Raw genomic sequence first — 114,212 nt, forward strand, 5'->3', positions numbered from 1 at the left:
AGCAATCCCCATACACCGCGTCCCAGTTCAAGAAAGCTGATTACGCGGCAAGCACGTAATCAATCCTGATTCCTTGTAATCAATCCTGATTCCTTTACCGACGTGAAGGTGAATCTTCCGATCATCACGGCCGGATTGCTCCTGGGGCACGGAGATTTCGGGGCTTCAATCTGTAACGCTGTGAATTTCGGAGAGGATTGCGATTGTACCGGAGCAAGTACGGGGGCAATTCTTGGAATTCTCAATCCCAGCGGAATCGAAGAAAAATGGCTCGCTCCAATTGGGCGCGATCTCATCCTGAATCCTGAAATCACCGGGCTTCACGCGCCGAATACGCTGGAGGAACTTTCATACGCTGGAGGAACTTTCAGATATGATCTGTTCCCTGCGAAAACGGGTCAGGCTCGAACGGAACCCGGCGAAAGAATTTATGCCACGTCCGATTCGGGCGCTTCATATTCTTCGCCGCTCCGGGCAGAAGGGGGAACCCTCCTCCCCGGTGGTTTTCAACGGTCAATTCTGCCATTGGCCGTCGCCGCTGAAAAACGAGCATGAACAGCTGGTTCTGAAATTTGAATTCCGGGTTCCCTCCAGAGGAGAATACATTGTGATGTTCAATACTCTGGCGCAGGTGGAGGTCGAAGTCGATGGCAAGCTGGCCTTTCACCGCGAAGCGGGCGGAAGCATGGCGCCCTCATTTCACCGGGCTCCCTGGAATCAGAGTGCCCGGTTGAAACTCAGTGCTGGCGTGCATGAACTGAAAGCAGTCTTGCAGCGAATGCCCGGTAACGTCGCCCCCAATTGGGTGATCGGAGTGGGGGACGGAACCACTTTGCAGTGGATCCCCGATGCATTCGAGTGATGACAATTCAGATAACCTCAGTTAGTGTCCGATATTTTTTGCACATTTGTTCTGAGGGGATACAAACGGCAAACGTAAGTTTGCGCCGCCTTCGCAACCGACCAGAGAGCTCCGGAGGAGCAAGCCGGTTGCAAAGGCGGATCCTTCCGGCTTTTACCCCATACCCCCTTCGTAATGTCTGCAAATGCTCATCTGCCGACGCATCCCCTCTGCGGGTCACGATAGGCCAGACTTCCGGACGTTATCCGTTTGAACTGGAAGCGAATTATTCTTCATATTTTTTTAATTCGTCAATCGCTGACTGTTCTCCTGCCGCAGCGGATTTTCTCAAATAATACAACATTTTATTGTGATTTTTTTCAACGCCAATCCCGTCGCGATAACAGATCGCCAATTCATATTGGGCGTCATAGTTATCTTCCTCTGCTGTCTCGGTCAGATATTGAATCGCCAGAGGAATTTTGTTCTTGAATTCAGCATTATGTATATATACTTGAGCCAGAGAAATTTTTGCACAGCTTGCACTGTCAGGATCTGAAAGCAATGCTTTTCGATACCAGACTTCTGCTTCTTGTACATTTGGGACCGTGCCGATTCCGTCGAGATAGCAGTCGGCGAGTTCTATATAGGCCGCGGCTACCTTTGTTTCCGAAAGTTTTTTGAAAATCTGAAACGCTTCTCTGTCTTTTTCTGCATCATGATAAGCTAAATAACAAATCGCCAAGGAATACCAGCCTTGAAATACGTTTTGATCTGCAGCCTTTCTGGCCCAAAAGACCGCTTTGTCTAAATTCCGAGGAATGGAATACCCTTCCAGATACATCGTTGACACCCCTGTTTGCGCCCGGGCATCCCCTGCCTCAGCCCCTTTCAAATAGTATTGAAACGCTTTTGCATAATCAACTTCCACTCCTTTCCCATACAAGAATGCATCGCCCAGAAAAGCGGCCGCCTGAACGTTTCCCTGTTCTGCCGCTAAATTAAAATTAAAAACAGCCAATGCGTAATCTTGTTTTTTACCATCCCCGAACCAATATTGCTCCCCCCAATCAAAAAATACTAAACCTTGATTAAATGCATTGATTTTTCTAACGGAATTCACCACCGGAGGATATATGATAAAAACAGTTCCTCCCAAAATGACAATTGCAACTGCCAAATAAAAAATCGTTTTTTCCTTACGATCTATTTTCATTGAGCCCACCCATCCGGCATTTCATTTCTGTCCTGTGCGGGAATAAACGGTTCTGCTTTCAGTAAATGACAGGTAACACCTTTCTCTATGTTAATAATTTGCATATAAACATCATGCAACACTGCATCATATTCCGCCAGCAAGAGTAAGATAGCATGGAGCAGTCTGATTGCAAATCAGATTTTCCGAATCGTAAACCAGATGGACCGATGTCTGAAGGATTATAAGTCGAGGCGGGAATTATCTCTCGATTCCAGCAAATCCATGCCGTTGCAAAAAAAGCTTGATGAATCTTCTGTTTCCCAGACAACAGAGTATCAGCCTCGGCGGCAATCAGCCCATGCAAAAGAACGCTTGACAACCGTGTCCCGGTGAGTGTATATTCCGCATGTGCATTTGCGATGATGCGGAAAGGAGGGTGAAATGACTTCCGGGACTTATGAGATCACCGAACTGCTCCGGATTTTGGAAAAGCGCAATCAGCTGCTCGTGAAAGTGTGGTTGTATTTCACCCTCATACTCGGAATCGTTCTCGCCCTCTCCGGGCTTTTCGCCTGGCCGTATCTGGCGTCGACGCTGGGGCCGCTCACGAGGCTGATGTTTCCTCCCGTCATCCTGTGTGCGGCGCTGGTGCTGCCGCTTCTCTTTCAGTGGATTTTCCGCCTGGCGCTGCCGGTTCCGCGCTGTCCGGAATGCGGTGCGAGGATGGAGAGTCTCTCCCCGGCGTTGCGGCGCTGCCCGAAATGCCGTCGGGTCGTCGTCCGCGATTCGCGGAGTCTTCTTCCTGGCTATCAGCTGCCGACGGACGAAAAATCACTGCGGGTGCACGATCCGGAATATGTGATTTCCATCGGGCAAGTGGCCGTCCGGGCCGGCAGCTTCCTCTTGTACGCAATTCCGGTTCTATGGGTTGGATCGTTTTATCTCGGTTCATCTTTTCCGGAGACGGGATCCGTGGAAGCGGGCACGTGGATCATCACCGCGGGCGGAGTTCTGGTTTTTGCGCTCTATTTTGCCGCAGTCGCATTCCAGCGGGCGGCGCCGGAACTGGTGGAGTGGATCGATCGGAAGTGTGACCGCCTGAACCGGCATCTCGACGACGACTATCGCGGAATCGATCCCGATCCGGCTCATCGCTGCCCGCACTGCGGTCGGGAACCCGATCACGCGCTGGCGGCGGTCACGGGGAACTGTTCGCACTGCGGCGGTCCGATCCGGGAAACCGCGGTTGAACCGGAACAGCCAGAACTCATGGAGGAAAAACTCCTCCACCGTTACACCGCGATCCGGAGGCTCGATAATGTTTTTTATTTATTACTTCCGGCGGCTGTCGTGTTTGCCTGGATCTGCGCTGAAGAAGCGAATTGGGATTGGGCGGCGGCGTGGGGGCTCGGCGCGATTGCTCTTGGAGCAGGCTACCCTCTCGCGTTGTTTGCATTGCGCCGGAGGTGGCGTATCGTGACGCGCTGTCCGTTCTGCGGCAGCCGCAACAGCCGGTGGAATTCTCCTGCCGCCTGGCGTTTTCTTCTCCTGACCGGCCACTGCGCCAGCTGCCGCCGCAAACTCGTCCGAACCGGCTCGCCACCGAAGTGATCAGCCCACCGTTTATCTGATCAGGTTCAGGGGTGTATGGAAAAAATCCTGATGCGGCTCCCGGATCTTCCTGCGGAATCCGGAGGGGGAAAGCCCCGTGTACGCCTTGAATTTTGCGGAGAAATCGAACACGGAACAGTATCCGAGCTCTCTTGCGATGCTTTCGACGGACCGGTAAGTCTGGGCCAGCAGTGATTTGGCGGCAGCCATCCGCCGCTGAATCCGGTAACGGTTCGGGGAGATGCCGATCCGGTCCGTGAAAAGCTTGCGGAACCGTTCATAGCCCCAGCCGTTTTTGAGGCAGAAAGCGTGCAGATCGCGGTTTTCCGCAAAGTTCGTGCCGAGGAATTCGCAGCCGCGATGAATCATATCCTCCTCCTCGCCGCCGCCGCGGGTCTGCCGGACGCAGTCGGCCGCGAACGTGCAGAGCTCCATGGCGCACTCCAGCAGCGCATCTTCCGGCGCGGTTTCGAGCCGGTTCATCAGCATGTCGAAACGGGCAAACCATTCCGGGGACGGATCGAAATATCCGATCAGGTTATCGTCGCGGAGCGAAAGATAGTTCCGAAAGAACGGCCATGCGAAGTTTCCGAGATGGAGCCAATATTCCAGCCAGCCGCTTTCGGCGTCCACCCGGATCAGGTGCTCCAGCTCCGGCCGGCGCAGGAAAACGGAACCGGCGCACAGCGGATAACGCTGTCCCGCGATGCTGTTTTCATAACAGCCGCTTCCGCGGGCCAGCCAGGAAACGGAGAAAAAAGAAAAGCTGGTCGGAGTCGTAATCCGATCACCCGGTTCCGGTTTATTCTGTATTCCCATTCCGATTCTGTCATTGCAGTTCCGGTTGGAGCGAAAAACGATCCGGGTCGGAATGTCAATACCAGAAAACGTATTTTCATTTACCATATTACACAATCCTTTTCCCTTGTTTTTTGCTCGATATCAGGTCATAATATTAAAGTAGCACTTGTTGAATAAAAATTCAAAAGACGTAAAATAAAGCAAAAAACGATGGATTGATATCGAGCGTTGCTTTTTCGGAATCATTTGCCATAAAATAAACAGGAAAGTTGAGACATGAAGAAATCCTTTCTTTCATTTCCTCTGGCTGTATTGCTGACCGCGGCGGGACTTTCGGCCGGTGAGAAACTTTATCAGCCGGAATTGACGCAGCAGGTTCAGCCGGGGGCCGGCCGGTATTTCACCGGAGAGGGGGACACGGCAGTTTTGAATTTTTCGGCGTCTGACATCGGCGAAAATACCGTGGACATTCCGGTCGATCCCGCGCTGCTGGCGGGGAAGACGGTGACGCTCTCCGGTGAAATCTCCCAGATGAACGTTTCTCCCGGACCGCACCCGTGGAACGGCGTCCGGCTGGCGCTGAAGCTGGTCGATGAAAACGGCAGACGGGATATGCCGCAGGTCTCCACCTCGGCCGGTTCGGCGGACTGGACGACGCGCCGGGTTTCAGTCAAGGTCCCGGAAAACCTGAAGTCGGCGGCGATCGTGCTCGGGCTCGACTGGGTTGTCGGAACCGCCCGTTTCCGCAATATCGCCGTCACCGAAGAAGTGTTGCCGGATTATGCCGCCTGCACGGTCACCGGTTACGCCGACCGTACCGATGTCCGGTACCGGCCCGGCGAGGAGATGCGTTTCTCCTTTCTGCTTCAGGAAGACGGCAGGCCGGCGGCGGGAAAGCTCCGCATCACCCGGTACGGCGACGACGGCAGAACGGAGACGTTCGATATGGAGACGAAGCCGGGCGTTCCGGCTGTCTGCCGCACCTCGCTCGATCAACCCGGCTTCGTGATGGTCAAGGCGGTGCTGCTCGACCGGGACGGGAAAACCGTCAACCGCTTCTGGGCGAACCGCTCCTGCCCGGTGGAGTTCGGCCTCGGCGCCTGCGTCGCTCCGGAAGCGCTCAAGCAGGGCGTCCCAGAACCGGCCGACTTCGATGCGTTCTGGCTGAAGGCGAAGGCGGAGCTGGCCGCTGTTCCGATGCGGGTGCAGGAAAAGAAGCTCGTCAGGGAAACGGAAATCTCCCGGGTTTATGACATCAAGGTTGCAGCCGTCGGCACGCGTCCGGTCTCCGGCTACCTGACAGTTCCGAAAGATGCGAAGCCGGGTTCTCTGCCGCTGTATCTTCATTTCCACGGTTATGGCGTGCAAAGCGCGGAAGTCATCGAATCGAAAGATGCGATTCACTTTTTCATCAACGCCCACGGCATCGAAAACGGCCGCGAATCGGAGTATTACCGCGATCTGGCAAAGGGCGAACTCAACGGTTACGGTTTCAGAAACGATGAAAACCGGCAGCCGGATACCTGCTATTTCAAGAACATGATCCTGCGCAATCTGCGGGGGCTGGAGTTCGCCCGCTCCCTGCCGGAATGGAACGGGAAGGAAACTTACCTTCAGGGAGGCAGCCACGGCGCCTTCCAGACGATGGCGGTGGCGGCACTTTCCGACGGGATCACCGGCTGTGAAATCGGTATTCCGTGGCTCTGCGACCTCGGCGGCGTCGAAGTCGGGCGGCTGCGCGGCTGGCGGCCGGATTACGCTCCCGGCCTCGGCTACTACGATACGGTGAATTTCGCGTCGCGGGTCAGTTGTCCGGTCACGATCACACATGCGGGCCTCTCGGACTGGATTTGTCCTCCCTCGGGTGTCTGGGTACTTTTCAACAACCTGAAAGGCAAGGCCTCCATGACCATGTATCAGGGGCTGGACCACGCTTGGTATCCCGGCTACAACCACGACACGGCTTCCCGCCACACCTATACGAAATAACGAAATAACGAAATAACGAAAGGATTCCAACCAGATGAAAAACACTCTCCTCCTTGCCGGTGCCGGCCTGATGTGCGGTCTGGCGGTCAATGCAGCCGCCCCGGCGCCGGAGCTTCCCTGCCGCTGGGAGCGTCTCAATCTCGACGGCGGCGGCTATATCGGCAGGATCGTGACCGATCCGAACCGTGCGGGCCGGGTTTACTGCCTTTCCGACAAGGGCGGCATTCACCGCAGCGACGACGGCGGGAAAAGCTGGGTTATGAAGAATCGCGGCTTTTTCCGGGAGACCCACTACGGTGTCTCCGACCTGGTGATCGACCCGAAAAATCCGGACCGGCTCGTGGCGGCGGTCGGCAATGCTCCCTGGGCGTGGAAATTCTGGTATCCCGGCGCCGTGATGGTCAGCAGCGACGGCGGCGAAAGCTGGAAAGAACGGAAAATTCTGGGCTTTCCCGGCGAAGGTACACCCGGCAAAGACTGGGGCAACCGGCTCAATTTCGCGCCGGACGGCACGCTCTATGCGGCGACCTTCCATCAGGGGCTTTGGAAAAGCTCCGATGCGGGCGACAACTGGGAGTTCGTGGGATTGGGAGACAAATTCCTGACCAACGTGCTGACCGACCCGGACGATGCGAATCGCCTTCTCGTTTCGGCACGGGAACTGCCGCTGGACTCCAACCGCAGCGGCGGTCTTTACGAGAGCCGCGACGGCGGAAAGAGCTGGAACCGCCTGCTGGAACAGAGTGTGACCAGCCTGGATCGTGCCGTCTATCGGGCGGATTGGCTGCTGGCCAACTGCGGAAAGGGAGGAATCCTCTTTTCCGAAGACCGCGGCAGAAACTGGCGCGCTCTTCCCGTGCGGCAGGAGATGACCCGTTTTCATCAGGTGAAATTCCAGCCGGGCCGCGAACCGCGCATCTGGGCGACTGTGCCGGGCGAGGGTGCGCATCTCTTTTACACGGATGATTTCGGAAAGAACTGGGTACAGCCCGCGGTGAATTTCCGGCAGGCGCTCCGCTACCCGGCGGACTGGTACATGGATGCCCGGAAATGGACGAAATTCAGTTCGCTCAATGGCGTTTATGAAATCACGTTCGACCCGGTGAATCCGGACCGGATCTATCTGGGCGACTTCTTCACGGTTTGGCGCAGCGATGACGGAGGAGAACACTTCACCGCCTGTCCGAAAGGGATCAATACGCTCTGCGTCTATCAGGTCGCCGTGGATCCCGTCGATCCGCAGACCATTTACGTAAACACCGCGGATCTCGGGCTGTTCAAAAGCACCGACGGCGGCAAAAATTTCTTCTGGCCCTTCCGGGATGACAAGAAAACCGGCGACATGCTCATCAACGAGACCAGTCGTCTGCTCATCGCCGAAAACGATCATCGCAAACTGGCGCTGACCATGACCATCGACTGGCAGAATCCGACCGTCAACGGCTTTTACACCAGTACCGACGGCGGTCTGCACTGGGAGAACCGCTCCGAGGGAATCCCCCGGCTGGGCAGTTTCCTGACCGGACTGGTCACACTCTCCGGCGATCATTCGGAACTGCTTGTCGCGTGCGGCGGCAATGCGAAAATGTCTGGAAATGTCTATTATACCCGCAATGGCGGCGAAAAATGGGAGGTTTTTGCTCCCGGCCTGCCGCAGGGCAGGCTCTTCGGCGACAACTGGTCGATTCTTCCGAATCTCGTCACCGACGGCACGAACATCTATGCCGCAACGGATCAGGGGCTGTATCACTGCGACCGCAAGGAGAGGCAGTGGCGGAAAATCGGCGGGGAGGCGCTCAAAGAATACGCCGTCCGGACCATTGAGGCCCTTCCCGAGGCTCCCGGCGTCTTCTGGGTGGGAACCAACAAGGGGCTTCTCGTCAGCCGCGATGCGGGAAAGAGTTTTTCGAAGGCTTCGCTGCCCGGCATGGAGATGTGCCAGGGAATCGCGATCGACCCGAAAAATCCCGACCGCTGGTTCGTCGCGGTCGCAGCTCCATGGTGGACAAGCCACACCAACGTTCCCGGTATCTACCTGACCGAGGACGCCGGAAAAAGCTACCGGAGACTCAGCGACATGCCGGGCGAGGGCATGGCATGGCGTCTGGCTCTTGATCCGCAGGATTCAAACCGGCTTTACGTGGGGACGAACGGCATCGGCGCGTGGCGCGCAATCCTGAATCCGGCTTCGAAATCGGAAACGGAAAAGGCAAAGTAACATGGTACCGAAACGGAACAGACTTCTCTTCACGGTCTGGATGGCGGGATTCTGCGGCGTTCTGGCCGGATGTTCCGCCGTGGAGTCTCTTCCCATGGCCGGGGCGCCGTATTGCGACAGCGAGATCCGCAACGGCAGTTTCCGCAGCGGCGTGACGCTGGGCGCGGCGGGAAGGGAGGTCGCGGACGCGGTCTGCGTCGATTCCTACGGAAGCCTGGTCTACGATCTCGGCGGTATGGCGGACTCCTTTTCCGCCGAGGCGGGGATCGATGAAGAAGCATACCGGGATGAAGTCCGGCTGGATATCATCGTGGACCGGAAGCTGAAAGAGAGCATCCGCTTCACCCGTGAAGCGCCGCGCCGGCGGATTTCCGTTCCGCTGGCCGGGGCGCGGCAATTGGAGCTTTCCGTGCAGTACGGGCCGGACTACAGGGCGCAGACGCTGTGTTTCGCCGATGCGTATTTCCGGGTGCGTGACCGGGCGGCGTTTCAGGAGCATCTGGTCCGCTGCCGCAACCGGGCCGATATGGTGCGCGAGCTGCCGCCGGGGCCGTTGCCGCCGCTTCCGGCTTGGAAAGAGGTCAAAGTCGAACCGTTCGTCTGGCGGGAGCGTCCTGCTCTCCGGATCGGCAACGGGGTGCTTGAATACGAGATCGTGCCCTCGTTCGGCGGCAGGCTGGTCGGTTTCCGGAGGATCGGCGGGAAGAATATTCTCGAGCAGCCCCGTCATCCGCTGCCGGAGGATCTCCGGCGCGGGCGCAGTTATTACCGGCAGCACACACGGTTTGCCCGTTCGGAACCGGCATGGTACTTCCTTCCCGGGGAGGATCTGCATTTGTTCGGGCCGTACGAACTGCGGTTCGGAAAGGAGGGGGAGTGCATTCTCACTTCACGTCCAAGTTTGTATCTCATGCTGGAGACGGAATATCGCTTTCGGCTGCGGCCGGGGGCGGATCGCCTGGAAGTGACAACCACTTTTCGCAATCTCGGGAAGTTCTCCCGCCCATGCGGGATCTGGAGTGTTGCGGTTCTTCCGACGGAGAGCATTGCGACGCTGGAACTGCCCGCGTCGCGCGTTGTGGTCGACGCTCCGGCGGAAACGGCCCGGCTCTGGCGGGATCGCGGGGAATTCTCTCTTCTGGATGTCGCGAAGATTCCGTCTGGCCTGAGTCAAAGCGTCGAACGAAGAAGTTCAAATCCGCTGCAGTACATCCGGGCCCGGCTGATTACGGGGGAGATCTTCTCGATCGAAGTTCCTCCGGCTTCCCGGAGGGCGAAGTTTCCGAGCCACGTTTATTCGACGGATCCGTTCACGGAACTGGAATTTCATTCAGAAACAAAGGAGCTGAAAGAAAATGAGGAAATCAGCATGCAGGAAATCTGGACATTGCGGATGCCGAACTGAACCCCAGACGGAAAGGAGCCCGGAATGGAGACATGAGATCATCACCCGTTTCCCCCCGGTTACCAGGATTCAATCACAGGAGAAAATGCTTATGAAACAGAAATTTACATTGATAGAACTTCTTGTTGTTATAGCGATCATCGCGATTCTGGCCGCCATGCTGCTGCCGGCATTGAACCAGGCCAGGGGAAGAGCGAACACGACCTCCTGCATTTCGCAGCTCAAGCAGCTGATGCTCGCAAATATCTTCTATGCGAACACCAATAACGATTATTGTGCCGGATACAGGCAGAACGTGGACAACATCTATCTCGGTTACGAAGTCAGTTATCAGCTGCTGGTGGCGGCAGGTCAGGATCATAAACCGGATCTCTTCCACTGTCCCGCCGACAATGAACAATACTGGAATACCCTCAAAGACAATTTCAACGGTCTGCAGGCGACCAGTTACGTCTGGGGAAAAGCCGATTGGAAGTGGAACGGGAGCGGGATGTCGCAATTCCCGACGGTCGTGAAGATCACGTCGGTTCGGGAGCCGTCCAAATATTTTCTGATGGCAGACCGTGGTGCCGAGCAGACCGATCCCGGCAAGGCTCTCACCTCCCTGGTACACCGTCTCTCCTACAATGTGGGGTTTCTGGATGGCCATGTTGCGAATTTCAATTTTGTTTCCGGCGTTCCGTGGAAAAGCCGTAAAGATTATTGATTCCCGGCGGAGAATGTTGCCATGATTCACCGAGTTGACAAGACCCGATTGTTTCCCCTGGATTTTTCGGATGGCGACGGGGACGGGGAGTTGCGTCGTCGCTGCGCCGGGCGCGAACTGCTTGAACAGATCCGGCGTGCCGCCCGTGCGGGAGAGAAAGTCGTTCGCATTGCCTCCGGAAACTACTGTTTCCCCGGAAAGACCGGGATTCTGCTCGAGAATCTGTGCGACATTGTGATCGAGGCGGAGGAGGAGGCGACCTTCTGGTTCTCCTCCGAAGTCGCTGCGGGTGTTCATTTCCGCAACTGCCGGAACGTGCGTTTTGCCGGAGTCGCGTTCGACATGGAGGCGCTGCCGTTTCTGCAGGGGACGCTCACGAGCGTCAGCGAAGAGCATCTGACCATCCGGCTTGACGAGTATTTTGTCCGCCGTTTCCACGAGGAGCGGACGCAGAATCACTTTCGGCTGATGTTCCTCGATCCGGCGGGGAGGTACGAAACCGACAATCTCGACTTCATCATCCCGCGGGAGAAACTCTCTTTCGACCCGGAGGGAAATCTGTGTGTTCCGGTGCCGGAGCCGGTCTCCCGTCATTGGAGATACCAGCTCCGCATGCCGACGCCCGGCGACCGGGTCGTGCTGGGAATGCGCCGCGACGGCGGCGGTATGCTGCTGGTCGACAGTTGCGAAAACATGGAGTTTGAAGCGATCACGATCTATGCGTCGCCGGGTTTTGCTTTTTATGAGACCGGCCATGGCGGCGGGGGGAACACCTATCGTCGCTGCCGGTTGATCCGGCGTCCCGGAACAGATCGGCTTCTGGCCTCGGCCGCGGATTGCTTCCACTCGATGAATCAGCACCGCGGGCCGTTGATTGAGGCGTGCGAATTCTCCTGGGCGATGGATGATCTCGTCAATATACACGGCTATTTTCACGTCGTGGTGGAACCGCTCGCAAAAGACGAACTTCTGATCGTCACGCCGTTCGGGACCGATCTGCCGGATGGAACGGAGCTCTTTTTCTTCTCTGCGCCACGGGGGGTGGAGAAGTGCCGGGCCGTGGTTGTTTCCAGCCGGGAGACGGTCGGGAGCGAAGAGGAGGGGCTGCGTTGCATCAAGGAGCTTTACAAGCGGAAGTTCGGGATCGAACTGCAGAGTTTTCCCGGCGGATCGTTCTGCCGCATCCGGCTCGACCGTCCGGTAGACATCGAACCCGGCGACTTCGCCTGCAGTTACGGCAGCTGCGGCTCCGGAGCGATACTCCGGAACAACCATCTGCACGACTGTCATGTGCGGGGCATTCTGCTCAAAGCCGCCGACTGCCGGATCGAAGGAAACAGCATTGAGCGCATCGCCCTCAACGGAATCATCCTCAAACCGGAATTTTTCTGGCTGGAGGGGCCGATGCCGCGAAACATCGTCATCCGGGGAAACCGTCTGAACGACTGTGCTTTCGGCCACACCGCGATTGCGGCGATTCTGGTCATGTGCGGCTGCTGTGCTCCGCCGTCCGACCGGATTACGCCGACCATCAACACTGAAAAGATCACGATTGCCGACAATGAGATCAGCAACTGCAACGCTGGTCCGGCCATTGCGGTTTTCAACAGCCGCAATCCCCGGGTTTCGAACAACCGGATCAACCGCCCTTTTTCGAATCCGGCTGCGTTTGGAAATCTGGACATCAGCCGCCGGCTGGACTTTTTCGGGCGGCCGCTTTCCGAAGAGGAGAGTTCCCGGCTGCGCGAAACGCACAGCGCGATTTTGTTTCTCAGCAGCGAGGCGATCGAATGTCCGGACAACCGCCTGAACGATCCCGGACATCGTTGCAGAACGCTCATCTACACCGGTCCCGGATGTCCCGGTAACTGAATCCTGACGCATCTCTTGTCCCCTCCGCCGGCAAAAATTCCGTTTTTTCCGGCGGAGGGGGTTGATTTTATAGATTACTCGTGTAACTTATAGAATCAGAGGGAGGTGTTCCGCGATGGAAGAGATACGGATTCCGGAGAGTGAACTTGAGATTATGAAGGTGCTGTGGGAGCGTTCGCCGCAGACGCTCCCGGAGATCGTCGGCAACGTGCGGCGCGTGATGCCGTGGGAGGCGGTGACGGTCAAGACGCTGCTCGGGCGGCTGGTCAAAAAGCAGTTCGTCCGCCGGAGCGGCAGCCGCCGCAGCTATCTGTACGAGCCGCTGATCGAGCGTGCCGCCGTGTTGAAATCCTCCGTCCGCCGCTTCATGGATACGATGTTCGACGGGGCGCCGGGGGCGATGCTTTCGTTCTTCGTCCGCAACGGTGAACTTTCGCAGGAGGAGATCGCGGAACTCGAACGGACGATCGAGGAGCTGAAACATGAGTGAACTCCTCTTCGGCTATCTCGCAAACTCGATTCTGCGCGGCGCGGTCGTCGTCGGGCTGCTGTGGCTGATTGAACTCTGCTGCCGCCGGCGGCTCATCTTTGCGGGCGGGCGGTGGTTGTATCTGGCGGCGCTGCTGCTGATTCTGCTGCCGTTCGAGCAGCTCGCCGTGCTCCGCGCCTCGACGCCGCTTCCGGTTCGTCATGTCGAGCTGCCGGTGTGGAGTGTCGCATTGCCGCCTCCCGAACCGGAAGAGGCGGCCCCGGCGGCGGAGGCGTCTGACGTGCAAACTGCGCCGTCCGGAACGGCGTCCGCCGTCTCCGTCTCTCCGGAACCGTCGCGTTCGGTGGTGGAAACGAAAGAGAGGCCCGGGTTCTCCGGGCGGATTTCAAACTGTTTGTTTCTTCTCTATCTGGCAGGGGCGCTGCTGTTGTCGGCAAAGCAGTTGCGGCGTTTCTTCCAGTGGCGCAACCGGGTGCGCCGGTGTATCGCGATCACCGGCGGCCGGGTGTATGACGTGTTCCTCGAGTCGAAACGGTTCGCGAAACTGGAGCATCGCCCGGTCGCCCTGCGCGACTGCGGCAGACTGCTTCCGGCGGCGGCATGCTTCGGCACGCCGCGGCGCGGAACGGTTCTTTGCCCGCTGGAGGAGTACGCCGCCCTCCCGGATGCTGAGCTGCGGATGATCCTGATTCATGAGCTGGAGCATTTGCGCAGATACGACAATCCGGTTGCGTTTTTTCTGACGATGGTGGCGAATCTCCTCTATCTCAACGGGTTTGTCCGGTTTCTCGTCGGCCGTTGGGCGGCGGTTGCCGAACTCGATTGCGATGAGAGGGTTCGTTCCGCGCTCCGGCTTGACCGGCAGGGGGAGGCGCAGTACGCAGAACTTCTGCTGGCGAGTCAGAGCGGCGGACGCGTCGCCCTGCCGGGCTGCGGGCTCGGCAGTTCCGCCCGGAACTTGAAACTCAGAATTCAGGAGTGCTTTATGAAACGCTCAAAACGACAACTTTTCGCCCGCTTTGCGGGAGTGACTCTGCTTTTCTGCCTCGGCGTTCTGCTTCTGCCGGAACTGCGCGCGGGAGTTCCGCGCGAACCGATCCCGGAGTTCGTGGCGGAACACCTCCCCGCCGACACCCACACTCTCGGTTTCTTCCGTACAGGAGATCTGGATGAAAATGGAGCCAAACTGCTCAAAAAAGCCTCCACATCCCTTGCTATCAATCCTTCTCTCCTGTACTTTTTATCGTTTATGAAGGCCACCGAACAGAATCATGGAATTTTTTACATGGCGAAGCCCCGATCTCCCGGAGATGTCATCATCCTGCTTAAAAACGGCAATGATTCTGCAGAGATGATTTTGAGTCCGATCCATATCTACAAAAACATGACCATACGAGCACTGAATGACGGTTATTTTCTGTTTTATCCATCCAATGAGAAACCGGCCGCATATGGCTTGCCGGAAGAGTTGCGTATGAAAATTGCCGCTGAACCGGGTGATATTCTCCGCCTGGTCGGCTCCAACGTCCCTTATATAACACGTCTTATCAAGCGGGACAAAAGCTACATCCTTTCCGCTCTGCTTCCGGAAGAGGTGCAGAAGGATTTTTCGAAAGAGGCAGTCATCCGACGGCTCACGGCTTCGCTTCCGGAAGCGGAAAAGGCGGCGACCAGCGAGTTCATCTCGCAGACGCTGAACACCTCGATTGTCAAGGTGGATGGCGTAAATGCTTTTTTGCTGGAGTGTCCGGTTTCCGAAAAAATGCTGGAATTGACAGGAGAACTTCTGCGTCAACTCCGCGATGAGAAGCAAGCCGCGAATGCCCCGCACGTCGTCTCGGTCGAACCCGCCAACGGCGCGACGAATGTCGATCCGAATCTCAAGGAGATCAAAGTGACCTTCGACCGCCGGATGAATCCGACCAGCTGGTCTTTCTGTCAGAAAAGCGATGTTGATTTCCCGGAATTTGTCGGCAGGCCCTCGTACAACAGGGAACAGACCGTCATCACCGTACCGGTTCGCCTGCGCCCGGAGTGCACTTATAATCTCTATTTGAACTCCCCGCCATATTTCGGGTTCACTTCCGAGGCGGGGGGCGTGTTGGAGGCATATCACTACACCTTCACCACCGGCAAAGGAAGCGTGCCGGAAAGCGCAGCCGAGCAGTGATCCCGCCGCGCCTCCCCTCCGTGTAAAATCCGACGGAGGGGTGCGCAGCCGGGGAATTCCGAAAAACGTCGTTGCTCTTCTTGAAAATTCCGGGAATGGAGATACCGTAATTGGAAAGGCAGATTTCATCCGGAAAAACAGCGGGTCGCGGCAGAATCTCCGCGGCTCCACGAAAGGTACGACTATGAAAATCTCAATGTGGACCGCTTTTCTTGTGGAAGAGACTCCCGAAAATGCGATTGCAACGCTGGCCGAGTGCGGCTACCGTTATGCGGAGTTTTCCGACGAACACGGCAAGATATTGATGGATCAGCCCGATCCGCTCTACGCCGCGGACGAACTTGCGAAATTCGCCGCAGACCGCAGTTTCGCCCTGGAACAGGGCCATCTGCATTTGACCGCCGACATCGCCCATCCCGACCCGGCCAGGCGGCGCGCCTTCCTCGACTTCCTGAAAAAAGAACTCGAAGTCTACGAACGGATCGGCGTCCGGGCGGCGGTTCTCCATTGCGGCGGAGCGGCAGTCTTCGCCGGGAAGATGACTCTGGAGGAGGCCGAAACACTGACGGTGGAATCCCTCTCCACTCTCTGCCGCTCCATCGCCGGAAGCAGAATCCGGATCGCCATCGAAAACGTTCCCGTCCTGACACCGTTCGCTTCCGACCTTCTGCGCGTCATCGCGAAGGTGGGCCGCCCGCAGGAACTCGGCATCTGCCTCGACACCGGCCATCTGAACCTGGTGCAGGGAGATCCCGCCGCCTTCATCGACGAGGCGGGCGACAAACTCCTCGCCCTCCATGTCGCCGACAATCTCGGCAATGCCGATCATCACATGCTCCCCTGCGGACGCGGGAGCGTGAACTGGACCGCGTTCATGAGAGCCCTCAAGCGCTCCCCCTATCGCGGACTCTTCAACTTCGAAGTTCCCGGAGAGCGCAACTGCCTGACTTCCGCAATCCGGAAACTGAAGCTGAAGTACGCTCTTGAACTCGGCAGACTGATGTTTGACATCGTCTGAGTGCCAAGGCTCATTCGTCGACAAAACGCCGAAGCCACTGGAAAAAAAGGGCGTTCCGGTGTACATTATACTCTGAGTGGATCTAATTGAAAACCATTTAGAACGGATGGAGCATCCTATCATGCATTTCACCAGCACCAGAAGCCCGCGGAACGTCACTTCCGCCCAGGCCATAGCCAGGGGGCTCGCCGAGGACGGCGGGCTCTTCATCCCGTCGGAGTTCCCGAAGATCTCCGGCGAACTCATCGACCGGATGATCGATATGGATTACAAGGCGCGCGCACGCGAAGTGCTCGCGCTCTATCTGACCGACTTCACGCCGGCTGAAATCGCCGACAGCGTGGAAGCCGCCTATACCGGCACGTTCGACGCCGAAAATCCCGCGCCGCTCGTTGAAGTCGCTCCTGGCTTGAACATCCTCGAACTCTGGCACGGGCCGACCTGCGCCTTCAAGGACATGGCGCTGCAGCTCCTGCCGCATCTGCTGACGATCTCCGCCCGGAAGGCGGCTCCCGGCCGCACGATGGTCATCCTCACTGCCACTTCCGGCGACACCGGCAAGGCGGCGCTCGACGGATTCGCCGACGTGCCCGGCACGAAGATCATCGTCTTTTATCCGCAGAACGGCGTGAGCGCCATGCAGAAACTTCAGATGGTCACTCAGAAGGGCGACAACGTCGCCGTCTGCGCGATCGAGGGGAATTTCGACGACGCCCAGAACGGCGTCAAGAAAATCTTTTCCGACCGCGAGATGAAAGAGTATCTGAATGCGCGCAACATGGAGTTCTCCTCGGCGAACTCGATCAACTTCGGGCGGCTCGTGCCGCAGATCGTCTACTACGTCTCCGCATACTGCGATCTGATCCGGCAGGGGAAACTGCACAAGGGAGAGGCCTTCAACGTCGCGGTTCCGACCGGAAACTTCGGCAACATCCTCGCGGCGGTCTACGCGCGCGAAATGGGCATTCCGGTCGCGCGGCTGATCTGCGCCTCGAACCGGAACAACATTCTCACGGACTTCATCCGCACCGGCGTCTACGACCGCAACCGGCCGTTCTATACGACGACCAGCCCGTCGATGGACATCCTCATCTCTTCGAACCTCGAACGGATGCTTTCTCTGCTCTACGGCGGGAACACTTCCGCCGTCGCCGGATTGATGGAGGAGCTTGCGAGGAATGGACGTTACGCCATTTCCGATGAGGCGCGGAAAAAACTCCAGTCGGAGTTCTTCGGCGGCTTCTGCGACGATGCCGGAACCGCCGCCACCATCGGCGAAACTTTCCGGAAATACCACTATCTCTGCGACCCGCACACCGCAGTGGCGCTGAACGTCTACGAACAGTACCGCCGCGAAACCGGGGACGCGACGCCGTGTGTGCTCGCCTCGACCGCCTCGCCGTTCAAGTTCGCGGCGGCGGTGCTGCCCGCGATTGAATCGGGCGAACTGCCCGCGGACGAGTTCGGCATGGTCGCGAAACTCTCGGAAGTGACCGGTGTCCCGGTGCCGAAACCGCTGGCGGGGTTGAAGGATCTGCCCGTGCTCCACACCGGTTGCGTGACGAAAGAGAAGATGAATCTCTTTATCCGGGATTTCCTCGGCTGACGCATTGCTTCCGAACAAAACGAGACATGAAAAAGGGAAGTTCCTGCGAAAAAGCGGGGAACTTCCCTTGTATTTTCCTGTATCCTGAACCGAACTTCCGGCCGGCCTTTTACTTCCCGGTTTTGCGGGCGTCGAGCGCTTTCTGGGCGACGTCGCGCAGGAAGGCCGCGTCTTCGGGGGTGATTCCCTTCGGCACGAATTTGATCTCGGAGGTCGGTTTGTCGAAGAAAAACGCGTACCAGAGACACGCCTGGAGATATTCGCCGCGACGGTTCAGGTGGGCCGGATCGTTGCGGCGGACCCAGCGGATTTCTCCGGTTTTCTTGTCCTTCTGTTTCCACCAGTACATGCCGACGGCGAAGGACCCCGCTTCGGACGGAAGTTTGTCGGGATATTTCAGATTCTTGACCGCTTCGGTGTCATAGGGAACGTATTTCACGGCCTGGGTTTCGCGGGCGAGCTGCACGGCTTCGCCGGTCGGGATCAGCCGGACACCGAGTTCGGCAGCCGCTTTGTCATACGCCTTGACGAGATTTTCAAACATGGTTTTCTGGTCGATCTTCCAGTCGCGATAGCGGTTGTCGTCAAACCTGTAGGCCCAGGTCTGCTGCATGACGAGTTCGGCGTCCGGGGCGTATTTCTTCACATACTCCTGAAGATTCTTCGCGTATGGCTGGTAACTTTCCGGTTTCCAGGAGAGGTGACTCGCCTGCTGAATCGTGACGAAATCCCACTGGTTGGAGTGCAGTTTGTCTTTCAGGGTGAACTTGTTGTAGTAGGGCTTGACACTCGGATCCTTTTCGGATTTCACGACGAGGTTCCAGTGTTTGTCAAGAGGACACCCTCCGATGTTTGCGCGATCCATGACGATTTTGTCGCCGGCGGATTCCGCCACCTGCGGCAGATACCGGAATGCGCTGTCGGCAAAACTGTTGCCGATGGTCAGAAGTTTGATCTCCTTCGCCGCAACTCCAAACGTGAGCGCGGTGGCCGCAACAAGCGAGAGTGCGATTGCTTTGTTCATATCGGAATCCTCCTTTTGATTGGTTGTATACAATATTACCGAAATCGGAAAATTGCAAACCGGGTCGAGTCGCCATTTGCATTTCCGGTTTGTCCTGCGTATATTACCGGAAGCGGCAGGGAAACTATGAGAAGGGAGGTTCTTGCATCATGGATTTTCGAAAGGAGTTTGCGGTTAAGCCGGACGCGAAGATCAAACTCAAGCAGATTGATCCGGACAGGACATACGGAATCGAGAAGAATGAAGAGACGCTCCGGGAAACCGCCGCCAACAGCGCCGAACTTGCGGAATTGCAGTACAAGCTCTATTCCGAGGGAAAGCGTTCGCTGCTGATCGTGTTGCAGGGGATGGATGCCGCGGGGAAAGACGGAGTCATCAACCATGTTCTTGCTCCGCTGAACCCGCAGGGGTGCCGGGTTCAGGCGTTCAAGACGCCCAGTTCGCTCGAACTGGCACATGATTTTCTGTGGCGGGTGCACATGGTGGCGCCGAAGAGAGGGGAGATTGTGATCTTCAACCGCTCTCATTACGAGGATGTGCTGATCCAGCGGGTGCGGAACCTTGTGCCGGAATCGGTCTGGCGGGAACGGTATGAACTCATCAATGATTTTGAAAAACTCCTCATGAAGAGCGGAACGACTATCGTGAAATTCTTTCTGCACATCAGCCCGGAGGAACAGCTCAAGCGGTTCGGTGACCGTCTGGAAGATCCCGGGCGGCAGTGGAAAATCAGCAGTGCCGATTATGCCGAACGGAGACTGTGGCCGGAATATCGGAAGGCGTTCGAGGAGGTGTTTGAGCGCTGCTCCACGAAGCAGGCTCCCTGGTATATCATTCCGGCGGACAAAAAATATTTCCGGAATTACGCGGTTTCCCACATCCTGCTGGAAACGCTTCGCGAAATGAAGCTGGAACTTCCGCCGGTTTCCGTCGACCTGGAAAAGGTGAAGGCCGAATACCGGACTGCAAAACAGTGGGAGAAGGAGGGCATCGGCCCGGATGGTCCCCGGGAAAAGTAAACCCACGAGCCTGAATAACGGTTTTTCTGGGGAATTATTGTAAAAAAAACAAAAAAATGATAAAATAATTTGCTTTTTCAAAAAGTGACGATAACTTAACTAAAGAGGGCAGTTAACAGACAGATACCTTGTATAACCTTAAAACAAAGGGGAAAAGTATGCAATATGTATATATCGCGGCGATGGTTCTTGCTCTGATCGGCATGATTGTCTGCAGCAAGAAGCAGAAGACGAATCCGGCGGTTCAGCCAGTGGCGTTCGTTCTGTTTGTGATTGTTCTGATCAGCGCGGGGCTCCTGCTGAACGAACTGAACGTGTTCGGCGGCCGCAGCAGCCTGCTGGCGAACGAGCTCAAGTTCTACGCTTCTCAGGGGACCAAGACCGGCGACTTCCTGAAGACCGCGATGCCCGGCAAGAAACTTCTTCTGGTTGCGGATCCCGGATTCGAGAAGAATGACAATGTGAAACTGCTTGCCGATGCTCTGCGCGAAGGATACGGCGGCGAGGTTGTGGTCGATACGGTTGAACTGCCGGGCAACCAGGCGGATGCTCCGATGCCGCTCTACATGATGATGAAGGCGAAGGATTTCGACGCGATGGTGGAAAAGCACCCGGATGTGGGCGTGATCGTCACCACCGTCGGTCTGCCGCAGGATGCGAACAATCTGAAGTTCATGAAGCAGCCCGCGGACAAGCGTCCGGCGCTGTTCCTGATGGGATTGCCCTCCGGCCCTGTTCCCGGCATCATGCCTGCCATCCAGAGCGGAGCGATCGTCGGCCTGATCATTTCGAGTCCGGAAGCCAAGTACGACGTTCCTGCTCCGTCCGATCCGATGGAAGCGTTTGATATCCGTTACGTCCTTGTCACCAAGGACAATGCGGAGCAGTACAAGGGCAATTTCACGAACTGAGAAAATCAGTTTTCGCTGAAATAAAAACGACACCACCGGATAGCGTGCAGCAGACTATCGGGTGGTGTTTCTGCTTAGGTGGAACGGCAATGGTTCGGATGCTGGGAGGGAGGCCAGGTTATCGGACGAGTTGGAATGAGAGACTGCGGTTAGATGGAAAAATTTTTCAAAACTCTTCTGGCGTTTCTGTTTGCGACGGCTTCGGTGTCATTCGCAATTCTGGTGTTTTCCGGTGGTGCGCTTTTCTGGCACCGCCAATTCGGCGGCAACGCCAATCTGCTGGAAAATGAGATGGCGTTTTACGCCTCGCAGGGATATGAGGCCGGAGTCTATTTGAAGGAGGTGGTTCCGGATCAGCAGATTCTGTTGCTGGTCGATCCCGATTTCTATCGGAATGAGAACATCAAGCAGTTGGCGTATACCCTGATTGAAGGATATGGGAGCAACAATGTAGTGCCGGACACCATTCATCTTTCCGATGCGCGCTCGGAGATGCCGATGCCGCTTTATATGTCCATGACGGCTGACGATTTCGATTCGGTTGTGGAGCAGCATCCCGACGCATCGGTCGTGATTTCCACGATCGGGCTTCCTGTCGATCTGGATTCGCTGCGGATGTTGCAGAATGAGGGTGCGCCGAAGCTGTTGCTGCTCGGGCTGCCCTCCGGACCGATTCCCGGTCTGACGGAACTGATTCGCAAAGGGAAAGTGCTCGCGGTGGTGCTTTCCAATCCGGAGGCCCGTTATGATGTCCCGGCTCCGAAGGATCGTCGGGAGGCTTTCCGGATTCGATACTTGCTTGTGACGAAAGAGAATCTGGATCAGCACCTGAATCTTTTCGCCAACTAGAACATTTTCCGGACTCCCGCCGGGAGCCGATTTCCCCTAAAATCCTGCAATTGATCCTTGAAACGTTCCTGTTTCGGGTGTATATTTTGGAGATTATCCAGAGATAAGAACCCCAAACAACAATACTGGAGGATGCAAAAAATCATGGCCAAGATGCTGAATGCGATCCCGACCAAAAATGAAAAATTGGTCAAGTGGGTGAATGAATGGGTCGAAATCTGTAAGCCGGATGCGGTTTACTGGTGCGACGGTTCCCGGGAAGAGTATGACCGTCTCTGCAACGAGCTGGTCGAATCCGGTCTCGCGATCCGCCTGAATCCGAAGAAGCGGCCGAACAGTCTGCTGTTCCGCTCCGATCCGTCCGACGTGGCGCGTGTTGAGGCGCGCACCTTCATCGCGTCCGAAACGAAGGATGCGGCCGGTCCGACCAACAACTGGATCGACCCGAAAGAACTCAAGAAGACCATGCTTGGTCTCTACGACGGCTGCATGAAGGGTCGTACCCTCTACGTCATCCCGTTCTCGATGGGTCCGGTTGGATCGAACATCGCGAAGATCGGCGTTGAGCTCACCGACTCCGCCTACGTTGTGATCAACATGGAAGTGATGACCCGTGTCGGCACGAAGGTGCTCGAAGTCCTCGGCGACAAGGGTGAATTCGTTCCGTGCGTCCACTCGGTCGGCAAGCCGCTGGCCGAGGGCGAATCGGACAACGGCATCTGGCCGTGCGCTCCGATGGACAAGAAGTACATCGCCCACTTCCCGGAAACCCGCGAAATCTGGTCGTTCGGGTCCGGTTACGGCGGCAACGCGCTGCTCGGCAAGAAGTGCCTTGCGCTGCGTATCGCGAGCGTCCAGGCGCGTGACGAGGGCTGGATGGCCGAGCACATGCTGATCCTGAAGCTGACGAATCCGAAGGGCGAAGTCAAGTATGTCACGGGTGCGTTCCCGTCGGCCTGCGGCAAGACCAACCTCGCGATGCTGATCCCGACCATTCCGGGCTGGAAGGTCGAGACTGTCGGCGACGACATCGCCTGGATGAAGTTCGACAAGGACGGCAATCTGCGCGCGATCAACCCGGAAGCCGGTTTCTTCGGTGTTGCGCCGGGCACCTCGATGCAGTCCAACAAGAACGCGATGCTCTCCTGCGCGAAGGATACGATCTTCACGAACGTCGCTCTGACCGATGACGGCGACGTCTGGTGGGAAGGCATCGGCTACGATGCGCCGGATCACCTGATCGACTGGAAGGGCAAGGATTGGAAGCCGGGCCAGGTCGACGCCGACGGCAAGCCGGTCAAGGCCGCTCACCCGAACGCCCGTTTCACGGCGCGTGCCTGCAACTGCCCGGTGATCGCGGACGAGTGGGAAGATCCTGCCGGCGTTCCGATCGCTGCGTTCCTCTTCGGCGGCCGCCGTCCTTCGACGCTGCCGCTGGTCTACCAGGCCAAGAGCTGGGAGCACGGTGTCTTCATCGGTTCGACGGTCGGTTCGGAAGTGACCGCCGCTGCGCTCGACGTGAAGGCCGGTACCGTCCGCCGCGACCCGTTCGCGATGCTGCCGTTCTGCGGCTACAACATGGGTGACTACTTCAAGCACTGGCTTGAGATCGGCAAGAAGGGCGCGGCGCAGGGCAATCTGCCGAAGATTTTCTGCGTCAACTGGTTCCGCAAGAGTCCCGAAGGGAAATTCATGTGGCCGGGCTTCGGCGACAACAGCCGTGTGCTTGCGTGGGTCTTTGACCGCTGCGACAACAAGGGCGAGAGCAAGGATACTGCGATCGGCATCATGCCGACCGTCGATGCGATCGACCTCAAGGGGCTTGAGGGCCAGGTTTCCAAGGCTGACATGGAAGAGCTCCTGAAGGTCGATGTCGAGGGCTGGAAGAATGAGCTCGCGATGATCAAGGAGCACTACAAGAAGTTCGAGGGACACCTCCCCGAGGAGCTTTCGAAGCAGCTTGAAGAGCTCGAAGCCCGTCTCGGCTGAGCCGAAGTGCGGAAAACCGGGAGTCGATGACTCCCGGTGTGAAACTTCGATGGAACGGACCGGATTTTTTCCGGCCCGTTTTTTTATTTTTTTCGTTTTTTCGGCAGAATAAAATGGCAGAGGAGTGCGTTAATCGATTATACGGGATTTGCGGTGGCGGGCGTGTTCCGCCGGAAAACAAAAGGAGTCGCAAATGAAATTTTCCGAATTCTGCCAGAAAAATGCCGTAGCGGTTGCGCTGTTGGCCGCGATCATCGCACTCGGATTCTCCGTGTATGATCACTTCCTCTTCGAAAAGCCGGTGATTGCCGTTGCCCCGGCCCCGGGAGGTGCCCGTTTCGGCGGCGGTCCGGGCGGTCCGGGCGGCGGGCGGTTCGGGGGAGGATTCGGGCGCAATCGTGCGCCGCGTCGTTCCGAAGCGTATCTTGCGAAGTTCCGCGAAATCGTTTCGCTCCGCGAACAGGAAGCGAAGTTGGCAGAGGGAGGATACCGGGCCGGCGGGATTTCCATAAGGGATGTTTTTGTCGCCGAAAGGGATTTGGCTCTTGCCCGCCTCGCGTTGATGCGAATGGAGGGGGAGTCGCGCTCTTCGGCAGGAGCGGTGGAAGCACTTGTGAATCTGAAATTTTGCGAATTGCTCAAGCAGTACGACGAGGCGGCGTACAAGAGCGGCGGCATCGATCTGAAGGCGTATACGCAAAGCAAGATCGCGTTGGCTGAGGCGGAGTTGAAGATGCTGGAATATGAGAATCTTCTGAAGCGGAACGAGACGTTTGCAAAACTCGCCGGTGAATTTTCCGCTGTAAAGTGCAATCCGGAAGTGTTAAAAGCGCTTGTCGAGGCCGAGTCGATCCGCCCTGTGCGCCGCGGCGGTCCTGGCGCGCCTGACGGGATGTCGCGTCCGTCCGGCGCGCCGCAGCCTCCGGGCGGGCATCATCGACCCGATGCGGTTCCTGTTCCTGGGAAGTAGGGATGAATCAAGGAAAACTGTCCCGACGTATGCGATCGATGCGCCGGGACGTTTTTATAGAATTTCCGGCGGGAGTTTCCAGAAGGTGAACTCCCGCTTCGGTTCAAATCCGAGGTTGCGGTAGAACGATTCGGTGCCGGGCTCGCCGACGAGGGCGATCCAGTCGACACCACGGCTGCGGAGCGCGGCGACAATGGTTTTCACGATGCCGCCGCCGATGCCGTGCCGCCGGAATTCCGGAGAAACTGCGATGTCCTGGATGTAAGCGTCAGAGACGTTGTCCGAGAGCGCCCGCCCCATACCGATGAGTTTTCCATCCGCATACGCGCCGACCGCGACGGCGGAGTTCGCCATGCCGACGGCGATGAACTCGGCGGAATCCTCCGGGCCGATCCAGCCGGTCTCCCGGTAGAGCCGTTCCATCGCCGCGAGATCCTCCGGCGTGAAGTGTTTGAGAATGCGGTATTCGATCTGCATGATGGTTCCTTTCTAAGAGTACGCAGGGCTCTCGCCAGAATTGCTGCGGCAGAGCGAGCGGTGGTTGGAGTGTCGAGAGGAAGCGGAAAACTGCCTGCAGACGAGACTCCCGGATGGCGACAACACGTCCGGGATGCACAGAGCCGGTTTCGTGGTTCGCCTGTCCCGCCCGCGACGATTGAGCGGGGCCGCGCATCCCGTGCGGAGAATTACCGGCGGAAACGTCAACATGAGCGCGGTCAATTCATCCCGGTACGACATCTCTTCCCCCAGTCTGAACCGGACTGCTCAGCCGACCTGTGCGCCGCTCGCAAATTCCCCGTCGATCGTGACGAGCTTGAGCTCCTTGCCGGATTTTGCCGCGAGCAGCATGCCGTTCGATTCGACGCCGCGGATGACGGCGGGCTTCAGGTTGGCGACGATCACGATGGTTTTCCCGACCAGCGTTTCCGGCGTGTACCACTGGGCGATGCCGGAGACGATCTGCCGTTTTTCCCCGCCGACGTCAAGCTGGAGTTTCTGCAGCTTGTCCGCTCCTTCGACCTTTTCCGCCGCGAGGATTTTCGCCGTGCGGAGCTCGATTTTCGCAAACTCCTCGATCCCGATCGGAGCGAAGACGTTGACGGGAGCGGCCTTTTTCTTCTTGTCCGCCGGTTTGGGAGCGGGAGCGGGCGTCTCCTCTTTCGGGGTCACGTCGATGCGCGGGAAGAGCCCGGAGGTGTCCTGCACATGCCGTCCGGCCAGGTCGCAGGGGCGGGTTCTCAGGTCGGCGATTTTCGCGTCGTTGAGCTCATCGCCCGTGTAGCCGAGCGCCTTGCGCAGCTCGGCCATCTTCTCCGGCATGACCGGGTAGAGCAGCACGGAAAACTGCCGCAGCGCATCCGCCGCGGTGAAGAGCACGGTGTTGAGCCGTTCGGTTTCTCCCTTTTTGGCGAGAGTCCACGGTGCGGTTTTTTCGAGGTAGCGGTTTCCCGCGCGGACGGCGTTCATGACGGCGGCGAGCCCCTGATCGAACTTCAGTGCGGCGAGGCTGCTCTCCATCGTGTCGATTGCGGAAGCGACTTCCCGCTTGAGTTCTTCCTCGTCGGCGGTCAGGGCGCCCGGAGTCGGGATCGTGCCGTTCGCGTTGCGCAACGTCATTTTGAGGACGCGGCTGAGCAGGTTGCCGAGGTCGTTGGCCAGATCGCTGTTGTAACGTGTGACGAACCCCTCTTCCGTGAAGTTTGCGTCGTTGCCCGGGGACATTTCCGCCATCAGGAAGTAGCGGAACGCGTCGACTCCGCAACGGTCGGCCATGTCCATCGGATTCACGACGTTGCCGAGGGACTTTGACATCTTCGTATTGCCGGTCAGCCACCAGCCGTGTGCGAAGATCGTCTTTGGCAGCGGCAGGCCGATCGCCTTGAGCATGGTCGGCCAGTAGACGCTGTGGGTGGTCAGAATGTCCTTGCCGATCAGGTGATAGCTCGCGGGCCACCACTTTTCGAACATCGCGTCGTCCTGGAGATAGCCGACGCCGGAGATGTAGTTGATGAGCGCGTCGAACCAGACGTAGCAGACGTAATCCGGATCGAACGGCAGCTCGATTCCCCACGAGAGCCGGGCTTTCGGGCGGCTGATGCAGAGGTCTCCGAGCCCCTTGCGCAGGAATCCGAGCGTCTCGTTCGCGCGGAACGCGGGCTGGATGAAGCCCGGGTGGGTCTCAATGTAGTCGATCAGCCATTCGCGGTATTTGCTCATGCGGAAGAAGTAGTTCGATTCGACGATCGAGGAGACTTCGCGTCCGCACTCCGGACACTTGCCGTCGACGAGATCCTTCTCCGTGAAGAACCGTTCATCGCCGACGCAATACCAGCCGGTGTATTCGGCCTTGTAGATTTCGCCGCGGTCGTAGAGATTCTGGAGGATCTTGCGGACCACCTCCTTGTGATATTCGTCGGTCGTGCGGATGTAGCGGTCGTTCGTGATGCCGAGCCGTTTCCAGAGCGACTGAAATCTCTGCACGGTTTCATCGCAGTGCGCCTTCGGATCCATGTGGCGGGCTGCCGCGGCCTTTTCGACCTTCTGCCCGTGCTCATCGGTGCCGGTCAGGAAGAAGGTTTCGTCGCCGAGTGAACGGTGGTAGCGCGCGAGCACGTCGGCCAGCACGGTCGTGTAGGCGTGACCGATATGGGGTTTGTCGTTGACGTAATAGATCGGGGTGGTGACGTAAAAGTTCTTGGTATTCATCAGTCGGAAGCTCCTTCTCGAAACATGGCCGCACTCGGGGGCGGGGCCATCCAAATAAAAAAAGCGCCTTCACGCGGCGGAACCGCGGATGCGGGCACAAATCATTACCTTACAATATACCGCAGCTTCTCGTCAAACGCAACAGAATAAACAGGGTTTCCATCGAAAAAAACGGAAAAAACTCCTTGCAAGCGGGGGAGGAAAGATGTATATTACACAGTAACATTATATCAAATCTTCCAGACCCCCGATTGGAGAGAGCATAGTTATGGAACGCTACATTGACAAATTCATGGCCGCATTTGAGTATGAAGGTCTCACTTTCGACGACATTTCGCTGGTGACGCAGTACGCGGATTTTCTTCCGCACGATGCGGATGTCAGCACCCGGTTTTCCCGGAACGTCAAGCTGAACATCCCGTTCGTCAGTGCCGCGATGGACACGGTCACCGAGAGCGCGATGGCGATCGCGATGGCCCGCCTCGGCGGCATCGGCGTGATTCACAAGAATCTTTCGATCGAACGGCAGGCCGATGAAGTTCGCAAGGTGAAATATTACCTGAACGGCATCATCCGCACGCCGGTGGTCTTCCACGCGGATCAGACCATCGAAGAGATGATGAATGAAAAGCGGGCGAAGAAGTATTCGTTCTCCGGCTTCCCGATCGTCGACAACGACGGGAAACTCGTTGGGATCATCACCGCGCGCGACATCAAGTTCCTCACCGATTACAGCATTCGGATCGGGGACGTGATGACGAAGACCCCGGTCATTGCGAAGGACGGCATCTCGATGCAGGAGGCGTACCGGATCATGCTTGAGAAGAAGGTCGGCAAACTTCCGATGGTCGACAAGGACGGCAGGCTCACCGGGCTCTACAGCTTCCTCGACGTGAAGACGCTGATTTCGAAGGAGGAGCCGGATTACAACCGCGATGATCACCATCAGCTCCGTGCCGCCGCCGGAATCGGTCCTCATGACTACGAGCGGGTGGAGGCCCTGGTGAATGCCGGAGTCGACGTGCTTGTGCTCGACACCGCGCACGGTCACTCGAAAGGGGTGATCGAATCGGTGAAGGAACTTAAGAAGATGTACGGCGACCGGGTCGACGTCGTCGCCGGGAATGTTGCGACGGCGGAGGGGGGCAAAGCGCTGGCCGACGCGGGTGCCGACGGGATCAAGGTCGGCATCGGACCCGGCTCGATCTGCACGACCCGCGTCGTGGCGGGCGTCGGTGTGCCGCAGGTGACGGCGGTCTACGAGGTGGCGAAGGCGGTTCCGTCGGACATCCCGGTCATTGCGGACGGCGGGATCAAGCAGTCCGGCGATGTTGCCAAGGCGATTGCGGTCGGCGCATCCTGCGTGATGATGGGTTCGGTTCTCGCCGGTACGACCGAGAGCACCGGTGAAGTGACGCTGCATCAGGGGCGCAGCTATGTGATCTACCGCGGCATGGGCAGCCTCGCGGCGATGAAGACCGGTAAGGGCAGCCGCGAGCGCTACGGTCAGGACGACGTCGATGACGACGCGAAGCTCGTTCCGCAGGGGATCGAGGGAATGGTTCCGTTCCGCGGGCCGGTTGCGAACGTGATTATTCAGTTTGTCGGCGGGCTGCGTTACTCGTTCGGCTACTGCGGGGCGCGCACGGTTCCGGAGTTTCAGCGCAAGGCGAAGATGGTCCGGGTCACGGCGGCGGGGCTGCGCGAGGCGCATCCGCACGATGTGACGATGATCAAGGATGCACCGAATTATTCGGGGAACTGAGCCTCATGAAGCGGATGTTCGGGAAACTGCTGATTTTGTTCGCGCTTGTTTCGGTCGTGTCGGCCGCGGCTGAGACGCAGCGGTTCGCGGTGGTGAATCTCGAAAAAGTGTTCCGGGAGTATTACAAGAGCCGGATCGCCGAGGATGCCATCAAGCAGCAGGCCGAAGTATACCGCAATTATCTCGTCAAACAGAACAGCCAGCTCATTCAGCTCAAGCGGGAGGCTGAGCAGCTCCGGACGGACGCCCAGAATCCCGCGCTTTCGGAGACGGAGCGCACAAAGTTCGCTTCCGAGGCGGTCGTGAAGGCGCGTGAAGTCGCCGCCAAGGAGGCGGAACTTCAGCTTTATGCGGCCGAGCGCACCCGGACCATGCGGGAGATCGAGCAGAAAAAGCGCGAGGAGATCATGGCCGACATCTACAGGGAGGTCGACCGGCGGGCGGCGGCCGAGGGATTCAACTTCATTTTCGACTCCTCCGGCAAGACGTTGAACGACCAGCCGCTGGTGCTGCGTTTCCCCGCGTCGTGCGATTTGACCGAAGTTGTGATTCGCGAATTGAACCGCACGAAGAGCGTTTCCTCGGAGACGCAGGAGACCGGAGCCGGGGAAAAGAAGGAAGAGGCCGCTCCGGCGACCGCAAAGCCTTGAGAATGGAATCCGTGCGCCGGAACGCGTGCGGTTATGGATTGATTTCAGATTTTTAATATCCCGCAGGGAAAAGAGAGAAACACTGGAGGCATTATGAAGCAAGTTACGCTCACGGCCGGACAAATCGCCGAAATGGTCAAGGGCACGATCGTCGGGAATCCCGACCGGGTCGTCAACAGCGTGGCCGGAATCCGGGAGGCGAAGGAGGATCAGCTCTCCTTCATCGGCAACAAGCGTTACGAACATCAGCTTGAGACGACCGGAGCGGGCGTGATTCTGGTCTGCCCTGATCTTGCCTCCGCGGCGAATGACAAATATACGCTGATCGTGACCGAACATGTCGATTATGCGTTTGCGAAGGTTGTGGCGCTCTTTGCGGAGGAACCTCCGGCGTTCGAGCCGGGCGTGCACCCCTCGGCGGTGGTGGCTGCTGATGTGAAGCTCGGTCAGGGGGTCAGCATCGGCGCGAACGCAGTGGTGGAGTCCGGCGTTGAAATCGGCGACGGCGCGGTGATCGGCGCGGGCTGCTACCTCGGTCACCGGGTTAAGATCGGAGCCGGTACGATTCTTTATCCGAATGTGACGGTGATGTACCGCTGTACGATCGGGCGCAAGTGCATTCTGCATCCCGGCGTGGTGATCGGTGCGGACGGATTCGGGTTCGTTCCCGGCCCGCAGGGGCTTGTGAAGGTGCCGCAGACCGGTGTGGTTCAGATCGATGACGACGTGGAACTCGGCGCGAATACGACTGTCGACCGCGCCCGTTTCGGCCGCACCTGGATCAAGAGCAATGTTAAGGTCGACGATCAGGTCATGATCGCTCACAACGTGGTGATCGGCGAGAGCTCGATTCTGGTGGCGCAGTGCGGAATCGCGGGCAGCGCCGAGCTCGGACGCGGGGTTGTTCTCGGTGCGAAAGCCGGTATCAACGGTCACATCACGATCGGCGACGGCGTGCAGGTGGCCGGAACGAGCGGTGTGGTCAAGAGTCTGCCGGCCGGAGCGATTGCGCTCGGAACTCCGGCGGAGTCGCAGCGCGAGTTCATGGCGCGGCACACGCTTCCGAGCCGCTTCGAGAAGCTCCAGAAGAAATTTGAGGCGCTCAAGGCCGAGGTCGAGGCGCTCAAGAAGAACGGCGAAAAATAAGCCGGGATTCTCCGGCAGACGGCGGAAATGGCGGAACGATGGTACGGCGGTCACACTGGCTAGCGGCATTTGTTCCGCTGTTTTTCTGTCTGCTGCTTCCTGCGGAGGAGAAGGCGCAGCCGGAGGATCCGTTGCGGCAGGAGGCGCTTGCGGGAAAGGTCGCCTCCCAGTTGAAACTGGCTTCGGAGTTCTTCTTCGGCACGGAGACGCGGCCGCGCAATCCTGTGCTTGCGGTCTACTGGTACCGCAAGGCGGCTGAGCAGGGGAGCGGAGAGGGGGCTTACAACCTCGGCGTCTGCTACGAGAAGGGGTGGGGCGTCGATCGTCCGAGCCTCATCCACGCCTTCGACTGGTTCGGCCGGGCGGCGAAGGCGGGCGTGCCGGAAGCCAGGCTGCGGCTCGGACTGCTGCTGGCGGCGGGCGTGCCGGATGAACACCTTGAAAAAGAGGTGCTCAAAGGAGTCCCGGCGGATCGCGCTGCCGCATTTCGCATGCTGCGGGAGCTGGCGCAGACCGGTTATCTTCCGGCCGCGCGCGAGTTCGGGAGACTGGTCCTCGCGGATCGTGCCGATCGTGAAACAAGCGGCGAAGAGGCGCGGAAACTGCTTCAGTCGGCGGCGAAAGCCGGAGACGTCGATTCGCTGCTGCTGCTGGCGGTCTGCTGTCGTGATGCGATCGGCGGCCCCGGCGATCAGGCCGGGGCGGTCGCGTGCTGGGAGCGTGCCGCCGGGCTGGGCAGCAACGAGGCGAAGGTCTATCTCGCTTCCGCATATGAATACGGGCAGGGGGTCAAGTACGATCCGGAACGTGCTTTCGCGCTTGTGAAAGAGGCGGCCGCGGCCGGGGAACCGCGCGCACTGCTGCGGCTCGGCGATTATTATCTGAATGGCGATATGGTCGCTTCTTCGCTCCCGGAGGCGCTGGCGTTGTATCGTAGATCGTATGAATCAGGTTATTTGCCGGCGGCGGTCCGTCTCGGCCGGTGTGCCGAGCTCGGACTCGGGATGGCGGTCAATCCGGTCCGCGCCGCAGAGTTTTACGGCATTGCCGCGCGCGGAGGAGATCCCGATGCCCAGTACGCGTTCGGGCGCTGCCATTTGAAGGGAATCGGCATGGAGCCCGATGCCGCCGGTGCGGTGTTCTGGTTCAAGACGGCGACCGCATCCGGACAGCTCGATGCGCTTCGGGAGCTCGGGATCTGTCTGCTGACCGGGAACGGCGTCGAAAAGGACACGGCGGAAGGCTCCCGGCTCCTCGAAGCGGCCGCCGCTGCGGGAGATGCCGAGGCGCTCGTTTTTCTCAACAACAACTGAACACGCGATGGGGATCAGTTCCGCAGGAGCGTGATCTCGCGTTCGTAATTCCGGATCTCCGCCATGAAATCGCGGTCGGCCGGCACGTCGTGACGGCGGCAGAACTCTTCCCAAACCGCACCCCATGGGAGCGCGCGCGACTCCTCCTGGAGGGCGAGACGTGCGGTGAAATCCCAGGTTTCCTCGCATTTTTGCAGACGGCTGAATGGTTCGAGCAGTCCGCGGAGCAGCGCCTTCTGCATGTTCCGTGCGCCGATGACCCAGGCGGCGATGCGGTTGATGCTCGCATCGAAGTAGTCAAGTCCGATATGGATTTCCGCTCCGGCGTCCCGGCAGCGGACGGTTTCTCGGGCGATGGAGAGCAGTTCGTCGTTCATCACGAGCACGTGGTCGCTGTCCCAGCGGACGCCACGGCTCACATGCAGCAGGATTCGGTTCTGCATCACGGCGAGGGCCGAGAGCTTGTCCCCGATCGACTCGGTCGGGTGGAAGTGGCCGGAGTCGAGGCAGATCAATTTTCCCCGTTTTGCAGCGTAGGAGAGGTAGAAGTCATGAGAACCGACGGTGAAGGACTCCGCGCCGATTCCGAAGAGTTTCGACTCGACCGCGTCGAGCAGCAACGTCTCCGGGAGTTCGTCCGCGAAGATTTCGTCGAGCGATTCCCGCAGTCGTTCGCGCGGCGCAACCCGGTCTGCGGGAGTGTCCTTGAAACCGTCCGGAACCCATTCGTTGCAGACTGCAGGCGTGCCGAGCACCCGTCCGAACTCCGCGCCGATGCGACGGATCGATTTGGCATGATCGATCCAGAAGCGGCGGATCCCGGCGTCGGGATGCGAAAGGGAAAGACCGTGATCGAGCTTCGGATGCGAGTAAAATGCCGGAGCGATGTCGAGACCGAGCTTCTTCGCCTCCGCCCATGCGAGCCAGCCGGAAAACTGTTCGATCGTGAATGCGTCACGATCGACCCCGGGAACGGCACGGTCGATCTCATGACCCTGCAGGCAGATCCGGTGGCTGCCGGGAATCAGCAAAAGCGCCACGTCGAGGTCGCCGCGCAGCTCCTCCGAGTTACGGGCGCAGCCGGGATAATTTCCGGAAACGAGGCAGCCCCCCGTGAGCGCATGCCCCGTCCCTTCAAATCCCTGTACGTCGTCCCCCTGCCAGGCGTGGATCGAAAGCGGAATCGTTTCCAGTTCGCGCATGGCCTGTTCGGTGTCGACTCCGCAGCCGGCGTAAATCTCGTTTGCAATACGGTAGTTCTGATCCGTGCGTTCCATGGGGCCTCCTCCTGTCGGGTTCGAGTTGTATCTGACTCCACTATAACCGCTTTTTCCCCGAACGGAATGGACGGAAACGCGAATTTTGTATCTGTTTGTGACCTGACGTCTCTCCGGAAGCTCACTCTCCGGGCGGGATTTTTCCGGTTTCGGAATCAGTGACGGGATTTTGCGCGCAGCTGGCCGCACGCGGCGGAACTCTCGAACCCGCGTTCGGTTCGCAGCGTGACATGGGCGCCTGCGTCGAAGACAGTCCTTTCAAACTCTTCAATCACCTGGCGTGAGGGACGTTGAAACCGGGAGTCGGTCGCGTTGTAGGGGATCAGATTCACCTTCGCATGGTGTGCCCGCGCAAGGCGCGCGAGTTTGACGGCCGCCTCATGAGAATCGTTGATGCCCGCGAGCAGCGTGTATTCGATCGTGACCATCCGTCCGGCGGTTTCGAGGTAGCGGTCGGCGGCGGCCATGATTTCGGCGATCGGGTAACGCACTTTGTCCGGAATGATGCGCGCCCGGGTCTCGTCGTCCGGTGCGTGCAGCGAAATCGCAAGCGTGAACTCCCTGCCGAGTTCGGCGAACTTCAGCATCCCGGGCACATAACCGCTCGTGGAGACGGTGATCCGGCGTGGCGACATGCCGATGTAATCGGGGGAGGTCAGCACATGCAGCGCCTTCGAAAGTTCATGAAAATTCAGCAGCCCCTCCCCGATTCCCATGAAAACGATGCTGTCGGGCCGCCGTCCGGCCCGTTTGCTGCCGAGCAGGAACTCTTCGATGATCTCTCCGGCGGCGAGATTCCGGATCAGTCCGTCCCGTCCGCTCGCGCAGAAGAGGCAGCCGACCGGGCAGCCGACCTGCGTGGAGAGACAGAAGGTCAACCGCTCTTCGCGCCCCGGAATCAACACCATCTCCACCGTTTCGCCATCGTGGAGCTCAATCAGCAGTTTTTCGGTTCCGTCGGGGGCGGTCACGGTCTGCGCGATTGAACTGCCCGGTGCGAGAAAGTCTGTTTTCAACGCGCCGCGCAGCGGCAGCGGCAGATTCTTCATCTCCATCGGGTCGAGCACGTCGTGGCGATAGATCCATTCGGCGATCTGGTTCGCCCGGAACTTCACGGTGCACTCCTTCACGCACCAGGCGGCGAAATCTTCACGCAGAGATCCTGCGAGGAACGGTTTCTGGGGAATGGCAGCCAAGACAACTACTCCAGCTGACGGATTTTCTCTTCGACGCGCTCCGGATCGAAATCGTCGTCCCCGGAGTAGTCCATCGCTTCGCGGTAGGCCGCAAGCGCCTCGGATTTACGGCCGAGCTTGAGGAGGATGTCTCCCTGATGCTCGAAGATCACGCCTCGGGCCATCTCCTGTTCTGATGCGCGCAGCGCCTGATTGATGTACTCCTCGGCCTCGGCGTATTTTCCCTGCCGGTAAAGTACCCAGGCCATGCTGTCGAGGAAGGCGTAGTTGTCGGGTTCTCCCTTGAGGGCCGACTCGATCAGAGCCTTCGCCTCGTCGAGCCGGACGTTCAGTTCGGCTGCGACATAGCCGACCGAATTGGCCGCGTCGGTCGATTCGATCTGTTTCGTGTCGACGAGCAGTTTCCAGATGCGGTTCAGGAGTTCGACGTCACGGAGTTTTTCGGCGACGACGAGCTGACGCAGTGCGTTGGCGAGGTCGACGTCCACATCCGGCGAAAGCCGTTTTTCCATGCCGTCGAGTTCATCGCGCATGGCTTTGTAATCTTTTTTCGCGGTGTGGAGTTTGAGCATGAACTCATCGCGGGCGATCGGAACCTTCAACTGCTGAATCTCTTTTTCCGCCTCATCGTATTTCTCCTGGGCGAGAAGGCTGTTGATGGAGATGAGCTGCGAAACACCTTTCCAGCCGTCAAGTTTCGAAAGTTTTTCGACGATCGGTGGAACGAGGTCGAACTTTTTCGCTGCGATGGCAGTGTAGGCGAACCGGGTTTCGTTCTGCGGAGAAGGATTGGCCTTCACGAGCTTCTCCGCCATGTTCAGAGCGGCTTCCGGTTTGCCGACGGCGAGGAAAAAGTCGATGTCGCGATCGGCCTCTTCCCCGGTGGCGTTCTTTTCAAGCTCCTCAAGTTCGGCAAACAGTTCCTCAAATCGTCTGGCGGCCTTTTCCCGGTCGCTGTCGGCGAGCCCGAACCAGCGGCTCTCCCGGTTTCCGAGTTTCGAGAAGAAATATTCAAAATCAACCGCGAACCGCAGGAGGGTCGAACGGTAGGGGGATGGCTCGCGGTCTAGTTCCGTGGCGAAATAGTTCGTTCCTTCGCGGTAATCGCGCGCCTGCTTGAGGGCGGAGGAGTAGATGTTAATGAGGTTGTAATATTCGTTCAGCTCCTCGTTCGGGAGCTTGGCCGGGTCGGATACTTCCGCAAGGGCATTGCTGATGTCGTCGAGATATTCGGCGGGAACCGTGTTCGCGACATAATTCATCTGGGCCGCGAGGACGGCGAGCCCGAGCTGTTCCGGATGGCGGCGTGAGAGTTCGAGCAGCCGGTCGGCGACTTTGCGGGCGTCGGCCCGGGTTTCGACCATTCCGCGGATGTAGTTGCGTGCCGGAATCGTTCCCGGATCGTCCTTGAGCACTTCGAGCAGGAGGTTGAAGCGTTCGTCGCGATTCCGGCTTTTGGTGGCGCTCATGAAGTTTTCAATGGCCCGGACTCTGGCTTCCGCGGCGGCGGAGAATTTTGTCGCGACGGCCGGGGATGCGGGATCAGCGGTGGTGTCGGACGCGATTTCGGCTCCGGGGAGCGACAGACTCCCGGCCAGAGCGCACACAAGCATGAATTGAATTGAAATTTTCATGGCCCATTCCTGTTATCGGTTGGAGTTCGGCGGAGAATCCGGATTCCCCCGCTCCTCAAAAAAACACACGCCCGGCTCCAGTCGATCGCGAACGAAGACAACCGGAATCGGGCGCAGCTGGCATCGAAAAAGATTACTTCTTCTTGTGCCGCAGCAGTTTCAGCTGCTTCTTCCGCTTGTGCTTGGCGATCTTTTTACGCCGTTTCTTCTTAAGGTTGCCCATTCTTCCACTCTCTATTGGTTGAGTTTGTACGTTCCTGTACAGATTTACAGTAATTTAACCCATTTTTGCGAAAATGCTCCCCCGGAAACGAAAAAAAAGCGATTTTTTTTTCATTTTCACCGGAGTTTTCCATATTTTTTCCGAAAAAAGCCGGTTATTCGGAAGTTTTTTCGGTGTGAGGGTTGCAAATAAAACGAAAATGCGGTATTTTTTTTATGCTCTGTAAAAACACTTCCGTGCAGGGTTGCGCGGGAAGGGAGGAAGACGTGTGTTATAACTTGATTTTGATACTGATTCTGCTGGCCTGGATCTTTGCCGGAGTCTACACGCTTGACTTCATCGAGGCACGTTCCGGGGAGAATGAGAAGGGGAGACCATGGCTGAATCTGGCCGCACTCTTTTTCGGGCCTGCCGCACTGCTTTATTTCTGGATCTCGCAGCAAATTGCGAACCGCAGTGTGGAGGAGGTGACTCCGGAGCAGCTTTTCTCGGCCCGGTCGGGGTCGAAGAAGAGAAAGAAGGATGAACCGCCGCCGTTCGAGCTGCTCGACCGGAACAGCCGTGAGCCGATCGTCCCGGTCGACACCAAGCCCGCCTCGGTCGAAGCGATGACGCTCGCCTACGGGCTGATCGAAGATGCGCTCAAACGCGGAGCTGAACGGATCATGATCCGTCCGGATGAAGACGGGGAGTATGACGTCTATTTCCGGATCAACAGTGCGGAGGAGCGGACGGTTCATCTCGGCTGTCTGCCCGGCGGCAGTCTGGTCACGGCGTTTAAGCATGCGGCGAATCTGGTGATCGGCGAGCGGCGCAGCATGCAGAACGGCGGCTTTTTTGCGCGCACGGAGGAGGCGGGGGTCTATTGTCACGTCACGAGTTCCCGGGCCGCGGCGGGCGAACAGCTCATGATCCGGCTCGGGATGCTCGATCATGTTCCGTCGCTCGACGGACTCGGCATTCCGGGGACGGAGCTTGCCGAATTGCGTTCGTTGCTTGCGGAAGGGCATGGACTTGTTCTGTTGCTCGGCCGGCCCGGCAGCGGGCGGACCTCGACTCTGTATGCGCTTTTGCTCTCTCCGGAAATGGCGGGGCGGCGAATCGCCACGTTCGAAAATCCGATCGAGCTCAAACTCAGCCATGCCGCTCAGTATGAGGTTGATCCATATGGGGGAAAGACGCTGTCGAAACTACTGACCAGTGCGATCAACAATGGAGCCGATACGCTTGCAATCGGTTCTCTCTCCGATCCGGAGAGCGCGGGAATCGCAATCGGCTTCGCCCGGAGCGGTCACCTTGTGATCGCGCAGATCGACTGCGCGACGCCGCTGGAGGCGTTTGCGAAATTCGAAAAGTGGGAGATCACGCCGCGGATGTTCGCCGGGATGCCCGTCTGCCTGCTCAGCCAGGCGCTTGCGCGCAAAAACGGCGGTGGTCTTGTGGCGGTCTTCGATCTTCCGGATCGCCGGCTGCTCGGCAGCGTGCTTGAAACCCAGGGGGTCACGGTCGATCTGCTGCGTCAGAAGGTCGCCGGGGCGGACGGTTCCGGGCTGATCGAAGGGCTCGAGCAGCTGGTCAACGAGGGGACGATCTCCAGGGAAGAGGCTGCTCGGGTCATGAAGACGATCACGAGGAAGGGGGAATAAAGAGATGGAACTGCTGCTTTCCTGGGGTGTTCCGGTGGTGTTTGCGGTGCTGGGTTTTCAGCGTCTGCTCTACCGTTCGTTTTCGAAGTTCATCTGTTTTTCGTTTGCAGCTTACCTCGGACTCTGGAGCGAGAAACTGATTGCTCCGGTGTTCGGGTTTCTGCCTGCGGCGGTGTCGGCGTATCAGTCGGCGATAGCGGTTCTCGTGACGGGCGGTGTGCTGTTCGTCGTGCTGACGATGATCTACTCCTCGCTGAATCCGAAGGGGAATCACTATGTATTTCAGCAGTGGGTGGATCGGATCGGGGGGGCATTGTTCGGTTTGTTCACCGGTTCGATTCTGATCAGTTTCATCGGTGTGGTGATCTGCCTGACGCCGATCCGGTCGGGGCTTCCGCTCGGCCTTTCGGCGGACTCGGTTCAGAAGCGTTCGACTTCGAATCTCATGGCGGTGACCAGAACGATCAATTTCTTCTCGTTCCAGTCGGGCCGCAACAAGGCATGCCGTGAACGGCTCACGGAGCTGTTCGAGACCGCCACTGCCGTCGCCGAAGAGGAGAAGGCGAAGCAGGAGCTGGACGAGGCGCTTCAAAGCGGCGAAACCCCGGCTCCCGGCGCTGCCGCGGACGGTGACGGAAACAAGAAGGGGATGCTTACAAGCGTGCGCGAGCAGAAGGAACAGCGCGACCGGGAAATGGAAAAGTGATCCGCCGAATCACCGGATTCAAAGTCGACTCAACCAGAGCTCCCGCCGACATTGACGACAGGGTCGCCGAACTCGCGGCGGGGATGGAAGGGATCGACCTGCGCCGACTGCGCAACTGGAAGATTACCGCCAGAAGTCTCGATGCGCGGCGCGGTCGGCCGATGCTTCTTTACAACCTCGAACTTGATGTCGACGAGGGCGATGCTCCCGTCGATCTTTACGGAGCGCCCCGGCTGGAACTGCCGGAGGGCGGAACTTTGCTTCATCCGATCGTGGTCGGAACCGGGCCGGCCGGGATTTTTGCGGCTCTCGCGTTTGCGCTGGCGGGAGCGAAGCCGCTGATTCTCGATCGCGGCCGTCCGGTGGAGGAGCGGTGTGCCGATTACCGGACATTCCAGCGGGAGCGCATGCTCGACGAGGCGAGCAACCTGCTCATCGGTGAGGGGGGGGCAGGAACTTTTTCCGATGGGAAACTTTACACCGGAACCCGCGATGGACATGCGGCTTTTATTTTGAATGCTTATGTGGAGGCAGGCGCGCCACCTGAGATTCGTTATCTGAAGCGTCCGCACATCGGTTCCGACCGGCTGCGGACGGTTGCCGCGAATTTGCGGGAACGGATTTCGGCTCTCGGCGGGACGTTCCGGTTCGGAGCGGAAGTGACCGGTTTGCTGTTGAAAAACGGGCGGTGTGCCGGGGTCGAACTTGCCGGAGGGGAACGGCTGGAGGCTCCCGCGGTGGTGATGGCTCCCGGGCTCGGCGGACGGTCGCTTGTGCTGCGTATGGCGGAACAGGGGGCGGCATGCACTCTCAAGCCTTTTCAGCTCGGCTGCCGGATCGAACATCCGCAGGATTTCATCGACCGGGCCATGTACCATGTTGAAAGCCGTCCGGCTGCGCTCGGGGCGGCGGAGTATCATCTCGTGTCACGTTCGTGTGACGATGTCCCCGGCGTAAGTTCATTCTGCATGTGCCCGGGCGGGGAGATTCTGAACGCGACCGCCTGGCGCGGCCGCTCCGTTACGAACGGCATGAGCGACTACGCGCGTGCCGGAGAGTTTGCGAACGGTTGCCTCATCACGACCTTTCAGCCCGGAAATTTCGGAAATGTGGCGGAAATTTACCGGTTTCTCGCCGGGTTGGAGTCCCGTTTTTTCGAAGCGGGCGGAGCGGACTACACGCTTCCGGCACAGGATGCGGCGGCGTTTCTGTCGGGGCGTCCGGGGCTTTCCATGCGCCGGACCGGCGCCGCGACCGGGATCGTGCCCGGCCGGATCGATCGACTCGCGCCGGAGATGCTGGTCGTCGCACTGCGGGCGGCGCTCCGCCGCTTCGACCGCGGAAATCCGGGGTTCATCCGGTACGGAAAACTTGCAGGGCTCGAAACCTGCGTTTCAAGTCCGTTGCGATTTTTACGCGATCCGGTTCGATTCGAGTCGAATCTGACCGGACTTTATCCGGCAGGGGAAGGGGTCGGCTGCGCCGGTGGAATCATGTCGGCGGCCGCGGACGGGTTGCGTGTTGCGCTCGCCGCATTGAAAGCGTCGGGGAAATGACGGATAAAATGACGGGAAAATGACGGGTCAGTCGGCCGGAAACGGCGGGAGGTTTGGAATATGGAGTTCGTCAAAATCACAAGTGCCCAGAACGAGGCAATCAAGCATGTCATCAAACTGCGCGACCGGCGGCCGCGCGAAAAGGAGCAGCTCACGGTGCTCGAAGGATACCGCGAGCTGACACGCGCCCGCGAGTATGGGATGGAACTCGTGGAGTGCTTCTTTTCTCCGTCGCACTTTCTCGGGGAAAACGAGTATCCTCTGCTTGAGACGCTCGCGTTGGAGGGCGTGCGCGTAGTGGAGGTCGCTCCCCATCTGCTTGAGAAGATGGCCTACCGCGAGCGGCCGGAGGGGCTCATCGCGATTGCGAAGATGAAGCGCCATACGCTCGCGGATCTGCCGGTGGTCGAGAACGGCCTTTACCTCGTGGCGGAGGCGGTCGAGAAGCCCGGCAATCTCGGGTCGATTTTGCGCAGCGCCGATGCCGCCGGGGTCGACGGGCTCATCATCTGCAACAAGTGCACGGACCTCTACAACCCGAATGTGATCCGCGCAAGCACCGGAGCGCTTTTTTCCGTGCCGCTGGCCGAGGCGGAGAACGAGGAGGCGCTCGCGTGGCTGCGGGAGCATGGCATCCGGACTCTGGCGGCGACGCCGCACACCGATACGATTTACACCGACGTCGACATGACGCAGGCGGTCGCGATCGTGGTCGGAACCGAACAGACCGGATTGACGGAGTTGTGGATGAAACATTCGGATTTGCCGGTGCGCATTCCGATGCTCGGAAAAATCGATTCGCTGAACGTTGCGACTGCCACGACCATTCTGCTTTACGAGGCGGCCCGGCAGCGCAATTGGAAATGACCCGGAGGTGGTGAATGGAGCGGAAAACCGTGGTGCTGACCTTCGATGACGCCGTCTCGAACCATGCGTCGTTCGTTGCGCCGCTGCTGGTGGAGCTTGGATTTCATGCGACGTTTTTTCTGTGTGAATTTCCTCCGGATTTTGCGGTGAACAAGCGACAGTATATGACCTGGGAGGAGATCCGTTCGCTCGATGCGGCCGGATTCGAGACTGCGAACCACACGCTTACGCACGCAGGTCTCGGCGAGATCGGCCCGGCGGAGTGTGAACGCGAAATCGAGGCGCTCGAGGCGCGTTTCCGCGATGTCGGGTTGCCGCGCAGTTGCTCTTTCGCCTATCCGGGTGGTCCGGCGGCGGATTACGGGCCGGAGCTGCTGGCACGGCTCGGGTTTCGGTTCGGACGGAAGGTGGAGGATCGTGCGTGGGTTCCGGGCGTGGACGATCCGTTTCTGGTTCCGGCGGTCGCCGTTCATGGAGCGGACGGCTCGAATTTTCTCCGGGCGCTCTCGTACGGGGAGCAGGGCGGAGTGCCGGTGCTGGTGTATCACGGAGTGCCGGATTCGCTTCATCCCTGGGTCGATACGCCGCCGGAGACGTTTGTCCGTCAGATGCGGTTTCTGCGGCGGGAAGGTTATCATGTACTGGCGTTTCGCGACTTTCTGTGACGAAAAATCGCGGAGCGGCTTGTAAAGTGTTCATACTGGTGATATAGTAAAAACTGTTGTTCAATAAAAAAGGCATATTTGTGAGACCTTGATCCGTTGTACGGATCGAAAGCGGCCGGGAATTCCCGCGGGGAGAACGGTCGCCGCACCGTGGGGCCTTGGATGGAAACAGAGGGCTGTTTCCGCCTTCTTTCCGCCTCCCGGCAGGGTTTCCGAATGGCTAAATGCAAAAACAATGGAAGTCCAAATGGAAGAGGCAAAGCACATTTGTGTGTACTCCGGCAGCGCGCATCCGGAGCTGTCGCAGCAGATCGCGAATTATCTCGGGATCAGTCTGGGCAAGGTTCATCTCACCCACTTCCCCGACGGGGAGTATTTCGTGCAGTTCGAGGAGAATGTCCGCCGTGCCGATGCGTTTCTGATTCAGCCGACGTGCAAGCCGCCCAATGACAATTTGATGGAACTGCTCATCATGATCGACGCCGCGCGCCGCGCGAGCGCAGCGAGGATCACCGCTGTTCTGCCCTACTTCGGGTATGCCCGGCAGGACCGCAAGGACAAGCCGCGGGTGCCGATCACCGCGAAACTCGTGGCGAATCTGATTACCGAAGCGGGCGCCGACCGGATCATCACGATGGATCTTCACTCGCAGCAGATTCAGGGGTTCTTCGACATTCCGATGGACCATCTTTATGCGCGTCCGGTGCTGGTTCCGTATTTGAAGAAGCTGATCGGCACCGATGGCGTGGTCGTGGCTCCCGATTCGGGTTCCGCGAAGATGGCGATGAATTATGGCGACATGCTTGAGGCCGGATTCGCGGTCGTGACGAAGCGGCGGATCAATGCGACCACGGTTGCGTCGAGCCACCTGGTCGGCGATGTGAAGGACAAGATCTGCGTCATCACCGACGATTTGACGAGCACGGCCGGTACGCTCTGCGCTGCGGCGAAGATTTTGAAGGCGAACGGAGCGAAGAAGGTCTATGCGGCGGTATCGCACTGCATGCTCAACGATTCCGGCAAGGAGAAGTTGCTGGCTACGCCGGAGATCGAGCAGCTTGTGACGACCGATGCGGTTCCGGTGATCGACGACCTTGGCGGACGGATCAAGGTGATTTCGGTCGCTCCGCTGCTCGGGGAGGCGATCCGGCGCATTCACGATGGCAAGTCGGTTTCGTCGCTTTTTTATATCAACCACTGATTCAGCGCTCATAAAATTACCAAAAAAGAAGTCAAGAAAGGGGTTCCATGAGCAAAGTCAACAATGAGATCGCGGTGCAGGCCCGCAAGGAGTTCGGGAAGTGCGCTTCCCGCCGTGCCCGCAAGGCCGGCATGATTCCGGCGGTCGTCTACAGCAAGGGGAAAGAGGCGAAGTCGATCATGGTCGACGCCGACGCCTGGAAGGTCCTTGCCGGCCACCACGTGCAGATGGTCACGCTGGTTGACGGCGCGGCGAAGAGCAGCGCGCTGGTCAAGGAGGTTCAGTTCAACCACCTGAAGAATTATGTGCAGCACATCGACTTCCAGGAAGTTGACGTGAATGCGGATCTGACCGCGATGGTTCCGGTGCATGCGCATGGCGAATGCATCGGCGTGAACCATGGCGGCATCCTCGAGTTCGAGCTGCATGAGATTGAAGTGATCTGCCATCCGGATCATCTGCCGGAGAGCATTGCGGCGGAAGTTTCCTCGCTGGATATCGGCGACCAGCTGCATGTGAAGGATCTGGTCATGCCGGAAGGTGTCCGGACGGATCTCGATCCGGAAGCGGTTGTGGCGCATGTGGTCCGCCCGAAGGAAGAGCCTGAGGCGCCTGCGGAGGAAGCCGCGACCGAGCCCGAGGCGATCAAGGAGAAGAAGGCTGACGACGAGGCGAAGTAATCCGCCTGAATCGTGCACGGAGTCCGGCGATGGGCAACGGAGAAAATGAACGAATTCTTCTGGTGGTGGGCCTCGGCAATCCCGGGGAGGAGTACGATGGGACCCGCCACAATGCCGGATTCATGGTGATCGACCGGTTGCTGGCCGGATTTCCGGCGGGCCGGTTTGAAATGCGGCATGTTGCGCAGAGTTATGTACATGCCGGAATGTTCCGGGGGCGGCCGCTGTATCTACAGAAGCCGCAGACGTTCATGAATTTGAGCGGGCTTGCGGTAGCAGGTTTTGCGCGGAAGGCGGGGATCGCCCCTGAGGAGGTGCTGGTCATCTCCGACGATCTGGATCTGCCGGTGGGGCGGCTTCGGCTGCGGACCGGCGGGTCGGACGGCGGTCATAACGGACTCAAGTCCGTGATTGCCGAACTCGGGAGTTCGTCGTTCAGGCGGCTCCGGATCGGGGTCGGCCGCCCGGAAAAGAGCGGAACGGTCGATTATGTGCTGTCGAAGTTCGACGGTGCGGAGGCGGAGCGTTTCAATCAGTCGCTGGATGCGGCGGCGGAAGCGGTTCGCGCGGCGTTGACCGGCGGGATGAGCCGTGCAATGAACAAGTTCAATGCGTGGGCGCCTCCCGTCGAAGACGAGGAAAAAACAACCCAACCACAGTAAGAGGTTTATTTTGAAGAAATACGAAGCTGTATTCATTCTGGACATCCGCAGGACGGATGACGAGGGCGCGGCCTTCATCAAGGAATTCGCGGAACTGATCGCCTCTCTCGGCGGCAAACTGGAGTCCTCGACGCCGATGGGGCGCCGCCAGTTCACCTATGAGATCAACAAGCGCAAGGCGGGTATCTATTTTGACTTCATCTTTGAACTTGAGCCGGCGAAGGTCATCGAGATCAAGGACAAGTACAAGCTCGACGATCGGATTCTGCGCAATATGATCCTCGTCTGCGACCGTCCGGAGACGGCCGAAGAGGGGCCGATCAAACTCAATCTTGAGTAAGAGCAAGGTGTTGCGAAGGTCTGATTGTAAAGAAACAGGAACCCCGGAGGTCGAAAATGGCGTCACTGAACAAGGTTTTTCTGCTGGGTAACCTGACCCGGGATCCCGATTTGCGGGCATTGCCGAGCGGCTCGGCTGTTTGTGAGTTCGGCATTGCCGTGAACCGGCGTTATACATCCGGAAACGGGCAGGAGGTCGAGGAGCCGTGCTTTGTCGACATCGTGGTCTGGGGGCGCAGTGCGGAAAGTTGCCGTCAGTTTCTTGAGAAGGGTTCCCAGGTGATGATCGAGGGGCGTCTTCAACTTGACCAGTGGGAAGACCGCAACGGCGGCGGAAAGCGTTCGCGTCTGCGTGTGGTTGCCGAGCAGGTTCAGTTCCTGAGCCGGCGTCCCGGCAACGACGGTCAGTCCGGCGGCTCTTACAATCAGGGATATGACGGCGGGAATTCCTACGGAGGCGGTCAGATGCCGCAGGGAGGAAACTCCTACGGGCAGCCGCGTCAGTATCAGCCGCGTCAGAATCAGGGGGGGATGCCGCGTGCTCCGCAGCAGAATCAGGGTGTGATGCCGCGCGCTCCGCAGCCTGAGATGCCGCCGATGCCGGATGGCGCCTTCAATCCCGACGAGGGGATGGAAGACGACATCCCGTTCTGAAAACATCGCCCGCCGGGCAGTTGAATCCCGGCCGAGAGAGAAGAAAATTTTTCGAAGTGAATTTATAACGAAAGGTATCACAAATTATGCAGCCGAAGAGACAAGGTCGCCGCAGATCGCCGGCGAAGCCGAAGATTTGCCGTTTCTGCGAAGCGAAGGTCACGTACATTGACTTCAAGGACGCCGAAACCCTGAGCAAGTTCCAGACCGAAAAAGGCAAGATCATGCCGCGTCGGATCACCGGAACCTGCCTCGATCACCAGAAGATGCTTGCGACCGCCGTCAAGCGCGCCCGCATCATTGCGCTGGTCTACTAATTACACAAGGGGGAAATAGAATATGGCTCACGTGAAACTGATCCTCCTCGATGATGTCGAGAACCTCGGTCTTGCCGGGGATGAAGTGCAGGTTGCTCCGGGGTACGCCCGCAACTTTCTGCTGCCGCGCAAGCTGGCGGCGAAGGCGACGCCGGGAACGTTGCGGCTGATCGAGTCGCGCAAGGTGCAGATCGCGGCCCGTCGGGCGCAGGAGCTTGCCGACGCCAAGGCGCTGGCCGAAAAGCTCGCCGGAATCGAGCTGTCGATTCCGATGCAGGCGACCGAGGACGAGCAGCTGTTCGGTTCGGTCACGGCCCGCATGGTTGCCGAGCAGCTTGCGGCGCAGGGAATCACGGTCGATCACAACCGGATCAAGATGGATCCGATCAAGACGCTCGGGACGTTTGAAGTGGAGGCCAAGCTCCATCAGGATGTCACTGCTGCTCTGAAGGTCTGGGTTGTCCGGGGCTGAACGGCTCATGGCATTTGACGAAAAAACTGCGGCCCGTCCGGTTCCGGGAATTCTGCCCGACCGGGCGCAGCCGCATGATCCGTCTGTGGAGCGGGCGGTTCTTGCTGCAATGCTGCGGGAGCCCAATCCATGTGTGGATGTTGCGATTGAACACTTCCGGAGTCCGGAGGTGTTTTATTCGCATGTGCATCGGGAAATTTACCAGGTTATTCTTGAACTCCATGCCGATCCGGGGATGACGGTCGACATTATTTCCGTCGCCCACCGTCTCAAGACGCTCGGCAAGCTTGAAGCCGTCGGCGGCGAGGTTTTTCTCGCTGAACTCGACGGTTCCATCGCCACCACGGTCAACATCGAGTCGTGGTGTCAGATTCTCCAGAAATACGCGACTCTCCGGAAAATGATCGATGTCTGCAGCGAGTCGCTTCTCAAATGTTACGATCCCGACGCCGATGCGGGACGGCTGGTCGAGCAGATCGAGACCGATATTTATAAAGTTCGCGGTGATCAGGACAAGCATTCCAATGTCGAAGTACAGGATATCATCGCGGATGAATTCCGCACTCTGATGAAGATTTACAACGGCGAAATCGAGGTCGGCATTCCGACCGGTTTCGCTCAGCTGGACAGTTACACCGGCGGCTTGAAACCCGGCGAAATGTTTGTTCTTGCGGCACGGCCCTCCATCGGCAAGACCAGTCTCGCGCTGAATTTGATCCGGAATCTGGTGTTGCCGACCCGTTCGCCGCACCCGCGGAAGGTTGCGTTTTTCAGTCTGGAAATGACCGCGGCGCAGATTGCGCGCCGACTGCTCTGCACCGAGGCGGGACTCTCGGAGTCGGTGTTCTGGAACAAATCCTTTCTGGACAGTGATTTGACGAAGATGACGAACGCGGTTTCCACTTTCCAGAAAGCGAAACTCTTCATCGATGATACAGGCGGCCTCACCATCGCGGAACTTCGTGCGAAGGCGCGGCGGCTGAAGATGAAGGAGGGGATCGAGTGCGTTGTAATCGACTATCTGCAGCTTATGCATTCCGACGGGCGCGCCGACAGCCGTCAGCAGGAGGTCGCCGAGATCTCCAGCGGCATCAAGACGCTCGCGAAGGATTTGAATATTCCGGTTCTGGTGCTGGCGCAGCTGAACCGCGAGGTGGACAAGACGGCCGGAGCCGGTGCGCGCCCGAAGCTCGCTCATCTGCGTGAATCCGGAACGATCGAGCAGGATGCCGACATCGTGACGTTTCTGCACCGCAACCGGGACGATGCAAAGGAAATTTCCAGCGCCGATCAGAGCGTTGATGCCGAATGGATCATTGAAAAGAACCGTAATGGACGGACCGGGGTTCTGAAACTGCTTTTCTTCCCGACGAAGATGGAGTTTATTCCGGCCGCGCCGTACAAGGAGGAGGATTGCCCGCAGTAAGGGGCGGGTTTTCTCTTCCGGAGCCGGATCAGCATAGGGAGTACAAACGTGAATTTCGCAAAAAAAGCAGGCGGGGTGCTGGCCTTTCTCATTCTTTCCGCGGCCGGAGCGTGGGCGACGGAGGTGGAAGAGGTCAGTTTCGAGCAGCAGGGAGTGCAGCTTCTTTCACCGGAGCAGATCGGGTTGAATGTTCAGTTGCACAAGGGCGCTCAGTATACGCGTGAGATTCTCGACGCCGATGTGAAGCGTCTCTACAACACCGGCAACTTTGCCGATGTGGTTTCCGAGGTGGAGGAGCTGCCGGGAGACAAGGTGAAGATCACGTTCAAACTCCGGCTCAAGCCGCGGATCAGCCGGATCGAGATCAGGGGGAATGCGAAGTTCAACTCTGTGGAACTGGGGAAACAGCTCACGCAGTCCGAAGGGGCGCTGCTGAATGACAAGGCCGTGCAGGAGAGCGCGCAGAATCTCCGGAAATTCTATCAGGAAAAGGGATTCTCCGACAGTCTCGTCACGCCGGTGATTCTGCCGGATCCGGAGGATGGTTCGGTCACGCTGGTGTTCCAGATCGAGGAAAATCTGAAGCAACGGGTCGACAACGTTACTTTTGAGGGTGCCGAGGTGTTCTCTCAGTGGAATCTGAAACACTCGATTGCGAACCGGTACTCCTATTGGAACTGGGTTCCGTTTGTGAACGACTACCTGAACTACGGATTGTTCAACCGCAGTGAACTTGAACTCGATCGCGCAAGGTTGCGGGAAAAATACCATGACAAAGGGTATCTTGACTTCAAGATCGACGATATTGCGATCACGCCGGATCCGGAGGATCCCGAATATGTGAACCTCACCTTCAAGATCACAGAAGGCGAACCTTACAAGGTCGGCCGTCAGAGTTTCGTCGGAAACACCGTGTTCACGGAGGAGGAGCTCGCCCCCTACCTGCGGCTGAAGGAAGGGGAGACCTTTTCGAGCAGTGCGGAACAGGAGAGCGTGCGCGGGATCTCCGCCCGCTACGGTTCGCTCGGCTACTCGGAAATGAGCTGCCGTCCGGTTCGCCACGAGGATTACGAAAACAAGACGGTCGACATCGTTTATGAGATTACGGAAGGACGGAAATCCTTCGTCCGGCAGGTGGTGATCGTCGGCAATACCAACACGAAAGACAAGGTGATCCGGCGCGAGCTTGTGATTCACGACGGCGATCCGGTCGATCCGGCGCGTATCGATGTGAGTCGCCAGCGATTGCTCGGCATGGGGTATTTCGAGAATGTGACCGCTGAGCCGGTCGGAGCCGACGCGCTCGACGAGAAGGATGTGATCTTCCGGGTGACGGAGAAGCCGACACGCTATAATTTCCGGATCGGAGCGGGCGCGTCGGATGTCAGTGACTTCTTCGGCATGGCGGAGATTTCCACGGACAACTTCGACATCATGAATCCCGGCAACTGGTTTTACGGCGGTGGTCAGCGTATGCGCATTCAGGGGGTGCTCGGCATTGAGAATGCGGGGTTCAACGTGGACTTTGTCGAGCCGTGGCTGTTCGACATCCCGTTGCGGTTTGAGGTTTCCGGGTTCATGAATATGGTCGACTACGACGAGTGGCGCGAGAACCGGGTCGGATTCCGGACCTCGCTGTCGCACCGGATCTTCGATGATTTCACATCGATTTCGGCCGGCTACAAATTCGAGTACGTGAAGATCAATCACGTGTCGCACCGGTTCAAGGAGTATATGCGGGAGAACAAACAGACCGACGGGCAGTTCGTGAGCCAGCCGTTCCTGTCGTTGACGCGGGACACACGCGACAGCCTGACGGATCCGACCAGCGGTTATATGATCGATCTCTTCAGTTCGGTCACGCCGAAGTTCCTCGGTTCGTCAAGCAACTACTACCGGCTGGAGGCGAAGGGGAGTTACTATTACAACTTCTTCGACAAGGCGATTGTGGCGATGGTCGGAGGCAAGATCGGGACCGTCGCTTCCGTGAACCGCGATAAGGATGTGCCGATTTTCGAGCGCTACTTCCTGGGCGGCAGTGATTCGTTGCGCGGGTTCGAATACCGTTCGGTTTCGCCGACTTTCGGGCATGGCAACAACTACGGCGGCCAGACGATGCTGCAACTGACGGCCGAGGTTACGCATCCGATCTGGGGGCCGGTGCGCGGAGCAGTGTTCTGCGACGTGGGCAACGCGTGGAAAAATTCGTTTGAGATGGATCTTTCGGAGATCAACGTCGGTGTCGGTTATGGTCTTCGCATCCGTCTGCCGATCATCAACGCACCGATCAAACTCGACCTCGCCTATCCGGTCGTGAACAATCAGGATTACGAGTCGAACAAGTTGCGTTTTCACTTCAATCTGGGATTCTCGTACTGATGAATGCTGTGGAACAGTTTGAACCGACGGCGGAATCGCTTCTGGCGATCCTTGAGCGGCTGCGTGCGCCGGGCGGTTGTCCGTGGGATCGTGAACAGACCCGGCAGACGCTGAGCCGCAGTCTTGCCGAGGAGTGCGCCGAACTGCTTGATGCGATCGACCGGGACAATCCGCAGGACATCTGCGAGGAGCTCGGGGATCTCTTCATGAACGTGCTGTTTCAGTGTGTGGTCGCCTCCGAACGCGGCGAATTCACATACCGGGACATGGCCGGCGGCATTGTGGAGAAGATGGTGCGCCGTCACGCGCACATTTTCGGTACTGAGACGGCGGAGACCGCCGCCGACGTGGCCGATCTCTGGACGAAGATCAAGGCGCAGGAGAAGGCGGCCGCGGGCAAGCCGCGTGAGACGTCGATCCTGGATGGCGTGGGACACTATCTGACCAGTCTGAACCGCGCGGAGAAACTTCAGAAAAAGGCTGCAAAGGTCGGCTTCGACTGGAGCAGTTCCGCAGGGATCGTCGAGAAGATCGAGGAGGAGCTTGCCGAGTTGAAGGAGGCGATGGCCGAGGGAGATGAGGAACATGTCGACGAAGAGATCGGCGATCTGCTTTTTGTTGTGACCAATCTTGCGCGTTTTCGGAAGCGCGCCACTTCGGAAGAGCTGCTGCGGGCGGCCAACCGGAAGTTCGAGTCGCGGTTCCGCTATATCGAGCGACGTCTTGCCGAGGAGAAGATTCCGCTGGAGAAGGCCGGCATCGACCGGATGGAGGCGCTGTGGCGCGAGGCGAAACTGCAAAAGGATAAAACGGGTCGCTGAAGGCCCATGGAAAGAGGAGTTGGAGTCGTTATGCGAAGTGAATTTCTGCCGTTCACCCGGCCCGCAATCAACGAGGCCGATATTCAAGCTGTAACCGAGGTTCTGCGTTCCGGATGGATCACGAACGGGCCGCAGAACGCTGCGTTGGAATCCGGCGTGTGCGAGATCACGGGAAACCGGTTCGGAGTGGCGGTCTCGTCCGCGACGGCGGCGATGCATCTGCTTTTGAAGATCATGAAGATCGGCCCGGGCGACGAGGTCATTACGCCGTCGATGACGTGGGTGTCGATCGTGAATATGATCGTACTGGCCGGAGCGACGCCGGTTTTCTGCGAAGTTGACCGTGAGACGCTGCTGGCGACGCCGGAGAGCATCGCCGAGAAGATCACGCCGCGCACAAAACTCATCGTGCCGGTGCATTTTGCCGGGGCCGCGCTCGATCTTGACGGCATTTATCGTGTTGCGGGAGAAATTCCGGTGGTGGAGGATGCCGCTCATGCGCTCGGTACATATTACAAAGGGCGGCACATCGGTTCGACCGGGGCGGCGATCTACTCATTTCACGCGATCAAGAACGTGACGACCGGCGAAGGCGGCATGTTTGTGACCAACAGCGAAGAGGATGCCGCGCTGATGCGGCGCTGGAAATTTCACGGCATCGGGATGGACGCCTTCGACCGGCAGAATCGCGGCCGCTCGCCGCAGGCAGAGGTGATTGAACCGGGGTTCAAATACAATCTGACCGACATCTGCGCGGCGATCGGGGTGTCGCAACTTTCCCGGCTGGTCAACATCAACATGCGGCGGCGGGAACTGGCGATGCTCTATCGCAGGGAGCTTGCGGAAATTCCGGAGATCCGGCCGCTGGCCGATCCGGATTATGAGTTCAGACATGCGTGGCATCTCTTTGTGGTGCGGGTCGATACGCCGAAGATCGACCGCGACAGCTTCATGACCGCTCTGAAGGCGCGGAATATTGGAACCGGTCTGCACTTCCGGTGCGCCCATCTGCAGAAATACTATCGTGAAGTGATGGGGTTCCGGCCGGGCATGCTGCCGGCGACGGAGTACAACAGCGACAGGATCTGCTCGCTGCCGCTCTTCCCGGACATGACATTCGATGATGTGATGGACGTGGTGGAGGCGATCAAGGCGGTTCTGGCCGGGAAGTGACGCGGAGGTTATATGAATCACTCATTTTCGAAGGAACCGACGCCGGCTTCGCGCAGAAGCGAATGGTTTTTCTGGGGATTTGCGGTATTGACGTTGTTTCTGTTTCTCGGGCACAATGCGCTTTCCGGCTCGGAGGATCGATGGGCGGAGATTTCGCGCGAGATGCTTGTCTCGGGCGACTGGCTGCATCCGTCGCTGAACTGGCGGATCTATTTTGACAAGCCGCAGCTGACCTACTGGCTGATTCTGCCGTTTGCGTTGCTGTACGGCGGATTCAATGAGTTCATTGTGCGAATTCCGAGTGCGCTTGCCGGACTTGCGGGGTTATGGGGCGTGCTTCTGCTCGGGCGGAAACTTTTCGATCGGGGGACGGCGCTGCTGGCGGGCTGGATGGTGCTCTCCTGCTACGGATTCCTCTTCTGGGCGCGGACGGCGGCTGCGGATATGGCGAATGTTGCGGCGATCGTTCTGGCGGTGGCGTACTTCTACCGTGCGGAAGAGCGGGCGAAGTTTCATCACTATCTCGGATTTTATCTGATCTGTTTTATCGGTGCGTGGGCGAAGGGGCTTCCGGCGCTGGTGATGCCGTTTGTGGTGATTGCTCCGCATCTCCTGATGGAGAAGCGGTGGCTCAAGCACCTGAAGATTTCGAACTTTTGTGCGTTTGTGATTGCCGCGGGAATCTTTTTTGTGCCGTTTTATCTGGCGGCGATCGTGCCGCTGGAACCGCCGCACCGGTTGCCTCCGGGGAATGCGCTGAGCGGTTTTGAACTGGTCTGGCGGGAGAATATCATCCGGGTATTCAATGCGTTTGACCACAAGGATCCGTTTTACAGCTATCTCTACAATCTGCCGCGGACGCTGCTGCCGTGGGCTCCGCTGATCATCGTGGTGATCGCGGGGATGATCCGGAACTGGAAGAAGCTGCCGCTTCCGATTCGCGAGCTCATGATCGGTACGCTTCTGATGTTTGTGCTGTTCTGCTGTTCGACGTCGCGGAGATGGTACTACATTCTGCCGGTGATGCCGTTCTGCGCGCTGATTGCGGCGGCGGGAATCGGTGGAAACTGGAGTGTCGAGAAATGGGATCGGCCGATGTTTTTCCTGATGCGGCTGGTTGCGATCGTGCTGGCTTCTCTCGGGGTAGCCTCTCTGGTTGGAATTCCGTTGTGGAATCATTTCTTCAATTTCGAGCCTCCGCTGCTTCTGCTGGTCTCACTGCCGGTGACAGGAGGACTGGTTCTTGCTGTGATGCTGATGGATAATCGACCCGACAACCCGGTGGCGCATTTGACCGGTCTGCCGCGGCGGACCGGCGGGATGGTGCTCGGGTGTGCGATTCTGATGGCGGGGGCTTTCGACTGCATCCTGCCGTCGATGACCAAGTACCGGACGGAGAAGCAGCTGTATATGGCGTACGCCGAATCGAATTCCGGGATTGTTCCGGAGCGAATCTTCATCTGGCGTGATGATGCGCCCTCAAAGATGCTGTTCTACCTGGATTTGCAGCGTCCTGTGGTGGACAGCTTGACTGGTCGGTGGAAGGAAGGGCTTACGCCGGAAGAGGTCGCGGCGATGACGCCGAAACAGCGAAAAGAGGCGGAATACCGGTCTTTGTTCTCTGATTTTCAGACGTTTGTCGAGAACAACCGCGGGCACCGTGTCGCGATTTCCTCCTATGACCGGAAGACGGATCTGGAACAGCTGGTTCGGGCGGCGGCGGAGCTGAATCTTCCGCTTGACGTTGCGAAACCCGATTTCAATGAACGTTCCTTTGACGTGATCAAGAGCAGATCCCGTCGCCGGTTCATCTGGGTTTTGAACCTGCCGCAGAAGGATGAGCAGAGAAGTGAGACTACAAAATGAAAAAGAGCGATAAAGTTGAATTCGTCTCCGTCGTGGTGCCGGTCTACAATGAGGAGGGGTGTCTTCAGGAGCTGATAGACCGGACTCTGGCCGCTCTCGACGGCATCGGGAGACGTTTCGAATTCATCATGGTTGACGACGGCAGCCGCGACCGTTCAGCCGGGATCATGAAAGCTGCGAGCGAAAAGCGGCCGGATCAGGTCATCAGCTGCATTTTGAACCGCAACTACGGGCAGCATTCGGCGATCATGGCGGGGTTTTCTCTCGTGCGCGGCGACCTGGTCATCACTCTGGACGCGGATCTGCAGAATCCGCCGGAGGAGATTCCCCGTTTGATTGCGGCGGCGGAGGAGGGGAACGATGTGGTCGGAACCGTCCGCCAGAAACGCAAGGACACTTTCTTCCGGCGGTTCGCCTCAAAGATCGTGAACCGGGTTGCGCAGAAGGCGACCGGCGTCAAAATGAACGACTACGGCTGCATGTTGCGCGCCTACCGCCGGCACATCGTCGATGCGATGCTGCAGTGCAATGAACGCAGCACGTTCATTCCGGTGCTTGGAAACAGTTTTGCTCGAAACACCTGCGAGATTCCGGTCAAACACAGCGAGCGCGCTTCGGGCGAATCGAAATATTCGCTCTGGAAGCTCATCAATCTGCAGTTTAACCTTCTGACCTGCATGACCACGATGCCGCTGCGCATCCTGACCTATTTCGGGATTTTCGCGGCGTTCTGCGGATATCTGCTGAGCATCTACATCGTCATTCGCCGCTTCTGCTGGACGGATGGAGATTCGTGGGGGCAGGGTGGTGTTTTCACGCTGTTTGCGGTCATGTTCATTTTCACCGGAATCCAGATGATCGGCATCGGGATGATCGGCGAGTACATCGGGCGGATCTACAACGACGTACGTGCAAGGCCGCGATACTTCATCGAAGAGATCTGCGGTCGCGAAGAGGAAAAATAGTGCCGGAGGGGGGCGGCGGGTCGCCCCCGTTCTTTTTTCCCGGCCGGGGTTGACAGGAGCCTTTTTCCGCGCTATATTACATCTCTGGTTTGTGTACGGAACTTTTAACATACAGCGATGTTCGAAAGAGTGGGAAAACCGGGGTTACAATCCTGAGCGGATGGCTCTCATGCGAAAGAGGCGCAGCGGTGCGTTTCTTTCGCTGATTTGTATACGGCTTCGGGATTTCGGCCTGCGGAGGGCGTCGCGCAAATCAGACAAGAAGGTTTATATGGCAAAGCGGGAAGACATCAAGAAGGTACTGATTATCGGCTCCGGGCCGATCATCATCGGTCAGGCGTGTGAATTCGACTACTCCGGGACGCAGGCGTGCAAGGCGTTGCGTGAGCTCGGGTACGAGGTGGTTCTGGCGAACTCGAATCCGGCGACGATCATGACCGATCCGGGTATGGCGGATCACACCTATATCGAACCGCTGACCGTCGACAGCATCGAGAAGATCATCGCGAAGGAGCGTCCGGACGCGCTGCTGCCGAACCTCGGCGGGCAGACCGCTTTGAATCTGGCGATTTCGCTTCAGGACAACGGCATTCTCGACCGGTATCAGGTGAAGGTCATCGGGGTCGACCTCAACGCGATCAAGCGCGGCGAGGACCGGATCATCTTCAAGGAGACGATGGCCTCGCTCGACGTGCCGATGGCGAAGTCGGAGCCGTGCTATTCGGTCGAAGAGGCCGAGAAGATTGCGAATGAACTCGGTTATCCGGTGGTTTTGCGTCCGGCCTACACGATGGGCGGAACCGGCGGCGGCATTGTCTACAATGTCGAGGAGTTGCGTGAGATCGTTTCACGCGGGCTTGCGGCGAGTCTCATCGGTCAGGTGCTGGTCGAGGAGTGCGCGCTCGGCTGGGAGGAGCTTGAGCTTGAAGTCGTCCGCGATGCGGCCGGGAACAAGATCACGGTCTGCTTCATCGAAAACGTCGATCCGATGGGCGTTCACACCGGAGACAGTTTCTGCGTGGCGCCGATGCTGACGGTTTCTCAGGAGGTTCAGGCGAAGCTGCAGGAGTACGCCTACCGGATCATCGACGCGGTCGGTGTGATCGGCGGCTGCAACGTGCAGTTTGCGCACAACCGCGAGGACGGGCGGATCATCGTCATCGAGATCAATCCGCGTACATCGCGTTCGAGTGCGCTCGCCTCGAAGGCGACCGGTTTCCCGATCGCGAGTGTTTCGACAAAGCTCGCGGCCGGAATCACGCTCAATGAACTTCCCTACTGGCGCGACGGATCGCTGGACCGCTATACGCCGTCGGGCGATTACGTGGTTGTAAAGTTTGCCCGCTGGGCGTTTGAGAAGTTCCCGCAGGCGCAGGATCGGCTCGGCACGCAGATGAAGGCGGTCGGCGAAGTCATGAGCATCGGCAAGAACTTCAAGGAGGCGCTGCAGAAGGCGATTCGTTCACTTGAGATCGGCCGGGCGGGACTCGGGATGGTCAAGAAGATCGAAAAGCTCTCCCTTGAGGAGTTGCGTCCGCTGGTTGCGAAGCCGTCGAGCGAGCGTTTCTTCCACCTCTACGAGGCGTTCAAGAAGGGGTTGACGGTCGACGAGGCGTGCACGCTTACGAAGATTTCCCGTTTCTTCATGCAGGAGATCAAGGAGCTGGCGGATTTCGAGTTGAAGCTCGCAGCCTACACCTGGATGGCGCTGCCGGACGAGATGGTTGTGCAGGCCAAGAAGTTCGGTTTTTCGGACAAATATCTTGCGAAACTTTTCAGCGTTCCGGAGAAGGTGATTCGTGACCGGCGCACTGCGCTCGGCTGCAAGGTGAGTTATTGCCTTGTTCCGGTCAGCGGAGTGGAGAACGCGGACTATTACTATTCGACCTATTCGGGTGCGCCGGACGAGGTTCCGGTCAGCTCGAACCGGAAGATCATGATCCTGGGCGGCGGCCCGAACCGGATCGGTCAGGGCATCGAGTTCGACTACACCTGCGTGCATGCGGCGTTCACGCTGCGGGACGAGGGGTACGAGTCGGTGCTCATCAACTGCAACCCCGAGACGGTCTCGACCGACTACGACACGAGCGACAAGCTCTATTTCGAACCGCTGACCACGGAGGACGTGCTTGCGATTTACGAGAAGGAGAAACCCGAAGGCGTCATCGTCCAGTTCGGCGGGCAGACGCCGCTGAACATCGCGCAGGAACTCAAGGATGCGGGCGTCACGATCATCGGTACGCAGCCGGAAGGCATCCGCCTTGCGGAGGATCGCGAATACTTCCGCGAACGCATGATCGCGCTGGGGATCAAACAGCCGCAGAGCGGCACGGCCCGTTCGCTGGAAGAGGCGATTGTGCTCGGGCGCGAGATCGGATATCCGGTGATGGTGCGTCCTTCATTCGTCCTGGGCGGCCGCGGCATGGCGGTGATTTACGATGAGGAGACGCTGACCCGTTATGCGATCGAGGCGATCCAGGTCAGCCCTGAATATCCGATGTTGATCGACCGGTTCCTCGACAACGCGATCGAGTGCGAGGTCGATGCGGTTTCCGACGGCGAGGAGACGTTTGTCGCGTCGGTTATGGAACACATTGAGCTTGCGGGCATCCACTCGGGCGACTCGGCCTGCTCGATTCCGCCGGTGACGCTGCCGAAGAAGCATCTCGACACGATTTCCGCTCATGCGGCGGCGATTGCGAAGGATTTCCGGGTGAAGGGAATTTTGAATGTGCAGTTCGCGGTTTGCGAGGATCAGGTGTGGATCATCGAGGCGAATCCGCGTGCGTCGCGCACGGTTCCGATCGTCTCGAAGGTGACGGGCGTGCCGCTGGCGCGGATTGCGACCTGCCTGATGCTCGGTCACAAGCTCTCGGAATACCGGGAAATGCTCAAGCCGCATCCGCAGACTTACTTCGGTGTGAAGGAAGCGGTGTTCCCGTTCAACATGTTCCCGGAAGTCGACCCGGTGCTGGGCCCGGAAATGCGCGCCACCGGCGAGGTGATGGGACTTGCCACGAGTTTCGGGATGGCGTATTACAAGGCGCAGCAGGCGGCCGGTTCGAAGCTGCCGCTGGAAGGGACGGTGCTGGTTTCGGTTTCGGAGCGCGAGCGCAAGTATCTGCTGCCGATCATGGAGACGCTGCGTGATCTCGGCTTCAAGTTCGTCGCGACCGAAGGAACGGCGAAGTTCCTGAACTCCAACGGAATTGAGGCGACAGAAGTCCATAAGCTCAACGAGGGGCGGCCGAATGTGGCGGATCTTATCAAGAACCGTCAGATTTCGCTGATTATCAATACCCCGATCGGTCGTTTGTCGAAGATCGACGACAGCTACATCCGCATGAAGGCGATTCAGTACAAGATCCCGTACATGACCACCATTGCCGCCGCGCGGGCGACCGCCGCAGGCATCAAGGAGGCGAAGCACGGGGAGTCTCCGCTGAAGTCGCTGCAGGAGTATCAGTCCGGCCGCTGAGTGCGCCGGCCGTTTAGAGAGGAACGTCTGGGTCGATGACAGCCGGAATTATCATCTTTCTGGTGATTCTGCTTTTGCCGGTCACGTTGACGGCGGTGCACTATTTCCGCCGTACGATTGAACTCGGCAGGGCGCTGGATCGTGCGAACGAGCGGCGGCGAGAGATCACGAATTTCCTCTCGCGCTTCTCCACGGGGCTCCAGGAGGAGGACGGGGTGGAGGGCGCGATGCATGCGGCGGCGCGCCATGTGGCCGAGCAGACCGATGCGGAATCCGTGGCGATCTACGAGGTTTCCGGCAATGAGCTGCGCGTGATCGGCGTTTGCGGGACATATCCGCTGATTCACAGTTCGAATCAACTGTTGTTTTCGCGTCATCATCATCTTTTCGAGGCGTTGCGGCGGGAGGAGATTCCGATCGGCAGGGGATTTCTCGGGGGGCTGGCGACGACGCGTCAGGCGGAACTGGTTCCGGATGCCTCGGCGGACCCGCGTTTTACGGAGTATCCGGATTTCGCGAATTTCGGCAGTGTGATGGCGATTCCGCTGTTGCGCGAAGGGATTCTGGTCGGTGTGGTTTGCGCCGCGACGAACCGGTTGCGTCCGGGCAGTCCGTTTTCCGAGGCGCAGTTTGAGCGGTTGCGGCTGCTTTCCGGTCAGGTTCAGATGGTGCAGAATCTCATCAAGGTGTACAGTGAGATCAGCGAACGCGAACGGATCGATCAGGAGCTTGACTTTGCGCGCCATCTGCAGCAGTCGCTGCTGCCGCCGGCGTTTCCCGCGTGGGATCAGTTTTCGATTGACGCATACACGCGTTCGGCCAAGGAGGTCAACGGCGATTTCTACGATTTTGTGGAGATTGATGACGATCGTCTGCTGATTATCATCGGAGATGCGAGCGGCAAGGGAATTCCCGCCTGCATGCTGACGGCGATGACGCGCAGTTATGCGCGCTGTTTTGCCGCGGCCGGGAGTTTTACGACGCTGAGCGATTTTCTGCGGAAGATCAACGAAAAGCTGTTTCAGGACACCGACGCGGATCGGTTCATCACGCTGGGCTGCTGTCTGTTGAGCCGGAAGAATTCGTTGCTCGAATTCGGCCGGGCCGGTCACACCGATCTGGTCAGTTACGTGCATGGCCATATCCGGACCTTTTCCCCGGCGGGAACGGGGCTTGGGATTCTGCCGGACGATTTCGCGAATTTCGACACGATCTGCCTGGCAATTGAACCCGGCAGTTCCGTCATGATGTACTCCGATGGACTTTCTGAAGCGCTGAACAAGGAGCAGGAGGAGTTTGGCCTCGCGCGTCTCACGGAGGTATTCAAGGCCTCCTGCGAAGTCGGCGGTACGCCGCAGGCGGTCATCAACCGCGTGATGGATTCGGTCATCACCTACGAGGTGGAGCAAAATGACGATCAGACCATCGTGCTGATCCGTCACACCGGCCGGCGGTAGGATCCGTTTTGCGGAACATGCTCTTTTTTGCGGGAGGCGTCAACCCTCCCTTTTTTGTGTTTCCCGATGAAAAAGGCCGCTCCCGTTTCGAGAGCGGCCTGAAGAGTTCCGATTGCCGGAGCAGACGGATCAATTGTATTTCGGCAGCATGTCGCCATGCGCGGCGATGAGTTCGTCGCACATCTTGACGATGTTGTCGATGGAGAGTTCGGCGCTTGTGTGCGGATCGAGCATCGCAGCCTGATAGATCCGATCGCGCTTTTTCGTGAGCGCGGCTTCGATCGTGAGGAGCTGGACATTGATGTTGGTCATGTTGAGCGCGGCGCACTGGGTCGGCAGTTCCCCGACGTAGCACCCCTGGACGCCGTTGCCGTCGACGAGGCACGGAACCTCGACCACCGCGTTCGCGGGCAGGTTCGGGATGAATCCGTGGTTCAGCACGTTGCCGCCGATCTGGATCGGCTTGTTCGTGACGACCGCTTCCATGATGCCCGAACCGTACTCGTGAGAGAGCTTGTGCGTGAGGTGCGGATCGCTGGAGAGCTCCTCATACTGCTTCTTCCAGTCGGCGATCTGCTTGATACATCTTCTCGGATATTCATCGAGCGGGATGTTGTATTCTTCGATGAGTTCCGGGTATTTCGCCTTGATCCAGTAGGGCTGGTATTCGGCGTTGTGCTCGCTCGATTCGGTGACGTAATAGCCGAAGCGGCGCATCATTTCGATGCGGATCATGTTGCCGGACTTCTCTTTCGGATCTTTGGCGGCGCGCCACTGGGCGATCTTCTCGTCGGCGAGTTTTTTGAGTTCCGGATAAAGGTCCTTGCCGTTTTCCGAGATGGAGAGCAGCCACGCCATGTGATTGATGCCGGCGATGAGCGTGCGGAGATTCTTCGCGCGCTCATCATCACATTCGACCCCGAGGGTTTCGAGCAGGCTCTTGGCGCAGACCTGAACCGAATGGCAGAGGCCGACGGTTTTGACCGAGCTGCCGCGCAGCATCGCGCCGGTGAGCATCGCCATCGGGTTCGTGTAGTTCAGAAACCAGGCGTTCGGGGCGACCTCTTCGATATCGCGCGCAAAGTCGAGCATGACGGGAATTGTCCGCAGTGCCCGGAAGATGCCGCCGATGCCGAGCGTGTCGGCGATGGTCTGACGCAGGCCGAACTTCTTCGGAATCTCGAAGTCGATGACGGTCGAGGGCTCGTAGCCGCCGACCTGGATTGCGTTGACCACGAAATCTGCGCCGCGGAGCGCTTCCTTGCGGTTCTCGACGCCGAGATGGGTCGTGATGGTCGCACGGTTTTCATTGATGTTCGCGTTCAGCGTCTTGAGAATGAATTCCGACTCCTTGAGGCGCTGTCCGTCGATGTCGTAGAGCGCGAAGTGGGAATCCTTCAGCGCCTCGCGGCACATGCAGTCGCCCAGGACGTTGCGGACGAACACGGTGCTGCCCGCTCCCATGAAAGTGATCTTGGCCATTCTTGTTCCTTCCGGTTTGTGTTTGGCCGGCGCACGCCGGTCATTTTTGGTTGCCCGCTATTTACAATACTCCGGTTTCGAAAAAAGTAAATGCGAAAAACATGATAACAATGGTAATTTTGTGCTCTGATTTTGCGATTAAAATGTTGAAATTCCGCATGGTTGTGGTAAATTCATAGAATCAAGGAGGTGAGGTATGGCGGAGATGGAACGTGGAGGCGCGGTTTGTTTTGAATCGTACAGCCCTTTTTTTACGGAGCGTACGGAGCGGTTGCATGCGATGCTTCTGAATTGCGGCCACGAACTTGCGCGCGGTCCGGAGTACAGCTGGGACGGATTGCGGCGCGGCAACCATGATCTTCTGATCTGGCAATATACGCTTAACGGACTTGGCTGTGTGGAGTTAGAAGGAGAGCGTTATCCGGTTCCGCCCGGCAGTGCTTTTGTTCTGATGGTTCCAGAGGCGCACGTCTATTTTCTGCCGCCGGAGTCGTCGTCCTGGGAGTTCTTGTATGTGACGGTAAACGGCTCGGAATTGATGCGGCTCGGGCGGGAATACCGGAAGCGCAACGGAATTGTGCGTCCGTTTGCGCCGGGATCCCCGGTTGTGCGGGAGGCTTGGGAACTGCTTGCCGTTTGCCGGGAAAAGCGGCTGGGAGGGCGGTACGATGCCAGTACGCGTGCTTATTCATTTCTGATGCGGATGATGGCGGAGCCTCCGGTCAGCATTTTTTCCGGACAGAGTGAATTCATGATCAGAGTCCACGATTTCTGCCGGAAACATCTCGACCGTCCGATCACGGTGGAGATGCTTGCGGAGGTGGCGGGGTGCAGTCGCGGGCACTTCACGCGTCGTTTTCAGGAGCTTGAAGGGATTTCGCCGCATGAGTTCATCATCCGTCAGAAGATGCGTCTTGCGGTGCGTCTGCTGCAGACGACGGTTGCGTCGGTCAAGGAGGTTTCGGCTGCGTGCGGCTTTGAAGACACGAGTTATTTCTGCAAGGTGTTCCGGCAGTATCACGGCATATCGCCGGGCGGTTACCGAACCGGCGGCAGCGGCGACCCCCCGGCTTTTTGAAGAGCTTCTAACACTCCTTTAACAGTACGCTAACATTTCGCGGCTATCTTATATGCACAAACCCGGAAATACTGTTTCGCCTGCCGGGTTCAATTCTAACATGGAGTGCATATGAAAAAGCTGTTTGGCATGGCTGCCGCCTCGTTGCTGTCGTTCGCCGTCGTTGCCGCCGAGATCTCGATCAACGGCGCAGGTGCATCGTTTCCCGCTCCCGTCTACCGGGTCTGGACCTACAATTACGGCGAGTCGACCGACGGCCGTGTTGAAGTCAATTACCAGAGCAGCGGTTCCGGCGCCGGAATCAACCAGATCAAGGAGAAAACCATCGACTTCGGCGGTTCCGACAATCCGCTTACGAAGGAAGAGCTCGACCAGGCGAATCTCTGCCAGTTCCCGATGCTCGCCGGCGGTGTGGTCGTGATCGTGAATCTGCGCGGGGTCAGGCCGAATACGTTGAAACTCGATCAGGCCGTGCTCGCGGACATCTTTCTCGGCAAAATCAAGGGCTGGGACGATCCGCGCATCAAAGCCCTGAATCCCGGCGTGAAACTGCCGCGCGTGCGCATCACGGTCGTGCGCCGTTCCGACAGCTCCGGCACGAGTTTCATCTTCACGAACTATCTGTCGAAAATTTCAAAGGAGTGGGCGGATCGGGTCGGCTGCGGCCCCGCCGTCAACTGGCCGGTCGGCATCGGCGGTCAGAAGAACCCCGGCGTCTGCAACAACGTCGCGCGCATCAACGGTGCGATCGGGTACACCGAATACACCTACGCGGTCGAGGCGAAGCTCTCGATGGTTTCTCTGAAGAACAAGGCCGGGAAATTCGTCGAACCGAAACCGGAGACCTTCCGCGCTTCCGGCGCCCATGCGGACTGGAAGAATGCTCCGGGCTTCTACATGCTTCTGACCGATCAGCCCGGTGATGACAGCTGGCCGATCACCGGTCTGACCTACGTCCTCGTTCAGCGCAATCAGCCCGACGCGGAAAAAGCCGGTGCGATGTTGAACTACTTCAACTGGTGCTACACGACCGGAGCCGCCGCCGCGTCGAAACTCCACTACGTGCCGCTTCCGGACGAGGTGGTTTCGCTGGTCCGCCAAGCGTGGGAAACCGAAATCCGCTCCGGAAACAAGCCTGTCAAATTCTGAAGTCTCTTCCATGAACGATTCCGGAAAAACACTCATATCCTCCGCGTGCACGGATCGCGTGTTCCGCATCGCCGCCGCCGGGAGTGCGTTGCTCGCTCCGCTGCTGCTTGCGGCGCTGCTCATCCAGCTCGGAGTGGGGTCGGCTCCGGCCTGGCGCGAGTTCGGACCCGGATTCCTGATCGGAACCGAATGGGATCCGGTCCGGAACGTCTATGGTGCGCTTCCTGCGATTGTCGGAACGCTGCTGACGACTGCGCTCGCACTTCTTTTTGCGATTCCTCCGGCCTTTGTGACGGCGCTCTGGCTTGTCGATGCTCCTCCGGGAATCGGGGAGATTCTCAGTCAGGCGCTCGATTTGCTGGCCGCGATTCCGAGCGTGATCTATGGAATGTGGGGGCTTTTTGTTCTGGTGCCGGTTATGCAGGATCATGTGCAGCCGTTCCTGTCGGATACGCTGCTGTTCGGGAAAATTCCATTTTTCGGCGAGTACGGCAACGGTTTCGGGTTTCTGACCGCAAGTCTGATTCTGGCGCTGATGATTCTGCCGTACATCTCGGCGGTCATGCGCAACGTGTTCCGCATGACTCCCGCCGTGCTGCGCGAGTCGGCCTTCGGGGTCGGCTGCACGCGCTGGGAGACCGCGAAGGACATCGTCATGCGTTACGGCATCCGCGGGTTGCTCGGGGGAATTTTCATCGGCCTCGGCCGGGCGCTCGGTGAGACCATGGCGGTTCTCTTCGTCATCGGCAACGTCGTCGCTCTTCCGGAGGATCTCTATGCGAGCGGCACGACCATCGCCGCGACGCTCGCGAACAATTTCGCCGAGGCGGACGGAGTTCTGCGCGCGGTGCTTTTCGCGCTCGGATTGATCCTGCTGCTGCTTGCGCTCGGGGTGCAGATGATTGCGCAATATTATCTTGCGCTGACCGGCGCGGGACGGGGAGAACGGTGAAATGACTACGATTCCGCTCAATAAACGGCGCGGCCTCTTCCGGCGCAAACTCGTCGACCGGATCGTCGGAGTGCTGTCGGTTGCGGCACTCGTGCTTGCGATCGGCGGCATGGCGTGGATTCTCTGGACCGTGTTCGCACGGGGGGCTTCGGTGCTCTCGTGGGAGTTTTTCGTGAATCCGTCGAAACCTTACGGCGCGCTGAATGCCGGAATCGGCAATGCGCTGCTCGGCACGGTCGCCATCACGCTCGGAGCCGCCGCAATGGGGATTCCTCCGGCGATTCTGGCCGGCATCTATCTTGCAGAATTCGGAAAGGGAACGAAACTCGGCAATGCGATTCGATTCGCCGCCAACGTCATGATGGGGATGCCGTCGGTCGTCGCGGGTTTGTTCGTTTACGCCGTTCTCGTCATCCCGATGGGCGGATTCTCCGGGTTTGCCGGTTCGGTCGCGCTCGCGTTTCTGATGTTCCCGGTCGTTCTGCGGACGACTGAGGATATGCTGCTCATGGTTCCGGATTCCCTGCGCGAATCGGCGCTCGCGCTCGGATGCAGCCGGGCCCGTACCGCATTGCGGATCATCTGCCGCAGCGCGCGCGGCGGGCTCGTCACCGGAATTTTACTGGCGATCGCCCGTGTCTCGGGGGAGACCGCTCCACTGCTCTTTACCGCGCTCTGGAGCGACGCCTGGCCGAAAAACTATTTTACCGGTCCGACCGCGAATCTGCCGGTTCTCATCACCGAATATGCGACGAACTCTCCGTTTGAGGAGCAGCACGCAGCGGGCTGGGGCGCTTCGCTTGTGGTGACACTGCTGGTTCTCGCGCTGAACATCTCGTGTCGGATCATCTTCAAGGAGAAACACCATGGACGCTGACGAAACGATCAAAATCTCGGTCCGCAATCTCAACTTCTATTACGCCGGAGGTCATCAGGCGCTGTTCGGCAACTCCATCGACATTCCGGCTCACCGGATCACGGCTGTGATCGGCCCTTCCGGCTGCGGCAAATCGACCCATCTGCGCGTTTACAACCGGATCTTCGAACTCTATCGCGGCCAGCGCGCCGAGGGAGAGGTCCGGATCGACGGGAAGAACATCCTCGACCGCGATGTCGATGTGCTTGAACTGCGTCGCAAGGTCGGCATGATCTTCCAGAAGCCGACGCCGTTCCCGATGTCGGTGTTCGATAACGTCGCCTACCCGATGCGACTTCACTTCAAACTTTCGAAGAGTGAGATCGCCGACCGGGTCGAGTACGCACTCCGCGGCGCCTCGCTCTGGGACGAGGTGAAGGACAAGCTCAAGAAGTCCGGGCTCGCGCTTTCCGGCGGTCAGCAGCAGCGGCTCTGCATTGCGCGCGCGATCGCCGCCGAACCGGAAATCCTGCTCATGGACGAGCCGACCAGTGCGGTCGACCCGGTCGCCACGCTGAAGATCGAAGATCTTGTCCTTCAGCTGCGCGACAAGTTCACCGTGGTCATTGTGACCCACAACATGCAGCAGGCATCGCGCATTTCGGATTACACGGCTTTCTTCTACAAGGGAGAGATCGTCGAGTTCGACAAAACTGAAACCATTTTCACGAATCCGTCCCATAAAAAGACGGAGGAATATATCACCGGCCGGTTCGGATGAGGAGGCAGAAACCATGAGAGAACAGTTGGAAAAAGAGGTCATCCGACTCAAACGGATGGTAAGTTCGCTTGCTTCCGCGGTCGAGACCGCGGTCCGGCAGGCCGTCGCCGCCGCCGCGGAGCCGAACAGCGAAATGGCAGCCGCCGTCATCACTCGCGACGATGCGATCGACCGCATGGAGGTCACCATCGAGGAGGAGTGTCTGAAGATTCTTGCGCTTCATCAGCCGGTTGCCGGCGATCTGCGCTACATCATCACGATTCTGAAAGTCAACGGCGAGCTCGAACGGATCGGCGACCTCGCCGTGAATATCGCGCGCCACACGCTTGGTTTCGCCGAGCGCCGTTCCGGCGAACCTCCGGAGAAGATCGACTTCGCGGAACAGGTGCTGCTCGTCCGGCAGATGCTCAAGCGGGCACTCGATGCGCTCGTCTCGCGCAACTGCCTTGACGCAAATGAGGTCATGCGCATGGACGGCGAGGTCGACGAGATCAACAAGCAGGTCATCGACCGCGCCATGGCGCTGATTGCGAAATATCCGGAACATGCGGCCTCTTACGTCGACGCGATGTTCATCTCCCGCCACCTCGAACGGATCGGCGACTGCACGACGAACATCTGCGAGGACGTGATCTACCTCGAACTCGGGAAGATCGTCCGCCACCCCCGGCTCGAATCGGAACCGTGAGCGGACACTGCCTGGGTCAGCAGCCGTAGATCTCACGCGTCGCGGCGATGACCCGGTCCATTTCCGCCGGGGTGCCGATCGTGATCCGGACATATCTGCCCGTCACCGCTCCCCGGAAGTAGCGGACAATGATCGCGCGGCTGCGCAGCTCCTTGAAGTAACGTTCCCCGTCCCCGTCCGGAGGCGCGGCAAAGAGGAAGTTCGCCTGCGACGGTACAATTCGGAATCCAAGTTCCGACAGGCGTCGCGCAAAATCCGCCCGGATCGCCTTGATCTCTTCGCAGCGCTTCTTCAGATATGCGCGGTCGCTGAACGCCGCGAGCCCGAGAGTCTGAGTCACCATATCGAGGTTGTAGGAGTCCTTGACCTTGAACAGCCCCTCGATCAGTTTTTCATGGCCGATTGCGAAGCCGAGCCGCAGTCCCGCGAGCGCGTAGCTCTTCGAGAACGTGCGCGAGACGATCACATTGTCGAACTCCTTTGCAAGTTCAAGGCAGTTGTCGTCGGCGAAATCGGCATACGCCTCGTCGAACAGCACCACCCCGTCAAATTTGCGGCAGATCTCCCGCATGGCCGCGAGCGGGAATGAATTCCCGGTCGGCGCATTCGGGCGCGTGAGAATCAGCAGATTCGCCCCGGCCGCCTGTTCAAGCAGATTCTCCGGCAGCGCGAAATCGTGTTCCGCGTCGAGCGCGACCGGAATCACATGCGCCCCCTGCATCTTCGCCAGCTCCGGATAGAGCGAATAGGTCGGATGCAGGCACGCCACCGCGAGTTCCGGCGAGGTGAAACAGCGGAACACCATCGTGAGCAGGTCGTCGGACCCGTTGCAGGCGATGACGTTTTTCCGCTCCACGCCGAATTCCGCCGCGATCCGGTCGCGCAGTGCGTCGGCGGTCGGGTCGGGGTAGCGGCGCAGTTTCCCGTAATCGAACGAGGCGAGCGCCTCCTTCACCGCGGGTGAGGGCGGAAACGCATTTTCATTCGTGTTGAGTTTGCAGAGGTTCTCCATCTTCGGCTGTTCACCGGGGACGTAGCCCTCCATCGCGTCGATCTCTTTGCGGAAATACGATTTCATTTCAACTGCTGTAACTGTTTTCATCGCCGTCCCCGGGTGTTCGGGCCCGGGGACGAAAGCATTATTTCTTGATCGGTTCAATGCGGTCGAAGCCGCAGATCGGCCGGAGCACTTCCGGCACGATGACGGTTCCGTCCTCCTGCTGGAAATTCTCCATGATCGCGATCATCACGCGGTCGGTCACGGCCGTCGCGCTGATCGTGTGGACGAAGTCGCGCTTGTCGCCGTCCTTGTAACGGATGTTCAGCCGGCGGCTCTGGAACGAGGTCAGATTCGTGTTGCTCGTGACCTCGCGGTAGGCGCCGAACCCGGCGAACCACGCTTCGATGTCGTACTTCTTGTAACCCGGCGCTCCGAGATCGCCGACGCAGACGTTCACGACATGGTACGGAATGCCGAGCTGCTGAAGGATGTACTCCTCGTTCGCAAGGCACATCTCATGGTACTTCACCGAGTCCTCCGGCTTGCAGAAGACGATCTGCTCGACCTTGTGGAACTGGTGCACGCGGAAAATCCCGCGCGACGCCTTGCCGTAGCTGCCCGCCTCCGTGCGGAAGCACGGCGTGAACGCCGTGTAGCAGAGCGGCAGGTCGGCCGCGTCGAGCACATCGTCGGCGTGGTAGCCGACCAGCGTCTGCTCGGAGGTGCCGATGAGCGCGAGATCCTCGTCCTTCAGATTGTAGGTCTGGTCGGCGAAGAACGGCAGATAACCGGTCCCGAACAGTGTCCGCTCCTTCGCCACGCACGGCGTCATGAACATCGTGAATCCGCGCTCGACCAGCACGCGCTGCACCCAGAAATAGAGCGACTGCGCGAGCATCGCGCCCTTCCCCTTCCAGTAGTAGAAGCCCGCTCCGGCGACTTTCGTGCCGCGCGGGATGTCGAGAATCCCGAGCAGTTCGCCGAGTTCCTGGTGGTCGCGCACGCGGAAGTCGAACGTCGGGATGGTTCCGACCTTGCGCAGTTCGACGTTGCCGGTGTCGTCAAGCCCGTCCGGCACGTCCGGCGCAAGCATGTTCGGCATGCGGATCACGGTCTGAAAGATCTTGTTCTGGACTTTCGCAAGCATCTCCTCCTTGGTCGCGAGCACCTCCTTGAGCTGCTTGACCTTGTCGCGGGCGGAGGGATCTTTCGCGCACTCCTTGCTGAGGCGGTTGCGCTCGGCGCGCAGCGATTCGGACTCCTGAGAGAGCTGACGCGAATCGGCGTCGAGTTTCAGCAGCCCGTCGATGTCCACCGGGAACCCGCGGCGGGCGCAGTTCGCTTTCACTTTTTCCGCATTCTCACGGATGAATTTCATGTCAATCATTTTGCCAACCCTTTTCTGTTCCGGAATCAGAACTGCGGCATCGGGAACGCCGCCATGAATTCCTTGACTTCGTTGCCGAGGCTGCGCAATGCGGCCTCATCCTCGCGCATGGCCACGCCGCGTTCGATGAAGTCGGCGATGCGGACCATCTCCGGCTCCTTGAGCCCGCGGGTCGTGACCGCCGGGGTCCCCACCCGGATGCCGCTCGTGACGAACGGTTTCTCCGGATCGAACGGGATCATGTTCTTGTTGCAGGTGATCCGCGCGAGATCGAGCGCGTTCGCCACGGCTTTCCCGGTCGCCTTTTTCGGGCGCAGGTCGATCAGCATCAGATGGTTGTCGGTGCCGCCCGAGACGATGCGGAATCCGCGGTCCGCAAGCTCCTGCGAGAGTTTTGCGGCATTGAGCTTCACCTGGTGCTGATACGCCTTGAATGCCGGAGTGAGCGCTTCGCCGAAGCAGACCGCCTTGGCCGCGATCACATGCTCAAGCGGTCCGCCCTGCATGCCGGGGAACACTTTCGAGTTGATCGCCTTGATGTACTCCTCGCGGCAGAGGATCAGCCCGCCGCGCGGGCCGCGCAGCGTCTTGTGGGTCGTCGTGGTCACCACGTCGCAGTAGGGAACGGGATTCGGATGCTCGCCGGCGGCGACGAGTCCGGCGATGTGTGCCATGTCGACGAAGAGTTTCGCACCGACCTTGTCGGCGATCTCGCGCAGCCGCGCAAAGTCGATGATCCGCGGATAGGCCGACGCCCCCGCGAGGATCATCTTCGGCTTGTTCTCCACGGCGAGGCGCTCGACCTCATCGTAGTCGATCCGTTCGGTTTCGCGGTCGACGCCGTAGGGTACGATGTTGTAGAGCATTCCCGAGAAATTCAGCGGATGCCCGTGGGTCAGGTGGCCGCCGTGGTCGAGGCTCATCGCCAGAACCGTGTCGCCGGGGTTGATGAGCGCCATGTAGACCGCCTGGTTCGCACTGGAACCGGAGTGGGGCTGCACGTTCGCGGCTTCCGCTCCGAAGAGTTTCTTCACACGTTCGATCGCGAGCGACTCCATCTCATCGACGAATTCGCAGCCGTTGTAGTAGCGCTTGCCGGGATACCCCTCGGCGTATTTGTTGGTCAGCACAGAGCCCTGGGCGGCGCGAACCGCGCAGGAGGCGAAGTTTTCGCTGGCGATGAGTTCGATGCCGTCGGCCTGGCGCTCGGCTTCGCCGTCGATGATCCGGGCGACTTCGGGGTCGGCCGCGCGCACGGCGGCGATGTCGTCATAGGTGGTCCGCTCGACCTTCACGAGACGGCGGATGTGGCGTTCGTCGTTGCTGAACGGCGTCGTGAGCCACGCGTCGACGACCTGCTCCATCGCGGCGGCGTCAAGCGTGTCGCCGGGCAGAACGAGCACGTTCGAACAGTTGTGTTCGCGGCTCTTTTTCGCGACTTCCGCATTGCAGGCGCAGACCGCGCGCACTCCGTGAAAGCGGTTCGCAACCATCCCCATCCCGACGCCGGAACGGCAGATCAGAATCGCCGCATCGGCTTCGCCGCGCGCGACCGCCTGCGCCGCCGGGGCGCCGAAATCGGGGTAGTCGTCGTTGCTGTCTGCCACGAACGGCCCGCAGTCAATGACCGTGCACTTCCGGCTCTCGAGGAAAGCCGAGAGTCCGGCTTTCTGGGCGAATCCGCCGTGGTCGGTTCCGATCGCAATCCGGAGGGATTTGCCGTACCAGTCGGTGATTTCCATCATGATGTCTGCTCCTTTAAAAATAAAGAATGATGTTCTCTTTTCAATAGCCGGTTTCCCCGGGCCCGTCACCCGCGACGGATTGGAAAAGCGCCTCAATTGCGGGGCGCATGGATTCGAAAACTTGCTCATACTGCTCGACGCTCCCGCCGAACGGGTCGGGCACATCGGCCGTCTCCAGCAGCAGCCGGATCTTTCCGGCTTCGGAGGGGGCGATTTCCGCCATCGCGGCCCGGTGGGAGGCGCTCATCGCCACAAGAAGGTCACACTCCCGCGCGAGCGCGGGCGTGAAACGCGTCGAACGGAAGTTCGACGAATCGATGCCGTTCGCACTCATGACGGCCGCCGCCTGACGGGAGATTCGATCTCCGTCCCAGGCGCAGATCCCCGCCGAGCAGGCGTCGATGTCCGGACGGTTCGCACGGCGGCAGAGGTCGTTGAAATAGAGATCCGCCATCGGACTGCGGCAACTGTTGCCGGTGCAAACAAACATGATCCGCATCGCGGGCCCCCTTTCGCTGAAAGCCATAATATACACCATGAAAACGGCTTTTTAAAGTCCCGCCCCCGGATTATACGGAAAAAATGCGTGACTATCGGTTCTATGTCCGGGGGGAGCCGTTCCCAGCATCCCTCCTGCGGAAGAGAAGGGCATAGAGTGCCGGGATCAGATAAAGTCCGAGCAGTGTCGAGCCGATGATGCCGCCGATCACGGGAACGGCACAGTCCGCGCGCAGTTCTGCGCCGGTCCCCGGAACGAACACCATCGGCGCCACACCGAGGAGCGCCGCACATCCCGTTACGAGAATCGTCCGGAACGTCTCCTTCGCCGCCAGCTGCATCGCTTCGTCCGGAGGCAGGCCCGCCGCCCGTTTCCGCCCGGCGCACTCGACGAGCAGATACGCGTCGGCAAGCGCGACGCCCGCGACCATCATGGAGCCGAGCAGCCCGGTTACCGAAAGCGGTATTCCGGTCAGCCACAACGCCAGGAGCGTGCCGAGGAGCGCCGCAGGCAGCGCCGCCAGAACCGGAAACGGCGCGCGCCACGAGCCCTGAATTGCCGCGAGCAGCAGATAGAGCAGCAGAATCGCCATTCCGGCGGCATGGCCGATTCCGGAAAACGCCTCGCGCATCTCCCGGATCGCCCCTGTGAACGTCATTCCGTATCCGGGCGGCAGTTGCGGGACGAGGATTGCCTCCGCGGTGTCAGCAAGAGCGCCGGGAGCGGTTCCCGGAGCCGGGTTCCCGTAGAGCTTCACGACGCGCTGCCGGTCGCTCCGGTCGATCCGCGCCGGGGCCGCCGACCGTTGCAGTTCCGTGACCGTGCCGAGCCGCAGCGGCTTGCCCTCTTTCGATCGGAACGGCAGTGCCGGGAGCTGGTTGTATCCGGCACGTTCATCGAGTTTTACCCGGATGTCGAACGTTCGTGAACCGATTTTTCCGCTGCCGGCTTTGAGTCCCTCGATCGAACCGCGCAAAAGAGTCCCGATCGAGGAGGAGGATATGCCGAGATTCTGCATGGCCGTGCGTTCGGGGATGACCCGGATTTCCGGTTTGGCAGTCCGGACCGAACTGTCGATGTCACGTGCGGCGGCATGAGCCTTAAGCGCCTTCACCCCCTGCGACGCGAGTGCTTCGAGGATGTCGAGATCGTTGCCGGAGAGTTCCAGTTCAAAGGCGGAAAGCGGCTCCTCGAATGGCGTGGAACCCTGGACGGTCACCTGGCAGTCGGTGAGGTCCCGCAGCTCGTGCCGGAACATCTCGCGCATCTCCCCGGGCGTCGAACCGCGTCCGGCTTCCGGTTTTGCAACGACTGTGATTTCCGCGAGGTTCACTCCTTCCGTGTTCAGGCCTGTGCTCCCCTGAAGCTGCCCGATCACGGTAGACGTCGCCTCCACTCCAGGCAGTTTCCGCAGACGTTTTTCGATCCGCATCGTCTCCTTCCGTGTGCTTTCAAGGTTGTAGTCGGAGGGAAATTCCAGCCGGATCTGAAATCCACCGCGATCGCATTCCGGCAGAAACGTCATTCCCAGTCGTTCCGGCAGAAGTACAATTCCTGCGATAAACAGCGCGAGTCCGAACAATACCGTCCAGCCGCTGTGGCGGCAGACGAATTCCAGCGAGCGGTCGAAGGCGCGTTCGAGACGCCCGGTTTTTTGCATCGTTTCCCGTTTCCGGTTTCCGTCTGGAGGTGTGGCTGCGAGAATCGGCGTCAAGGTGACATTTACGAGCAGCGACGCGAGCGCCGCCGCTCCGGCCGTAATCGCGAACGGCGCCAGATACCGCCCCGCCGGCGCGAGAATCATTGCGATCGGGACGAAGAGTGCGACGATCGACACGGAGGCGACCGTCACCGCCGCCGCTCCGGAGTGTTCTCCGGTGCGCCTGACAACCGGAATCGAGCACGCCGCCAGCGTTCCAACCGAAATTCCGAGCGCCGGGAGCGTGAACGCATTGAGCGTGTATCCGCACAGCTCAAGCACCGGAAGCGACACCACCAGCGATATCGGGATCGATACCGCTGCTGCGAGGGCTTTCCGCACGTCCCGCAGAAAGAGAAACGTCCCCAGCGCGGCCAGTACGACTCCGAGGCCCATTGTCAGCCACGCGTTTTCGACTGCGGCGCGGATGAAATCTCCCGCGTTGCTCACGCGCACAAGCCTCATTCCGGATGGAAGCCCGCGATCCCGTTCGAGTTCATCGATTGCGGCATTGACGCTGTCGACGACCCTTACCGTGTTCGCGTCGGTTTTTTTGATGATCTTCAACATCACGCCCGGCTCTCCGTCGTAGAAGGCGAGGGTGCGTTTCTCGGCGGACTCCATCGTGATCCGGGCGACATCCCGCAGATAGACGCGCCGTTTCTCGAAGATGCCGATTTCAAGCGAGCCGATCTCCGCGGGATTTTTGAATTCCGAATCGTAGGTTACGTTCACCTCCTGCCGGTCCTGCCGGATCCGGCCGACCGGGAGCCGGAGATTCGACTCGCGCAGTTTTGCAAGCACATCATTCACCGTGAGTCCGGCCGCGGTCAGTGCTTCCGTGTCGAGCGTGATCCGGAGTTCGAGCGGTTCGCCGCCCGCGATCCGCACTTCGGCCACTCCGGACAAGGCGGAGAGTTTCGGCGAGAGCGTCTCGTCCGCATAGTCGTAGAGTTTGTCCAGCGGCTGGTCTCCGGTCAGCATCAGCGTTGCAACCGGGGCCGCCTCGGGATCGTATTTCGAGATCACCGGCGGTTCGGCTCCGGGAGGAAGTTCCGGGAGAATCCGGTCGACTCGTTCCCGTACATCCTGCGCCGCGCCGTCGATCGAACGGCCCGGTTCGAATTTGAGTGCGATGCGGCAGACGTTTTCCAGGCAGGCGGTGTTCATGGCCGTGACGCCGTCGATGGCGCCGACCGCATCCTCAAGATCTTTCGCCACTTCGCTTTCGATTTCAGCCGGATTCGCCCCGGGATAGACGACCGTGACCGTCACGTGCGGGCTCTCCGTTTCCGGAACCGCTTCGATCCCGAGCTTGCTCCAGGCGCTGAGCCCGAACACCACGAGTATGAAAATGCAGCTGCACACCGTGACCGGTTTGCGGTTCAATATGCATTCGAGGGACATCTATTCCGCCTCCTCTTCCGCAGCCGGAACCGCTTCGACCTTTTCTCCTGTTTCGAGGAACGCCTGCCCCTCAACGACCACCGGCAACCCTTTGAGAACGCCGGGATCGTTCAGCATGGTCCACGCGCCGTCGACGATGCCGGTTTTGACATCGACCGATTCCGCCCGCCCCTCCCGGACGACGAAGAGACTGCGCCGGTCTCCGCTCCGGTCGAGAATCGCCGAGTTCGGAACCCCGACCCCTTCGACTTTCCGGAGAATGAGATCCACACGGCAGAGCTGGCCGCTCACGAATCCGGATTTCACCGGCAGATCGACCTTGACTGTGAAGGTGCGCGACAGGGCGTCGATCGCGGGGCTGCGGAAGCGTACGACTCCGCGGGCCGCCACGGAATTGTCGCGATCATAGATGACCGCTTCCGTTTTGCCCGGGATGATCCGGTCGTAATAGACCGCGCTGATCATTGTGACGACCTCAAGCCGGTCCGGATCCTCGATCCGGTAGAGTATCTCTCCGGTATTTACGAACTCGCCCGGATCTTTTTTCTTCGTGACCACTTTGCCGTCGATCGGGGTGCGGCTCCGGGAGTCGGCGAGGTTTTTCTCCGCGATCTCAAGCTCCGCCTGCGCCTGGCCGACTTTCGCGCGGGCGTAGTTGGTCTGCGCATCCGCCTTGAGCACCCCCGCTTCGGCCTCGCGCAGACTCAGCAGGGTCCGTTCGTGAGCGTCCTCGGACACGGCCTTCGCCTTGCGGAGCTGTTCCGATCGGTTGAAGTCGGACTGTGCCTTTTCCGCAACTTTCCGGGCGAGATCGCCGTTGATCTCGGCGATTTTGAGTTCCGCTTCGGCGACGGAAAGTTTATGTTTCTGCCCCTTGACATCGTTTTCGAGTTTGACCCGGTCGACCTGGAAGAGCGTGTCGCCTTTTTTGACCATATCTCCCTCGCCCGGTCCCATGAAGTCGATCGTGCCGGAGACCCGGCTGGAAATTTCGACCTTCTCCTTCGTCTCGACGTTGCCCTGGACCAGGATCTTCTGCACGAACTCCATCTCTTTCGGCTGCATGACGCCGACTCTGGCGGCCCGGTCGGCGTCGTTATTTTTCGGGGCGCCCCATCCGCCGGCGAACAGAATCATCGCGGCCAGGGCGAAACTCCATTGGAACTTACGCATCTTTCCCTCCTCATGCGACAGATTCGCCGTCCTTCACTGCTCCGGTATGGACGGTCTTTCTATCAGTGTACGGCAAGAAACGGAAAAATCAAGTCGCGACCGGAAAATTTTTGCCGTTATCGCCTTCGGAAATTTTCTTGTCTGTTGCGTTTCGCGCGATCCATGCTATATTAGCTCGAAAAAAGAATCTCAACCGGACGAGGTGTTGACGCAATGCGAACGGAATTGTTTCTGGCCGGACGATATCTGAAGCCCCGGCGAAACGCGGTCTCGCTCATCACGCTGCTTTCGATTCTCGGAGTTACGCTCGGAGTCGCGGTGCTGATCGTGGTGCTGGCCGTGATGACCGGTTTCACGGATCTCATGAAGGAGAAACTCGTCGAAACCCAGGCTCACTTTCAGGTGCGTCCCGGTTACGGCGGCGTGATCTACAACCCCGAAGAGGCGATCCGGGCCGTCGAGCAGGCCGGCGGCCGTGCCGCCGCCGTGATTCAGTCCCCGGTCATCGTGCAGCGCGGTCGGGGGCTCGATCCGCGCGTGGTTCTGTTCGGAACGAGCGCGGAGGATCTCAAAAAAAACGGCATCTTCCTGCCGGATACGTTGAAAAAAGGTAAACTCTCCCTCGACAAGGGGGAGATCATCATCAGTACGGACCAGGCGGCGCGCTGGGGCGTCGGCATCGGCGACAAGATCCTTCTGCACACGCAGCAGCGGCTGACTCAGATGGTCGACTTCAATCCCGACGGCGGCGTGACGCTGAACAAAAACGCCTCCGCCTATCTGCCGGCCGAATTCGTCGTCACCGGGATTTACAGCGTCGGGAAATATGATTTCGACCGGATGATTCTCTTTGCCGGAATCGACGACGCGGCCGATCTGCTCTCGCTGCCGTGGGGGAGCGCCACCGCCGTCTTCGGCTGGGGGCCGGACGCGTTCGACCAGAAGAAACTCGTCGAAACCATCCGGGAATCGCTCCCGTTCCTGCGGGTCGTCACCTGGGAGGAGGAGAATCAGCAGCTGCTCGGCGTTCTCGCGGTCGAGAAGAACATGATGTTCTTTCTGTTGATCTTCATCGTGCTGGTCGCGGCGTTCAGCATCATGAACACGCTCATCACATCGGTCTATCAGAAAACGCATGAGATCGGGATTTTAAAGGCGCTCGGCGCGAGCGACCGGTGCGTCACGTTCATCTTCATCCTCCAGGGATTTTTAATCGGCGTGGTCGGCAGCGTGACCGGGACGCTGACCGGAGTGCTGGTCATCTTCTACCGGAACGACATCATGGCATTCGCCTCGAAAACCTTTCATATTGAGTTGTTCCCGAAGCAGTTCTACTACTTCGACGGGCTCCCGGCGCACATCGTTGCGACGGATGTACTGATTATCGTCGGCGCCTCCGTGGTGCTCTGTACGCTGGGGGCGCTGCTCCCGGCGCTGCGCGCCGCGCGGCTCGACCCAGCCAGGGCTTTGCGTTATGAGTGAAACTGAGATGATTGTCGAACTGCGCGGTGTGACGCGTACCTACCAGCTCGGAAAAGAGAAGCTGCCGGTTCTGCGCGGCGTGGACTGGGAGATCCGCCGCGGCGAGTGGGCCTGCCTGCTCGGCGCCTCCGGCAGCGGCAAGACCACGTTGCTGAATCTGATTGGCGCTCTGGAACGGCCGGACTCCGGAACGATCCGCATCGCCGGAATCGATGTGTCGAAACTCTCGCGCTCCGCGGCGGCGCAGTTCCGCAACCGCAAGCTCGGGTTCGTTTTTCAGGCGTACCATCTGCTGCCGGAGCTCTCGGTGCTCGAAAACGTCATGCTGCCGGGGAATCTCGCAGGTTTTTCCCGCTCGAAATCCCGCGCCCGGGCGCTCGAACTGCTGGAAACCGTCGGCCTCGCGGAACGGATGAAACACCGTCCGTTCGAGCTCTCCGGCGGCGAACAGCAGCGTGCGGCCATCGCGCGCGCGCTGCTGAACGAACCGGAACTGCTGCTCGCGGATGAACCGACCGGAAATCTCGACTCCCACACCGGAGAGGCGATTCTCGAACTCTTCCAGGAGCTGCGCAAGCTCCATCCGGAGCGTTCGATCATGATGATTACCCACAACCGGGAAATTTCAAAACTCGCCGACCGCACCGGCGAACTCATCGACGGTGTGATGAAAAAAGAAACGGAGTAACCACCCGAAGATGCACCTGACCCGCGCACAGCTCAGCTGGATCTGCTACGACATGGCCAACGCGGCCTTCGCGCTGATTGTGCGCACGGTTTACGCTCCGCTGTTCTTCAAAGGCTTCTCGGCCGAGGGGATGAACGAGACGCTCGCAACGAGCATCTGGGGATATGTCAGCGCCGGTGCCGGGCTCGCCGCAGGGGTGATCGCCCCGTGGCTCGGGAGTGTCGCGGATGCGAATTCCGGTCGGAAGCGCTATCTCTTTTTCTTTCTCTTTCTCGGCATTGTCGCGACGCTCGCACTCTGCCTGACCGGGCGCGGCGACGCAACGCCGATGTTGATCTTCTACTTCACGGCGCTTGTCGCATACATGGCGAGCAACTCCTTCTACGATGCGCTTCTGCCGGACATTGCGCCGCGCGGCGCGAGTGACAAGCTCTCGTCGCTCGCGTACGCGTGGGGATACATCGGCGGAGTGATTCCGTTCCTCGTCTGCCTCGGGGTCTCGCTGCTGCTGAAGGATTCGCCCGGCATCGCGTTCCGGTTCGCATTCATCATGGCCGCCGTCTGGTGGATTGCTCTCGCCGTTCCGATGTTCCGTCTCGTGCACGAACGGCGACGGCCCGGCTCCCGGAAGATCGGCGCGCTCGACGGCTTGCGCAAACTCTGGCGAACCGGGCGCGAAATCGGGAAACACCGCGACGCGGCGCTCTTTCTTGTGGCCTATTTCCTCTACATCGACGGGGTCGGGACGATTCTTTTGATGGCGACGCCGATCAGCGTGGACATCGGGATTCCGGCGAACTGGCTGCTGCTGACGATTCTGGCACTGCAGTTTCTCGCATTCCCGTTCACGATTCTCTACGGGGTGCTCGCGCGGAAATTCGGCGCGCGGCGGATGCTCTACACGGCGATCGGGGTTTACGTTGCGATCGCGCTGCTGGTCGGGCTGATTCCGCTGTGTGATTCTCCCGGGGTGAAGCGCGGAATCTTCCTCGTCGCGGCGTTTCTGATCGGAACGTCACAGGGGGGAATCCAGTCTCTGAGCCGTTCGTTCTTCACTCGACTGATTCCGAACGGGCAGTCGGCGGAATTTTTCGGATTCTACAACATCTTCGGCAAGTTTACGACGATTCTCGGGCCGCTGCTGGTCGGGCTTGCCGGTTGGCTTTTCTCCTCGAGCGAGGTCGGCATCGCGCTGCTGGCAATTCCGTTCCTGCTCGGGGCGTGTCTGCTTTCGAAGGTGAAGCTGCCTTCCGAGCGGCGAAAGGGGGTGTGCTGTGGTTGAGTACATCATCAAGCGGCTGATTCTGGGCTGCTTCACGCTGCTGGCGATTCTGCTGGTGAGCTACGTTCTGTTGCGGCTCGCGCCCGGAGACCCGACCCGCAGCAGCATGTTCGGCAGCGACTCTTCCGCCGGAACGCTCGACGCTTCGAAGGGGGCGCTTCAGCAAAACACCGCGCTGCGCGAAAAACTCAACCTCGACAAACCGATTCTCGTCGGTTTCGGGCTCTGGCTCCGGGAGGTGGTTCTGCACGGGGATTTCGGAACTTCCGCCTCGGTCGACCCCGGGAAACCCGTGACGGAGATGATTCTCGAACGGCTGCCCGTGACGCTGTCGCTGAATTTCTGGGCGATCGTCATTACCTATTTGTGCGCGATACCGCTCGGGGTCTATGCTGCGGTGCGGGCGGGGGGATGGTTCGACCGCGGGTCGGCGTTCGGGCTTTTCCTTCTCTACTCTCTGCCGGTGATGTGGGTCGCGCTGCTGCTTCAGACGACGTTGTGCGAAGGAGGGCGCTGGCCGATTTTCCCGCTCAAAGGCCTGACGCCTGCCAACGAGGATTCGCTTTCCACCTGGGCTTTGCAGTGGGAGATTCTGCGCCATTACATGCTGCCGGTGCTCTGCCTGACCTACGGGAACTTCGCGGGACTCTCGCGCTACGCACGCAACGGCATGCTTGAAGTGATCCATTCGGACTACATCCGCACGGCCCGCGCCAAAGGGGTCTCCGAGACGGCGGTGATCTGGCGTCATGCGTTCCGGAACGGCCTCATTACGCTCATCACGCTGTTCGGGGGACTGCTGCCGTCGCTCGTGGCGGGCAGTCTGCTGGTGGAATACATCTTCAACATTCCGGGAATGGGTACGCTCTCGCTGCTGGCACTTTCCAGCCGGGACTATCCGCTTCAGATGGCGCTTTTCGCATTCACGGGGATGTTGACGCTCGGGGGAATTTTCATTTCCGACATGCTCTATCTGGCTGCTGACCCGAGAATCAAGCTGCACACCAAATAGGAGAATTCACAATGATGCGCAGGCTGTTGTTCTCTCTTGTTCCGGCTTTTGCCGCAGCTCTGCCGCTCTTTGCGGAGGAGCTGCACGTATCGGCGCTCACGCCGGCTCCGGGGGATGCCGCCGCGTTCCGGAAGCTCGTTTCGAGTCCCGCCGTCGGCACTCCGGCCGCGGAGCTCGAGCGGCTGAAAGGGGCGCTTCTCCAGGCGAAAACGCCGGCGACTGAGCCGATTTCACTGCTGACCGATTCCCTCACGGGAAAACGGGTCGAATCTGAACAGGCCGGGACCCTCAATACGCTTGCATTTGCCGATTCCGTCACACGGCAACTGCAGATTCTCGTTTGGAATGCCGGTTCCGAACGCAGTTTTGCAGAGCTGAACATTCCAGACGCCGGCCGTTTCTTCGATTCGGAGCGGGTCGATATGCGGCAGAAACGGCTCCTGACGGACGAATCATCGCGTGTCGTGATCGACCGCGGCAATTATGCGGTTTCCGATTCGGGGTTGAGTTTCGGCGTGCCGCTGCCGCCGGGAGCTGCCGCGCTGATCGAACTTGCTCCGCCCGGAAAACTTTCCGACGCAGAAGCCGAATCCACGCCCACGCCCCGGACACCTGCCCGATCGGGGTTGGCTCCGGGTATCTTGTCGTTACGGACGGGAGATGGGCAGCGTCCCGAAGGAGTGATCATCGTGACGGCCGATCACCCGCTTCCGATGCGTTATCTCCCTCGTCGACCGGGAACCGGGAAGTTGCAGATCCGCTTCGACGCACGCTCCCGCACTGAAGGTGAACTTGAGCTGACGGTCAACTTCATGCAGCGTCAGAAATTTCTCTCCGTCCGGAAACTGAAAGCCGCGCCTGGTGCGGAGTGGCAGACATTTTCCGAAACCTACCCGATTCCGGCGGGCACCACCCACGTGAACTGCACGATGAAGGGCGGTCCCGCCGAGGTCACGGGAATCGGGATGGTCAATTGATCCCGGCGATTTCCCGCATCAGGGTCGAGGACTTCATGAGGCAGCGCGGCAGATGGAAGAAGGTTTTCCATTTGCCGCCCTTGAGCATGTTGTTCGGTTCTCCGCGCCGGTCGAGGTAGGCGAACCACTCGCCGTATTCCGGATCGGGGAAATGGCTCCACGCCCACTGGTCGATCGTCTTGAAATGTTCGAGGAAACGTTCTTCCCCGCTGAGCTTGTAGGCGAAAAGCGCCGCGATGATCGCCTCATTGTGCGGCCACCAGAGCTTCATGTCGTGCTGAAGCTCCAGGTGCGGTTTCCCGAGCGCATCCATGAAGTAGAAGATGCCGCCGTAGACCGGATCGGTTCCGAAGTGGAACAGCTCATCGACGTAATCGCACGCCTGACGGATCAGCTCCTTGTCGTTGATTCGCTCGGCATACTGGAGCACGAACCACATCGATTCGAGTCCGTGACCCGGATTCACAAACCGCCCCTCGCAGCTTTCGAGGTCGAACGTTCCGTCCGGATTCACGTTCTCGAAGAGCACTTTGAGTTCGGGATTGTGGAAGAGTTTCATCACCGTACGCACAGCGCGATCGGTCTCCCCGTCGAATTCATCGCTGCCGAGACACTCCTTCATCACGCAGCCGAGATTTGCGAGGATCATGTACGAACCGAGGCTCAGCCGTTTCGGCGTCCCCTCAAGCAGCTTGTTCCACCGTCCCTTCGGATTGTCGAGCCGCCGGATGTAGCTCCGCATCGCCGACCGCGCCTCGGCACGGTAGCGCTCCTCCCCCGTCGCGGCAAAGAGCGCCGCCGCTCCCATCGCCGCGAAGCAGTCCGAAAAGATGCTGTACTGCGCCATCGACGGCACCCCCTGCCGGTTCAACGCGAAGTAGTAGCTCCCGTCTTCCGTGCGTCCATGTTTGTAGAGGAAGTCGAAGCCGTCGCGCGCGATCTTCAGATACTCCTCGTTGCCGGCTCCGAACCGGCTGCGGTAGAGCTCCGCAAACATGTAGACGATCCGCCACTGCATCCACATGTATTTCGTCGTATCGTAGACAGAGCCGTCCCTGTCCAGCATCGTGAAGTAACCGCCGAACTGCTCGTCCACACAGTTCTTCTGCCAGAATGGAATCACATCTTGCGTCAATTCGTTCTCGTACCGGTCGATTGTCGCCTTCCAGTCCATCTTCTTCCCTTTCCTCACTTGTGAATTATGATGGTTAAATCATTTTAGTTATTTGAAAAAAAACGCAACAGTTTTGAAGCCTGATGAAATTCAGTTCCAGTTTTTGAGTCGGGAGCTGCCGGAGATGCGGATCCCGGAAGTGTCGATTTCTCCCCGGTACTTGAGGGACGAGCCTCCGGAGAGGTCGCCTTCGAGCTTGTCGGTCACTTCGAGTTTGAGCTTGGAGGCGCCTGAGACGGCGATTTCGGCATTTTTGACCTGAACGGCTTCTCCTTTGGAGCCGCCGGAGAGGCGCGCCGCAAGAGAACCGATGGTGCCGCGCAACTTGGCGTTGCTCCGGTCGGAGACCTCCATCTCGGCGGAATCGAACTCTCCGCCGCACTCTGCGCGGCTGTCGCCGGTCAGTTTCACGACCAGTTCCCGAAATTTTGCGCCGGGCATCTCGAATTTCCCGCCGTCGGTGATTTTGCAGACGAATTTCTCCCCTTCGGCCGCGTCGATCCAGGAGCGGCTTTTGCCGATCGACTTGAACTGCGCAGGCATGCCGGTGGTGGAGATTTCGATCGTCATGGCTTCGACGGGAGTTTTTTTGCCGGTGTAGCGGATCAGCATGCCGTTGCGGGGTTTTTCAACCTTCACAAAGCGCGCGAACTCCGGAGCGATGGCGATGCGACAGCTGTTTTCTGCGGCGCGGCACTGCAGATGCAGCTGCCACGCCCCGGCGATCGAAAGATGCTCCAGCTTCGAGAAGGGGTATTCCTGGATTGCGGGATCGGCGGCGATCTCTTCGTCAACTTCTTCGGCCAAGGTTTCGAAATCTTCTTCCCCGGGAGTTTCCTCCGTCGCCGGCGTTTCATCCTTTTTATCCGGAGCCGGGGTATGCGGGTGGAGCGTTGCGACCGGTTCGGCCGTTTCGCCGCCTTTGCGGAAGAGCAACACCAGAATCACAATCAGTACCGCGACACCGAACAGAAACAGCGAGTGGGTGATGAAGCCGGTAAAAAACATGACGAAACCTCCTCTGTAATCCGTTGTGCTGAACGGCAGACACTGTATAATATAGCCCGCGATTTTCAATTTCCCAATGATTGCGGGGAAAAAGAGAGATTTTTCCTCATTTTTCCGCAAGCAGTTTCAACAGTTCGCTTTCCGCTTCCGGTGTGACGGGGCGGGATTTTGCACCGGCCGGAACAGTTTCCGGCTCTTCGCCGGTCGCAGCGAGCAGCCGGAAGTGAGCCAGACGCCATTGCAGCACCGCTTCGATGAGGGCGGATCGGGATTCCACGCTGCTGTCCGCCCGGAGACGCGCCGCCTCACAGGCGTTCCACGCTTTCCGGAGCTGATTGTAACAGAGTTCGACTTCGCACACGATTCCGGCGGCGGAACCGAGCGCGGCCAGGTCCCGGAGATCCCGGTTCGGAGAAGCGAGCTGAAGCGCGGCCAGCTTGCGCGGAAGCCGGTAGAGCGCCTCCGCCAGCATCGGCACAGCGGCGGGATCGTCCCCGTAAAGGCGCCGGACTTGCGCGGGAAACTCCGCCGGAATCGCCAGGGGGGCGCTTTCGCTGCGTGTCATGACCGCTTTGCGCTGCAATTCCACGAGCGGCGTATCGAGTTTCCGCGGCATCGGCAGGGTGGAGCGGTCGAATGAGAGCAGCATTTCGTTGTCGAATCCGGTTGCAATCCGGAGTTCCAGCAGCAGTTCCGCCTCCTGCTGGCGCAGTTCCGGAGTGCCGACTCCTCCGGAAAGATCGATCTTTTCCCGAACCGCGGCGAGTCTGGCCCAATTCCCCGCTCCTGAACACTGCAGCAACTGACGGATCCGCGGTCGTCGCTCGTCGGAGAGTTCCGAACCGGGCGGCGCAGACAGAACATGATTGTACGCGATCGCTCCGTCGAGCAGGTCGAGGGCATTCTCCGGGGAAGGCGGCGTGGAGGAGCGGTATTCCGCCTGGATCCCGGGCAGCCGCAGCAGCATGGTATTGTGCACATGTTCCGCTGCGATCCGACGCAGGGAGTCGACCGTTTCGAGTTCGAGCAGCTCCGTGAGCGACACTTCGAGCGCATCGCGAAGGCCGAAACCGGAATGCTCTTCCGCTTCGGAACTCCCCTTATCACTCACTCCCGTGACGGCTTCTTCGACGGACGGCTGAATGGATTTTGCGCGGACAAAACCGGAACAGCCGGTTGTCCCCAGCAGGCAGACAACCCCAAGTGCGGCAACCCCTGTTCTGAAAACGGAATTCATGGAGTCGGTGCTGTGAATTTCAGGATTTCCGGCTGCCGTTTCTCCGTCGAGACGGAGACGGAAACGGTCGGACTCATGAATTCTCCCTCAAAAAAGACCGTGATGATCTTTTCCGGCGCCTGCCAGCTCACTTCCGCGGTTCCTGAGCGGTCGTCCGTGTAGGTGATTTCGAGTTTGGGTTCGGTTTGCTGGACGAGCCGGATCTCCTCCTTCGAAACCATTTTTCCCGGTTTGACGAGCATCGCGCGGGCGGCTGTGACCAGATGCGCCTCCTCCTCCTGCGTGAGTGCCTCGTAAGTCACGTCGTTCACGGTGATGGTCGGCGCGCAGCCGCAGATGAGAAGCAGCAGAGCCGCTGTGAGGGAAATGCGATTCTTCATTTTTGTCCCTTTTCGCTGATGGGTTCCGGGAGTTCCGCCATTTCAAGCAGCGTCTCCTGAACGGTTGTTACGTAGAGATTCCCGAGATGGCCGCCGTGATCGAACCAGGTCAGCCGGCTGCCGAACGTCCGGTCGAGGAACTCCCGGTCGTCCTCGGAAAGCAGAAAATCGTCGTAATTGTGCACCACCCGGATTCGCGGATTCCGTTCGAGATCGGGTGCGAAGTCCCGCAGTGTTGATGCCGCATAAAGATCTTCGAGGGTCAGCGGAGCAAGTTCCGGCGCGATGATCTTCTCCGCATAATCCTCAAATCCGAACCGGTCGACCTCGCGGTAGAGCGCGGCACGCCCGCTCCAGCTGTACGGCGTCGAAAGCGCCGGAATTCCCCGGTCGCGATGCACGGAAAGCAGCACGCCCCGCATCGACATCTTGAAATACAGCGCCGCGATGTAATCGGCCTCCTCCTGCGAGATCGGAACGCCGTAGTTGACCGGTTTCTCCCCGGGATTCTCCGGATCGTAAGGCGGATAGGATTGCGACATCGCCCCCATCGCCTTCCCTGCGATCGCAAGCACGGTTTCGGTCGCTTTCGCCGCGTCCCAGTCGGAACCGGTTCCGGCAAGTTTGTCAGCCTGTTTCATCGCGTAATGCAGATCCACCGGAGGATTGATCGCGACAAAACGGTCGATTCCGAGCCGGTTGCCGGAACGCGCTTCAAGTTGTGCGACCTTCAGCGTGTGCATCGCGCCGAACGAGTAACCCATGAGCGCAATCCGCGTCGACGCCGGATCGAAGAGCTCCGCCTCCTTCAGGTCATTGAGCACGAGTTCGATCGCGCGGTGGACATTCTGCCCGTCGCGCGGCAGAAAACCCGGCAGCCTCCCGCCGGTCGCCTCGCAGAACTGCCAGGTGAAGGTGCTGTCGAGCGCCGCGACCGCCCAGCCGTTGCGGTGAAAAAGTTCCGCGAGCGCGAGAGCCGTCCCGCCGAAGTAGTTGCCGCCGATGCCCGGCAGCAGAATCAGAAGTTTGTCCGGACGGCGTCCGTCAAGATCGGCCAGAAGCGGACTCTTTTCCAGTGGTTCTTCCCCCTTCGATTCTTTCCCGGGAGGCTCCGCCTCCCAGAACCCGTATTCGAGCTCCGGAGCCTCCTCGCCGGCGAGGCGGATCTCCCGTTTGTCACACTTCTTCTCGAAGTCGCCGTTGAACACGGAGAGTCGGAAATACCACGGGTCGTCGTTGTTCTGCGGCTGGAACATTGCCACGCGCATGGAGTCGAGCACCGGACTCTGCGGCCGGTAACCGGGGATCGTCCGCCACAGCGCGGTGTACTCCTTCGGCTTGATCGGCGGCGGGACATCGGGCGGCAGCTCCGGTTCAACTCCGGCCGCGCGCGCTTCGGCCGCGGCGTTCTGCGCATGGTAGAAGAACATCTTCTGGAGCAGGTGGCGGCGCAGCAGCGCCATCTCGTGGAAGGTGCGGTATTTGTCCTGGCTGCCCCGGACGGTTTTCTCGTAGACGCGATGCGCCACGACCATGCGGTTCAGCGCCGTCGCATATCCGGCATAGGGGATGTAGGTCTTGATGTCGAACGCCATGTCGAAGATGCTCGCGATGCCGTCCCGCACGTTCAACGTCGACATGAACGGCAGAATGAGTGTGCAGCCCGGGCCGATCCCCCACGCCGCGAAGGTCTGGCCGAAATCCGACTCGGTCGAATAAATGTCGAACCAGGCCGCCGCCGGATCGAAGAGCCCGGCGATCCCGATCGTCGTGTTGATGAGAAAACGGCAGAGCTCGTCCCAGGAGCCCTTGAACTCGGCGCGGAGCAGCGTACTGAAGGCTCGCGTCGGAAATTCGAGGTTCACGCAGAGGTTGTTGAACTTCTCAATCGCCGGACGCGGCAGGATCGACGTGTAGACCCGCCCGAGCGGATCAACCACGTAGTTCATTCCGAAATCCGTCACCGCGAACATCGAACGGTTGAAGCCTTCGATCGGGTCACGCCCCGACAGCTCAAAAACCAGTTCGCTCGGTGTCCACGGCGCTTCCGCCGGCGGCGGTTCCGGCCCGGAGGCGCACCCGGCGGCGACGAGCAACGCCGCAACCGGTGCGATCAGGCGCATCAAGAGCAATTTCATCCCCCTGCCATCCTTTTGCGTTTCCAGTGGTTATCGCAAACTAATATAGCGCGCATTCCCGCAAATGCAACGGAGCAGTCTCCGTTTTCCCGCCGCTTTCGCGGTCCGGTCCGGATCACAGCTGCATGGCGAACATCTCTTCCCCGGTTTCGAGGGAGAGCACCTGCAATTTCCCGTCCGCATAGAAGCCGTAACTCGGCTCAAATCCTCCCTTCGGCAGCGAGGTCGAGCCGGGGTTGAACGAGATGATCCCGTTTTCGAGCGTTTTCAATTCCGGAATGTGCGTGTGTCCGCAGACGAGGACGGAACCCGCTTCCAATGGCGGCGGGTTCCCTGGATTCCAATGGTGGCCGTGCGTGAGGAAGAAGCGGCGTCCCCCTTCGAGCAGCGTCGCGTATTCCGAGAGAATCGGAAATTCCAGCAGCATCTGGTCGACTTCGCTGTCGCAGTTGCCGCGCACGGCCGTGATCCGTCTTTTGAGCCGGTTCAGTTGTTCGACGACCCGCGGCGGCGCGTAGTCCGGCCGCAGCGGGTTGCGGGGGCCGTGATAGAGCACGTCTCCGAGCAGCACAAAGTGGTCAGGCGCATGTGCGTCGATTCTGCGCATGAGCTGTTCGACGCTGTCGGGCGAACCGTGTACATCCGAGAAAAAGAGAATCTTCACCGCGGATTCCCCCGGTTACTGCTGCTTCTTGAGCCGCATCTGCGGGAAGAGCAGCACGTCGCGGATCGTCTCGGCGCCGGTCAGGATCATGACCAGACGGTCGATGCCGATCCCCATGCCGCCCGCCGGAGGCATGCCGTACTCGAGCGCGGTGAGGAAATCCTCGTCGACCTTGTCCGAGAGCTTGTCACCCGGCTGCTTGTTCTTTTCGAACTGCTCCATGAACCGCTTGCGCTGAAGAATCGGGTCGTTCAGTTCGCTGTAAGCGGGGGCGACTTCGACGCCGTTGATCCCGAGCTCGAAAACATCGACGTAGTTCGGATCGTCCGGACACCCTTTCGCGAGCGGCAGGAGTTCGACCGGCAGCCGGCAGACGAAGGTCGGCTGGATCAGCGTCGGCTCGACCATCTTCTCGTAAAGTTCGTTCGTCACTTCGAGGTCGGACATGCCGTCCGGAATGTCGAGGCCCATTTCGCGGCCGCGTGCGACGCGCTCTTCCGGCGTGATCTTGAACCAGTCGGCGCCGCCCTTCTCCTCGCAGAGTTCGTTGTAGGTCGCGCGTCGCCACGGCAGCGTGAGATCGATCACCTTGCCGTTGCCGTGGTCGATCTTCAGCGTGCCGACCGTCTTCATCGCGACGGTCGTGACGAGAGACTCGATGAGCTCCATCATCGTGCGGCAGTCGCCGTAGGCCTGGTAGACCTCCATCATCGTGAACTCCGGATTGTGGCGGCGATCCATGCCTTCGTTGCGGAAGTTGCGGTTCAGCTCATAGACCTTCTCGAAGCCGCCGACCAGCAGCCGCTTGAGGTAGAGTTCCGGCGCGATGCGCATGTACATATCCGAAGAGAGCGCCTCGTAGTAGGTCTTGAACGGATTGGCCGAGGCGCCGCCCGCGATCGGCTGGAGCATCGGAGTCTCGACCTCCATGAAACCGCGGCTGTTCATGAAGTTGCGGATCTCCGCGAGGATCCGGCTGCGCAGTTTCAGCACCCGGAAACTCTCGTCGTTCATGATGAGGTCGAGGTAACGCTGACGGTAGCGCTGCTCGACGTCCTGCAGCCCGTGGTACTTCTCCGGCAGCGGCCGCAGCGACTTCGAAAGCAGTGTGCACTCCTTCACGCGGATCGTGAGTTCTCCCATTCGGGTCACGAAGGTCGGTCCGTGCACGCCGATGATGTCGCCGATGTCGAGTTTGCGGAAGAGGGCGAACGCCTCGTCTCCGATCTCGCTCTTGCCGACGAAGAGCTGGATTCGGCCCGTGCTGTCCTTGATGTCCGCGAAGATCGATTTGCCCATGCCGCGTTTGGCCATGAGCCGTCCGGCGACGGTCACTTCCGGACCGAATTCGCCGCCTTCGGCCGGGGCGGCTTTTTCGCGCACACTCTGGACCGACTGCGCGCCGGGAAACGCATGGCCGAAGGGATCAATTCCGGCTTCCCGGAGCTCTTTCACCTTCGCCACACGCTGCTGCATTAAACTATTCATCTCCTGCTCGGAACCGGCGGCTTCCGCCGGTGCGGCCGTGTTGTTCAGATTTTCTTCGCTCATTTGAGATTGTCGCTCCATCGTTTTTTTGGGATTATTTTGCCATAAAATTAATGTAACACCATTCCTCTTATCTTGCAATTCGAAAAAATGAAACTATTTTAGTTCGAGTATGGTTTTTTCGGAAAACGGAAAAACCGGATGATTTTCCTCCATTTCTCCGTGTGGAAATGTGGAAAGTTTCGGAGCGCCGGTCCGGTTCCGGTCCGGCGGCAACACATAACAAAAGGTGGTTCGGATGAAAAAAATGTCACTCTCGTGTCTGCTCCTGGCTCTGGGAGCGATCACCGCCGTCGCAGCCGGGGAGATTCCTCCCGCCGGGGAGGAGGCGGTCTCGATGACGTGGGGAATGCCCTCAATCTGGTGGTCGGCACCGTTCGCGGCGATCCTCGCAATTCTGATGGCGCGTATCTTTTACAAGAAGATGATCGCTGCCGACGAGGGGAGCGACCGGATGAAGGAGATCGCCGGCTATGTCCGCCAGGGCGCGATGGCCTATCTCTGGCGGCAGTACAAGGTGGTCGGCATTGTTTTCATCATTCTTTTCATCATTTTCGGGATTCTGGCGATCTTCGGAATCCAGAATCCGTTCGTGCCGGTGGCGTTCCTGACCGGCGGTTTCTTCTCGGGACTCTGCGGCTACATCGGCATGAAGACCGCGACCCGCGCCTCGAACCGCACGGCACAGGCCGCGAGTGAAGGGCTGAACCGCGGACTTCAGGTCGCGTTCCGTTCGGGCGCGGTCATGGGCATGGTCGTGGTCGGATTCGGCCTGATCGACATCTGTCTCTGGTATCTGATTCTCGACAAACTCGTCTACACCTCCGCCCACATGGCGAACGGCTTCTCGCTCTTCGGTCTTGATCTCGTTGCGCAGGGGTGCACCCAGTCTGAAAAACTCGTCCACATCACGACGACCATGCTGACCTTCGGCATGGGCGCGTCGACCCAGGCGCTCTTTGCCCGTGTCGGCGGCGGCATCTACACGAAGGCGGCCGACGTCGGGGCGGACCTCGTCGGCAAAGTCGAAGCCGGCATCCCCGAGGATGACCCGCGCAATCCGGCCACCATCGCGGACAACGTCGGCGACAACGTCGGCGATGTTGCGGGCATGGGCGCGGACCTCTATGAATCCTACTGCGGCTCGATCCTCGCGACTGCGGCGCTCGGCGCGGCCGTCGCCGCCCAGAGCGTGAGTTTCGATGCGGAACAGGCGACGAAGCTGGTTCTCTCCCCGATGATCGTCGCGGGATTCGGTACGATCCTCTCGATTCTCGGCATCGGTCTCGTGCGCTGCAAGGAGGGGGCTTCGCAGCGGCAGCTGCTGCGCAGTCTGCTGACCGGAACGCTCGGCAGTTCGATCTTCGTGCTGATCGCGCTGCTGTTCCTGATCTTCCTCGGCTTCATCACCTGGGGCGTCTTCGGCGCGGTGGTTTCCGGTCTCGTCGCGGGCGTCATCATCGGACAGGCGACCGAATACTACACGAGTGCGGAGTACAAACCGACCCGCGGCATCGCATTCCAGGCGCAGATGGGACCGGCAACCACGATCATCGACGGTCTGGCGACCGGCATGTATTCGGCCGGGCTTCCGGTTGTGACGATCGTACTCGGAATTCTCTGCGCCTTCGGCTTTGCGGGCGGCTTTGCGGATGAGCCCGGCGCGTTTGCGCAGGGACTTTACGGTGTCGGTTTCGCGGCGGTCGGCATGCTCTCGACCCTCGGAATCACGCTGGCGACCGACGCTTATGGGCCGATCGCGGACAACGCCGGCGGCAACGCCGAAATGTCCGGACTTCCGCCGGAAGTCCGCCAGCGCACCGACGCGCTCGATTCGCTCGGCAATACGACCGCCGCGACCGGCAAGGGATTCGCGATCGGGTCGGCCGCGCTGACCGCGCTCGCGCTGCTCGCGAGCTTCATCGAAGAGGCGAAGATCTGGATCGGCAAGTTCGATTCCGGTTTCGGAACGGGAATCGACGTGGCGGAGGCGAGCAAGATGTCGCTTCTGAGCTTCGTCGACAAGTATCAGCTCACGATCATGAATCCGCTGCTGATCGGCGGGCTCTTCATCGGCGGCATGGTCGCGTTCCTCTTCTGCGCGATGACGATGAAGGCGGTCGGCCGCGCGGCGGGTTCGATGGTCGAGGAGGTGCGCCGTCAGTTCCGGGAGATCCCCGGCATCATGGAAGGCAAGGCGACTCCGGACTACGCGAAGTGCGTGGCGATCTCCACCGCCGGTGCGCAGCGTGAGATGGTTCTTCCCTCGCTGCTCGCGATCGCGATTCCGGTGGTGACCGGGCTTGTGCTCGGCATTCCTGGCGTGATGGGGCTGCTCGCGGGCGGGCTTGCGACCGGATTCGTCCTCGCGACGATGTTGAACAACGCCGGCGGCGCCTGGGACAATGCCAAGAAGTACATCGAAAACGGCGCTTACGGCGGCAAGAAGCTGCCCGACGGCAGCAAGAACCCGACCCACGGCGCGGCCGTCATCGGCGATACCGTCGGCGATCCGTGCAAGGATACGAGCGGTCCGGCTCTGAACATTCTCATCAAGCTCATGAGCATGGTCTGCATCGTCTTTGCGCCGGTCATCATCAAGTTCTCCCCGGTGATCCAGGGGTGGCTTGGAATCAGCGGAATCCTGAAGTAATTCCGTGTATCGCGAAAAAGCGCCGCGTCAGCAACGGCGCTTTTTCTTTTTCCGGAGGTGAGAGAAGAGGTATGAGAAAGTTTCTGTTGTTGGCGCTCGCGGCGATGTTGTGCGGCGGCTGTTCGGCGTTCCGGGCGATGTTCGACGAGGATCCCGCCGTTACGCAGCAGAAGCGCGAGCGTGCGAAGCAGCGCCGCGTGGAACGGATGCGTTCCGGCGCGGACGACGGTGTCTTCCCCGCGCTTTTCTCTGGTTCAGAGAAAGAGGATACGCTTTATGTCAGCGGTTCTCTCACGCCCGCGGAGCGGGCCGTGCTGGAGGGCACCGAGGCCGCCTCGAAACGACGGAATCCCGCCGAGAGCGAAGTGGAATCGATTCGGCGCGAGAACCGCGAACGGTCGGACAAAATTTCCGATCAGGTGTTCGGCGGCGGTTTGAGGGACCTGTTCTGAACGCCGGCTACGGAGTGCTGGAGATTTTTCGAATCCAGGTGTAGCGGTTCAGCTTGACCGCTGCGACCGCGCACTTCAGCACCTGATCCGATTTCAGGCAGACGAAGACGATCAGCGGCGAGCAGTGAAAGACGAATGCCGCCAGTGCCGACGACGGCAGCACGATCAGCCACATGAAAATCAGGTCGTTTTTGAGAACGAAATCGGTCTCTCCTCCCGCGCGGACGATTCCGACGAGTGCGGGCATCTGGTAGGCGGTTCCGACCGTAGTGACCGAAAGCACCGTCATGAAATCGAGCGAGAGCCGGGCCGATTCAGGCGAGAGTTCCGAGAACAGCAGCAAAATCGGATCCTTGAGCAGAAAGAGCGCCGCTCCGCTGCAGCTGCCGATCAGCAGAAAAAGCAGCTGAAACGTTCGCGTATAAGGTTTGACGAGGTCGAGTCTCCCCTCGCCGATGTTCTTCCCCGTCATGACCGCGGCGGCGCTGGCGGAAGCCATGACGAAGACTGTGATGATCTGAAACACTGTGGTCGCCACCGAATTCGCCGCGATTGCGCTGCTGCCCATGTGGCCGAGGATTCCGGTCTGGATCGCCATGGCGATCCCCCAGAATGCGCCGGAGACGAAAACCGGGGAGCCGACCCGGATATAATCGCGCAGCATCCGGCGATTCAGTTTGCACAGGACGTGGGGCAGCCGCAGCTCCACCTTGCGGTCGATGAGACGAACGTAAGCCGCGATCAGGCCGAGTTCGAGCAGTCGGGCGCACAATGTTGCGATTGCGGCTCCCGCGCAGCCGAGCTCCGGGAAGCCGCCGTTGCCGAAGATCAGCAGATAGTTCAGCGTCACATTCGTTACGAAAGTGACGATCGAGAGGTAGAAGCTGATCCGGACCGTCTCCACGCTCCGGAGCATGATCATCAAAATCTGCGAAATCGCGAAGACCGGGTAGGAGAATCCGATGATCCGCGCATATTTCGTCCCCTCGGCGATGATTGCCCGGTCGGAAGTGAGCAGTCCGAGGATTGTTTCCGGAATCAGCAGAACCAGCAGCGAGAGCAGCAGCGCGAGGCCGATCCCGATCCGGAGTGCGATGTTCGTGACTTCGCGAATCGGCTCGATCTTCCCCTCACCCCAGCTGCGGGAGGAGAAAATGAGCGCCCCCTCCGCCACGCCGAAGACCAGCATCTGCAGCAGGAACTGCACCTGGTTGAGCAGCGCCACTCCGGAAAGCGCGGTCTCCGAGTAGCGCGACAACATGATCGCATCGGCGAGGTTCACCGCGAAAACGATCGCACTCTGCAGCGCGATCGTCGCGGTCATCGAGAAGAAAACGAGGTAAAAGCGGCGGTCCCGCATGAAAAACGTCGACATGACAAGGAATCCTGTTCCATCCGGTTCTGATTGCAGATAAGCGCCCGGCGTTCGTTCGCGTCGGCGTCGCATTTAAAATACAGCTCCGGTCCGGCCGCGTCAAGTTGACTTTCTCAGGAAACGGGAATATCTTTAACGGAAACAACCGATCATAAGGAGAGGATTCTTTCATGATACGTTTTGCGACGATCGGCACGAATTTCGTGACCGGCTGGATGCTGGAAGCCGCCCGGAGCTGCCCGAAACTGCACTACGCGGCGGTCTATTCGAGGAGTGCGGAAAAAGCGCGGGAGTTCGCCTCCCGTCACGGGGCGGAGGCGATTCACACGGATCTCGACGCGCTTGCGGACGATCCCGGCGTCGACGCGGTCTACATCGCGAGTCCGAACTGTATGCACTTCGAGCAGGCCGCGCGGATGCTTGCGCACGGCAAGCATGTTCTGTGCGAAAAGACGATTACCTCGAACCGGCACGAACTGGCGCGGCTGCTGGAGATTGCGGCGGAGAACCGGGTGATTCTGCTCGAAGCGATGCGTTCGGTCTTCGACCCCGGCTTCCGCGCGATCGAGGAGAATCTCCATAAACTCGGGAAGATCCGGCGCGCGAGTTTCCAGTATTGCCAGTACTCCTCCCGCTACGACAAGTTCAAGGCCGGGATCGTCGAGAATGCGTTCAATCCGGCGCTTTCCAACGGCTCGCTCATGGATATCGGGGTCTACTGCGTGCATCCGCTCGTGAAACTCTTCGGGCGGCCGGACCGCATTGTCGCCGACGCGGTGTTTCTCGACAACGGCGTGGACGGCGCCGGGACGATCCTCGGGAGCTGGAAGTGCGGCATGCAATCCGAACTGCTCTACTCGAAGATCACGAACAGCCGGGTTCCGAGCCAGATCCAGGGGGAGGCGGGCAGCATGATCATCCGCGAGATCGCCAATCCGCACGAGGTGACGATCATCCGCAACGACGGCACGAGCGAGTGCGTCTACTCCCGCGCCGACAAGTCGAGCAACAACATGGTTTACGAACTCCGCGAATGGTGCCGGCTGATCCGGGAGGGGAACGGGGAAAACCCGCACAATCGCGCTTCTCTGCTTGAACTCGAAGTGATGGACGAAGCGCGCCGTCTGACCGGAATCCGCTTCCCTGCGGACGAGGCGTGGAAAGAGTGTTCCCGGCCGCAGGTTTTCCGAAGTTTTCCTCAAAACGGCGATTGAAATTATTGGAAATTCATGATATATTCCACCACACGGCACAAGTATGGGAACAAGGCTGCCGGTTGCCCGATACAGCCGTGCAACACCCCTGCTTTGCAAAACAGCAGCGAAGCTTAATCAGGGGAAGCCGGACGTTACACCGCGGATTTCGTGGACGTCCGGCCGCCCGCAGTCAGGAAAGGATGGTTTTATGCAGGCTATCTGGTTCACATTGATTTCATTTGTTTTCTTCACCGGCCTGGTCGCCGTTCTGACCTGGCTGGCGACCCGCGGGGAGGATCTCAAAACTCAGAAAGGCTACTTTCTGGCCGGGCGTTCTCTGACGTTTCCCGTGATCGCTGGATCTCTGCTGCTGACGAACCTCTCGACCGAACAGATGGTGGGGTTGAACGGCGATGCGTTTACGGCGGGGCTCTCGGTCATGGTGTGGGAGGTGGTTGCGGTCGTCGCGCTTGTGGCGATGGCGCTCTTTTTCCTGCCGCGCTTTTTAAAGAGCGGAATCGCGACGGTGCCGCAGCTGCTTGAAATCCGGTTCGACAGTACGACGCAGATCATCTGCAATCTGATCTTCCTCATCGCCTACATGACGATTCTGCTGCCGATCATTCTCTACACGGGTGCGCAGGGGATGGCGAGTATTCTGAATCTGCCGGAGCTGACGGGGATTCAGAATGAGACGACGCTGCTGTGGCTTTCGGTCTGGGTGATCGGTCTCATCGGCTCGGGTTACGCGCTGCTGGGCGGATTGCGGTCGACGGCTTTTTCGGATATGCTCAACGGGATCGGGCTGCTGGTCGGCGGATTCCTCATCACGTTCCTCGGGCTCAAGCTGATCGGCGGTGACGCGGGATTCCTCGGCGGCCTCAAGACGCTTTCGACGGAAATTCCGGATCGTCTGAACTCCATCGGCGGACCCAGTGACCCGGTCCCCTTCTGGAACATCTTCACCGGCGTTCTCATCATCAACATCTTCTACTGGTGCACGAATCAGCAGATCATCCAGCGGACACTTGCGGCGAGCAACCTCTCCGAGGGGCAGAAAGGGGTGCTGCTGACCGGACTTCTGAAGCTGCTCGGGCCGATCTACCTGGTGCTCCCTGGAATCATTGCCTATTACGTGTTCGTGGTGCAGCGCGGACAGGATGTGAAATCGGTTCTCGCGTATGGAACGCTGGTCCGCGAGGTGCTGCCGTGGTGGCTGACGGGATTCTTCGCCGCGGTGCTGGTCGGGGCGATTCTCTCAAGTTACAATTCGGCGCTGAACAGCACCTGCACGCTGTTCAGTCTCGGAATCTACAAGCGGCTGTGGAAGCCGCAGGCTTCGGAGATCGAAGTCGTGCGTTCGGGCAAATACTTCGGCTGTCTGATCGCGGTGATCTCGATGGTGGTCGCGCCGCTGCTGGCGGGGCAGGACAGCATCTTCACCTATCTTCAGACGATGAACGGCATCTACAACATTCCGATCTGCGCGGTGGTGATCGTGGGGTTGCTGAGCAAACGGACTCCGGCGATTGCGGCGAAGATCGCGCTGGTGGGCGGAGTGGTCATCATTGCGCTTGGAGTTTTGGCGTTCCCGGATCAGGTGACGCGGGTGTTCAGCGGCCAGTGGCACTTCTTCGGGGTGGTGTTTGTGCTGCTTGTGGCGATCATGCTGTTTTTCGCGTATGCGTTTCCGCGTCCGACGCCGTGGGTGCACGTGGATTCCGGCGAAGTGGATCTGCATCCCTGGAAGTATGTGGTTCCGTGCGGAATCGCGCTTCTGGTGCTGGTGGTGCTGATCTATGCGTTCTTCGCGGACTTCTCGGTTTTGAGTGAAAGTGTGAACGTCGTGGCGACGCCGGAGTCGGCGGAGGCGGTTGTCCCGCTCCAGTAATTCGGAAACATCTCCTTCTCCCCGGACAAATCGAGCGGGGGAGAAGGAGAAATCCTCATTATTTTGAAAAAAATTGAAAAACGGATTTGCTTTTTCGGAAAGTTCAGTTATAGTATACCCTCGTCACGAGGCGTGGTAGCCAAGAGGTTAGGCAGCGGTCTGCAAAATCGCTTAGACCGGTTCGATTCCGGTCCACGCCTCCATTTTTTTTGCTCGCGAAAGAGGTTCCGGGCAGATCTTCCCTTTCCCGTTTGCAATTCCGGGACGGCGGAGTATGGTAACTCCCGATCCGTGCACAAGAGACCGCGGCAATCTTAACTGGGAGCAGAAACGTGAGAAAGATAATGATTGTGAAACTGGTGATTCTGCTGGTTTTCGTTCTGCAGGGCGTTGTGAGCGGTCTGAGGTTTCCGGAAGAGATTCTCGCGCGCGGCATTGTGACGCCCGGCGGCGGGGAGGGTTCCGCGCACTGGCTGAATCTGGTGTTTCCGGCTTTTGTCGCTTTGGTTGTGCTGGCGGGGAACACAGGCGTATATTTTCTGGGACTGTTCGTCTTTTCCAGAAAAACACTGGCCGAAACTTTGCAGCGGAACGGCTTCCCCGCGGGAAAGATCATCCCGTTTCTGGATTTCACCTGGATATGGCTTCTATGCTTTTCGACCGCCGCGGTGTTCGGCCTCATCGTCTGGATTCGCAGCGTGATCCTGAATGCTCCGGAGCTGCTGTTGTACTCCATTTTCTATTTCGGATTCACCGGGTATTTTGCCGTTCTGTATTGCTGTTTCTGCACGAAATTCAGTGACGAACAGCAGAGAAAGTATCTCTTCGGCGCATACGTCAATTCCGGGATCCGTTCTCTCTTCCGCAAAGTCAAAGGAATTTTCCGCGCATAATCGCGAGGAGAAACCAGAGCCCCTGTTGCTGGGGCTCTTGTGATGGTTGATAAAACGGAATTTTTTTTACGGCAGGCGGTTGCCGGCGGAACGGTAGATCTCGTACCACTCCTCGCGCGAGAGCACCACGTCGGCGCCCCGGCTGTAATCCGCGACGCGATCCGGACGGGTTGTCCCGATGATGGTCTGGATTCGGGCCGGATGACGCGCAATCCACGCGACGGCGGCCGCTTCGCGGGAGATTCCGTGCCGCTCCCCGATTCTGCCGAGCGTCCGGTTCAGCTCCGTGTAGCGCTCATCCACCAGAAAGTTCCCCTCGAAAAAGCCGAACAGAAACGGCGACCAGGTCTGGATCGTGATCTCCCGGAGTCGGCAATATTCGAGTACGCTGCCGTCGAACATCGTCCCTGCCGGCGTATTGATGTTCACGTTGAGCCCGCAGTCGACGAGCGAAGTGTGCGCCGGTCCGAACTGAAGCTGATTGACGATCAATTTCTGCGAGACGAATTTCTGAAGCAGTTCCATCTGCGCCGGATTTTCATTGCTCACACCGAAAAAACGGACTTTGCCCGAAGCATGCAGGGTTTCGAATGCCTGTGCGACCTCCTCCGGTTCCATCAGCGTGTCGGGGCGGTGAAGAAGAAGCAGATCGAGATGATCGGTCTGCAGCCGTTTCAAACTGCCGTCCACCGATGCGAGGATATGCTCTTTCGAGAAGTCGAAAAATCCTTTCCGGATGCCGCATTTGCTCTGGATCAGAAGATTCTCCCGCAGTCCGGGATGCTTCGCAAGCATTTCCCCGAACCGGGATTCGCAATTGCCGCCGCCGTAGATGTCGGCGTGGTCGAAGAAGTTGATTCCCGCTTCAAGTGCGGTAAAGACCAATGTTTCAAGTTTGTCTTCGGGAAGCTCCGCAATCCGCATGCACCCGAGGGCGACGGCGGAAGCCGCCAGTCCGCTTTTTCCGAGATCGATCGTTTTCATTCGAGTTTCTCCTGCTGCCGGGTGGACGAATCCCCCGGATCTGTTTTCTGTTGTCCGGATTACTATACCTCCCCGCCCGGTGATTGCAAGCGTCGGGATCGAATTCCGCCCTTTTCCGTGGATGGATCGGTTGAAGCTGAGTTGCGACCGGAGTATATTAAACGGAAAATGGAGGGAACGTATGGGGCCGGAATCCTGCTTTGATTTTGTAAAACTGCCGAAAACCGATCTGCATGTCCACCTCGAGGGCACGCTTGAGCCGGAGATGCTGTTCCGCCTCGCCGGGCGCAATCACATTCCGCTGCCGTGGAAGAGTCCCGCGATGCTGCGGGAAGCCTGCCGTTTCCGGGATCTGGCCGGATTTCTTGCGATCTACTACAAAGGGTGTGAAGTCCTGGTGACGGAACAGGATTTTTACGATCTTGCGCGCGCCTACCTTGAACGGGCGGCCGCCGACGGGGTCGTCCATACGGAATTCTACTTCAATCCGCAGCTTTTCTGCCGGGAGTCGACGCCGCTTGCGGCGATCATGCGCGCGATTTTCTGCGCGATGGATGAGATGCGCGACCGGATTTCGTCATTCTACATGGGGACCGTCATGCGAACCCGTCCCGTGGAGGAGGCGCTGCGTGCGCTCGACGAGCTCGCCCCCTGGTATGACCGGATCGTCGCATTCGGCATGGGCGGCGCGGAGAACGGCAATCCGCCGTCGCGTTTTCAGCGCTATTTCGACGCCTGCCGCGAACGGGGATTCCGCACCTGTGTTCACGCGGGGGAGGAGGGCCCCGCCGCATACGTGCGCGAAGCGGTTGCGCTCGGGATCGACCGGATCGATCACGGAAACGCGGCGATTCAGGATCCGGAGCTCGTGCGGCTTCTGGCGGAGAGACGGATCCCCTTGACGATGTGTCCGATTTCAAACCTCCGGCTCAACGTCGTGAACGAGCTGTCCGGACATCCCTTGAAACGGATGCTCTCCCGGGGGGTGTGCGTCACGGTCAATTCGGATGATCCGGCCTATTTTCTCGGTTACGCCAGTGACAACTGGGCCGCGGTTCATCGCGCACTTGATCTGAGCGGCGCGGAGTTGCGGCAGCTCGCGTTGAACGGTGTCGAGGCGTCGTTTCTGCCCGAAGCGCGGAAAGCCGTCCTGCGGGAGAAAATCAAACGCGTGTTGCCTTCGGCGTAGCCGTTTTGAAGTCGCCTTCGGCGGATGTTTTTGCGACTTTTCGTGAAAAATCCGGTCGAAAGCGCTTGACGAAGAGGGGAATCTGTGATATTTTAAGTTTTCTGTACCGATCGGATTCCGGGCCCCAATTTCATATTGCAGGCTTGACACCCGGATTCCGCGTTATTAAAAACGTTCCGGCAAGGTTGCCGGGCACAACGAAAGGGATTGGTTATGCCAACCGCAAGTCGAGCGAAACACAAATTCTGTCGTCGCGTGGGACAGTGCATCTGGGGAGATGCGACCTGCCCGAGCGTGAAGCGTCCGTATGCGGCCGGTCCGCACGGCAAGGGCCGCCGGGTGAAGCTCTCCACCTACGGCGAACTGCTCATGGAGAAGCAGAAACTCAAGAACTACTACGCGATCAGCGAAAAGCAGCTGCAGATTGCTTACGCGAAGGCGAAAGCCGGTATGGGTCAGGCTCATGAAAAGCTGTTCCGCAGCCTCGAGCAGCGTCTTGATGCGATGGTGTACCGTGCCGGTTTTGCACCGTCGATTTTTGCGGCGAAGCAGTTCGTGAACCACGGGCACATCCTTGTCGACGGCAAGCGGGTTGACCGCTCCAGCTATCAGCTCAAGGAAGGGCAGACGATTTCCATCGACGCGGCCAAGTCTCCGGCGATTGCCGAGATTGCGAAGAAGGGGAATGCGACGATTCCTCCGTACATGGAAGTTGATCTTGAGAACCTCAAGGCGACTCTGACCCGCGCGCCGCAGCTGGAAGAGATTCCGGTCAGCGTGAAGATCATGAGCGTCATCGAATACTACGCTCGTTAAGCGATTGAAATGGTGTTCGGAAACCGGCCTTCCCGGCCGGTTTTTTTATGGGGCTTTTCATAATCCGGTCTGTTCGGTCAAGGATCATTGACCGAACCGAAAAAATGGAAAAAAAAACCTTCTAGTGAGGTTGATTTTTTCAGAAACAGGGTTATTTTATTGAGACGACAGGCCAATGTAGCTCAGTCGGTAGAGCAATTCACTCGTAATGAATAGGTCATCGGTTCGATTCCGATCATTGGCTCCAGTTTTGATTCTGCAAGCCGGGCGTTTACTCCGCCTGGCGTTTTTTATGCCGAAATTGCGGGAAACCCCATCCCGCACCACCATTTGCGGATCGGGAACATACACCATGGCAGGATCAAGTCCCCTGCATGAGTCGAGCTGCAGATCCGCCGGAAGAGGGCGCGCAATCCGAAGGCATGCGCAACGTTGAAACTTCTGAATGCTCCGGGGTGAGATACCGTGGTGACGGGTGGAGTCGGTCATTCATCCCCGGAAGTGATATCAGGAGGAGGCCGGAGGCGAGTTTTTCCGTTTTCCGCCGAATCCAAAGCTGCCCGGCGGCAGCGTCCAGACGGTCAGTCGATCCAGATTCCGGCGATTGCGCAGAAACAGGCTTGCGCCGAGCGCCACCGCCAGTGAAACCGCATTCACCACGATCGTCGCCCAGTACGAGTGAATCGGCAGGGAGAATCGATCCGGAAGCCAGTGAAATGAGTTCAGCATCAGATAGACGTTGCAGGTCAGCGCAACCGCTGTTCCGATGAGCATTGCCCGGTTGCCGACGCGCGTGGTGAAGAATCCGAGCAGGAAGATGCTCAGCACTCCGCCGCCGAACAGGGAGCCGATGATCAGCCCGAAATCGTTCACGCTTTCCTTCGGGATGTAGCAGATTGCGACTGCGCCGCCGATCATGAGGGCGCTGGCGATTCCGGCGATGAATTTGGCGATGAACAGGTACTCGCGGTCGCTGCGTTTCCGACCGAACCGTTTGACGAAATCCACCGTGCAGATCGTCGAAATCGCGTTGATCGAACTCGATTGCGAAGACATCGCCGCTGCGAGGCAGGCCGCGATGATCGTCCCGCCGATGAAGGGCGGCGTACGGGTCAGAATGAAGTGCGGCAGCACCTCGTCCGGCGCCATCGCCGCAACCGCCGGATCCGGAAATACATGGTAGAACGCGAACATGCAGCTGCCGAGGAAAAAGAAGCTCATCCAGGTCGGTACGCTCATGAACATGCAGATCAGCGTCGCCTTGCGTGCTTCGCGCAGCGATTTTGAGGCGATGTAGCGCTGTACCACGTTCTGATTGCCCGCGTATTCATTCGTGAAGTTGACCATCCCGAGCAGCAATACGACGAAAAAGGTGCGTTCGTTGAAGCCTCCGCGCAGGGGGCCGAGGCTGAATTTGTCGTATTCGATGCCGATGTCGATCACCTGTCCGAGCCCGCCAGGCAGATCCCACACCATGAGTGCGAGACAGAGGATTCCACCGCCGAGCAGGATAAAGGTCTGCACGACATCGGTCCAGACCACCGCCTCGATTCCGCCGAAGATGGTGTAGATGCTGACCACTGTTCCGCCGACCAGGATGATCCACAGGATCGGAATCCCGAGCATCCCCTCGATCGGAATCGATACCAGGTAGAGGATCATCGCGAGACGCACAAGTTGCAGCACCAGAAAGCTCAGAGCCGCATAGGAGCGGATTACGACTCCGTACCGCTTTTCCAGATATTCGAACGCGCTGGTCATCGCCCCCTGCCGGAAGAGCGGGATGAAGAAGATCAGCGCGATCCCCGCCACCAGCGGCAGCGCGAGATTCGTCACCGCCTGCCGGTAGTCGAGTACGTAGGCCGCCGCCGGAATCGCGAGGAATGTGACCGAGCTGATCGACGTCCCGAGCATGGATATTCCGATCGCCCACCCCGGGAACGAACGGTTTCCGAGAAAGTAGGCTTCCGTGCTGGTGTTTCTGCGGACGAACCACAGTCCCATCCCGGCCATCCCGGCCAGAAACAGAATGATTGCAACCAGATCCCAGAATCTGAACATGTTTTGTCACCTTTCCCGCGATTGTTCCCGGCGGATGCGCACGTCATCGCGGTAGAACCAGTAAATTTTTCCATCCTCAGCTCCGATGATCAGATCTTCGCGGCCGTCGCCGTTGAGATCGGTCGGGAACACGGAACTGTTGTGGGTGTGAAAATGGAAGCGTTCGCCGTCGGCCCGCTCGATCTCCAAAAGTTCTCCGAACCGGGGAGATTCATTGCTCCCTTCATTTCGGAACAGGCACGGTACCGCCCCCTTCGGCCGCGACAGCCGTTTGGGCCAGATCTCCCGGTAAACGCCGAGGTTGTGTCCCCAGAGCAGATCCCAGACCCCGTCGCCGTCCCAGTCGGTGACCGCCAGCTTGGCCCGTCCCCAGTGGCCCCGCACACCGCAGAGGCGGATCGGTTTCCCAGCGGTATCCGGCAGTTTCTGCACTTCGGCGATTTCAGTTGCCCCGGGGGCTGCGGGAATTGCCGCGGCCAGGTCGCCGTCCCAGTCCAGAAAGAGCAGCACCGCCCGTTTTTTTCCGCCGAATCCGTACCGGGCCGGTACAATCGCGGGACGAGCCCGCCACGCCGCCGGAAGCGGTTTCCCCCGGAAGAGAAACGGTGCGGAACGGACTTCTCCGGGATTTCCGGCCACGGGTCGGTACAAGATCATTTCCCCTTTGATATCGTTGGTGATGATCTCATTGCGTCCGTCTTCGTCCCAGTCGCCGATCGTCGGCTGAAGATACCCCCACCGTTGTTCATGGTACCCTTGAATCGAGCCCGACGGCCCCGCCTGATGGTGAACCACCTTTCCGTTTTCCCGCAGGTAAACCGGCGTGCCGTAGACGAGCGGGTCAGCGGTTCCCGGCCAGAAAATCAAGTATCCGGAGGCATCGCCGGTGATCAGATCCGGAGTCCCGTCGCCGTCCCAGTCGCCGCGTGCGGGTGTGACCAGGGTATCGGTTTCGACCATGCCGCCGCGCTGCAGCGCGGATCCGGTTTCGGTGAAGGTTCCGATGCCGTTCCCGCGGTAGATGGTGACTCTCCCCGGGTTTCCGGCGGCGATCAGCTCCTCGCGGCCGTCGCCGTCGACATCGGCCGCCCGCAGAGATTCGATCCAGTAGTTTTCGCGCATGTTCTTCTCCCGCAGCAGATCGGAGGCGGCTTCACAACGCATGGTCCCGTCGGAACCGGGGGCGATTTTCATTGCGAGCAGCCGGTCAACATCTCCCGCCGCAACCAGATAGAGCCCGTCCTCCAGACGCAGCAGTGCCGGTGCGGGGGAGGGAGGATAACTTTTCCACTGTACGGGCATGATCGTATCCCGTGCGAAAATCGGTTTCGGGGAGCCGAACCGGAAAATTCCGTCCTTTTGTTCCCCCTTCGCCCAGAAGAAGGGATAACGGTTCTCTTCGCCGAGCCATTTCCCGGCGATGTCGTAACCGCGCCCCGGCCCGCTGTTTGCCGCCTCCTGTCCGTTGAAGAACGAGATGCCGTCCGGTGCGTTGCGATCCCAGTCCTCCGGGTCGGCGGCAACCGCGACCAGGTCGGGCGTTCCGTCGCCGTCGAGATCGCCGATCACCCAGCCGCGCGGCGTGAGAGTTCCGAACGCCGTGGCGAATGAGCCGCCTCCCACCGGAATCGGAACGGCTGCGGCGAATTGCGGCGCTCCCGGTTTCCCGATGTTCCGATAGAGCACGAGGTTGCCGGGGAACGGCGTCCCTTCGCCGAGCGCCGCCAGATCGAAGCAGCCGTTCGCACGGCGCAGTGTCTGAAAATCCCGCCCGGTAAGCCCGATGCTCGTTCCCGAGTCGAATATCGGTACATCTTTCCGGTTCGCGTTCAAATTCCGGTAGAGCATGACCCGGTGTCCGTGAAAGCGCGACGAGCCGCTCACCAGCAGGTCGCGCGCTTCCGGCGAACTCCACGGCACGATTTCCGCCGTTCGCGCCAGCGGTCCCGCGATCGGATGAATCACATCCTCCGCCACGCGCAGCGCCGGATAAGGCAACTTCAACCCGGCGGGGCGCACGAAGCAGTCCTTCCGCAGAGTTACTCCGGAGGCGGAAAAATCACGTTTCACCTCCGATGCCGTCCACGCACGCCCGATTACCTGAAGTTCTTCGATCCTGCCCGAGAGAATCCGGAGCTGTCCGAGCTCCTGCCCGATTGAAATCCGGTTCCAGGGACCCGCCCCCTGCGGTACAGCCAGTACCGCGGAGGCTTCACCGTTCACATACAAGGTCAACTCTCTGGGCGTTCCCACCAGCGTCAGCAGGATTGGCTGGTGGAGCGGAATTTCCATCATGACCGCCGTACCCCGGCCCCGCGTTGCTGAACCGCGCACGAAGAGATACGGTTGTTTCCCCAGGATCCGGACCAGGCACTCCCCCGTTCCGGGCTCCCCTTGAAGCAGAATCACCCCGAATGGTGAATTCCGTGAATATTCGGCCCGCCCTTCCGCCGGCCATGCGTCCAGTGTCAGCTTCAGCCGCACCGTGAATTCTCCATCGAGCTGTCGCGGGAGCCGGAACGCGTCCGGCGCGGATTTCCCATCGAATTTCAGCTGTGACTTTTCCAACAGCGGCTCTTCGGTCATTTCCGCCGCTGCCACTGCCGTCCATGACAGCAAGGCGAGGCAGAGAGCTGCACCCGGCATTCGAAATCGATTCTTCATCCGTATTTTCCTCTCCTTACTCGCGCCCGAAATAGATGGCCCGATCCTGGATGTTGTCATAGATTTCAGGTTGCGGCGCCCCCGCCACGTGATTGTCGGCGAAGAGAATGTTGCAGCCGCGTTCATTGTAATGGCGTTCTCCGTGCCGGTCGTTGGTCGAGAAAGGATTTCCCGCCTCGTGCCAGGTCGCCTGTCCGAAGCCCGCGTAGGTCAGGCCGTCCGTCTGGTCGCTGAGCAAAATCGTCTGGCTTGGCGTCCTCAGGCGCGTCAATGGAATTGTGCCGGAGTAAAAGCTCCGTGCCCGCGTCGTCTTGTTGATATCCCCCACCAGATCCGCATTGATTCCATAGCAGGTGTAATAGATATAGGTGGTTCCGTTGAACTCCAGCGTCGCCGGCGTCAGCGTCTTTTCGGGTGCCGACGGGCATGCGAAAAGTTCCGATTTGTTCGGCAGCAGCCCCGAAACCAGCAGCATCTGATGCCAGGTCAGACTTGTGCGCGCCAGATCCTGGACCGCTGTCGGCAGTCCGTCGTAGGAATCCATGTAAAACACTTCGGATTGCCCCAGCTGGCGCAGGTTGCTGATGCAGTTTGAAGTGCGGGCGCTCTCCCGTGCCTTGTTCAACGCAGGCAGCAGCATCGCCGCAAGAATCGCGATGATCGCGATCACCACGAGGAGCTCGATCAAGGTAAACGCCGCTTTGACCGCTGCATGGTCGTGGGAAGCAGGGGGCGTGTCCGCCGCCCCCCGCACCCCCTGCGTCCGGCAAGGTGCCTCGTTGGGGAGCGTTGCATGGTCGTGGGAAGCAGGGGGCGTGTCCGCCGCCCCCCGCACCCCCTGCGTCCGGCAAGGTGCCGGTGCCGCGTACGGGGCGGAGCCGGACTTGGCTGCGGTCGGCCGGCACTGGAAGTAAGAGCCGCAAAAACGCGAACGGCTCTTCCCGCTTTTCTGCGGAAAGACCCATTCGCGTTTTTGCTCCACTTCGCCGCTTGCCGAGCGGAGACTCTGTTGCGGGGCGATGATGGACCGGAGGGGTGTTTGAGGGGTGTTCGGTACGGGGAGAGGCGCGGCTTCCATAGCCGCTTTCTCTCCCCCGACCCCCTCTCTCAACTGCCCGGTGCAAGCTGGAGAAGAACTGGATACTTGATGAGTTTTTGCCGCGAGAAGCTCGATGAGCGTAAACGCCCTTCGAGTCATTGTATGTTTGTGGACGGGAGAGGTGGAGACGGTTGCCGGCATCGGAAAAAAACCGGAGCGCAGCGGCCGTGACGTGGAGTCGGAAACGCCAGAGCGGGAACTTGAAGTTCCCCGGCGATGCAGGCAACAGGCAATGTACATGAGACAGATCTTCATGAGCCAAACCTTTCTGTAATGGAGTGCTGTTTTGATCCGATTCGGTCCGCCATTTTTAATTATAGCAAAGTTATCGGAGAAAAGCAAGTGTTTTTCTGAGAATATTGAAAAAAATAAAAATATTTTCAGGAAAATTTCTGAAATTTTGAGAAAAATGCAGATCTGTTGTGCGTGGATGGCCGGATTTCGATGGAACAGGGGGGGGTGCTGATACGGAAAATATTTAAAAATTTTCTGAAAATATATTGACATTTTCAAGAAAATAGAGTATAATGTATCACAGATGCGCAGAAGATTCGGCCGCCACCGAAGCGCATATGGGGGAATTTTTTCCTCCAGCATAATTCCATTTTCAGGAGAGAAACCGCCGGAATCGGCCGGTTTCAGAAAGGAAACGATGAAACAGTATGCAGCTCTTCTGCCGTCCGGCATCTGGCCGCCGGCTCTGACCGCGTTCACTCCCGGCGGCGTTCTGGACATGCCGGGCAACCGGGCGTTATTTGAATGGTATGCCGCCGTGCATGTTGACGGACTTTTCGTCTCCTGCCTGACGGGGGAACTGAATTGTCTCTCCAGCCGCGAGGTTGTGGAGTTGAACCGTCTGGCGGTCGAGACCTCGGCCGGGCGTTATCCGGTGGTCGGAGGGGTCATGGCTGCCGTCGCAACTCCGGAGGCGATCGCGGAGGAGGTTCTGCGACTGGCGGAGACCGGTGTCGCCGCCGTGGTCGTGCTCGTTTCCCAGCTGGCCTCGCCGGATGAGGATGACGACCGGCTGCTTGCGAATACCCGGCGGCTGCTTGACCGGACCGGGGACGTTCCGCTCGGTCTCTATGAGTGCCCGAAACCGTACCACCGGCTGCTGAAAGAGTCGACGCTTGCGGAGCTCGCCGCAACCGGCCGGTTTCTCTTCTTCAAGGACACCTGCTGCGACATCCGGCGGATTCGGGAACGGATCCGTCTCGTGCGCGGCACTCCGCTCCGGCTTTTCAATGCGAATGCCGCCACACTGCTTGACTCGTTCCGGGCCGGAGTCAACGGTTATTGCGGCGTCGGAGCCAACTACTATCCGAAACTTTTTCAGCTTCTGTGGCATCATTGTGAATCTTCCGGAGCGGAAGAGCTCGGGCACTTCATCGCAGCCAACGATCATCTGGCCGATCTTGGAAACGCCTATCCGGTCTCGGCCAAATTCATGGCGCAACTCCACGGGCTTCCGGTCTCTCTTTGCTGTCGTATCACGGACCGCACCATTGACGATGCGGACCGGCTGTCGCTTCGGAAGCTCGATTCTGACGCCGGGTTGTTGATCCGGAACTTTTCTGCGGTTCCCTCCATGGAAACCGCTTGAAAATCGGAGAAAACGGGGTATTTTCTTACAGTGTCAATTCCAACAACGGTACGGAACAGCGTGAAAAAAATTCCCATCAGCAAAATCGCGGCCGAGGCGGGGGTCTCCCTCGCGACGGTCTCGCGCGTTCTGAATCGCCGCCCCGGCGTTTCGCCGGAACTTGAGGAGGCGGTGCAGGCGGCCATCCGTCGGAGCGGTGGAGATCCGGTCGAGCAGTGCCGTCCTGCTTCCGGCGTCCGGAAACTGCGTTTCGGCACGGTTGCGCTTCTGCTGCTGGCGGAGGATTGTTTCCTCACTTACTCTTCGGTTGCCCAGAAGAGTTTTCATGGAGTCGTCTGTGCCGCGAAAAAGAACCATCTCTCCTGTATTTACAGCATAGTTCGTTCGTGTGATGAACTTCCGCCCGCAGTGCGGCAACGCAAGGTTGACGGTCTTATTCTCGCCGGTCAGACACCCGATCCCGCGCTGGTGGAGGCGCTGGCCGGGTTTCCGGCCTGCTGGATCACTTCGCACAGCGAAAACGGCGACTCCGCGCTGGCCGGGAACGACCGCATTGCCCGGCTTGCGCTTGAATACCTGACCCGGCGGGGTCATCGCCATCTGGCCTATGTGAATGCGTTGCCGGAGATCACTGCGATCCGCACGCGCGGCGAATATTTTCAATTTTTCGCTGAAAAGGCAGGAATTCGGACCGATTTCCGGGTTGCTGCGCGGGCGGAGATTGACCTTGCCGCGGCGGAACCGGATTTCGCCGCGCTGGAACAGTCGCTTGAAAAACTCATTGCGCCGTGCCTGGTCGGAGCGGATCGTCCGACCGGTTTTTTCGTGCCGATGGATTTTCAGACGGCACTGCTCTACCGGATTCTTCCCCGGCTCGGGTTTCAGCCGGGGAGGGATCTGGAGATTGTCAGCTGCGACGGGGAGTTTGCGGCGCTGGCAGGATTGTCGCCTCGTCCTGCGACGATAGAAATTCCCGGAGAGGCGATCGGCCGACAGGCTGTGGAGCAGCTGTTGCAGCGTCTGACTGGATCGGAACGCAATCCGCATCGGATAGACATTGTGATTGAGCCGCGCCTTGTTCCCGGAGACATCCTCTCGTCCGGTTTCCGTGTCTGAATTCAATGTCGTGAATACCGGAAAGTAATAGCGGATGAGCAACCATGTTACACTGCTTGCCGCTCAGATGTTCCGGGATAGACGGTGTCCGGTGTTTGATGTGGAGTGTCGAATGAATCTGCCGGGAGTTGGAGAGGTTTTCGTAATGCTGACTGCGGAAGCGGAATTGCGGCAGAAGGGTAAGGTCTTTGACTTGATTTTTTGATATCTGCGGTTATTTCCCTTGTTTTTGAGGATAACTGCGGTTTCAATTATCATGCGCTGTTTTCGGGAAAAGCTGAATCAGGTGAAAAAAACGCAGTTTTTCCTGAAAAACAACTTTAAAAATTGCAAACAGGGACTATATTAAGAATATAATGATATGGGCACCCGTAGCTCAGCTGGATAGAGCGTCTGCCTCCGGAGTAGAAGGTCATGAGTTCGAATCTCGTCGGGTGTACCATTTTTTTTGCCTTTTTCGCCTCAGAATCCCGGTTCTGAGGCTTTTTTGCTTTTTGCTGCAGAAAGCTGCAAAATGGTGCAAATCGAATAAAAGCTTCTGCTTCGTTTTGAGTCCCGATTGACTTCAAAACAGAGAAATCAGAATTCAGCTGTTTCCATTCGCCCGGCGTGATGCGCAATCATGTTGAGAACAAGATAATTCCAGTTTTGAAACCCGCGATTGAGTATGGGTTCTCCTGTTTCCGGATCGTAATATTCATGCAGTGCCCCGAAACGCTCGAGATCCCGCCCGAATAAAGAAATGGTTTTTTCCGCGAGTTCTCCGGCTTCGGTTTCATAACCGTAATTCAACAGACCACGCCAGACCAGATAATTCGAGATTCCCCATACCGGTCCCAGCCAGCTCGATGGATTGCCGGAAGCGCGCAGATTATACATCGGTTCGTATTTTGCCAGCGTACGGATGCCAAACGGCGCTGAGAATCCTTCCGGATCGCGATAGTGGCACTCCACCATCCGGGCAGCCTCCTGTTTCGAAGCGATTCCGCTCCACATCGCAAGAAATCCCGACCAGACACCGATCCGCATCAGCAGGCAATCCCAGTCTCGCGGCTGACCGCAATGAAGCGGAGTCTCGTTTCCATCATGAGGGTTGCCGGGGGAAACTCTGAAATCAATCGGACGCAGATTGAGATCGCAACTGTAATAAAATCCAGTCCAGTTATCAAAACAGTGAGTCCGTACACTTGTTCTCAACTCCTCGGCATCGGAAAGGTAATGAGCTTGAATCCCCGGAAGATTCAGCCGCTCCGCAAGATATGCGCCCGCAAGCAGCTCCCGGTACATCAGGCAGTTGAGGTAAATTGACGCTGAACTCTTCTTCGGCCGGTAATACGTACACGGATCGTTATCTACTCCGATCGCGGTATCGTCAGCCCAGAAATAGAGTCCTGTTGCGCGATGACGAAAGTGATTGCGGTAAGCATTGTGGAAAAATTGAATCTTTTCAAAACGGCTTCGGAGCCATTCTGCATCTCCACCCAAACACCGGGACAGGAACGCGGCATGCTGTGCAATAACCGGTTTGTGCATATTGCTCTCACGGACGTTCTCCGGCCGAATCTCGGCAAGTGAGGAGAGAGACGCTGGAACCACAATCGGCATCCAGCCGTCAGCGCTGGTGAAATCCAGGTAATTCAGAACGCAGCCAAGTTCATACTTGAGCGCCTCCTCCGATAACTCCGGATCTTCTGTTTCGAGCAGAATCTGCCGCAGGGCGACGTCGGCAAAATAACTGTCCCAATCCCACAACACATTGTCGTAGGAAGCACTGCCGGGTACCAGAAACGGATGTGTTAGAATTCCGCACGGTTCCCGAAACATTCCTCGATAATTTTCGTGAATGTGACTGCGGATGAACTCTGCTCTGGAAGGATCGGATGGCATATGTCAAGAAGATTATTTACTGTTATCAATGATGGGGGAAACTCCGGTCTTCAACTGCTCGATCCGGTTATCGGAGAGTTCGACATGCTCCGATTCAACAACATAGATTCCGGCGGCCACTTGACGCAGTCGGTCGTTCATCCGGGGATGCAGACCTTTCGCGTAGGGGTTTACGATCACGTTGTTCCGTACCTTTACGTCTGTCGCGTTGCCGACAGCGATTCCGGCCGCGCCTGAATCGACGACCCGGTTGTTTTCGATCAAGATGTTTCGAATGGGAGAAATTCCGCGCGCAAACTCCCAGTTGCGGTGACACACGATCAGATTGATCGCGCTGTTGTGCAGACTGTACATCAACCGTCCATGCAATCCGTTGGCACAGTTGATAATCTCGTTATTCCGGATCGTCATGTTGCGCGCCGTCATCCCTTCCATGAAATACCAGTCGGTCAATACCTGTATTGCATTATAACCGGTGTTCTCAATCCGGTTGTTTTCTATCATCGCCCCATCGCCGCGCACAAGCATGCCGCGCGCCAGCGTGTCGTGCAACCGATTGTTGCGAATAAGTGTGCCGCTTCCGGCATAGCGATAGCTCTGAATAAGGTCGTGACGTTTCACTTTGACCGGTCGATCCGTTTTCACGCGGAACAGGAACACTCCGCCGAGAAAATTTCCCGTGTTGATCCCCTGATTGCGCAACTCTTCCGGCATTTTCCCGGCAGCCTTGATTTCAGCGTCATCCGTGACCGGAGTCATCTCCACGACCTTCACCCGGTCGATAAACTTCATGTCGGAATCGTTGTAAAGTTCGATTTCCGTTCCCTGCCACGCCTCAGGAGATTGGGACTGAACAACAAGGAATTCTCGATCGCTCAGCGGCTTCACCACATAGGAGAAAAATCCGTGGATGTTGATCAGGTCGTCACAGGACCAGCCCCAGTCACAATTCTCGATTCGAGGACCTTTTTCGGTCTTTATCGAATGAAAAAGATCAGCATTGCAGGTGATCAGCCGCCGGGTGCCGGGACGGCGAATCACTTTACAGTTGAGATACCTGTGGCCGCCCGCACCGCCGTGCTCGGTGAAGGCCATCTGCGGTGCGTTGTAAACTGTAATGTTTTCCAGCGTACAGTTCCCGCTGTTCAATAAATTGAAGGCCATTCGCTTTGAACGGTCGGGAAACGCCATGCGGTATCCCGGCTCAATTGGCGTACCGTAAGTAAAGATGTAATTGTTTTTCAGCCGAATCCGGTAGATCCCTTCGGCTTGTTTCTCATAGGAAGCGATGTAATCGAGCCAGTCTGCGGCAAAGTTCCCCTCCCGATCGAAAAAAGGCGCTTTCATGTTTCCTCCTGCACGCCAGGTTTCGAGTGGAGGAAAGCCGGGATCCAGTTTCACCGTCAGATATTTTTCCTGTCGGTCGATTTCAATGATCTCTCCCTGCGAATACGAGAAAGGATCGCAATCGATGGTCAAACCTCTGATTGTCACATTGCTGCACTCCTTGAGCACAACCGCATCCTGCCTGAACGTGGCATCGATCCAGAAAGTCACGTCCTTTGCCTCGATCACAAAATCGTTGATCCGGTAGAGATAGAGACATTTCGCGTATCCTTCCTGCTGACCGAAGCGATAGTTTCCGGGATGAATCGTATAGCTTTTTGCCCCGGAACGGGCTGCTTTCAGCAGTTCATCAAGCATTTTTACGGTATCGGCGGCCTGGCGTTCCTTCTCCTGCTGTGTCCATCCGGCGATTTCCGCCGGATATACGAAGTTCTCCTGCGCCATCCCGGCACCTCCAGTACAACAAATCATTATGAACAGTAAAATCTTGCGCATCATTTTATCTCAGAGTTTCGGCTTGCAGTGATCAGTGGAAAATTGTGATTGTCCGTAGAGGCGGACGTTGAACGATGTCACATGTCCATCCCCGAACAAGTACGGAATCATCTGGTTGTGCCAGAGCAGACCGTCCAGTTTCTGCGTCGTTAAATTGAGCTGCGGTTCGCTGCCGACCGCGCTCGCAGGTTGTCCGACGACCATGTCGGCCGGGCGGTGAAACATCACGATGATTTCCCCGGGGGAACTCCGGGTGCGGTTCCACCTTCCGTGAATCGATTCCGCCGTCAGCGTTTCCGATGTTGCGTTGACGTAATCCGGCATCACCCGCCCATTCAGCTGGAAGGTGCGCAGATCCACGGTCGGCTGGCTCAGACGTTCTCCGGCAAGACGTTCGATATCTTCCGGACAGGTGAATATCTTCACCCCTTTTCCGTAGGCACGGTTGGCATCCGGCACATCCAGCCGCCCGGGAATGTATCGCCCGTAGATCAACATCGAATCCCATACCTTATAAGGTGCGTTGGCGTTGGCAATCCCCGGAGGCAGTTGTTGATGATCCCCTTCATACATGGCCAGACCGAGTCCGATCTGTTTCTGATTATTCGCGCAGCTGCCTGCCCGGGCTTTCGCTCGCGCCTGGTTCAATGCCGGCAGCAGCATCGCCGCCAGAATCGCGATAATCGCAATTACGACTAACAACTCAATAAGTGTGAATTTCGCATGTACCCGGAGAAATCCGAAGCCGGGATTCGCCTCTGCCGACGGCCGGTCAAACGGGAAACGGAAAAATGGAACAGAATGCAATATTCGGAGCTTTTTTTTCTTCGAAGGTTCAGCTGGTATGATTTTGATTCCCATAAATGTTCTCCCGTCTTTGGCAATGTATATGCTTCGTTTTCTTTTATTATGGCATAAAAAATCGGGATTCCAATAGCAATGCATATCGCAATCGGGACATTCTGTGTTATTTTCCGGACTTCTGATTGAAAAAAAAGATTTTAGAGCCAATTTCAAAAGTATTGGCTCTCTCGTGTTAATCACTTGTTTTTTCGTGCGTCAAAACCGTTTCGGCGCA

At 58.8% G+C, this 114,212-nt stretch carries 92 protein-coding genes, 3 tRNA genes and 1 pseudogene; 65 read left to right on the forward strand and 31 right to left on the reverse strand.

What is annotated here, in order from left to right; all coding sequences use genetic code 11:
- Positions 1-108: 108 nt before the first annotated feature.
- Both Q0K10_RS15565 and Q0K10_RS02465 read left to right on the forward strand, forming a co-directional pair.
- A pseudogene (locus tag Q0K10_RS15565) lies at positions 109-234 on the forward strand (ADP-ribosylglycohydrolase family protein); the annotation flags it as partial.
- Between the two features lie 196 nt (positions 235-430).
- Positions 431-862 (forward strand): hypothetical protein, encoded by a 432-nt coding sequence (locus tag Q0K10_RS02465; RefSeq protein ID WP_294502719.1) that lies wholly within the window; start codon positions 431-433, stop codon positions 860-862.
- Positions 863-1,127: 265 nt separating this feature from the next.
- Here Q0K10_RS02465 and Q0K10_RS02470 read toward each other — a convergent pair whose 3' ends face one another.
- A complete protein-coding gene (locus Q0K10_RS02470) occupies positions 1,128-2,057 on the reverse strand; it encodes an SEL1-like repeat protein (protein WP_294502722.1) in 930 nt (309 codons plus the stop codon).
- 423 nt (positions 2,058-2,480) lie between these two features.
- Between Q0K10_RS02470 and Q0K10_RS02475 the strand changes: the two genes are divergently transcribed.
- A complete protein-coding gene (locus Q0K10_RS02475) occupies positions 2,481-3,650 on the forward strand; it encodes a hypothetical protein (protein WP_294502737.1) in 1,170 nt (389 codons plus the stop codon).
- 12 nt (positions 3,651-3,662) lie between these two features.
- Here Q0K10_RS02475 and Q0K10_RS02480 read toward each other — a convergent pair whose 3' ends face one another.
- Entirely contained in the window at positions 3,663-4,469 is an 807-nt protein-coding gene (locus Q0K10_RS02480) for an AraC family transcriptional regulator (RefSeq protein WP_294502739.1), read from the reverse strand.
- A gap of 258 nt (positions 4,470-4,727) precedes the next feature.
- Here Q0K10_RS02480 and Q0K10_RS02485 point away from each other — a divergent pair, with 258 nt between their 5' ends.
- The 9 genes from Q0K10_RS02485 (at position 4,728) to thrC (ending at position 17,925) form a co-directional block, all read left to right on the forward strand.
- Positions 4,728-6,440, forward strand: a complete 1,713-nt coding sequence (locus Q0K10_RS02485) for an acetylxylan esterase (RefSeq protein ID WP_294502741.1) — start codon at positions 4,728-4,730, stop codon at positions 6,438-6,440.
- 34 nt (positions 6,441-6,474) lie between these two features.
- Positions 6,475-8,658: a hypothetical protein gene (locus Q0K10_RS02490; protein WP_294502743.1), complete on the forward strand. Its 2,184-nt coding sequence runs from the start codon at positions 6,475-6,477 to the stop codon at positions 8,656-8,658.
- 1 nt (position 8,659) lies between these two features.
- The gene (locus tag Q0K10_RS02495) at positions 8,660-10,063 is read left to right on the forward strand and encodes an NPCBM/NEW2 domain-containing protein (RefSeq protein ID WP_294502746.1); all 1,404 of its coding nucleotides are present in this window, start codon (positions 8,660-8,662) and stop codon (positions 10,061-10,063) included.
- 91 nt (positions 10,064-10,154) lie between these two features.
- The gene (locus tag Q0K10_RS02500) at positions 10,155-10,769 is read left to right on the forward strand and encodes a prepilin-type N-terminal cleavage/methylation domain-containing protein (protein ID WP_294502749.1); all 615 of its coding nucleotides are present in this window, start codon (positions 10,155-10,157) and stop codon (positions 10,767-10,769) included.
- Between the two features lie 21 nt (positions 10,770-10,790).
- On the forward strand, positions 10,791-12,641 hold the full coding sequence (locus Q0K10_RS02505) for a right-handed parallel beta-helix repeat-containing protein (RefSeq protein ID WP_294502752.1): 1,851 nt from the start codon (positions 10,791-10,793) through the stop codon (positions 12,639-12,641).
- 115 nt (positions 12,642-12,756) lie between these two features.
- Positions 12,757-13,131, forward strand: coding sequence for a BlaI/MecI/CopY family transcriptional regulator (locus Q0K10_RS02510; RefSeq protein ID WP_294502756.1), 375 nt, complete (start codon positions 12,757-12,759; stop codon positions 13,129-13,131).
- Positions 13,124-15,301 carry a M56 family metallopeptidase gene (locus Q0K10_RS02515; RefSeq protein ID WP_294502759.1) on the forward strand — a complete coding sequence of 726 codons (2,178 nt, stop codon included), beginning with the start codon at positions 13,124-13,126 and terminating at the stop codon, positions 15,299-15,301. The genes Q0K10_RS02510 and Q0K10_RS02515 overlap by 8 nt, the downstream gene beginning before the upstream one ends.
- A gap of 184 nt (positions 15,302-15,485) precedes the next feature.
- Entirely contained in the window at positions 15,486-16,319 is an 834-nt protein-coding gene (locus Q0K10_RS02520) for a sugar phosphate isomerase/epimerase (protein ID WP_294502762.1), read from the forward strand.
- A gap of 121 nt (positions 16,320-16,440) precedes the next feature.
- Positions 16,441-17,925 carry a threonine synthase gene (gene thrC / locus Q0K10_RS02525; protein ID WP_294502765.1) on the forward strand — a complete coding sequence of 495 codons (1,485 nt, stop codon included), beginning with the start codon at positions 16,441-16,443 and terminating at the stop codon, positions 17,923-17,925.
- Between the two features lie 109 nt (positions 17,926-18,034).
- Here the strand turns inward: thrC and Q0K10_RS02530 are convergent, their stop codons facing one another.
- Positions 18,035-18,949 (reverse strand): DUF4886 domain-containing protein, encoded by a 915-nt coding sequence (locus Q0K10_RS02530; RefSeq protein WP_294502769.1) that lies wholly within the window; start codon positions 18,947-18,949, stop codon positions 18,035-18,037.
- Positions 18,950-19,098: 149 nt separating this feature from the next.
- Between Q0K10_RS02530 and Q0K10_RS02535 the strand changes: the two genes are divergently transcribed.
- From Q0K10_RS02535 to Q0K10_RS02555, 5 genes are all read left to right on the forward strand, one after another.
- On the forward strand, positions 19,099-19,968 hold the full coding sequence (locus tag Q0K10_RS02535; RefSeq protein WP_294502771.1) for a polyphosphate kinase 2 family protein: 870 nt from the start codon (positions 19,099-19,101) through the stop codon (positions 19,966-19,968).
- Positions 19,969-20,126: 158 nt separating this feature from the next.
- A complete protein-coding gene (locus Q0K10_RS02540) occupies positions 20,127-20,879 on the forward strand; it encodes a hypothetical protein (protein WP_294502773.1) in 753 nt (250 codons plus the stop codon).
- Between the two features lie 153 nt (positions 20,880-21,032).
- The gene (locus Q0K10_RS02545) at positions 21,033-21,728 is read left to right on the forward strand and encodes a hypothetical protein (RefSeq protein WP_294502775.1); all 696 of its coding nucleotides are present in this window, start codon (positions 21,033-21,035) and stop codon (positions 21,726-21,728) included.
- Positions 21,729-21,881: 153 nt separating this feature from the next.
- Entirely contained in the window at positions 21,882-23,717 is a 1,836-nt protein-coding gene (locus Q0K10_RS02550; protein WP_366942937.1) for a phosphoenolpyruvate carboxykinase (GTP), read from the forward strand.
- A 193-nt stretch (positions 23,718-23,910) separates the two neighbouring features.
- Positions 23,911-24,687 carry a hypothetical protein gene (locus Q0K10_RS02555; RefSeq protein ID WP_294502778.1) on the forward strand — a complete coding sequence of 259 codons (777 nt, stop codon included), beginning with the start codon at positions 23,911-23,913 and terminating at the stop codon, positions 24,685-24,687.
- Between the two features lie 54 nt (positions 24,688-24,741).
- On the opposite strand, the gene Q0K10_RS02560 is transcribed toward Q0K10_RS02555, so the two are convergent.
- Entirely contained in the window at positions 24,742-25,164 is a 423-nt protein-coding gene (locus Q0K10_RS02560) for a GNAT family N-acetyltransferase (RefSeq protein WP_294502780.1), read from the reverse strand.
- Positions 25,165-25,452: 288 nt separating this feature from the next.
- Complete coding sequence (gene metG, locus Q0K10_RS02565) at positions 25,453-27,393, reverse strand: methionine--tRNA ligase (RefSeq protein WP_294502782.1); 1,941 nt, start codon at positions 27,391-27,393, stop codon at positions 25,453-25,455.
- A 268-nt stretch (positions 27,394-27,661) separates the two neighbouring features.
- On the opposite strand from metG, the gene guaB reads away from it, so the two are divergent.
- From guaB to Q0K10_RS02585, 4 genes are all read left to right on the forward strand, one after another.
- A complete protein-coding gene (guaB, locus tag Q0K10_RS02570; protein WP_294502783.1) occupies positions 27,662-29,158 on the forward strand; it encodes an IMP dehydrogenase in 1,497 nt (498 codons plus the stop codon).
- Between the two features lie 5 nt (positions 29,159-29,163).
- On the forward strand, positions 29,164-29,808 hold the full coding sequence (locus Q0K10_RS02575) for an OmpH family outer membrane protein (protein WP_294502784.1): 645 nt from the start codon (positions 29,164-29,166) through the stop codon (positions 29,806-29,808).
- A gap of 93 nt (positions 29,809-29,901) precedes the next feature.
- Positions 29,902-30,954, forward strand: a complete 1,053-nt coding sequence (gene lpxD, locus Q0K10_RS02580; RefSeq protein WP_294502786.1) for a UDP-3-O-(3-hydroxymyristoyl)glucosamine N-acyltransferase — start codon at positions 29,902-29,904, stop codon at positions 30,952-30,954.
- 38 nt (positions 30,955-30,992) lie between these two features.
- On the forward strand, positions 30,993-32,267 hold the full coding sequence (locus Q0K10_RS02585) for an SEL1-like repeat protein (protein ID WP_294502788.1): 1,275 nt from the start codon (positions 30,993-30,995) through the stop codon (positions 32,265-32,267).
- A gap of 14 nt (positions 32,268-32,281) precedes the next feature.
- Here Q0K10_RS02585 and Q0K10_RS02590 read toward each other — a convergent pair whose 3' ends face one another.
- From Q0K10_RS02590 to Q0K10_RS15570, 4 genes are all read right to left on the reverse strand, one after another.
- Positions 32,282-33,544 carry an L-rhamnose isomerase gene (locus Q0K10_RS02590; protein ID WP_294502790.1) on the reverse strand — a complete coding sequence of 421 codons (1,263 nt, stop codon included), beginning with the start codon at positions 33,542-33,544 and terminating at the stop codon, positions 32,282-32,284.
- Between the two features lie 155 nt (positions 33,545-33,699).
- Positions 33,700-34,740, reverse strand: coding sequence for a 23S rRNA (adenine(2503)-C(2))-methyltransferase RlmN (gene rlmN / locus Q0K10_RS02595; protein ID WP_294502792.1), 1,041 nt, complete (start codon positions 34,738-34,740; stop codon positions 33,700-33,702).
- Positions 34,741-34,745: 5 nt separating this feature from the next.
- A complete protein-coding gene (locus Q0K10_RS02600; RefSeq protein WP_294502795.1) occupies positions 34,746-36,374 on the reverse strand; it encodes a tetratricopeptide repeat protein in 1,629 nt (542 codons plus the stop codon).
- Positions 36,375-36,507: 133 nt separating this feature from the next.
- Positions 36,508-36,597, reverse strand: a complete 90-nt coding sequence (locus tag Q0K10_RS15570) for an AURKAIP1/COX24 domain-containing protein (RefSeq protein WP_106053758.1) — start codon at positions 36,595-36,597, stop codon at positions 36,508-36,510.
- A gap of 278 nt (positions 36,598-36,875) precedes the next feature.
- Here Q0K10_RS15570 and Q0K10_RS02605 point away from each other — a divergent pair, with 278 nt between their 5' ends.
- From Q0K10_RS02605 to Q0K10_RS02700, 20 genes are all read left to right on the forward strand, one after another.
- Positions 36,876-38,243 (forward strand): ATPase, T2SS/T4P/T4SS family, encoded by a 1,368-nt coding sequence (locus Q0K10_RS02605; protein ID WP_294502797.1) that lies wholly within the window; start codon positions 36,876-36,878, stop codon positions 38,241-38,243.
- Between the two features lie 4 nt (positions 38,244-38,247).
- Entirely contained in the window at positions 38,248-38,949 is a 702-nt protein-coding gene (locus tag Q0K10_RS02610; protein ID WP_294502800.1) for a CvpA family protein, read from the forward strand.
- A complete protein-coding gene (locus Q0K10_RS02615; RefSeq protein WP_294502802.1) occupies positions 38,946-40,505 on the forward strand; it encodes an FAD-dependent oxidoreductase in 1,560 nt (519 codons plus the stop codon). The genes Q0K10_RS02610 and Q0K10_RS02615 overlap by 4 nt, the downstream gene beginning before the upstream one ends.
- Before the next feature lie 60 nt (positions 40,506-40,565).
- Positions 40,566-41,372: an RNA methyltransferase gene (locus tag Q0K10_RS02620; RefSeq protein WP_294502805.1), complete on the forward strand. Its 807-nt coding sequence runs from the start codon at positions 40,566-40,568 to the stop codon at positions 41,370-41,372.
- 14 nt (positions 41,373-41,386) lie between these two features.
- Positions 41,387-42,037: a polysaccharide deacetylase family protein gene (locus tag Q0K10_RS02625; protein WP_294502807.1), complete on the forward strand. Its 651-nt coding sequence runs from the start codon at positions 41,387-41,389 to the stop codon at positions 42,035-42,037.
- Positions 42,038-42,284: 247 nt separating this feature from the next.
- Positions 42,285-43,238: a ribose-phosphate pyrophosphokinase gene (locus Q0K10_RS02630; RefSeq protein ID WP_294502809.1), complete on the forward strand. Its 954-nt coding sequence runs from the start codon at positions 42,285-42,287 to the stop codon at positions 43,236-43,238.
- 47 nt (positions 43,239-43,285) lie between these two features.
- Positions 43,286-43,918, forward strand: coding sequence for a 50S ribosomal protein L25 (locus Q0K10_RS02635; protein ID WP_294502811.1), 633 nt, complete (start codon positions 43,286-43,288; stop codon positions 43,916-43,918).
- A gap of 29 nt (positions 43,919-43,947) precedes the next feature.
- Complete coding sequence (gene pth / locus Q0K10_RS02640) at positions 43,948-44,580, forward strand: aminoacyl-tRNA hydrolase (RefSeq protein WP_294502814.1); 633 nt, start codon at positions 43,948-43,950, stop codon at positions 44,578-44,580.
- Between the two features lie 10 nt (positions 44,581-44,590).
- The gene (gene rpsF / locus Q0K10_RS02645) at positions 44,591-44,920 is read left to right on the forward strand and encodes a 30S ribosomal protein S6 (RefSeq protein WP_294502817.1); all 330 of its coding nucleotides are present in this window, start codon (positions 44,591-44,593) and stop codon (positions 44,918-44,920) included.
- A gap of 56 nt (positions 44,921-44,976) precedes the next feature.
- Entirely contained in the window at positions 44,977-45,573 is a 597-nt protein-coding gene (gene ssb, locus Q0K10_RS02650; RefSeq protein WP_294502819.1) for a single-stranded DNA-binding protein, read from the forward strand.
- 86 nt (positions 45,574-45,659) lie between these two features.
- Complete coding sequence (rpsR, locus tag Q0K10_RS02655) at positions 45,660-45,890, forward strand: 30S ribosomal protein S18 (protein ID WP_294502821.1); 231 nt, start codon at positions 45,660-45,662, stop codon at positions 45,888-45,890.
- Positions 45,891-45,912: 22 nt separating this feature from the next.
- Complete coding sequence (gene rplI / locus Q0K10_RS02660) at positions 45,913-46,362, forward strand: 50S ribosomal protein L9 (protein WP_294502823.1); 450 nt, start codon at positions 45,913-45,915, stop codon at positions 46,360-46,362.
- Between the two features lie 7 nt (positions 46,363-46,369).
- Positions 46,370-47,788 carry a replicative DNA helicase gene (gene dnaB / locus Q0K10_RS02665; RefSeq protein WP_294502825.1) on the forward strand — a complete coding sequence of 473 codons (1,419 nt, stop codon included), beginning with the start codon at positions 46,370-46,372 and terminating at the stop codon, positions 47,786-47,788.
- 48 nt (positions 47,789-47,836) lie between these two features.
- On the forward strand, positions 47,837-50,167 hold the full coding sequence (gene bamA / locus Q0K10_RS02670; protein WP_294502827.1) for an outer membrane protein assembly factor BamA: 2,331 nt from the start codon (positions 47,837-47,839) through the stop codon (positions 50,165-50,167).
- The gene (gene mazG / locus Q0K10_RS02675; RefSeq protein ID WP_294502829.1) at positions 50,167-50,988 is read left to right on the forward strand and encodes a nucleoside triphosphate pyrophosphohydrolase; all 822 of its coding nucleotides are present in this window, start codon (positions 50,167-50,169) and stop codon (positions 50,986-50,988) included. The genes bamA and mazG overlap by 1 nt, the downstream gene beginning before the upstream one ends.
- 30 nt (positions 50,989-51,018) lie before the next feature.
- Positions 51,019-52,161, forward strand: a complete 1,143-nt coding sequence (locus Q0K10_RS02680; protein ID WP_294502831.1) for an aminotransferase class I/II-fold pyridoxal phosphate-dependent enzyme — start codon at positions 51,019-51,021, stop codon at positions 52,159-52,161.
- A gap of 12 nt (positions 52,162-52,173) precedes the next feature.
- Positions 52,174-54,027, forward strand: coding sequence for a glycosyltransferase family 39 protein (locus tag Q0K10_RS02685; protein ID WP_294502833.1), 1,854 nt, complete (start codon positions 52,174-52,176; stop codon positions 54,025-54,027).
- Complete coding sequence (locus Q0K10_RS02690; protein WP_294502836.1) at positions 54,024-54,992, forward strand: glycosyltransferase; 969 nt, start codon at positions 54,024-54,026, stop codon at positions 54,990-54,992. Before Q0K10_RS02685 ends, Q0K10_RS02690 begins: the two co-directional genes overlap by 4 nt.
- 271 nt (positions 54,993-55,263) lie before the next feature.
- Complete coding sequence (gene carB, locus Q0K10_RS02695; RefSeq protein WP_294502838.1) at positions 55,264-58,470, forward strand: carbamoyl-phosphate synthase large subunit; 3,207 nt, start codon at positions 55,264-55,266, stop codon at positions 58,468-58,470.
- A gap of 35 nt (positions 58,471-58,505) precedes the next feature.
- Entirely contained in the window at positions 58,506-59,927 is a 1,422-nt protein-coding gene (locus Q0K10_RS02700) for a PP2C family protein-serine/threonine phosphatase (RefSeq protein WP_294502841.1), read from the forward strand.
- A gap of 129 nt (positions 59,928-60,056) precedes the next feature.
- Here the strand turns inward: Q0K10_RS02700 and Q0K10_RS02705 are convergent, their stop codons facing one another.
- Complete coding sequence (locus tag Q0K10_RS02705; protein ID WP_294502844.1) at positions 60,057-61,409, reverse strand: alpha-glucosidase/alpha-galactosidase; 1,353 nt, start codon at positions 61,407-61,409, stop codon at positions 60,057-60,059.
- A 196-nt stretch (positions 61,410-61,605) separates the two neighbouring features.
- On the opposite strand from Q0K10_RS02705, the gene Q0K10_RS02710 reads away from it, so the two are divergent.
- The 6 genes from Q0K10_RS02710 to phoU all read left to right on the forward strand — a co-directional run bounded on the left by Q0K10_RS02710 (position 61,606) and on the right by phoU (position 66,913).
- Positions 61,606-62,487, forward strand: coding sequence for an AraC family transcriptional regulator (locus Q0K10_RS02710; RefSeq protein WP_294502846.1), 882 nt, complete (start codon positions 61,606-61,608; stop codon positions 62,485-62,487).
- Positions 62,488-62,598: 111 nt separating this feature from the next.
- Positions 62,599-63,636 carry a phosphate ABC transporter substrate-binding protein PstS gene (gene pstS / locus Q0K10_RS02715; protein ID WP_294502849.1) on the forward strand — a complete coding sequence of 346 codons (1,038 nt, stop codon included), beginning with the start codon at positions 62,599-62,601 and terminating at the stop codon, positions 63,634-63,636.
- Between the two features lie 10 nt (positions 63,637-63,646).
- Positions 63,647-64,588 (forward strand): phosphate ABC transporter permease subunit PstC, encoded by a 942-nt coding sequence (gene pstC / locus Q0K10_RS02720; protein ID WP_294502852.1) that lies wholly within the window; start codon positions 63,647-63,649, stop codon positions 64,586-64,588.
- Between the two features lies 1 nt (position 64,589).
- Positions 64,590-65,465 (forward strand): phosphate ABC transporter permease PstA, encoded by an 876-nt coding sequence (gene pstA / locus Q0K10_RS02725; RefSeq protein ID WP_294502855.1) that lies wholly within the window; start codon positions 64,590-64,592, stop codon positions 65,463-65,465.
- On the forward strand, positions 65,455-66,225 hold the full coding sequence (gene pstB / locus Q0K10_RS02730) for a phosphate ABC transporter ATP-binding protein PstB (RefSeq protein ID WP_294502858.1): 771 nt from the start codon (positions 65,455-65,457) through the stop codon (positions 66,223-66,225). The genes pstA and pstB overlap by 11 nt, the downstream gene beginning before the upstream one ends.
- Positions 66,226-66,238: 13 nt before the next feature.
- On the forward strand, positions 66,239-66,913 hold the full coding sequence (gene phoU / locus Q0K10_RS02735) for a phosphate signaling complex protein PhoU (protein WP_294502861.1): 675 nt from the start codon (positions 66,239-66,241) through the stop codon (positions 66,911-66,913).
- A gap of 16 nt (positions 66,914-66,929) precedes the next feature.
- Here the strand turns inward: phoU and hisC are convergent, their stop codons facing one another.
- The 6 genes from hisC to Q0K10_RS02765 form a co-directional block, all read right to left on the reverse strand.
- Positions 66,930-67,991, reverse strand: coding sequence for a histidinol-phosphate transaminase (hisC, locus tag Q0K10_RS02740; RefSeq protein WP_294502863.1), 1,062 nt, complete (start codon positions 67,989-67,991; stop codon positions 66,930-66,932).
- Positions 67,992-68,052: 61 nt separating this feature from the next.
- Positions 68,053-69,300: a serine--tRNA ligase gene (serS, locus tag Q0K10_RS02745; RefSeq protein WP_294502866.1), complete on the reverse strand. Its 1,248-nt coding sequence runs from the start codon at positions 69,298-69,300 to the stop codon at positions 68,053-68,055.
- Between the two features lie 26 nt (positions 69,301-69,326).
- Positions 69,327-71,045 carry a serine hydroxymethyltransferase gene (locus Q0K10_RS02750; RefSeq protein WP_294502868.1) on the reverse strand — a complete coding sequence of 573 codons (1,719 nt, stop codon included), beginning with the start codon at positions 71,043-71,045 and terminating at the stop codon, positions 69,327-69,329.
- A gap of 40 nt (positions 71,046-71,085) precedes the next feature.
- On the reverse strand, positions 71,086-71,544 hold the full coding sequence (locus tag Q0K10_RS02755; RefSeq protein WP_294502871.1) for a low molecular weight protein arginine phosphatase: 459 nt from the start codon (positions 71,542-71,544) through the stop codon (positions 71,086-71,088).
- A gap of 100 nt (positions 71,545-71,644) precedes the next feature.
- Complete coding sequence (locus Q0K10_RS02760; RefSeq protein ID WP_294502873.1) at positions 71,645-74,650, reverse strand: efflux RND transporter permease subunit; 3,006 nt, start codon at positions 74,648-74,650, stop codon at positions 71,645-71,647.
- Entirely contained in the window at positions 74,651-75,823 is a 1,173-nt protein-coding gene (locus tag Q0K10_RS02765; protein WP_294502875.1) for an efflux RND transporter periplasmic adaptor subunit, read from the reverse strand.
- A gap of 213 nt (positions 75,824-76,036) precedes the next feature.
- Between Q0K10_RS02765 and Q0K10_RS02770 the strand changes: the two genes are divergently transcribed.
- Genes Q0K10_RS02770 through Q0K10_RS02790 form a run of 5 tightly spaced genes read left to right on the forward strand, consistent with a single transcriptional unit; the run spans position 76,037 to position 81,264 of the window.
- Positions 76,037-77,305: an ABC transporter permease gene (locus tag Q0K10_RS02770; protein WP_294502878.1), complete on the forward strand. Its 1,269-nt coding sequence runs from the start codon at positions 76,037-76,039 to the stop codon at positions 77,303-77,305.
- Positions 77,298-77,993 (forward strand): ABC transporter ATP-binding protein, encoded by a 696-nt coding sequence (locus tag Q0K10_RS02775; protein WP_294502880.1) that lies wholly within the window; start codon positions 77,298-77,300, stop codon positions 77,991-77,993. Before Q0K10_RS02770 ends, Q0K10_RS02775 begins: the two co-directional genes overlap by 8 nt.
- A 10-nt stretch (positions 77,994-78,003) precedes the next feature.
- Entirely contained in the window at positions 78,004-79,275 is a 1,272-nt protein-coding gene (locus tag Q0K10_RS02780) for an MFS transporter (RefSeq protein WP_294502882.1), read from the forward strand.
- A complete protein-coding gene (locus Q0K10_RS02785; protein WP_294502883.1) occupies positions 79,268-80,287 on the forward strand; it encodes an ABC transporter permease in 1,020 nt (339 codons plus the stop codon). The genes Q0K10_RS02780 and Q0K10_RS02785 overlap by 8 nt, the downstream gene beginning before the upstream one ends.
- An 11-nt stretch (positions 80,288-80,298) precedes the next feature.
- A complete protein-coding gene (locus Q0K10_RS02790) occupies positions 80,299-81,264 on the forward strand; it encodes a hypothetical protein (protein ID WP_294502884.1) in 966 nt (321 codons plus the stop codon).
- Here Q0K10_RS02790 and Q0K10_RS02795 read toward each other — a convergent pair.
- The 7 genes from Q0K10_RS02795 to lysS all read right to left on the reverse strand — a co-directional run bounded on the left by Q0K10_RS02795 (position 81,257) and on the right by lysS (position 89,416).
- On the reverse strand, positions 81,257-82,438 hold the full coding sequence (locus tag Q0K10_RS02795) for an AGE family epimerase/isomerase (protein WP_294502885.1): 1,182 nt from the start codon (positions 82,436-82,438) through the stop codon (positions 81,257-81,259). The genes Q0K10_RS02790 and Q0K10_RS02795 overlap by 8 nt on opposite strands.
- A 90-nt stretch (positions 82,439-82,528) precedes the next feature.
- Positions 82,529-83,446 (reverse strand): DUF2807 domain-containing protein, encoded by a 918-nt coding sequence (locus tag Q0K10_RS02800; protein ID WP_294502886.1) that lies wholly within the window; start codon positions 83,444-83,446, stop codon positions 82,529-82,531.
- A 106-nt stretch (positions 83,447-83,552) separates the two neighbouring features.
- Entirely contained in the window at positions 83,553-84,683 is a 1,131-nt protein-coding gene (locus Q0K10_RS02805) for a hypothetical protein (protein WP_294502888.1), read from the reverse strand.
- Positions 84,680-85,063 (reverse strand): hypothetical protein, encoded by a 384-nt coding sequence (locus Q0K10_RS02810; RefSeq protein ID WP_294502889.1) that lies wholly within the window; start codon positions 85,061-85,063, stop codon positions 84,680-84,682. Before Q0K10_RS02810 ends, Q0K10_RS02805 begins: the two co-directional genes overlap by 4 nt.
- On the reverse strand, positions 85,060-87,201 hold the full coding sequence (locus Q0K10_RS02815; protein WP_294502890.1) for an MlaA family lipoprotein: 2,142 nt from the start codon (positions 87,199-87,201) through the stop codon (positions 85,060-85,062). The genes Q0K10_RS02810 and Q0K10_RS02815 overlap by 4 nt, the downstream gene beginning before the upstream one ends.
- A gap of 115 nt (positions 87,202-87,316) precedes the next feature.
- Positions 87,317-87,865, reverse strand: coding sequence for a phosphodiesterase (gene yfcE, locus Q0K10_RS02820; protein ID WP_294502892.1), 549 nt, complete (start codon positions 87,863-87,865; stop codon positions 87,317-87,319).
- A gap of 15 nt (positions 87,866-87,880) precedes the next feature.
- On the reverse strand, positions 87,881-89,416 hold the full coding sequence (lysS, locus tag Q0K10_RS02825; protein WP_294502893.1) for a lysine--tRNA ligase: 1,536 nt from the start codon (positions 89,414-89,416) through the stop codon (positions 87,881-87,883).
- Between the two features lie 346 nt (positions 89,417-89,762).
- Between lysS and Q0K10_RS02830 the strand changes: the two genes are divergently transcribed.
- Positions 89,763-92,066 (forward strand): sodium-translocating pyrophosphatase, encoded by a 2,304-nt coding sequence (locus Q0K10_RS02830; RefSeq protein WP_366942938.1) that lies wholly within the window; start codon positions 89,763-89,765, stop codon positions 92,064-92,066.
- Positions 92,067-92,137: 71 nt separating this feature from the next.
- Complete coding sequence (locus Q0K10_RS02835; protein ID WP_294502895.1) at positions 92,138-92,518, forward strand: hypothetical protein; 381 nt, start codon at positions 92,138-92,140, stop codon at positions 92,516-92,518.
- A 7-nt stretch (positions 92,519-92,525) separates the two neighbouring features.
- Here Q0K10_RS02835 and Q0K10_RS02840 read toward each other — a convergent pair whose 3' ends face one another.
- A complete protein-coding gene (locus tag Q0K10_RS02840) occupies positions 92,526-93,893 on the reverse strand; it encodes an MATE family efflux transporter (RefSeq protein ID WP_294502897.1) in 1,368 nt (455 codons plus the stop codon).
- Positions 93,894-94,063: 170 nt separating this feature from the next.
- Here Q0K10_RS02840 and Q0K10_RS02845 point away from each other — a divergent pair, with 170 nt between their 5' ends.
- The 4 genes from Q0K10_RS02845 to Q0K10_RS02860 all read left to right on the forward strand — a co-directional run bounded on the left by Q0K10_RS02845 (position 94,064) and on the right by Q0K10_RS02860 (position 97,873).
- Complete coding sequence (locus Q0K10_RS02845; RefSeq protein ID WP_294502899.1) at positions 94,064-95,107, forward strand: Gfo/Idh/MocA family oxidoreductase; 1,044 nt, start codon at positions 94,064-94,066, stop codon at positions 95,105-95,107.
- Positions 95,108-95,297: 190 nt separating this feature from the next.
- A complete protein-coding gene (locus Q0K10_RS02850; RefSeq protein WP_294502901.1) occupies positions 95,298-96,980 on the forward strand; it encodes a solute:sodium symporter family transporter in 1,683 nt (560 codons plus the stop codon).
- A 129-nt stretch (positions 96,981-97,109) separates the two neighbouring features.
- Positions 97,110-97,183 (forward strand) — tRNA-Cys (locus Q0K10_RS02855).
- 129 nt (positions 97,184-97,312) lie between these two features.
- Positions 97,313-97,873 (forward strand): hypothetical protein, encoded by a 561-nt coding sequence (locus Q0K10_RS02860; protein WP_294502903.1) that lies wholly within the window; start codon positions 97,313-97,315, stop codon positions 97,871-97,873.
- 66 nt (positions 97,874-97,939) lie between these two features.
- Here Q0K10_RS02860 and Q0K10_RS02865 read toward each other — a convergent pair whose 3' ends face one another.
- Entirely contained in the window at positions 97,940-98,857 is a 918-nt protein-coding gene (locus tag Q0K10_RS02865) for an aldo/keto reductase family oxidoreductase (protein ID WP_294502904.1), read from the reverse strand.
- Positions 98,858-99,038: 181 nt separating this feature from the next.
- Here Q0K10_RS02865 and add point away from each other — a divergent pair, with 181 nt between their 5' ends.
- The 3 genes from add (at position 99,039) to Q0K10_RS02880 (ending at position 101,109) form a co-directional block, all read left to right on the forward strand.
- Positions 99,039-100,046, forward strand: a complete 1,008-nt coding sequence (gene add, locus Q0K10_RS02870; RefSeq protein ID WP_294502906.1) for an adenosine deaminase — start codon at positions 99,039-99,041, stop codon at positions 100,044-100,046.
- 213 nt (positions 100,047-100,259) lie between these two features.
- The gene (rpsD, locus tag Q0K10_RS02875) at positions 100,260-100,862 is read left to right on the forward strand and encodes a 30S ribosomal protein S4 (protein ID WP_294502909.1); all 603 of its coding nucleotides are present in this window, start codon (positions 100,260-100,262) and stop codon (positions 100,860-100,862) included.
- 171 nt (positions 100,863-101,033) lie between these two features.
- Positions 101,034-101,109: transfer RNA gene (locus Q0K10_RS02880), tRNA-Thr, on the forward strand.
- A 260-nt stretch (positions 101,110-101,369) separates the two neighbouring features.
- Here Q0K10_RS02880 and Q0K10_RS02885 read toward each other — a convergent pair.
- From Q0K10_RS02885 to Q0K10_RS02895, 3 genes are read right to left on the reverse strand one after another with little or no spacing between them, the layout of a single operon-like run.
- Entirely contained in the window at positions 101,370-102,923 is a 1,554-nt protein-coding gene (locus Q0K10_RS02885) for a sodium/solute symporter (RefSeq protein ID WP_294502911.1), read from the reverse strand.
- A 6-nt stretch (positions 102,924-102,929) separates the two neighbouring features.
- Positions 102,930-105,587, reverse strand: a complete 2,658-nt coding sequence (locus Q0K10_RS02890; protein ID WP_294502915.1) for an FG-GAP-like repeat-containing protein — start codon at positions 105,585-105,587, stop codon at positions 102,930-102,932.
- A gap of 16 nt (positions 105,588-105,603) precedes the next feature.
- Positions 105,604-106,665 (reverse strand): prepilin-type N-terminal cleavage/methylation domain-containing protein, encoded by a 1,062-nt coding sequence (locus Q0K10_RS02895; protein WP_294502918.1) that lies wholly within the window; start codon positions 106,663-106,665, stop codon positions 105,604-105,606.
- A 673-nt stretch (positions 106,666-107,338) separates the two neighbouring features.
- Here Q0K10_RS02895 and Q0K10_RS02900 point away from each other — a divergent pair.
- The 4 genes from Q0K10_RS02900 to Q0K10_RS02915 all read left to right on the forward strand — a co-directional run bounded on the left by Q0K10_RS02900 (position 107,339) and on the right by Q0K10_RS02915 (position 109,847).
- The gene (locus tag Q0K10_RS02900) at positions 107,339-108,289 is read left to right on the forward strand and encodes a dihydrodipicolinate synthase family protein (RefSeq protein WP_294502921.1); all 951 of its coding nucleotides are present in this window, start codon (positions 107,339-107,341) and stop codon (positions 108,287-108,289) included.
- A 60-nt stretch (positions 108,290-108,349) separates the two neighbouring features.
- Positions 108,350-109,405, forward strand: a complete 1,056-nt coding sequence (locus Q0K10_RS02905) for a LacI family DNA-binding transcriptional regulator (RefSeq protein WP_294502924.1) — start codon at positions 108,350-108,352, stop codon at positions 109,403-109,405.
- 34 nt (positions 109,406-109,439) lie between these two features.
- Entirely contained in the window at positions 109,440-109,610 is a 171-nt protein-coding gene (locus tag Q0K10_RS02910; protein ID WP_294502927.1) for a hypothetical protein, read from the forward strand.
- Positions 109,611-109,770: 160 nt separating this feature from the next.
- Positions 109,771-109,847, forward strand: a tRNA-Arg gene (locus Q0K10_RS02915).
- 137 nt (positions 109,848-109,984) lie between these two features.
- On the opposite strand, the gene Q0K10_RS02920 is transcribed toward Q0K10_RS02915, so the two are convergent.
- The 3 genes from Q0K10_RS02920 to Q0K10_RS02930 form a co-directional block, all read right to left on the reverse strand.
- Positions 109,985-111,229 (reverse strand): trehalase family glycosidase, encoded by a 1,245-nt coding sequence (locus Q0K10_RS02920; protein ID WP_294502929.1) that lies wholly within the window; start codon positions 111,227-111,229, stop codon positions 109,985-109,987.
- A gap of 75 nt (positions 111,230-111,304) precedes the next feature.
- Entirely contained in the window at positions 111,305-113,083 is a 1,779-nt protein-coding gene (locus Q0K10_RS02925; RefSeq protein WP_294502932.1) for a right-handed parallel beta-helix repeat-containing protein, read from the reverse strand.
- A gap of 60 nt (positions 113,084-113,143) precedes the next feature.
- Positions 113,144-113,995 (reverse strand): DUF1559 domain-containing protein, encoded by an 852-nt coding sequence (locus tag Q0K10_RS02930; protein WP_294502935.1) that lies wholly within the window; start codon positions 113,993-113,995, stop codon positions 113,144-113,146.
- Positions 113,996-114,212: the final 217 nt, after the last annotated feature.

The organism is uncultured Victivallis sp. (genome assembly GCF_944391105.1).
Lineage (GTDB): Bacteria > Verrucomicrobiota > Lentisphaeria > Victivallales > Victivallaceae > Victivallis.

Bases quoted from the DNA above. Each gene is read 5' to 3' on its own strand.
- thrC (WP_294502765.1), top strand. From the start codon at position 16,441: ATGCATTTCACCAGCACCAGAAGCCCGCGGAACGTCACTTCCGCCCAG.
- Q0K10_RS02710 (WP_294502846.1), top strand. From the start codon at position 61,606: ATGGCGGAGATGGAACGTGGAGGCGCGGTTTGTTTTGAATCGTACAGC.
- Q0K10_RS02490 (WP_294502743.1), top strand. From the start codon at position 6,475: ATGAAAAACACTCTCCTCCTTGCCGGTGCCGGCCTGATGTGCGGTCTG.
- Q0K10_RS02470 (WP_294502722.1), bottom strand. From the start codon at position 2,057: ATGAAAATAGATCGTAAGGAAAAAACGATTTTTTATTTGGCAGTTGCA.
- Q0K10_RS02555 (WP_294502778.1), top strand. From the start codon at position 23,911: ATGAAATTTTCCGAATTCTGCCAGAAAAATGCCGTAGCGGTTGCGCTG.
- Q0K10_RS02575 (WP_294502784.1), top strand. From the start codon at position 29,164: ATGAAGCGGATGTTCGGGAAACTGCTGATTTTGTTCGCGCTTGTTTCG.
- Q0K10_RS02620 (WP_294502805.1), top strand. From the start codon at position 40,566: ATGGAGTTCGTCAAAATCACAAGTGCCCAGAACGAGGCAATCAAGCAT.
- metG (WP_294502782.1), bottom strand. From the start codon at position 27,393: ATGAATACCAAGAACTTTTACGTCACCACCCCGATCTATTACGTCAAC.
- mazG (WP_294502829.1), top strand. From the start codon at position 50,167: ATGAATGCTGTGGAACAGTTTGAACCGACGGCGGAATCGCTTCTGGCG.
- Q0K10_RS02850 (WP_294502901.1), top strand. From the start codon at position 95,298: ATGCAGGCTATCTGGTTCACATTGATTTCATTTGTTTTCTTCACCGGC.
- phoU (WP_294502861.1), top strand. From the start codon at position 66,239: ATGAGAGAACAGTTGGAAAAAGAGGTCATCCGACTCAAACGGATGGTA.
- Q0K10_RS02690 (WP_294502836.1), top strand. From the start codon at position 54,024: ATGAAAAAGAGCGATAAAGTTGAATTCGTCTCCGTCGTGGTGCCGGTC.
- Q0K10_RS02485 (WP_294502741.1), top strand. From the start codon at position 4,728: ATGAAGAAATCCTTTCTTTCATTTCCTCTGGCTGTATTGCTGACCGCG.
- Q0K10_RS02925 (WP_294502932.1), bottom strand. From the start codon at position 113,083: ATGGCGCAGGAGAACTTCGTATATCCGGCGGAAATCGCCGGATGGACA.
- carB (WP_294502838.1), top strand. From the start codon at position 55,264: ATGGCAAAGCGGGAAGACATCAAGAAGGTACTGATTATCGGCTCCGGG.
- Q0K10_RS02775 (WP_294502880.1), top strand. From the start codon at position 77,298: ATGAGTGAAACTGAGATGATTGTCGAACTGCGCGGTGTGACGCGTACC.
- Q0K10_RS02795 (WP_294502885.1), bottom strand. From the start codon at position 82,438: ATGGACTGGAAGGCGACAATCGACCGGTACGAGAACGAATTGACGCAA.
- Q0K10_RS02790 (WP_294502884.1), top strand. From the start codon at position 80,299: ATGATGCGCAGGCTGTTGTTCTCTCTTGTTCCGGCTTTTGCCGCAGCT.
- pth (WP_294502814.1), top strand. From the start codon at position 43,948: ATGGGCAACGGAGAAAATGAACGAATTCTTCTGGTGGTGGGCCTCGGC.
- Q0K10_RS02495 (WP_294502746.1), top strand. From the start codon at position 8,660: ATGGTACCGAAACGGAACAGACTTCTCTTCACGGTCTGGATGGCGGGA.
- Q0K10_RS02515 (WP_294502759.1), top strand. From the start codon at position 13,124: ATGAGTGAACTCCTCTTCGGCTATCTCGCAAACTCGATTCTGCGCGGC.
- ssb (WP_294502819.1), top strand. From the start codon at position 44,977: ATGGCGTCACTGAACAAGGTTTTTCTGCTGGGTAACCTGACCCGGGAT.
- Q0K10_RS02920 (WP_294502929.1), bottom strand. From the start codon at position 111,229: ATGTTTCGGGAACCGTGCGGAATTCTAACACATCCGTTTCTGGTACCC.
- Q0K10_RS02540 (WP_294502773.1), top strand. From the start codon at position 20,127: ATGCAATATGTATATATCGCGGCGATGGTTCTTGCTCTGATCGGCATG.
- Q0K10_RS02680 (WP_294502831.1), top strand. From the start codon at position 51,019: ATGCGAAGTGAATTTCTGCCGTTCACCCGGCCCGCAATCAACGAGGCC.
- Q0K10_RS02600 (WP_294502795.1), bottom strand. From the start codon at position 36,374: ATGAAAATTTCAATTCAATTCATGCTTGTGTGCGCTCTGGCCGGGAGT.
- rpsD (WP_294502909.1), top strand. From the start codon at position 100,260: ATGCCAACCGCAAGTCGAGCGAAACACAAATTCTGTCGTCGCGTGGGA.
- Q0K10_RS02475 (WP_294502737.1), top strand. From the start codon at position 2,481: ATGACTTCCGGGACTTATGAGATCACCGAACTGCTCCGGATTTTGGAA.
- Q0K10_RS02510 (WP_294502756.1), top strand. From the start codon at position 12,757: ATGGAAGAGATACGGATTCCGGAGAGTGAACTTGAGATTATGAAGGTG.
- pstS (WP_294502849.1), top strand. From the start codon at position 62,599: ATGAAAAAGCTGTTTGGCATGGCTGCCGCCTCGTTGCTGTCGTTCGCC.
- Q0K10_RS02590 (WP_294502790.1), bottom strand. From the start codon at position 33,544: ATGGAACGCACGGATCAGAACTACCGTATTGCAAACGAGATTTACGCC.
- Q0K10_RS02530 (WP_294502769.1), bottom strand. From the start codon at position 18,949: ATGAACAAAGCAATCGCACTCTCGCTTGTTGCGGCCACCGCGCTCACG.
- Q0K10_RS02765 (WP_294502875.1), bottom strand. From the start codon at position 75,823: ATGCGTAAGTTCCAATGGAGTTTCGCCCTGGCCGCGATGATTCTGTTC.
- guaB (WP_294502783.1), top strand. From the start codon at position 27,662: ATGGAACGCTACATTGACAAATTCATGGCCGCATTTGAGTATGAAGGT.
- Q0K10_RS02610 (WP_294502800.1), top strand. From the start codon at position 38,248: ATGGAACTGCTGCTTTCCTGGGGTGTTCCGGTGGTGTTTGCGGTGCTG.
- Q0K10_RS02520 (WP_294502762.1), top strand. From the start codon at position 15,486: ATGAAAATCTCAATGTGGACCGCTTTTCTTGTGGAAGAGACTCCCGAA.
- Q0K10_RS02760 (WP_294502873.1), bottom strand. From the start codon at position 74,650: ATGTCCCTCGAATGCATATTGAACCGCAAACCGGTCACGGTGTGCAGC.
- pstA (WP_294502855.1), top strand. From the start codon at position 64,590: ATGACTACGATTCCGCTCAATAAACGGCGCGGCCTCTTCCGGCGCAAA.
- Q0K10_RS02865 (WP_294502904.1), bottom strand. From the start codon at position 98,857: ATGAAAACGATCGATCTCGGAAAAAGCGGACTGGCGGCTTCCGCCGTC.
- Q0K10_RS02845 (WP_294502899.1), top strand. From the start codon at position 94,064: ATGATACGTTTTGCGACGATCGGCACGAATTTCGTGACCGGCTGGATG.
- Q0K10_RS02685 (WP_294502833.1), top strand. From the start codon at position 52,174: ATGAATCACTCATTTTCGAAGGAACCGACGCCGGCTTCGCGCAGAAGC.
- rpsR (WP_294502821.1), top strand. From the start codon at position 45,660: ATGCAGCCGAAGAGACAAGGTCGCCGCAGATCGCCGGCGAAGCCGAAG.
- Q0K10_RS02700 (WP_294502841.1), top strand. From the start codon at position 58,506: ATGACAGCCGGAATTATCATCTTTCTGGTGATTCTGCTTTTGCCGGTC.
- Q0K10_RS02560 (WP_294502780.1), bottom strand. From the start codon at position 25,164: ATGCAGATCGAATACCGCATTCTCAAACACTTCACGCCGGAGGATCTC.
- Q0K10_RS02930 (WP_294502935.1), bottom strand. From the start codon at position 113,995: ATGGGAATCAAAATCATACCAGCTGAACCTTCGAAGAAAAAAAAGCTC.
- Q0K10_RS02625 (WP_294502807.1), top strand. From the start codon at position 41,387: ATGGAGCGGAAAACCGTGGTGCTGACCTTCGATGACGCCGTCTCGAAC.
- Q0K10_RS02755 (WP_294502871.1), bottom strand. From the start codon at position 71,544: ATGCGGATCATGTTTGTTTGCACCGGCAACAGTTGCCGCAGTCCGATG.
- Q0K10_RS02910 (WP_294502927.1), top strand. From the start codon at position 109,440: ATGAGCAACCATGTTACACTGCTTGCCGCTCAGATGTTCCGGGATAGA.
- Q0K10_RS02505 (WP_294502752.1), top strand. From the start codon at position 10,791: ATGATTCACCGAGTTGACAAGACCCGATTGTTTCCCCTGGATTTTTCG.
- Q0K10_RS02500 (WP_294502749.1), top strand. From the start codon at position 10,155: ATGAAACAGAAATTTACATTGATAGAACTTCTTGTTGTTATAGCGATC.
- Q0K10_RS02815 (WP_294502890.1), bottom strand. From the start codon at position 87,201: ATGAAATTGCTCTTGATGCGCCTGATCGCACCGGTTGCGGCGTTGCTC.
- pstB (WP_294502858.1), top strand. From the start codon at position 65,455: ATGGACGCTGACGAAACGATCAAAATCTCGGTCCGCAATCTCAACTTC.
- Q0K10_RS02780 (WP_294502882.1), top strand. From the start codon at position 78,004: ATGCACCTGACCCGCGCACAGCTCAGCTGGATCTGCTACGACATGGCC.
- Q0K10_RS02835 (WP_294502895.1), top strand. From the start codon at position 92,138: ATGAGAAAGTTTCTGTTGTTGGCGCTCGCGGCGATGTTGTGCGGCGGC.
- Q0K10_RS02585 (WP_294502788.1), top strand. From the start codon at position 30,993: ATGGTACGGCGGTCACACTGGCTAGCGGCATTTGTTCCGCTGTTTTTC.
- Q0K10_RS02750 (WP_294502868.1), bottom strand. From the start codon at position 71,045: ATGATGGAAATCACCGACTGGTACGGCAAATCCCTCCGGATTGCGATC.
- Q0K10_RS02840 (WP_294502897.1), bottom strand. From the start codon at position 93,893: ATGTCGACGTTTTTCATGCGGGACCGCCGCTTTTACCTCGTTTTCTTC.
- serS (WP_294502866.1), bottom strand. From the start codon at position 69,300: ATGATTGACATGAAATTCATCCGTGAGAATGCGGAAAAAGTGAAAGCG.
- lysS (WP_294502893.1), bottom strand. From the start codon at position 89,416: ATGAGCGAAGAAAATCTGAACAACACGGCCGCACCGGCGGAAGCCGCC.
- dnaB (WP_294502825.1), top strand. From the start codon at position 46,370: ATGGCATTTGACGAAAAAACTGCGGCCCGTCCGGTTCCGGGAATTCTG.
- Q0K10_RS02480 (WP_294502739.1), bottom strand. From the start codon at position 4,469: ATGGGAATACAGAATAAACCGGAACCGGGTGATCGGATTACGACTCCG.
- lpxD (WP_294502786.1), top strand. From the start codon at position 29,902: ATGAAGCAAGTTACGCTCACGGCCGGACAAATCGCCGAAATGGTCAAG.
- Q0K10_RS02545 (WP_294502775.1), top strand. From the start codon at position 21,033: ATGGAAAAATTTTTCAAAACTCTTCTGGCGTTTCTGTTTGCGACGGCT.
- Q0K10_RS02810 (WP_294502889.1), bottom strand. From the start codon at position 85,063: ATGAAGAATCGCATTTCCCTCACAGCGGCTCTGCTGCTTCTCATCTGC.
- Q0K10_RS02635 (WP_294502811.1), top strand. From the start codon at position 43,286: ATGAGCAAAGTCAACAATGAGATCGCGGTGCAGGCCCGCAAGGAGTTC.
- add (WP_294502906.1), top strand. From the start codon at position 99,039: ATGGGGCCGGAATCCTGCTTTGATTTTGTAAAACTGCCGAAAACCGAT.
- pstC (WP_294502852.1), top strand. From the start codon at position 63,647: ATGAACGATTCCGGAAAAACACTCATATCCTCCGCGTGCACGGATCGC.
- Q0K10_RS02890 (WP_294502915.1), bottom strand. From the start codon at position 105,587: ATGAAGAATCGATTTCGAATGCCGGGTGCAGCTCTCTGCCTCGCCTTG.
- Q0K10_RS02535 (WP_294502771.1), top strand. From the start codon at position 19,099: ATGGATTTTCGAAAGGAGTTTGCGGTTAAGCCGGACGCGAAGATCAAA.
- Q0K10_RS02830 (WP_366942938.1), top strand. From the start codon at position 89,763: ATGCCCTCAATCTGGTGGTCGGCACCGTTCGCGGCGATCCTCGCAATT.
- Q0K10_RS02465 (WP_294502719.1), top strand. From the start codon at position 431: ATGCCACGTCCGATTCGGGCGCTTCATATTCTTCGCCGCTCCGGGCAG.
- rplI (WP_294502823.1), top strand. From the start codon at position 45,913: ATGGCTCACGTGAAACTGATCCTCCTCGATGATGTCGAGAACCTCGGT.
- Q0K10_RS02770 (WP_294502878.1), top strand. From the start codon at position 76,037: ATGCGAACGGAATTGTTTCTGGCCGGACGATATCTGAAGCCCCGGCGA.
- hisC (WP_294502863.1), bottom strand. From the start codon at position 67,991: ATGAAATCGTATTTCCGCAAAGAGATCGACGCGATGGAGGGCTACGTC.
- Q0K10_RS02885 (WP_294502911.1), bottom strand. From the start codon at position 102,923: ATGTTCAGATTCTGGGATCTGGTTGCAATCATTCTGTTTCTGGCCGGG.
- Q0K10_RS02895 (WP_294502918.1), bottom strand. From the start codon at position 106,665: ATGGAAGCCGCGCCTCTCCCCGTACCGAACACCCCTCAAACACCCCTC.
- Q0K10_RS02800 (WP_294502886.1), bottom strand. From the start codon at position 83,446: ATGTTTTTTACCGGCTTCATCACCCACTCGCTGTTTCTGTTCGGTGTC.
- Q0K10_RS02630 (WP_294502809.1), top strand. From the start codon at position 42,285: ATGGAAGAGGCAAAGCACATTTGTGTGTACTCCGGCAGCGCGCATCCG.
- Q0K10_RS02900 (WP_294502921.1), top strand. From the start codon at position 107,339: ATGAAACAGTATGCAGCTCTTCTGCCGTCCGGCATCTGGCCGCCGGCT.
- Q0K10_RS02550 (WP_366942937.1), top strand. From the start codon at position 21,882: ATGCTGAATGCGATCCCGACCAAAAATGAAAAATTGGTCAAGTGGGTG.
- Q0K10_RS15570 (WP_106053758.1), bottom strand. From the start codon at position 36,597: ATGGGCAACCTTAAGAAGAAACGGCGTAAAAAGATCGCCAAGCACAAG.
- Q0K10_RS02705 (WP_294502844.1), bottom strand. From the start codon at position 61,409: ATGGCCAAGATCACTTTCATGGGAGCGGGCAGCACCGTGTTCGTCCGC.
- Q0K10_RS02805 (WP_294502888.1), bottom strand. From the start codon at position 84,683: ATGAATTCCGTTTTCAGAACAGGGGTTGCCGCACTTGGGGTTGTCTGC.